Annotated in this window: 98 protein-coding genes (2 of these 98 cut by a window edge); 44 read left to right on the plus strand and 54 right to left on the minus strand. The window is 70.8% G+C overall.

The window, feature by feature from the left end:
• On the minus strand, positions 1–241 hold the 5' end (the start) of the coding sequence (locus BMY19_RS02075; RefSeq protein WP_100250720.1) for a LysR substrate-binding domain-containing protein. Its footprint begins 653 nt before the window's first position; only the first 241 of its 894 coding nucleotides appear in the window; the start codon lies at positions 239–241; its stop codon lies off the left edge, out of view.
• Positions 242–352: 111 nt separating this feature from the next.
• On the opposite strand from BMY19_RS02075, the gene BMY19_RS02080 reads away from it, so the two are divergent.
• Positions 353–1105, plus strand: a complete 753-nt coding sequence (locus tag BMY19_RS02080; RefSeq protein WP_100250721.1) for an SDR family NAD(P)-dependent oxidoreductase — start codon at positions 353–355, stop codon at positions 1103–1105.
• Positions 1106–1239: 134 nt separating this feature from the next.
• The gene (locus BMY19_RS02085; RefSeq protein WP_100250722.1) at positions 1240–3201 is read left to right on the plus strand and encodes a cytochrome C oxidase Cbb3; all 1962 of its coding nucleotides are present in this window, start codon (positions 1240–1242) and stop codon (positions 3199–3201) included.
• Positions 3202–3390: 189 nt separating this feature from the next.
• Here the strand turns inward: BMY19_RS02085 and BMY19_RS02090 are convergent, their stop codons facing one another.
• The 9 genes from BMY19_RS02090 to urtA form a co-directional block, all read right to left on the minus strand.
• Complete coding sequence (locus tag BMY19_RS02090; protein ID WP_020090553.1) at positions 3391–3960, minus strand: ClpP family protease; 570 nt, start codon at positions 3958–3960, stop codon at positions 3391–3393.
• Between the two features lie 31 nt (positions 3961–3991).
• Positions 3992–5047, minus strand: coding sequence for an aliphatic amidase (locus BMY19_RS02095; RefSeq protein ID WP_020090552.1), 1056 nt, complete (start codon positions 5045–5047; stop codon positions 3992–3994).
• A gap of 47 nt (positions 5048–5094) precedes the next feature.
• Positions 5095–5412 (minus strand): FmdB family zinc ribbon protein, encoded by a 318-nt coding sequence (locus BMY19_RS02100; protein ID WP_091678996.1) that lies wholly within the window; start codon positions 5410–5412, stop codon positions 5095–5097.
• A 118-nt stretch (positions 5413–5530) separates the two neighbouring features.
• The gene (gene fmdA / locus BMY19_RS02105) at positions 5531–6760 is read right to left on the minus strand and encodes a formamidase (protein WP_100250723.1); all 1230 of its coding nucleotides are present in this window, start codon (positions 6758–6760) and stop codon (positions 5531–5533) included.
• Positions 6761–6915: 155 nt separating this feature from the next.
• A complete protein-coding gene (urtE, locus tag BMY19_RS02110) occupies positions 6916–7680 on the minus strand; it encodes an urea ABC transporter ATP-binding subunit UrtE (protein WP_244492187.1) in 765 nt (254 codons plus the stop codon).
• A gap of 2 nt (positions 7681–7682) precedes the next feature.
• Positions 7683–8468 (minus strand): urea ABC transporter ATP-binding protein UrtD, encoded by a 786-nt coding sequence (gene urtD, locus BMY19_RS02115; RefSeq protein WP_020090547.1) that lies wholly within the window; start codon positions 8466–8468, stop codon positions 7683–7685.
• A gap of 7 nt (positions 8469–8475) precedes the next feature.
• On the minus strand, positions 8476–9648 hold the full coding sequence (gene urtC / locus BMY19_RS02120) for an urea ABC transporter permease subunit UrtC (RefSeq protein WP_020090546.1): 1173 nt from the start codon (positions 9646–9648) through the stop codon (positions 8476–8478).
• A gap of 13 nt (positions 9649–9661) precedes the next feature.
• A complete protein-coding gene (gene urtB / locus BMY19_RS02125; protein ID WP_012322399.1) occupies positions 9662–10588 on the minus strand; it encodes an urea ABC transporter permease subunit UrtB in 927 nt (308 codons plus the stop codon).
• A 196-nt stretch (positions 10589–10784) separates the two neighbouring features.
• Positions 10785–12053 carry an urea ABC transporter substrate-binding protein gene (urtA, locus tag BMY19_RS02130; RefSeq protein ID WP_042669481.1) on the minus strand — a complete coding sequence of 423 codons (1269 nt, stop codon included), beginning with the start codon at positions 12051–12053 and terminating at the stop codon, positions 10785–10787.
• 283 nt (positions 12054–12336) lie between these two features.
• Here urtA and BMY19_RS02135 point away from each other — a divergent pair, with 283 nt between their 5' ends.
• From BMY19_RS02135 to BMY19_RS02150, 4 genes are all read left to right on the plus strand, one after another.
• The gene (locus BMY19_RS02135) at positions 12337–15711 is read left to right on the plus strand and encodes a hybrid sensor histidine kinase/response regulator (protein ID WP_100250724.1); all 3375 of its coding nucleotides are present in this window, start codon (positions 12337–12339) and stop codon (positions 15709–15711) included.
• A complete protein-coding gene (locus tag BMY19_RS02140) occupies positions 15704–16621 on the plus strand; it encodes a response regulator transcription factor (RefSeq protein ID WP_091925233.1) in 918 nt (305 codons plus the stop codon). The genes BMY19_RS02135 and BMY19_RS02140 overlap by 8 nt, the downstream gene beginning before the upstream one ends.
• 143 nt (positions 16622–16764) lie before the next feature.
• Positions 16765–17001, plus strand: a complete 237-nt coding sequence (locus BMY19_RS02145) for a hypothetical protein (protein ID WP_100250725.1) — start codon at positions 16765–16767, stop codon at positions 16999–17001.
• A 47-nt stretch (positions 17002–17048) separates the two neighbouring features.
• Entirely contained in the window at positions 17049–17435 is a 387-nt protein-coding gene (locus BMY19_RS02150; protein WP_100250726.1) for a DUF6894 family protein, read from the plus strand.
• Positions 17436–17441: 6 nt separating this feature from the next.
• Here BMY19_RS02150 and BMY19_RS02155 read toward each other — a convergent pair whose 3' ends face one another.
• Complete coding sequence (locus BMY19_RS02155) at positions 17442–17885, minus strand: DUF488 domain-containing protein (protein ID WP_020092959.1); 444 nt, start codon at positions 17883–17885, stop codon at positions 17442–17444.
• A 202-nt stretch (positions 17886–18087) separates the two neighbouring features.
• On the opposite strand from BMY19_RS02155, the gene BMY19_RS02160 reads away from it, so the two are divergent.
• Both BMY19_RS02160 and BMY19_RS02165 read left to right on the plus strand, forming a co-directional pair.
• Positions 18088–18972 carry a glycoside hydrolase family 25 protein gene (locus tag BMY19_RS02160; protein ID WP_020092958.1) on the plus strand — a complete coding sequence of 295 codons (885 nt, stop codon included), beginning with the start codon at positions 18088–18090 and terminating at the stop codon, positions 18970–18972.
• Between the two features lie 134 nt (positions 18973–19106).
• Positions 19107–19880 carry a Crp/Fnr family transcriptional regulator gene (locus tag BMY19_RS02165; protein WP_100250727.1) on the plus strand — a complete coding sequence of 258 codons (774 nt, stop codon included), beginning with the start codon at positions 19107–19109 and terminating at the stop codon, positions 19878–19880.
• A 28-nt stretch (positions 19881–19908) separates the two neighbouring features.
• Here BMY19_RS02165 and BMY19_RS02170 read toward each other — a convergent pair whose 3' ends face one another.
• From BMY19_RS02170 to BMY19_RS02185, 4 genes are read right to left on the minus strand one after another with little or no spacing between them, the layout of a single operon-like run.
• Positions 19909–20682 (minus strand): ABC transporter ATP-binding protein, encoded by a 774-nt coding sequence (locus BMY19_RS02170; RefSeq protein ID WP_091678981.1) that lies wholly within the window; start codon positions 20680–20682, stop codon positions 19909–19911.
• Positions 20682–21734, minus strand: a complete 1053-nt coding sequence (locus BMY19_RS02175) for a FecCD family ABC transporter permease (protein ID WP_100250728.1) — start codon at positions 21732–21734, stop codon at positions 20682–20684. Before BMY19_RS02175 ends, BMY19_RS02170 begins: the two co-directional genes overlap by 1 nt.
• Positions 21731–22795, minus strand: coding sequence for an iron ABC transporter substrate-binding protein (locus BMY19_RS02180; RefSeq protein WP_100250729.1), 1065 nt, complete (start codon positions 22793–22795; stop codon positions 21731–21733). The genes BMY19_RS02175 and BMY19_RS02180 overlap by 4 nt, the downstream gene beginning before the upstream one ends.
• Positions 22795–23178, minus strand: coding sequence for a VOC family protein (locus BMY19_RS02185; protein ID WP_020092953.1), 384 nt, complete (start codon positions 23176–23178; stop codon positions 22795–22797). Before BMY19_RS02185 ends, BMY19_RS02180 begins: the two co-directional genes overlap by 1 nt.
• Positions 23179–23409: 231 nt before the next feature.
• Here BMY19_RS02185 and BMY19_RS02190 point away from each other — a divergent pair, with 231 nt between their 5' ends.
• Together BMY19_RS02190 and fabI are read left to right on the plus strand one after the other, a co-directional pair.
• Positions 23410–24330 (plus strand): DnaJ C-terminal domain-containing protein, encoded by a 921-nt coding sequence (locus BMY19_RS02190; RefSeq protein WP_056531888.1) that lies wholly within the window; start codon positions 23410–23412, stop codon positions 24328–24330.
• Positions 24331–24457: 127 nt separating this feature from the next.
• Positions 24458–25282, plus strand: coding sequence for an enoyl-ACP reductase FabI (gene fabI / locus BMY19_RS02195; protein WP_020092951.1), 825 nt, complete (start codon positions 24458–24460; stop codon positions 25280–25282).
• 55 nt (positions 25283–25337) lie between these two features.
• Here the strand turns inward: fabI and BMY19_RS02200 are convergent, their stop codons facing one another.
• A complete protein-coding gene (locus BMY19_RS02200) occupies positions 25338–26492 on the minus strand; it encodes an AAA family ATPase (protein WP_100250730.1) in 1155 nt (384 codons plus the stop codon).
• Between the two features lie 16 nt (positions 26493–26508).
• A complete protein-coding gene (locus BMY19_RS02205) occupies positions 26509–27501 on the minus strand; it encodes a polyphosphate kinase 2 family protein (protein ID WP_100250731.1) in 993 nt (330 codons plus the stop codon).
• Positions 27502–27597: 96 nt separating this feature from the next.
• Here BMY19_RS02205 and BMY19_RS02210 point away from each other — a divergent pair, with 96 nt between their 5' ends.
• The 3 genes from BMY19_RS02210 to BMY19_RS02220 all read left to right on the plus strand — a co-directional run bounded on the left by BMY19_RS02210 (position 27598) and on the right by BMY19_RS02220 (position 33818).
• On the plus strand, positions 27598–28185 hold the full coding sequence (locus BMY19_RS02210) for a histidine phosphatase family protein (protein ID WP_100250732.1): 588 nt from the start codon (positions 27598–27600) through the stop codon (positions 28183–28185).
• 111 nt (positions 28186–28296) lie between these two features.
• Entirely contained in the window at positions 28297–32367 is a 4071-nt protein-coding gene (locus BMY19_RS02215) for a Pls/PosA family non-ribosomal peptide synthetase (protein WP_100250733.1), read from the plus strand.
• A 296-nt stretch (positions 32368–32663) separates the two neighbouring features.
• Positions 32664–33818, plus strand: a complete 1155-nt coding sequence (locus BMY19_RS02220) for a GGDEF domain-containing protein (protein ID WP_020092946.1) — start codon at positions 32664–32666, stop codon at positions 33816–33818.
• A 17-nt stretch (positions 33819–33835) separates the two neighbouring features.
• Here the strand turns inward: BMY19_RS02220 and BMY19_RS02225 are convergent, their stop codons facing one another.
• Positions 33836–35311 (minus strand): methyl-accepting chemotaxis protein, encoded by a 1476-nt coding sequence (locus BMY19_RS02225; protein WP_100250734.1) that lies wholly within the window; start codon positions 35309–35311, stop codon positions 33836–33838.
• A 372-nt stretch (positions 35312–35683) separates the two neighbouring features.
• Between BMY19_RS02225 and BMY19_RS02230 the strand changes: the two genes are divergently transcribed.
• Entirely contained in the window at positions 35684–35890 is a 207-nt protein-coding gene (locus tag BMY19_RS02230) for a SlyX family protein (RefSeq protein WP_020092944.1), read from the plus strand.
• Between the two features lie 39 nt (positions 35891–35929).
• Here the strand turns inward: BMY19_RS02230 and BMY19_RS02235 are convergent, their stop codons facing one another.
• Together BMY19_RS02235 and BMY19_RS02240 are read right to left on the minus strand one after the other, a co-directional pair.
• Complete coding sequence (locus tag BMY19_RS02235) at positions 35930–37363, minus strand: NAD-dependent succinate-semialdehyde dehydrogenase (protein ID WP_100250735.1); 1434 nt, start codon at positions 37361–37363, stop codon at positions 35930–35932.
• A 101-nt stretch (positions 37364–37464) separates the two neighbouring features.
• Entirely contained in the window at positions 37465–38250 is a 786-nt protein-coding gene (locus BMY19_RS02240) for a class II glutamine amidotransferase (RefSeq protein WP_056531902.1), read from the minus strand.
• Between the two features lie 320 nt (positions 38251–38570).
• Between BMY19_RS02240 and BMY19_RS02245 the strand changes: the two genes are divergently transcribed.
• A complete protein-coding gene (locus BMY19_RS02245) occupies positions 38571–38963 on the plus strand; it encodes a response regulator (protein WP_026604893.1) in 393 nt (130 codons plus the stop codon).
• A gap of 414 nt (positions 38964–39377) precedes the next feature.
• Here BMY19_RS02245 and rpsU read toward each other — a convergent pair whose 3' ends face one another.
• Positions 39378–39713, minus strand: a complete 336-nt coding sequence (rpsU, locus tag BMY19_RS02250) for a 30S ribosomal protein S21 (RefSeq protein ID WP_100250736.1) — start codon at positions 39711–39713, stop codon at positions 39378–39380.
• A 222-nt stretch (positions 39714–39935) separates the two neighbouring features.
• Between rpsU and BMY19_RS02255 the strand changes: the two genes are divergently transcribed.
• Positions 39936–40982: a threonine aldolase family protein gene (locus tag BMY19_RS02255; RefSeq protein WP_100250737.1), complete on the plus strand. Its 1047-nt coding sequence runs from the start codon at positions 39936–39938 to the stop codon at positions 40980–40982.
• A gap of 259 nt (positions 40983–41241) precedes the next feature.
• On the opposite strand, the gene BMY19_RS02260 is transcribed toward BMY19_RS02255, so the two are convergent.
• On the minus strand, positions 41242–42429 hold the full coding sequence (locus BMY19_RS02260; protein ID WP_100250738.1) for a DUF1501 domain-containing protein: 1188 nt from the start codon (positions 42427–42429) through the stop codon (positions 41242–41244).
• Positions 42426–43955: a DUF1800 domain-containing protein gene (locus BMY19_RS02265; RefSeq protein WP_100250739.1), complete on the minus strand. Its 1530-nt coding sequence runs from the start codon at positions 43953–43955 to the stop codon at positions 42426–42428. The genes BMY19_RS02260 and BMY19_RS02265 overlap by 4 nt, the downstream gene beginning before the upstream one ends.
• Positions 43956–44140: 185 nt before the next feature.
• Between BMY19_RS02265 and BMY19_RS02270 the strand changes: the two genes are divergently transcribed.
• Positions 44141–45754 (plus strand): peptide chain release factor 3, encoded by a 1614-nt coding sequence (locus BMY19_RS02270; protein WP_056531911.1) that lies wholly within the window; start codon positions 44141–44143, stop codon positions 45752–45754.
• A gap of 51 nt (positions 45755–45805) precedes the next feature.
• On the opposite strand, the gene BMY19_RS02275 is transcribed toward BMY19_RS02270, so the two are convergent.
• On the minus strand, positions 45806–46264 hold the full coding sequence (locus tag BMY19_RS02275) for a response regulator (protein WP_020092936.1): 459 nt from the start codon (positions 46262–46264) through the stop codon (positions 45806–45808).
• Positions 46265–46271: 7 nt separating this feature from the next.
• Entirely contained in the window at positions 46272–46739 is a 468-nt protein-coding gene (locus BMY19_RS02280) for a BLUF domain-containing protein (RefSeq protein WP_100250740.1), read from the minus strand.
• 310 nt (positions 46740–47049) lie between these two features.
• Here BMY19_RS02280 and BMY19_RS02285 point away from each other — a divergent pair, with 310 nt between their 5' ends.
• From BMY19_RS02285 to BMY19_RS02305, 5 genes are all read left to right on the plus strand, one after another.
• Positions 47050–48435, plus strand: coding sequence for a flagellar hook protein FlgE (locus BMY19_RS02285; RefSeq protein ID WP_020092934.1), 1386 nt, complete (start codon positions 47050–47052; stop codon positions 48433–48435).
• A gap of 34 nt (positions 48436–48469) precedes the next feature.
• Positions 48470–50353, plus strand: coding sequence for a flagellar hook-associated protein FlgK (gene flgK / locus BMY19_RS02290; RefSeq protein WP_100250741.1), 1884 nt, complete (start codon positions 48470–48472; stop codon positions 50351–50353).
• Positions 50354–50355: 2 nt separating this feature from the next.
• On the plus strand, positions 50356–51963 hold the full coding sequence (locus BMY19_RS02295; protein ID WP_100250742.1) for a flagellin: 1608 nt from the start codon (positions 50356–50358) through the stop codon (positions 51961–51963).
• Positions 51964–52110: 147 nt separating this feature from the next.
• A complete protein-coding gene (locus tag BMY19_RS02300) occupies positions 52111–52371 on the plus strand; it encodes a hypothetical protein (RefSeq protein ID WP_056531919.1) in 261 nt (86 codons plus the stop codon).
• Position 52372: 1 nt separating this feature from the next.
• Positions 52373–52708 carry a porin family protein gene (locus tag BMY19_RS02305; RefSeq protein ID WP_020092930.1) on the plus strand — a complete coding sequence of 112 codons (336 nt, stop codon included), beginning with the start codon at positions 52373–52375 and terminating at the stop codon, positions 52706–52708.
• On the opposite strand, the gene BMY19_RS02310 is transcribed toward BMY19_RS02305, so the two are convergent.
• From BMY19_RS02310 to BMY19_RS02320, 3 genes are read right to left on the minus strand one after another with little or no spacing between them, the layout of a single operon-like run.
• On the minus strand, positions 52705–53178 hold the full coding sequence (locus tag BMY19_RS02310; protein WP_020092929.1) for a hypothetical protein: 474 nt from the start codon (positions 53176–53178) through the stop codon (positions 52705–52707). The genes BMY19_RS02305 and BMY19_RS02310 overlap by 4 nt on opposite strands.
• Complete coding sequence (locus tag BMY19_RS02315; protein WP_020092928.1) at positions 53165–53524, minus strand: rod-binding protein; 360 nt, start codon at positions 53522–53524, stop codon at positions 53165–53167. Before BMY19_RS02315 ends, BMY19_RS02310 begins: the two co-directional genes overlap by 14 nt.
• A gap of 25 nt (positions 53525–53549) precedes the next feature.
• Positions 53550–54686 (minus strand): flagellar basal body P-ring protein FlgI, encoded by a 1137-nt coding sequence (locus BMY19_RS02320; RefSeq protein WP_042672916.1) that lies wholly within the window; start codon positions 54684–54686, stop codon positions 53550–53552.
• A 240-nt stretch (positions 54687–54926) separates the two neighbouring features.
• Here BMY19_RS02320 and BMY19_RS02325 point away from each other — a divergent pair, with 240 nt between their 5' ends.
• A complete protein-coding gene (locus BMY19_RS02325; RefSeq protein WP_020092926.1) occupies positions 54927–55355 on the plus strand; it encodes a flagellar assembly protein FliX in 429 nt (142 codons plus the stop codon).
• Between the two features lie 75 nt (positions 55356–55430).
• Here BMY19_RS02325 and BMY19_RS02330 read toward each other — a convergent pair whose 3' ends face one another.
• Positions 55431–56927 carry a helicase HerA domain-containing protein gene (locus tag BMY19_RS02330; protein WP_091925170.1) on the minus strand — a complete coding sequence of 499 codons (1497 nt, stop codon included), beginning with the start codon at positions 56925–56927 and terminating at the stop codon, positions 55431–55433.
• A 244-nt stretch (positions 56928–57171) separates the two neighbouring features.
• Between BMY19_RS02330 and BMY19_RS02335 the strand changes: the two genes are divergently transcribed.
• The 4 genes from BMY19_RS02335 to dksA all read left to right on the plus strand — a co-directional run bounded on the left by BMY19_RS02335 (position 57172) and on the right by dksA (position 61532).
• Positions 57172–58419, plus strand: a complete 1248-nt coding sequence (locus BMY19_RS02335; RefSeq protein WP_100250743.1) for an Hsp70 family protein — start codon at positions 57172–57174, stop codon at positions 58417–58419.
• A 127-nt stretch (positions 58420–58546) separates the two neighbouring features.
• Positions 58547–59920, plus strand: a complete 1374-nt coding sequence (locus BMY19_RS02340) for an MBOAT family O-acyltransferase (RefSeq protein WP_100250744.1) — start codon at positions 58547–58549, stop codon at positions 59918–59920.
• A gap of 2 nt (positions 59921–59922) precedes the next feature.
• Positions 59923–60930 carry a hypothetical protein gene (locus tag BMY19_RS02345; RefSeq protein WP_100250745.1) on the plus strand — a complete coding sequence of 336 codons (1008 nt, stop codon included), beginning with the start codon at positions 59923–59925 and terminating at the stop codon, positions 60928–60930.
• A gap of 182 nt (positions 60931–61112) precedes the next feature.
• The gene (dksA, locus tag BMY19_RS02350; RefSeq protein ID WP_012322444.1) at positions 61113–61532 is read left to right on the plus strand and encodes an RNA polymerase-binding protein DksA; all 420 of its coding nucleotides are present in this window, start codon (positions 61113–61115) and stop codon (positions 61530–61532) included.
• Between the two features lie 47 nt (positions 61533–61579).
• On the opposite strand, the gene BMY19_RS02355 is transcribed toward dksA, so the two are convergent.
• Genes BMY19_RS02355 through BMY19_RS02365 form a run of 3 tightly spaced genes read right to left on the minus strand, consistent with a single transcriptional unit; the run spans position 61580 to position 64531 of the window.
• Positions 61580–63304 carry a pilus assembly protein TadG-related protein gene (locus BMY19_RS02355; RefSeq protein WP_100250746.1) on the minus strand — a complete coding sequence of 575 codons (1725 nt, stop codon included), beginning with the start codon at positions 63302–63304 and terminating at the stop codon, positions 61580–61582.
• Positions 63276–63941: a TadE/TadG family type IV pilus assembly protein gene (locus BMY19_RS02360; protein ID WP_100250747.1), complete on the minus strand. Its 666-nt coding sequence runs from the start codon at positions 63939–63941 to the stop codon at positions 63276–63278. The genes BMY19_RS02355 and BMY19_RS02360 overlap by 29 nt, the downstream gene beginning before the upstream one ends.
• A complete protein-coding gene (locus BMY19_RS02365; RefSeq protein ID WP_244534809.1) occupies positions 63920–64531 on the minus strand; it encodes a TadE/TadG family type IV pilus assembly protein in 612 nt (203 codons plus the stop codon). Before BMY19_RS02365 ends, BMY19_RS02360 begins: the two co-directional genes overlap by 22 nt.
• A 234-nt stretch (positions 64532–64765) precedes the next feature.
• Between BMY19_RS02365 and BMY19_RS02370 the strand changes: the two genes are divergently transcribed.
• Both BMY19_RS02370 and BMY19_RS02375 read left to right on the plus strand, forming a co-directional pair.
• Positions 64766–65176, plus strand: a complete 411-nt coding sequence (locus BMY19_RS02370; protein WP_020092918.1) for a hypothetical protein — start codon at positions 64766–64768, stop codon at positions 65174–65176.
• A complete protein-coding gene (locus BMY19_RS02375) occupies positions 65173–65643 on the plus strand; it encodes a hypothetical protein (protein WP_026604891.1) in 471 nt (156 codons plus the stop codon). The genes BMY19_RS02370 and BMY19_RS02375 overlap by 4 nt, the downstream gene beginning before the upstream one ends.
• 12 nt (positions 65644–65655) lie before the next feature.
• Here BMY19_RS02375 and BMY19_RS02380 read toward each other — a convergent pair whose 3' ends face one another.
• Positions 65656–66933, minus strand: coding sequence for an NAD(P)/FAD-dependent oxidoreductase (locus BMY19_RS02380; protein WP_100250749.1), 1278 nt, complete (start codon positions 66931–66933; stop codon positions 65656–65658).
• Positions 66934–67079: 146 nt separating this feature from the next.
• Between BMY19_RS02380 and BMY19_RS02385 the strand changes: the two genes are divergently transcribed.
• Positions 67080–68420, plus strand: coding sequence for a glutamate--tRNA ligase (locus tag BMY19_RS02385; RefSeq protein ID WP_100250750.1), 1341 nt, complete (start codon positions 67080–67082; stop codon positions 68418–68420).
• A gap of 4 nt (positions 68421–68424) precedes the next feature.
• Here BMY19_RS02385 and BMY19_RS02390 read toward each other — a convergent pair whose 3' ends face one another.
• The 4 genes from BMY19_RS02390 to BMY19_RS02405 form a co-directional block, all read right to left on the minus strand.
• Positions 68425–69201, minus strand: a complete 777-nt coding sequence (locus BMY19_RS02390; protein ID WP_100250751.1) for a class I SAM-dependent methyltransferase — start codon at positions 69199–69201, stop codon at positions 68425–68427.
• Positions 69202–69217: 16 nt separating this feature from the next.
• Positions 69218–70426 carry an MFS transporter gene (locus BMY19_RS02395; RefSeq protein ID WP_100250752.1) on the minus strand — a complete coding sequence of 403 codons (1209 nt, stop codon included), beginning with the start codon at positions 70424–70426 and terminating at the stop codon, positions 69218–69220.
• A 91-nt stretch (positions 70427–70517) separates the two neighbouring features.
• Positions 70518–72665 (minus strand): OmpA family protein, encoded by a 2148-nt coding sequence (locus tag BMY19_RS02400; protein ID WP_100250753.1) that lies wholly within the window; start codon positions 72663–72665, stop codon positions 70518–70520.
• A gap of 79 nt (positions 72666–72744) precedes the next feature.
• Positions 72745–73827, minus strand: coding sequence for a DUF2865 domain-containing protein (locus BMY19_RS02405; protein ID WP_100250754.1), 1083 nt, complete (start codon positions 73825–73827; stop codon positions 72745–72747).
• A 160-nt stretch (positions 73828–73987) separates the two neighbouring features.
• Between BMY19_RS02405 and BMY19_RS02410 the strand changes: the two genes are divergently transcribed.
• A complete protein-coding gene (locus tag BMY19_RS02410; protein WP_100250755.1) occupies positions 73988–74500 on the plus strand; it encodes a CreA family protein in 513 nt (170 codons plus the stop codon).
• Positions 74501–74562: 62 nt separating this feature from the next.
• On the opposite strand, the gene BMY19_RS02415 is transcribed toward BMY19_RS02410, so the two are convergent.
• Positions 74563–74910: a hypothetical protein gene (locus BMY19_RS02415; RefSeq protein WP_042672904.1), complete on the minus strand. Its 348-nt coding sequence runs from the start codon at positions 74908–74910 to the stop codon at positions 74563–74565.
• A gap of 310 nt (positions 74911–75220) precedes the next feature.
• On the opposite strand from BMY19_RS02415, the gene cysS reads away from it, so the two are divergent.
• Positions 75221–76618, plus strand: coding sequence for a cysteine--tRNA ligase (cysS, locus tag BMY19_RS02420; protein WP_100250846.1), 1398 nt, complete (start codon positions 75221–75223; stop codon positions 76616–76618).
• A 119-nt stretch (positions 76619–76737) separates the two neighbouring features.
• Complete coding sequence (locus BMY19_RS02425; RefSeq protein ID WP_244534810.1) at positions 76738–77517, plus strand: trypsin-like serine protease; 780 nt, start codon at positions 76738–76740, stop codon at positions 77515–77517.
• 82 nt (positions 77518–77599) lie between these two features.
• Here BMY19_RS02425 and BMY19_RS02430 read toward each other — a convergent pair whose 3' ends face one another.
• Positions 77600–78301: a response regulator transcription factor CtrA gene (locus BMY19_RS02430; protein ID WP_010683835.1), complete on the minus strand. Its 702-nt coding sequence runs from the start codon at positions 78299–78301 to the stop codon at positions 77600–77602.
• A gap of 419 nt (positions 78302–78720) precedes the next feature.
• Here BMY19_RS02430 and fliI point away from each other — a divergent pair, with 419 nt between their 5' ends.
• From fliI to BMY19_RS02445, 3 genes are all read left to right on the plus strand, one after another.
• Positions 78721–80073, plus strand: coding sequence for a flagellar protein export ATPase FliI (fliI, locus tag BMY19_RS02435; RefSeq protein ID WP_020092905.1), 1353 nt, complete (start codon positions 78721–78723; stop codon positions 80071–80073).
• Positions 80074–80222: 149 nt separating this feature from the next.
• Positions 80223–80630, plus strand: a complete 408-nt coding sequence (gene fliJ, locus BMY19_RS02440; RefSeq protein WP_012322462.1) for a flagellar export protein FliJ — start codon at positions 80223–80225, stop codon at positions 80628–80630.
• A 143-nt stretch (positions 80631–80773) separates the two neighbouring features.
• Positions 80774–81841, plus strand: a complete 1068-nt coding sequence (locus BMY19_RS02445; protein WP_100250756.1) for a lysylphosphatidylglycerol synthase domain-containing protein — start codon at positions 80774–80776, stop codon at positions 81839–81841.
• Positions 81842–82025: 184 nt separating this feature from the next.
• Here the strand turns inward: BMY19_RS02445 and flhA are convergent, their stop codons facing one another.
• Positions 82026–84173 carry a flagellar biosynthesis protein FlhA gene (gene flhA / locus BMY19_RS02450; RefSeq protein ID WP_091682035.1) on the minus strand — a complete coding sequence of 716 codons (2148 nt, stop codon included), beginning with the start codon at positions 84171–84173 and terminating at the stop codon, positions 82026–82028.
• Between the two features lie 237 nt (positions 84174–84410).
• Here flhA and BMY19_RS02455 point away from each other — a divergent pair, with 237 nt between their 5' ends.
• Positions 84411–85007 (plus strand): hypothetical protein, encoded by a 597-nt coding sequence (locus tag BMY19_RS02455; RefSeq protein ID WP_020092901.1) that lies wholly within the window; start codon positions 84411–84413, stop codon positions 85005–85007.
• A gap of 40 nt (positions 85008–85047) precedes the next feature.
• Here BMY19_RS02455 and BMY19_RS02460 read toward each other — a convergent pair whose 3' ends face one another.
• Entirely contained in the window at positions 85048–86289 is a 1242-nt protein-coding gene (locus BMY19_RS02460) for a KpsE/RkpR family capsule polysaccharide export protein (protein ID WP_042675235.1), read from the minus strand.
• Positions 86290–86429: 140 nt separating this feature from the next.
• Entirely contained in the window at positions 86430–87083 is a 654-nt protein-coding gene (locus BMY19_RS02465) for an ABC transporter ATP-binding protein (protein ID WP_012322467.1), read from the minus strand.
• A 395-nt stretch (positions 87084–87478) separates the two neighbouring features.
• Between BMY19_RS02465 and BMY19_RS02470 the strand changes: the two genes are divergently transcribed.
• From BMY19_RS02470 to BMY19_RS02480, 3 genes are all read left to right on the plus strand, one after another.
• Positions 87479–87952: a PAS domain-containing protein gene (locus tag BMY19_RS02470; RefSeq protein WP_244534811.1), complete on the plus strand. Its 474-nt coding sequence runs from the start codon at positions 87479–87481 to the stop codon at positions 87950–87952.
• Between the two features lie 55 nt (positions 87953–88007).
• Positions 88008–89258 (plus strand): formyl-CoA transferase, encoded by a 1251-nt coding sequence (frc, locus tag BMY19_RS02475; protein WP_020092898.1) that lies wholly within the window; start codon positions 88008–88010, stop codon positions 89256–89258.
• An 84-nt stretch (positions 89259–89342) separates the two neighbouring features.
• Positions 89343–90521: an HPP family protein gene (locus BMY19_RS02480; protein ID WP_100250757.1), complete on the plus strand. Its 1179-nt coding sequence runs from the start codon at positions 89343–89345 to the stop codon at positions 90519–90521.
• A gap of 3 nt (positions 90522–90524) precedes the next feature.
• Here BMY19_RS02480 and BMY19_RS02485 read toward each other — a convergent pair whose 3' ends face one another.
• The 7 genes from BMY19_RS02485 to BMY19_RS02515 form a co-directional block, all read right to left on the minus strand.
• On the minus strand, positions 90525–91220 hold the full coding sequence (locus BMY19_RS02485; RefSeq protein ID WP_100250758.1) for an alpha/beta hydrolase: 696 nt from the start codon (positions 91218–91220) through the stop codon (positions 90525–90527).
• 279 nt (positions 91221–91499) lie between these two features.
• Positions 91500–93245, minus strand: a complete 1746-nt coding sequence (gene oxc / locus BMY19_RS02490) for an oxalyl-CoA decarboxylase (RefSeq protein ID WP_100250759.1) — start codon at positions 93243–93245, stop codon at positions 91500–91502.
• Between the two features lie 145 nt (positions 93246–93390).
• Positions 93391–94677, minus strand: a complete 1287-nt coding sequence (gene oxlT, locus BMY19_RS02495) for an oxalate/formate MFS antiporter (RefSeq protein WP_020092894.1) — start codon at positions 94675–94677, stop codon at positions 93391–93393.
• Between the two features lie 134 nt (positions 94678–94811).
• A complete protein-coding gene (locus tag BMY19_RS02500; RefSeq protein ID WP_100250760.1) occupies positions 94812–96617 on the minus strand; it encodes a DEAD/DEAH box helicase family protein in 1806 nt (601 codons plus the stop codon).
• A 174-nt stretch (positions 96618–96791) separates the two neighbouring features.
• A complete protein-coding gene (locus tag BMY19_RS02505; protein ID WP_020092892.1) occupies positions 96792–97880 on the minus strand; it encodes a branched-chain amino acid aminotransferase in 1089 nt (362 codons plus the stop codon).
• Positions 97881–98019: 139 nt separating this feature from the next.
• The gene (locus BMY19_RS02510; RefSeq protein WP_100250761.1) at positions 98020–99780 is read right to left on the minus strand and encodes an ABC transporter ATP-binding protein; all 1761 of its coding nucleotides are present in this window, start codon (positions 99778–99780) and stop codon (positions 98020–98022) included.
• Positions 99781–99872: 92 nt separating this feature from the next.
• A complete protein-coding gene (locus BMY19_RS02515; protein ID WP_091682022.1) occupies positions 99873–100418 on the minus strand; it encodes a Spy/CpxP family protein refolding chaperone in 546 nt (181 codons plus the stop codon).
• Between the two features lie 155 nt (positions 100419–100573).
• Here BMY19_RS02515 and BMY19_RS02520 point away from each other — a divergent pair, with 155 nt between their 5' ends.
• The 4 genes from BMY19_RS02520 to BMY19_RS02535 all read left to right on the plus strand — a co-directional run bounded on the left by BMY19_RS02520 (position 100574) and on the right by BMY19_RS02535 (position 105760).
• Entirely contained in the window at positions 100574–101518 is a 945-nt protein-coding gene (locus BMY19_RS02520; protein WP_100250762.1) for a metal ABC transporter solute-binding protein, Zn/Mn family, read from the plus strand.
• A gap of 173 nt (positions 101519–101691) precedes the next feature.
• Complete coding sequence (locus BMY19_RS02525; RefSeq protein ID WP_020092888.1) at positions 101692–103440, plus strand: heparinase II/III family protein; 1749 nt, start codon at positions 101692–101694, stop codon at positions 103438–103440.
• A gap of 84 nt (positions 103441–103524) precedes the next feature.
• Positions 103525–105123 carry a bifunctional phosphoribosylaminoimidazolecarboxamide formyltransferase/IMP cyclohydrolase gene (purH, locus tag BMY19_RS02530; RefSeq protein ID WP_091925093.1) on the plus strand — a complete coding sequence of 533 codons (1599 nt, stop codon included), beginning with the start codon at positions 103525–103527 and terminating at the stop codon, positions 105121–105123.
• A 397-nt stretch (positions 105124–105520) separates the two neighbouring features.
• Positions 105521–105760: a hypothetical protein gene (locus BMY19_RS02535; protein WP_020092886.1), complete on the plus strand. Its 240-nt coding sequence runs from the start codon at positions 105521–105523 to the stop codon at positions 105758–105760.
• A 600-nt stretch (positions 105761–106360) separates the two neighbouring features.
• Here BMY19_RS02535 and BMY19_RS02540 read toward each other — a convergent pair.
• The 5 genes from BMY19_RS02540 to BMY19_RS02560 form a co-directional block, all read right to left on the minus strand.
• The gene (locus tag BMY19_RS02540) at positions 106361–107995 is read right to left on the minus strand and encodes an MFS transporter (RefSeq protein ID WP_020092885.1); all 1635 of its coding nucleotides are present in this window, start codon (positions 107993–107995) and stop codon (positions 106361–106363) included.
• A gap of 294 nt (positions 107996–108289) precedes the next feature.
• Positions 108290–109972, minus strand: coding sequence for a cation acetate symporter (locus tag BMY19_RS02545; protein ID WP_100250763.1), 1683 nt, complete (start codon positions 109970–109972; stop codon positions 108290–108292).
• Positions 109969–110340 (minus strand): DUF485 domain-containing protein, encoded by a 372-nt coding sequence (locus tag BMY19_RS02550; RefSeq protein ID WP_020092883.1) that lies wholly within the window; start codon positions 110338–110340, stop codon positions 109969–109971. Before BMY19_RS02550 ends, BMY19_RS02545 begins: the two co-directional genes overlap by 4 nt.
• A gap of 135 nt (positions 110341–110475) precedes the next feature.
• Complete coding sequence (gene acs, locus BMY19_RS02555) at positions 110476–112422, minus strand: acetate--CoA ligase (RefSeq protein WP_020092882.1); 1947 nt, start codon at positions 112420–112422, stop codon at positions 110476–110478.
• Between the two features lie 266 nt (positions 112423–112688).
• A protein-coding gene (locus BMY19_RS02560; protein ID WP_244534812.1) for a sensor histidine kinase crosses the window boundary here: on the minus strand, positions 112689–113940 show its end. 1331 nt of this gene lie beyond the right edge of the window; 1252 of the gene's 2583 nt are visible here — the last part of the coding sequence; the start codon falls outside the window, past its right edge; its stop codon occupies positions 112689–112691.

Below are 113940 nucleotides of genomic sequence, written 5' to 3' on the forward strand. Positions count from 1 at the left end.
CCCGCTCCGCCTCCAGCATCATCGCCCGGCAGCGCTCGTAGAACCCCTGGCCGACCTCGGTCACGCGGAAGCGCCGGCTCGACCGCTCGATCAGGCGGGCGCCCAGGCGCGCCTCCAGGGCCGCGATGCGGCGGCTCAGCTTCGATTTCGGCTGGTGCAGCGCCCGGCTGGCCGCGGCGAAGCCGCCATGCGCGACGACCTCGGCGAAGTAGACGTAGTCGTTGAGATCGGCGCGGACCATCGTTCCTCCTGTGGAACGCTGGGTGCCACATTCGCCGACTACCCGCACTATCGTTCCGGCGGCATCTCTCCGACCAGCGGCGCCCACGGCGCCGAACAGCGGAGAACGACGATGACCGGCAGGTTTCAGGACAAGGTGGTGGTGGTGACCGGCGGCACCAGCGGCATCGGCCTCGCGACCGCGCAGGCCTTCGTGGCCGAGGGGGCCTCGGTGTTCATCACCGGTCGCCGCCAGGAGGCGCTCGACGCGGCGGTCAGGCAGATCGGCGGCCGGATCACGGGCGTGCGCGGCGACATGGCGAACCTCGCCGACATCGACCGCCTGTACGACGCGGTCCAGCAGAAGCACGCGCAGATCGACGTGGTCTTCGCCAATGCCGGCGGCGGCAGTTTCGCGCCGCTCGGCGCGATCACCGAGGCGCATTATCAGAGCATCTTCGACACGAACGTGAAGGGCGTGCTCTTCACCGTGCAGAAGGCGCTGCCGCTCCTGCGGGACGGGGCCGCGATCGTCCTCACCGGATCGACCACCGGCAGTTCGGGCACGCCGGCCTTCAGCGTCTACTCGGCCACCAAGGCGGCCGTGCGCAACTTCGCCCGGAACTGGATCCTCGACCTGAAGGACCGGCGCATCCGCGTGAACACGATCAGCCCGGGCGTGACCGAGACCGCCGGCCTCGACGAGCTCTTCGGCGGCGGCGATCAGGCGGCGGCCACCAAGGACGTCCTCGCCGGCCAGATCCCGGCCGGCCGCGTCGGCCGGCCCGAGGAGATCGCCCAGGCGGTGCTGTTCCTCGCCTCGGACGCGGCGAGCTTCGTCAACGGCGTCGAGCTGTTCGCCGACGGCGGGCAGGTCCAGATCTGAGGATTCGAGGTGGCCGGGACGCGACACCCGGTCCCGGCCGCCCCCGTGAACCCTGGCAATGGCCGGCGGTTAAAGGCCCGGCCCTCCGGTCCCGCTTCCTCGCGGGCGGGCGCCGGGAAGGACAAACGGTTTCCATGGGTTGGCCGCGCCGCATCCTGATCACCGCCGGTCTGGCGACCGTCACGGCCGGCGTCGCCCTGGGCGCCGGCCGCTTCAGCTACGCGCCGATGCCCGACCGGGCGGACCTGCTCAACCCGGACCGCTACCCGATCGAGACCGCCTTCGACATCCTCGGACGCCGCGTCTCGCGCGCGGAGGCCGACCGGCTCAGCGGCACCGAGGCCGGACGGAAGGCGCTCTCGCCGAAGAGCGGTGCGGTCGCGATCGATCCCGCCATGGTCGAGCGCGGCCGGCAGGCCTTCTATCAGGAGACGTTCGGCAACGAGGTCTTCCTCACCGACGTCATGGGCATGCTCGACGGCGGCCTGACTCCCACGCAGGTCGCCCTGGCGGTGGCCAAGCTCGGTGGCCAGGGCACCACCGATCTCAAAGTTGCCATGGCCAGGGACGTGCGCGTCGGCGACCGCGTCTACCGGGCGGGCGAGCTGGTCCCGACCGGGCTCGACGTGCCGAAGGGCGGCGCCTTCATCATCGGGATCAAGACCTTCTACGACCGCGGCCACCTGCGCATGGGGATCACCTGCGCCCTGTGCCACGCGGCGGTCGATCCCGGCACCGGCAGGGTCGTGGAGGGCGCGCCCAACACCGACCTCAATGCCGGGCTGCTGATGGCGCTCGCGAAGAACTCCTCGGCCTACTTCATGCACGCCAGCGTGCCGGAGGCCGATGCCAAGCCCCCCGCCGATCCGAAGCATACCGGCTCGACCGGCACGGGGCCGGCGCTCCCGAACGCCGCTTCCGTCGAGGCGGCCACGAAGGTGCAGGTGGCGAGCTGGCCGCCGGGCAGCTTCGACTCGTCCGCCGACCGGGTCACCAACCCGACCTCGATCCCGTCGAGCTTCTCGGCCCACGGCGAGCCCTACAGCTGGAGCGGGCGCGAGGCGATCGGGCCCTTCGCGGGCCTGTCCTCGCTCAACAACAACGTCCACGCGGCCAATTCCGACACGACCCAGCTCGCCGCCGCCGCGCCCTGGCTGTTCGGCATGGATCCCGAGACGTATCTCGGGATCGTGCTGCGCGGGTCGGCCACGGAGGCGTTCCGCTACAGGCCGGACGGCGGCCGGAGCCCGTCGGAGGTGCTGCGCAGCGTCGATCCGACCCCGGCCTCGCCGGGGCTGAACAGCTACGCGGTCCTGCCGACCTATCCGGCGACCAACTACGTCACCGACAACGGCCTGTTCACGTCCGTGCCCGGGGAGCCGGTCAACCACGCCAACAACGCCATGTCGGCCTTCCAGAACCTGCTGCACCCGCCGGCCGCCGGGCAGGATCCCGACCGGGTCCGCGCGGGCCGCGCGGTGTTCGAGAAGGCCGGCTGCGGCAGCTGCCATTCCGGCCCGGCGCTCACCAACCACCGGGTCGTCCCGGAGGCCGAGATCGGTACCGAGCCGACCCGGGCGCGGGCGGGCGCCAAGATGGAGGCGCGCCTGTCGGCGCCGGCGATGTTCGCCGCCGACACGCCGTTCCCGACCCCGGCCGACTCGGTCATCGTCCCGGTGCCGCTCGCGGGCGACGCCCTCGCCCAGGTGCAGCTCGCCTGGGGGCAGGGGGGCACGGAGGGCGGCTACAAGGTGCCGAATCTCGTGGGCCTCGCCTGGACGGCGCCGTACCTGCACGATTCCGGCGTCGCGGTCGGTCCCGATGCCGAGGGCCAGCTCGGCGTCCCGGGCACGCTGTACCGGGGCGTCACCCCCGATCCCGCCAACAGCCTGCGCGCCCTAGTCGACCGGGATCTCCGGGCGAAGGTGATCGCCGCCAACGCGGCCTCGGACACGGCGCGGATCGCCCGCGTGACCGGCAAGGGGCACGCCTACTGGGCGGATGCCGGCTCGGGCGTCTCGCGCGAAGAGCAGACGGCGCTGATCGCGTACCTGCTCTCGGTCGATCGCCTGACGGAGCCGGCCGCGACGCCCTGACCGCGCCGCCCGCGAGCCGGATCTCCCATGTCGCGGACCCTCACCCCGGTCTGGTTCAGCCTCGGGGCCTGTTACCCGGAGTTGTGAAACCTCGCCGTCCGCGCGAACGAGGCGAAGCGATCCAGCAGCGCCGCGCGCGCCGGTGTCGCGCTGCCCTGGGTTGCTTCACTGCGTTCGCAAAGACGCGGCTCAGATCACCGCCTCGATCAGGCCGCGCCGCTTGGCCTCCTCGGCCTCGAGGTACCAGTTCGACGGTGCCTTCTCGAGCACCTCGTCGAGGGTGACGTCAGAGCCCTGGATCAGGTTGGCGAAGCCCTCGTTCTGGATCTCGATCGAGCACAGGATCTCGTTGAGCGTCGCCTTCACGGAGGCGATGCAGGTGGTGAGCGGTCCCTCGACCTGGAGCTGCTTGTTCATCTTGCGCTCGTGGATCATCAGCCGCGTCCCGCACGTGAGATAGCGGTTGGGCCGGGCGAAGAAGCTCATGAAGGTCGTGCCGGCCGAGTAGATCGCGGCCTTGCCGAGGAAGACGAACCGCCGGTTCGGATCCATCGCGCTGTTGAAGCGGATGTCCTCGCCCATCATCCGGGCGACCTCCGGGTCGCCGCCGAGCGTCGTCAGCTCGACGACGACGAGGTCGCGGTCCCCCGCCGCGTCGAGCTGGCGGCGGAAGTCCTTGTACATGTCGTAGTCGACCGGTCCGGAGAGCAGGACGGCCGGGGCCCGGAAGGCGGTGGGGCCGAGGGGAGTCGTGTCCATGGTCCTCCTGGTCGCACGACCGGCCGGCTGGTCAGCGCGCCGGGTCGGGCGCGCCCGCGCCCTTGCCCACGAACGGGATGCCCTCGATCGGGCATTCCTCCGTGCCGACGCTCTGACGGGTAATGGCCCGGACGGCGTCGCGGGTCCCGTCGGGATCCTCGATCCAGCGCCGGTAGAAATCGTAGGGGCATTCCGACATCCCGTGCCGGTTCTCCTTCGAGTTGATCATGCCCGTGTAGCCGCGATGCAGCAGCTTGAAGAGGTGGTTCTCCGACTGGCCGTGGGCGCGGAAGTCCCGGATCAGGAATTTCGACAGGGCGGCGTACTGGATGCCCATCTCCTCCTCGCCGCACTCGCCGAGCGTGCGGCCGTCGAAGCCGATGATCGCGGAGTGGCCGAAATAGGTGTAGACGCCGTCGAAGCCGGCCGCGTTGGCCACCGCCACGTAGGTGTTGTTGGCGAAGGCCATCGCCTTCGAGATGACGACCTGCTGCTCCTTGGCCGGATACATGTAGCCCTGGCAGCGGATGATCAGCTCGGCGCCCCGCATGGCGCAGTCGCGCCAGATCTCGGGATAGTTGCCGTCGTCGCAGATGATCAGGCTGATCTTCAGCCCCTTCGGCCCGTCCGACACGTAGGTGCGGTCGCCCGGATACCAGCCCTCGATCGGGGTCCAGGGCATGATCTTGCGGTACTTCTGCACGATCTCGCCCTGGTCGTTCATCAGGATCAGGGTGTTGTAGGGCGCCTTGTGCGGGTGCTCCTCGTGGCGCTCGCCGGTGAGCGAGAACACGCCCCAGACCTTGGCCTCCCGGCAGGCGGCGGCGAACACCTCGGTCTCCGCGCCCGGGACCGTCGAGGCGGTCTCGTACATCTCGGCGGCGTCGTACATGATGCCGTGGGTCGAGTATTCGGGGAAGATCACGAGGTCGAGGCCTGGCAGGCCGGTCTTCATGCCGACGATCATCTTGCCGATCGCCTTGGCGTTCTCCAGCACCTCGGCGCGGGTGTGCAGGCGCGGCATCTTGTAGTTCACGACGGCGACGCCGACGCTGTCCTGGCTGGACGAGATGTCTCCGTGCATCATGGCGTGATGTCCTCCTGATCTTGATCGTCCCCCCGGTTGAGGGCGGCTCAGTGGCTGATCATCCAGGGCCGCGCCTTCGGGAAGCTCTTGGCGGCGGCCGGAGCGGCGCTCGCTTTCTTGGGTGAGCAGCAGCCGCACCCGGCCCCGTGACTGCCCGAGCGCCGGGGCGCGTGGCGGCTGCGCTCGTTGGTGGCGTGGGCGGTCCTGAGGCCCGCATCCATGCCGGCGATGCGCGGCGCGGTGAGGAAGGCGCGCTGGCTCGCGCCGCCGCAATCCGGGCAGGCATGTGGCTCGCGGAACTCCGCCATCGGCCGCATCACCGTGAAGGGCCCGCAGGCCTCGCAGGCGTAGTCGTAGACGGGCATGGGAGGCTCCCGGAATGAACTTGAGAGGTACGAACGGTGCCGAAGGATCGCGGGCCCCCTCTCCCGCACGGGAGAGGAGGCCTGTCGCGTCAGCCGCGACCGGCAGGGAAACGAACCATCACAGATCCGGCGAGAGCGGCATCTGGATCGAGCCGTCGAGGAACTTGGTCGGTCCGTCGGCGCCCGGATTGATGTCGAACTCGAAGATCTTGGTCGGTATCCAGAGCGTCGCGCAGGCGTTCGGGATGTCGACGACGCCCGAGATGTGGCCCTGGACCGGCGCCGTGCCGAGGATCGAGTAGGCCTGCGCGCCCGAGTAGCCGAACTTCTTGAGATACTCGATCGCGTTCAGGCAGGCCTGCCGGTAGGCGATGTGCACGTCGAGGTAGTGCTGGCCGCCGCTCTCGTCGACCGAGATGCCCTCGAAGATCAGGTGATCGTCGTATTTCGGCGTGATCGGCGACGGCTTGAAGATCGGGTTCTTAATCCCGTACTTGGCCATGCCGTCCTTGATCAGCTCGACCTTGAGATGCACCCAGCCGGCCATCTCGATGGCGCCGCAGAAAGTGATCTCGCCGTCGCCCTGGCTGAAGTGCAGGTCGCCCATCGAGAGGCCGGCGCCGGGGACGTAGACCGGGAAGTAGATCTTCGAGCCGCGCGACAGGTCCTTGATGTCGCAATTGCCGCCGTGCTCGCGCGGCGGGACCGTGCGGGCGCCGGTGGCGGCGGCCGCGTCCTTCGCGTCGCCCTTCAGGCGGCCCATATGGGCGGTCGGGCCGAAGGGCAGGGTGGCGAGCGCCGGCACCCGCTCCGGATCGGTATCGTAGAGCGCCTTCTCGCGGGTGTTCCAGGTCTCCAGCATCTTGGGATCGGGCAGGCAGCCGATCAGGCCGGGATGGATCAGGCCGGGAAAGCGCACGCCCGGGACGTGGCGGGATTTCGTGAACATGCCCTCGAAGTCCCAGATCGACTTCTGGGCCTGCGGGAAATGCTCGGTGAGGAAGCCGCCGCCGTTCTTCTTCGAGAAGAAGCCGTTGAAGCCCCACTGGCTCTCGGGCTTGGCGCCGATGTCGAGGAGGTCGACCACCAGCAGGTCGCCGGGCTCGGCACCCTCGACGCCGATCGGTCCCGAGAGGAAGTGCACGATCGACAGGTCGATGTCGCGCACGTCGTCGGCGGATTCGTTGTTCTTGATGAAGCCGCCGGTCCAATCGTAGGTCTCGACGATGAAGTCCGCGCCCGGCTTCACGTAGGCGACCATCGGGATGTCGGGGTGCCAGCGATTGTGCACCATGTCGTTGTCATAGGCCGATTGCGTGAGATCGACCTTGATCAGCGTCTCGGGCATTCTTTTCGACTCCCTGCTGCGATTACGATGGTCAAATCTTTGGCGTCTTCGCGAGCGCAGCGAAGCGATCCAGCGGCGCACCGTCCTGAGGCCTCGCGTTGCCCTGGGTCGCTTCGCTGCGCTCGCGATGACGGACCGCGCGGGACGGTCGGCGGCTAGACCGACAGGAACCGGGCCACCGCCGCCTCGTCGATGCCGTCGCGCGGGGCCTCGTGGACGATGGCGCCGTTCTCCAGCACGATCACCCGGTCGGCGACGTCGAGGGCGAAGCTCAGGACCTGCTCGGACACGACGATGGAGAGGCCGCGCGCGTCGCGGATCGCCTTCAGGGTCCGGCCCATCTCGCGGATGATCGAGGGCTGGATGCCCTCGGTCGGCTCGTCGAGGAGCAGGACCTTCGGGCGGCTCGCCAGGGCCCGGGCGATGGCGAGCTGCTGCTGCTGCCCGCCCGAGAGGTTGCCGCCGCGCCGTCCCTTCATCTCCAGGAGCACCGGGAACATGTCGTACAGGTCCTGCGGCACCTTGCGGGTGCCGGTGACCGTGAGACCGGTCTCGATGTTCTCCTGCACCGTCATGGTCGAGAAGATCATCCGGCCCTGCGGCACGTAGGCGAGGCCCTTGGCGACCCGGGCGTGGCTCTTGAGCCCGGCGACGTCCGCGCCCTCGACCTGGATCGAGCCGGCCCTGACCGGCACGAGGCCCATCAGGGTCTTCATGAGCGTGGTCTTGCCCATGCCGTTGCGGCCCATCACGGCGACGATCTCGCCGGGCGCCACCGAGAAGGTCAGCCCGTGCAGGACCTCGCTCTGGCCGTAGGCGGCGTGCAGGTCCTCGACGGCGAGGGCCGGCGTCGCGGCCGGGGCCGCGGCCAGCGGGGGCGCCTGGACGCCGGGGATGTGCGCAGTCTGGAGCGACGCCATCGTCAATGTCCCAGATACACTTCGATGACCTTCGGGTCGTTCTTGACCCGCTCCATCGAACCCTCAGACAGCACCTTGCCCTGGTGCAGGACGGTCACCCGGTGAGCGATGTCCTCGACGAACTTCATGTCGTGCTCGATCACCAGCACCGAGCGGCCCTTGATGATCTGGTTGAGAAGCTCGGCGGTCTTGATCCGCTCGCCGACGCTCATCCCGGCCACCGGCTCGTCGAGCATCAGCAGCTCCGGGTCCTGGATCAGCAGCATGCCGATCTCCAGCCACTGCTTCTGGCCGTGGCTCAGGAATTCGGCCCGCTCCTTCAGCTGGTCCTTCAGGAAGATCGTCTCGGCGATGGCGTGGATGCGGTCGCGGACCTCCGCGTCCCGCTTGAACGTCAGCGCGCCGAACACCGAGCGGCCGCGGGGGAACGAGATCTCCAGGTTCTCGAACACCGTCAGGTCGTCGTAGATCGACGGCGTCTGGAACTTGCGGCCGACGCCGGCCTGCACGATCGCGCTCTCGGAGAGCTTGGTCAGTTCCTGGCCCTTGTACTTGATCGAGCCGGCGCTGGCCCGGGTGCGGCCGCAGATCAGGTCGAGGACGGTGGTCTTGCCGGCGCCGTTCGGCCCGATGATCACCCGGATCTCGTCGGGATCGACATAGAACGACACGTCGTTCACCGCCTTGAACCCGTCGAACGAGACCGTGAGCGCCTCGACGGCGAGGAGGTAGTCGGGTGGGGCGGCCTCGGCGCCGACCACGGGGGAGGAGAGGATCGCGGCGTTCATGGCTTGCTCACTCGGCCGGAGTGCCGTGGGGCGGGACGATGGCGGGCGGCGGGGCGCGCAGCCCCTTCACCCGGCGGGTGAGGCGAGGCTCGATATGCTCGCGCCAGATGCCGGCGAGGCCGTTCGGGAAAGCCAGCACCACCGCGATGAACAGGGCGCCGAGGCCGAACAGCCAGAGATCCGGAAAACTCTCGGAGAAGCTGGTCTTGGCCCAGTTGACGAGCAGCGTGCCCCAGACCGCGCCGAACAGCGACAGGCGCCCGCCGACCGCGGCGTAGATCACCATCTCGATCGAGGGAACGATGCCCACGAAGGAGGGCGACATGAACCCGACCTGGAGGGTGAACATCGCGCCGCCGATCGCCGCCAGTCCGGCGGCGAAGCAGAAGGCGAAGACCTTGAACCCCGCCACCGAGTAGCCGGAGAACCGGACCCGGTCCTCCTTGTCGCGCATGGCGACGAGGATGCGGCCGAGCTTCGACTTTTTCACGTACTGCGCCGCCAGGATGCAGGCGATCAGCAGGCCGCCGTTGACGAAGTACAGGATGAACTTCGCCGAGTCGGTGCGGATGTCCCAGCCGTGGAGGGTGCGCAGGTCGGTGATGCCGTTGATGCCGCCGGTATAGCCCTGCTGGCCGACGATCAGGATGGTCAGGATCGCGGCAATCGCCTGGGTGATGATGGCGAAGTAGGTGCCGCCGACCCGGCGCTTGAACATCGCGAAGGAGATCAGCATCGCGAACAGGACCGGGACGGCGACCGCCAGGATCAGCGTCAGCGGCAGGCTCTTGAACGGCTGCCAGAACCAGGGGAGGGCGGTGATCTGGTTCCAGTCCATGAAGTCCGGGATGCCGGGAGTCGACTGGATTTTCGTATTCTCGATGCTCGAAGCTTCCAGCTTCAAGTACATCGCCATGCAGTAGCCGCCCAATCCGAAAAAGACGCCCTGGCCGAGGGAGAGGATACCCGCGTAGCCCCAGCAGATCACCAGCCCGAGGGCGACGAAGGCGTAGGTGAGGTACTTGCCGACGAGGTTGAGGCGGAAGCTGTCGAGCACCAGCGGCAGGACGACCAGGATCACCCCGGCCAGGAGGAGCAGGCTCAGCCACTCCACCGGCTTCATGAACGGGTTGTCGTTGACGGTGACGGATTTGGTGAGAGTCTGGACCGGGTTCGTCATCGGGAAAACATCCTCAGCGCCGGACCTTGAGGGTGAAGAGGCCCTGCGGCCTCAGCATCAGGATGCCGACCACCGCGAGCAGGGTGATGACCTTGGCCATCGAGCCGGAGAGGAAGAACTCCAGGGTCGACTGCGTCTGGGAGATCGAGAAGGCCGACGCGATAGTGCCGAGCAGGCTCGCGGCCCCGCCGAACACGACGATCAGGAAGGTGTCGACGATGTAGAGCTGGCCCGAGGTCGGCCCGGTCGAGCCGATCATCGTGAAGGCCGAGCCGGCGATGCCCGCGATGCCGCAGCCGAGGCCGAACGTGTAGCGATCGACCTTCTCGGTATCGATGCCGACCGCCCCCGCCATGGCGCGGTTCGACATCACGGCGCGGACCTGCTGGCCGAAGCGCGACCGGAAGATCAGCAGCGCGACGCTGACGGTGATCAGGATGGTGACGGCCATGACGAACAGGCCGTTGATCGGGATCTCGATCGTGTCGGTGACCTGCACCGAGCCGATCAGCCAGGACGGCAATTCGACGCCGACCTCGCGGGCGCCGAAGATCGACCGGTAGGCCTGCTGGAGGATCAGCGACAGGCCCCAGGTGGCGAGCAGCGTGTCGAGCGGGCGCTTGTAGAGGAACCGGATCAGGCCCCATTCTACCAGCATGCCCAGAGCCCCGGAGGCGAGGAACGCCAAGCCCATCGCGATGAAGAAGTAGATCGGGAACAGCGCCGGCAGGTAGGTCTGGAAGAAGGTCGAGCAGAGATAGGTGACGTAGGCGCCGAGGATCATGAACTCCCCGTGGGCCATGTTGATCACGCCCATCTGGCCGAAGATGATCGCGAGCCCCAGCGCCATCAGCAGGTAGACGGAGAACAGGATCAGGCCTGCGAAGCCCTGCATGGCGAAGATCGCGCCGAGGTCGCCGAGGGAGTAGTCGCCGAGCATGGTTTCGGTCTTCCGCAAAAGGAGTGCGTCTTCTGCCGACTCGTCACGGCCTCCGGGCGAACCGGGCCGTCTTTGCGAGCGGAGCGAAGCAATCCAGGGACGCGCTTCGTGCCGGAAAGTCTCGCTGCCCTGGGTCGCTTCGCTGCGCTCGCGATGACGCTGGGGAGGGGCTAATTTGCCCCTCCGAACGAGGTGACTACTGGTAGCCCTTCGGGAAGGGATCGGGCTTGATCAGCTCGGGGCTGGTGTAGACGATCTCGAACTGGCCGTCGGGCTTCGCCCGGCCGACCCGGGTCTTCGACCAGAGATGGTGGTTCTCGTCGATCTTCACGTAGCCTTCCGGCGCGCCCTTGAATTCGATCCCGGGCGAGGCCGCCACCACCTTGTCGACGTCGAACGAGCCGGCCTTCTCGCAGGCCATCTTCCACAGGAACGGGCCGAGATAGGCCGCCTGCGTCACGTCGCCGATGACCGTCTTCTCGCCCCACATCTTCTTGAACGCGGCCACGAATGCCTTGTTGTTCTCGTTCTGGATCGACTCGAAGTACTTCATGCAGGCGTAGGCCCCGGCGATGTTCTCGCCGCCGATGCCGTCGATCTCGTCCTCGGTGACCGAGATCGTCATCAGCACCTGCTTCGACAGGTCGATGCCCGCCGCCTTGAGCTGCTTGTAGAACGCCACGTTCGAGCCGCCGACCACGTCGGCGAAGATCACCTTGGGCTTGGTGAGCTTGATCTTGTTGATGACCGAGTTGAACTGCGTGTGTCCGAGGGGGAAGTACTCTTCGCCGACGACCTTGCCCTTGAGCACGTTCTCCACGTGCTTGCGGGCGATCTTGTTGGAGGTGCGCGGCCAGATGTAGTCGGAGCCGATGAAGTAGAAGCTGTCGCCGCCCTTCTCCTTGTGGACCCAGTCGAGGCCGGCGAGGATCTGCTGCGTGGCCTCCTGGCCGGTGTAGAAGACGTTCTTCGACTGCTCCAGGCCCTCGTAGAAGGTCGGATAGTACAGCAGGCCGTTGTACTGCTCGAAGACCGGCAGCACCGCCTTGCGCGAGGCCGAGGTCCAGCAGCCCATCACGGCGGCGCAGTGGTCGTTGACGAGGAGCTTCTTGGCTTTCTCGGCGAAGGTCGGCCAGTCGGAGGCGCCGTCCTCCTGGATGATCTTGATCTTGCGGCCGAGCACGCCGCCGGCGTCGTTGATCTGCTGGATCGCCAGCTTCTCCGCTTCCTGCGCGCCCGTCTCCGAGATCGCCATGGTGCCGGTGACCGAGTGCAGGATGCCGACCGTCACCTCGCTGTCGGTCACCGCGAGGCCCGTGGTGTTGACCGCCGCGGTCGGCGGCGCCGCCCAGGCGGTGCGCGGCAACAGCGCCAGCGCCGGGGCGCCGGCCAATCCCATGAGCAGCCTGCGCCGCAGCGGGGAGCGCAAGCCGTGATCGGCGCCGGTCTCGGTGTCGTCTGCCATGTGCCTGACCCTGTTCGCGTCCGGGCCTTGAGAGGCGGCCCGGATCGACGAGCGCAGGCTAGGTCCTGGGTTGCAGTGCGGCCTATACGCGATTTTGCGTATGGCCGTGGTCTTGCATGCGCCGCACCATCGCGGCGGAATACTTTGAGGTCGGGGTGGCTGAGAGCGCGAATAGTGGGAGCACCGCTCCGGTGCCCGGTCTTTCGCGCGCGCGCGCGTCGCGCGGCCGCCCGTGCGCGACGCTGCCCGGGCACGACGGGCTGATCGTCCCGGCCGGGGCCCGATGAGCGGTCCGCAGCGCATCATCCCCATCCGCCGGGACTACAACCGCTTCGTCGCCGACGAGACACTGGAGGATTACGCCCTCCGCTTCACCGCCAAGAAGGCGCGGCGCTGGTCGAGCCTCGAGGTGGCGCAGACGGCCCTCGGCTCGATCTCGTTCCTCGCGCTGGAGGCGATCGGCGGGACGCTGGCGCTCACAGCGGGATTTCCCAACACGGTGGCGGCCGTGCTGGTCGTCGGCCTGATCATCTTCGCCACGGCGGCGCCGATCACGGTCTACGCCGCCCGCTACGGCGTCGACATGGACCTGCTCACCCGAGGCGCCGGCTTCGGCTATCTCGGCTCGACCGTCACCTCGCTGATCTACGCGAGCTTCACCTTCCTGTTCTTCGCCATCGAGGCGGCGATCATGGCGCTGGCGCTGCAGCTCTGCTTCGGGCTGCCGCTGGGCATCGGCTACCTGCTCTGCGCCGGGGCGGTGATTCCCCTCGTCGTCTACGGGATCCGGCTGATCAGCCGGTTCCAGATCTGGACGCAGCCGATCTGGATCGGGTTGAGCCTGCTGCCGCTGATCTTCGTGGCGGCGCAGGGCGCCGGGCCGCTGCGGGCGCTCGCCGGCTACCCGGGGCTCGACGGCGGCGGGGGCGGCTTCGACCTCGCGCGCTTCGGTCTCGCCACCGGCGTCCTGCTGGCGCTGCTCGCCCAGGTCGGCGAGCAGGTCGACTTCCTGCGCTTCGTGCCGGAGCCGCGGGGCCCGCGCGACCGCCGCTGGTGGCTCGCCGTCCTCTCGGGCGGCGCCGGCTGGATCCTGCCCGGGATGCTGAAGATCCTGCTCGGCGCCGCGCTGGCGGTCCTGGCGCTGGGGCACGGCGTCCCCGCCGAGCACGCCGCCGAGCCGACCCGCATGTACGCGGTGGCCTTCGGCTACCTGACGGGGGAGGGGAGCCGGGCGGCGCTGCTGCTCACCGGGCTGTTCGTCCTCGTGTCGCAGCTCAAGATCAACCTGACCAACGCCTATGCCGGCTCGATCGCGTGGTCGAACTTCTTCTCGCGCCTGACCCACAGCCATCCGGGACGGGTGGTCTGGCTCGTGTTCAACGTCGCCATCGCGGTGCTCCTGATGGAGCTCGGCATCGACAAGACCATCGAGAGCACCCTGCCACTCTACGCCTCCGTGGTCTCGGCCTGGGTCGGCGCGCTCGCCGCCGACCTCGCGGTCAACAAGCCGCTCGGACTCTCGCCCCCGGGCATCGAGTTCAAGCGCGCCCATCTCTACGCGGTGAACCCCGTCGGCACCGGCGCCATGGCGCTATCCCTCGCGGCCGGGGGCGCGGCCTATGTCGGCTGGCTCGGCGCGACCCTGCAGCCCTTTGCGCCGTTGCTGACCCTGGCGATCGCGTTCTGCGCCGCGCCGGCGATCGCCTGGGCGACGGCGGGGCGCTGGTACCTGGCGCGGGTCCCGAAGCGGGATTGGGGCGCGGCCGAGGTGGTCTGCCGGGTCTGCGAATTGCCCTTCGAGGGCGAGGACATGGCCCATTGCCCGGCCTACGACGCCCCGATCTGCTCCCTCTGCTGCTCGCTCGACGCCCGCTGCGGTGACCTCTGCAAACCCCACGGGCGCCTGGAGGTGCAGGCGCAGGCCGCCGTCGCGCGAATCCTGCCGGGCCGCACCGCTGCCTGGATCGGCGCGCCACTGGGCCGCTACCTCGCGGTGATGCTGACGCTCTGCGCGGTGATCGGCCTGATCCTCGGCATCGTGCACGCGGGCGCGACGATCGCCCACCCGGAGAATCGCGAGTTCCTGCGCACGGCGCTGACCAGCGTGTTCTTCACCCTGGTGGTGATCCTCGGCGTCGTGGCGTGGCTGTTCGTGCTCGCCCAGGAGAGCCGGCGCGTCGCCCAGGCCGAGACGATGCGCCAGACCGCGCTCTACCAGGCCGAGATCGCCGCCCATAAGGTCACTGACGCCAAGTTGCAGGAGGCCAAGGAGCGGGCCGAGGCCGCCAACCAGGCCAAGAGCCGCTACGTGGTCGGGATCAGCCACGAGCTGCGCACGCCGCTCTCCACCGTGCTCGGCTACGCCCAGCTCCTCGAATCCGACCCCGCGATCCCGGCGCATCGCGTCAACGGCCTGCGGGTGATCCGGCGCAGTGCCCAGCACCTGTCGGGCCTGATCGACGGCCTCCTCGACATCTCGCGCATGGAGGCCGGGCGCCTCCAGATCCACCGCGACGAGGTCCGGCTGACCGACTTCCTCGACCAGCTGGTCGACATGGTCCGCCTCCAGGCGCGGGAGGCCGGACTGGAATTCCGGTTCTCACGGCCCGAGATCCTGCCCGCGGTGGTCGCCACCGACGAGAAGCGCCTGCGGCAGGTGCTGCTCAACCTGCTGTCGAACGCCATCAAGTTCACGGAAGCCGGCACCGTCTCGCTGGACCTCAGCTACCGGAGCCAGATCGCGGTGTTCACGATCCGCGATACCGGGCCGGGCATCCCGGAGGCGGACCTCGCGCGGATCTTCGAGCCGTTCGAGCGCGGCTCGACCCCGGCCGCCCGCAGCACGCCGGGGACCGGGCTCGGGCTCACCATCGCCAACCTGCTGGCGCAGCTCCTGGGCGGCGAGATCACCGTGACTGCCGCCCCCGGCGGCGGCACGCAGGCGCGGCTGCGCCTGATGCTGGCCTCCGTGGCCCAGCCCGCGCCGATCGCCCCGGCCGCGCCGGCCGCACCCCCGGAGCGGGCCTACGCAGGCGCGCGCCGCACCGTCCTGGTCGCCGACGACGACAGCGCTCACCGCGCGCTGATGCGGGCGATCCTGGAGCCGCAGGGCATCTCCGTGCGGGAGGCCGGCTCCGGATCCGAGTGCCTCGCGACGGTCGCGCAAGGCGGCGTCGACCTCGTCCTCCTCGACATCGCGATGCCCGGGATGAGCGGCTGGGCGGCGGCGGCGGCCCTGCGGCAGGCCGGGCATACCGGCCCGATCGCCATGATGTCCGCCAACGTCCACGAGATCAGCCCGACCCGGGGCGACGACGCCCCGCACGACGCGATCTTCGCCAAGCCCTTCGACCTGCGCGACGTGATGGAGCGGATCGGCAAGCTCCTGCACCTCGAATGGACCGAGGGCGCCGCGCCGGGGCGGTCCGGGGCGGCCGCGGCCGCGGCGGACGTCCCGGGGCCGGGGCCCGAGCATGTCGGCGAGCTCCTGCGCCTCGGCCGGATCGGGCATATCCGCGCCATCGAGGCCAAGCTGACCCAGATGGAGCAGGACCCGACCGTGCCGCCCGCTTTCGTCGCCCGGATGCGCGGGCTCGTCGAGGGATACGACCTTCGCCGCTACCTCGCGGTCCTGCAGGAACTCGCCCGCCATGACTGAGGCGCCGAAGGTCCAGCCGCACCGGGACATCGTCCTGGTGATCGACGATTCGCCCGACACGCTGAGCTTCCTCACCGAGGCGATCGAGCGGTCCGGCGCCACCGTGCTGGTCGCGGTCGGCGGCGACCTCGCCCTGACCCTGGTGGACGAGATCACCCCCGACGTGATCCTCCTCGACGCGGTGATGCCGGGCCTCGACGGGTTCGAGACCTGCCGGCGGCTCAAGGCCAAGCCGCAGCTCGCCGGCGTTCCGGTGATCTTCATGACCGGGCTGAGCGAGACCGAGCACATCGTGAAGGGGCTCTCCGCCGGCGGGATCGACTACGTCACGAAGCCCATCGCCCCCGACGAGATCCTGGCCCGGATCCGCGTGCATCTCGCGAGCGCCCGCGCCGCGCAGAGCGCCCGGACCGCCCTCGACACGGCCGGGCGGACCCTGTTCGCGGTCGCCGAGGACGGCACGATCCTGTGGTCGACCCCGCAGGCCGGACGCCTGCTCGCCGGGCTCGGCGCGGTACCCTCCGGCGCCCCCGCGCTGCCCGCCGGCGCCCGCGAGTGGCTGCGCGGTTGCCTCGCCGGCGCCGCCCAGCCCCTCGCGCTGACCGATCGCGACGGCGTCGCCTACGCCCTGACCTTCATCGGCCGCACCCCGGACGAGATCCTGCTCCGCCTGTCGCGCGACGCGCTGTCGGCGGGGGTCGAGCGGCTGCGGGTGCGCCTGCCGGTCACCGGGCGCGAGGCGGAGGTCCTCCTCTGGCTGTCCCGGGGCAAGTCGAGCCGCGACATCGGCGAGATCCTCGGGCTCAGCCACCGGACCGTGACGAAGCACCTCGAGAGCATCTACGCGAAGCTCGGCGTGGAGAACCGCACGGCCGCCTCGATCATCGCGGCGCGGCACCTGCAGGATTGAGCCCGCGCGGAAGCCGGTCTGCAGGGTTGCGCCGGCCGCGGATCCCCAAGCTTGTCCACAGGCGTCGATCCCCGGCGAAACGCCTTGGTAAGCCCCGCCGCCCCACGGTCCCGGCTCAGCCCGACAAGCCGAGTCCGGATGCGATGATGACCAGCCAGCAGCTCGCCGACGAACTGAAGCGGATCGCCACCACCCAGGTCAGCGACATCACGCGGGCGGTGAAGGAAGGCCAGAAGTCGATCGCCCTCAACGAGGTGCGGGACATGGCGCGGCGCCTCGGCCTGCTCGCGGACGCCTTCGATCCGAAATCCGCGGCCGAGAGATCCGAGGCCGACGACGCGAGCGTCGCCGAAGCGGTCGACGACGCCCAGGCCGCCTGACACCCGTTGCCGGCGGCGTCCCGCCGGTCCCCTCCCAGGAGCGCTCCATGGTCCGCGCGCACTTCACCATCCGCCTCGGCAACGCCTCGCTCCCGGCCTCGGCGGCCCAGTGGGTCGAGGATGTCGAGGCCGCCCGGTCGACCGCGCGCACGATCGTGCAGGGGCTGATGCGTCAGCACGGCGGCGACCCGCGCCTCATGGAGGCCGCGATGGTGATCACCGACGACGACGGCGCCGTGCTGCTCGAGATGTCCTTCTTCGACACGCTGTACCTGCCGGTCGAGCCGGTGCCCGACGCCGACCGGCGCCGGCCGCGCGCGCCCCGCGGGGCCGCGCCGCGGGGACTGACGGCCGCCCTCGGCCCGGTCCGGCGCCTCGCCGGCGCGCTGGGCAAGCGCGCGCAGCCGCAGCCGCGACCGCTGCCCGGGCGCTGAGACGCTTCAGCCGTAGAGATCGCTGACCACGAAGCCCCGCGGCGCGAGGCGCTCGGCCAGCACGCGCCGGTGGCAGCCGGCCGGATCGCGCTCGAAGCAGAGCAGGCAGATCGGCGACGCCTCGGCGAGCGCGGCGAGTTCGTCGAGCGCCGCGATCCCGGCAGCGGTGTCCAGTACTTCCTCGCAGTAGATCCGGCGCATCAGCGCCGCGTCCCCGGCCCGCGCCGCCTGCCGGCCGGATTTCGGGGTGCCGAGGCTGCGCAGATGCGCGTAGCCGAGCCCGGCCTCGCGCAGGGAGGTGCCGAGCGCGCCCTTCGAGAAGCCGCGCTTGCGCGAGTTCGCCACCGCCCGGACATCCGCCAGGACCGCGACCCCGGCCGAGCGCAAAACGCCGACGAGGCGCTCCGAGTCGAGGCCTTCGTAGCCTATGGTAAAGAGTTGCTTACTCACGGTGCCCCGTCCGGACTCGCGTTGCGGGACCGCGACTTAGCCGTATGCGGCCCTGTGAACCAGCCGGGGATCGACGCCGTATGTCGCGGGGATGCAACGCGTCCCGGAATTCCGCCGCAATGATCGCAAAGCTCCGTTAACCGCGCCAGGGCCATCGAATACGCCTGTCTGTGGCGCATCTTCGGTGGCGGGCTAAACACTGATGTCGCGGATCTACACGCCTTCGCGGTCACCGATCGAAGATCTCGCTCGGGGCCTGATCAGTCGCCTCAAGCCGGCCCGGCGTCTCGCCGGGCGCTTCGCCGCCGCCGCGATCCTGGCCGGCCTCGCTGCCTGCGCGTCGAACAACGACTTCTATCCGACGAAGGGCGACGCCAAGCCCCATCCGGGCGTGGCCAAGGCCAAGCTTCACCCGATCCAGGGCATCGATATCTCGAAGTGGCAGGGCAACGTCGACTGGGCCTCGGTCCGCGCCGCCGGCACCCAGTTCGCCTTCATCAAGGCCACCGAGGGCGGCGACCACGTCGACGAGCGCTTCCGGACCAACTGGGACGGCGCGGCCCGGGCCGGCGTGCCGCGCGGGGCCTACCACTTCGTGTTCTGGTGCCGCTCCGCCCGGGAGCAGATGGACTGGTTCAAGAAGAACGTCCCCAACGACCCCACCGCCCTGCCGCCGGTCCTCGACGTCGAGTGGAACGGCCACTCGCAGACCTGCCCGAAGAAGCTGCCCAAGGCCCAGGCCCTGGCGATGGTCACCGAGATGCTGGAGGAGATGGAGCGCTACACCGGCAAGCGCCCGATCATCTACACCGACATCACGTTCCACAAGGACGTCCTGGAGGGCGAGCTCCCCGATTACCCGCACTGGCTGCGCTCCACCGCGGCCGAGCCGGAGCAGCGCTTCGTCAACCGCAAGTGGATGCTGTGGCAGTTCACGTCCACGGGCCGGGTTCCGGGCGTGCGCGGCGACGTCGACCGCAACGCCTTCTACGGCACCCCGTCCGAATGGGCCTCGTTCCTGACGACCGACTGCGACCCGCGCGAGCACAAGCGGCTCTCCGAGCAGGGGCTCTGCACGGACAAGTAGATGAAAGGCGTCGGCGAAACCTAGGTTAGTTCAAGGACGTAGAGTGCGGGGTATGGCTGACGGGCCCGCGCACCGGCGGGCGAGCCCGAGAGGATCCTGACGGGAGACTCTCCTCCCGCACCTCTCCGTCCCCCATGCCGATCGACTCTGCCGCCTCCACCGGCAACCTGCTCCTCGACGCGCTGCCGGGTTCGGATCGCGCCCTGATCGCCCCCCACCTGGAGCCGGTGACCTTCGCCAAGGGGGATACGGCGCTGGCGGCGGGCGCCGCGGCGAGCCACGTCATCTTCCCCCGCGACCAGACCGTCGTGGCGCTGATCGTCGCCACGCGGGACAGCCGGACGGCCGAGGTCGCGAGCGTCGGGCACGAGGGCGCGATCGGCGGGATCATCGGCGAGGGGCGGCTGCCGCCCGCGGTCAGCGGGCTGGCGCAGATCGGCGGCGCGGCTTTACGCCTCGACGCGGCGCGGCTCCGGCAGGCCGAGCTCGAGTCATCGACGCTCCGCGACCTGTTCGCGCGCTACGCCGACTGCTTCCTGGCTCAGCTGTTCCAGATCGCGGCCTGCAACGCCCTGCACCCGATCGAGCAGCGCTGCCTGCGCTGGCTGCTGTCGCTGCAGGACCGGACGGGCGGCGACACCCTCCCGATCACGCACGAGGTCCTGGCCTCCATGCTGGGGGTCCAGCGGACCTACCTCACGCGGATCCTGCGGGTGCTGCAGGAGCAGGGCCTCATCCGGGTCGGCCGCGGGCGCATCACGATCCTCGACCGCCGGGCGGTCTCGAACGCCGCCTGCGAGTGCCACGCCCGCGTGCGGATGCAGTGCGAGGCGGTGCTCGGCGCGGTTTTCCGGGCCGAGGAGCCCCGCCGGACCGAGCCGGTCGAGACGCTGTCGCGCGCCGGGTGAGGGACCGGCCCGCGATCCGTCGACCACGTCAGGCAACGACCGGCACGCAGACCGGCGCCGCGAGGCCCGGCACCGGCGCCACCACCACGTCGATCCCGTAGATTAGGCGCAGCAGCTCCGGCGTGACCGTCGCGGCGGCGGGCCCGTCGGCGACGAGGCGGCCCGCGTGCAGGGCGATGAGGCGGTCGGCGCAGAGCAGGGCGTGCCCGGGATCGTGCGTCGAGAACAGCACGGCGATGCCCGCCTGGGCGAGGCGGCGGACCTGCCCGAGGACGCGGGCCTGGTTGCCGAAATCGAGGCTCGCGGTCGGCTCGTCCATGACGAGGAGCCGCGGCTCGCCGCTGAGCGCCCGCGCGATCAGCGCGAGCTGGCGCTCGCCGCCGCTGATCTCGGTGTAGACCTGATCGGCGAGATGCCCGATCCCGAGCGCGGCCAGCGCCCGCTCGGCGGCCGCGACGTCCGACGGCCCGGGGGCGGCGAACGGGCCGAGCCGGCTCGCCCGGCCCATCACGACGACCTCGCGCACCGTGAACGGGAAGTACGCCGCGTGCGCCTGCGGCACGGCGGCGATGGTGCGGGCGACGGCTTTCCGCGACAGGCGCGACAGGTCGGTGCCGTCGAGGATCACCCGCCCGGCGCGGGCGGGCAGCAGGCCGAGCAGCGTCTGGAACAGCGTGGTCTTGCCGCCGCCGTTCGGACCGACGAGGCACAGCACCTCGCCGGCGGCGAGGTCGAACGACACGTCGTGGCCGACGATCCGGCTGCCGTAGCCGAAGGCGAGGTCCCGGACCCGGAGCAGCATCAGCTGAAGCCCCGGCGCCCGGACGCCAGCAGCCAGAGGAAGAACGGCGCCCCGACCAGGGCCGTCAGGATGCCGAGGGGCACCTCGACGGTGCCGAGATTGCGGGCGATCAGGTCGACCAGCACGAGGTAGCCCGCCCCGAGGACGAGCGAGGCGGGCAGCAGGCGGCGGTAATCCGGCCCGACCAGCAGCCGGGTGACGTGCGGCACGATCAGCCCGATCCAGCCGATGACCCCGGTCATCGCCACGGCCGCCGCCGTGATCAGGGTCGCGCCGGCGATCAGGACGGGGCGCAGCACCCGCGTCTCCACGCCGAGGGCCCGCGCCTCCGCGTCGCCGAGGCTCATCAGGTTCATGCGCCAGCGCAGCAGCACCAGCGGCACGAGGCCGAGAAGCAGCATCGGCAGGGTGGCGGCGACGTCGCCGAGGGTGACCGAGGACAGGCTGCCGAGGAGCCAGAAGGTGATCGCCGGCAGCTGGTTGTAGGGATCGGCCAGCACCTTGAGGAGCGAGATGCCCGCCCCGAGCACCGCGCCCACCGCGACCCCGGCGAGGACCAGCGTCAGGACCGGGTCGTGCCGCCGCACGGCGAGGCCGACGCCGTACACCGCCGCGACGGCGCCGAGCCCGCCCAGGAAGGCCAGGGCCTGGATCGGTGCCACCGGCAGGCCGAGATAGATCCCCAGCACGGCGCCGAGCCCGGCGCCGGCTGAGACGCCGAGGATGTCGGGCGAGACCAGCGGGTTGCGGAACAGGCCCTGGTACGTCGCCCCCGCGGCCGACAGGGCCGCGCCGACGACCAGCGCGGCGATCACCCGGGGCAGGCGCACCTGCATCACGACCGTCTCCGCCGTTGCCGGAACCCGGAGGGGCAGCCCGAGCAAGCGGTGGCCGAGGATCGCGGCGAGGTCGGCGGGCGCGACCGGGTACTTGCCGACCGCCAGCGCCACGGCGGTCAGCGCCAGCAGGGCGAGACCGGCCAGCAGCGCCGCGGGCAGGCGGAGGCGGCTGCGCGCCCGGATCGTCTCGGCGGCGGCCGGGACGCGACTCACCGCGCCGGGCCCGGGGACGCGCCCGGTGGCGTCGGGGCGAGGAGGGCGTCGGCCTGACCGGCATCGAGGTCGACATGGTAGAAGCGGCCGTAGAAGGCGCGCACCACCTCGGGCATCGGCTGCGGGAACAGGTCCGGATGAAGCCGGGCCGCCAGCCAGCGCAGGCCGATCAGCCGGTTGACCCCCGGCGGGGCGTCGAACCACGGGAAAGGCTGGAGCGGCGCCACGTAGACCCGCCCGGTCTGCACGGCCCGGACGTCCCGCCACAGCGGGTCGGCGCGCAGCCCGGCCGCGAAGGCCGGGTCGAGGGTGACGATCACGTCGGGGTTCCAGGCGAGCACCTGCTCGGGCGAGACGTTGCCGAGGCGGCCGCCCCCGTCCTGCGCGACGTTGCGGCCGCCGGCGGCCTCGACCAGCTCGGTGTTGATCGAGCCGGCGAACCCCGTCTCCAGCCCGCGCGGCCCGCGCGCGTAGTAGACCCGCGGCCGCTTGACCTCCGGGACCGTCGCGACGGCGCGGTCCACCGTGTCGGCGAGGCTCTGGGCCTCCGCCGCCAGGGCGTCCGCGTCGGACTGACGGCCCAGGGCCGCGCCGAGCTGCCGATACGCCTCCGGGGTCTTCGCGAAGCTGCCGTCGAGCAGGATGTAGGGGATCCCGGTCTGGGCCTGGACCCGGTCGGCGAGCGACGCGTAGGTCGGCCCGAGGCTGCCCGAATCCACGATCAGGTCCGGCTTGGCGGCCAGCACCGCCTCGACGTTCGCCGTGCCGCCGCGCCCGGTCAGGCGGCCGTAGGCGGGGAGGGCCCGGGTCCGGGGCGCGAGGAACGGCAGCGCCTCGGGATGCGGGGCGCTCACCCAGCCGGCCATGAGGTCGGGCGCCAGCGTGTAGAGCAGCACCGCGGCCGGCGGTCCCGCGGCGAGCACCCGCCCGACCCGTTCGGGAAGTTCGACCGTGCGGCCGGCCGCGTCCGTGAACGGGCGCGCCGCCGCCCCGCCGGACGCCGCCAGCAGCAGGATCAGCGCCGCGGTGAGGGCGCGGCGGCGCGCGGGTCGCGGCGCCATCAGGCGGATTTCCGCTCCAGGATCTCGATCAGCGCCCCGTCGGGGCCCTCTACGAAGGCGATCCGCAGGCCGGGGCCGCGCTCCGTGATGCCGGTCCGCACGGGCACGCCCCGGGCGGTGAGATCGGCCATCGCGGCCTCGATGTCGGCGACGCGCAGCCCGAAATGCTCGATTCCGAGGCAGGGCGTGGCGGTCGCCGGCGCGATCTCGTCCGGGGCCTGCTCGATGAAGACGGCGAGGCCGCCGAGGTCGAGCACGACGCGCTGCACCGGGTCCGCGCCGACGCGCTTCACCTCCCGGGCCCCGAAGGTCTCGACGTAGAAGGAGGCGGCCGCGACGGCGTCGCGGCTGCGCAGGTGGAGGTGGTCGCAGGCGTAGTGCATCGGCTCTCCGGTTTCAGGTGATCCAGACGGGCGCGGCCCCCGGCCCGGAGGCGCCGTTCCGCGCCGTGTCCGACGATAGGGCCGGCGCGGAGCCGCGGCGAGATCGGCCGCTTGACGTTCGGCCCGAACCCGCAGACTTTCGCCGCCAGAACCGTTGCAGGGATGCAACATCCATCCCACATCCCGGTTGCGAACCCACATCGCACAGCCAACCGCACAGCCAAGAGATCCATGCGCAATCCCTACGACGTGCTGGGCGTGGCCAAGGGGGCGAGCGAGGCCGAGATCAAGAAGGCCTATCGCAAGCTCGCCAAGGACTTCCACCCCGATCGCAACAAGAACGACGCCAAGGCCAAGGACCGGTTCGCCGAGGCGAATTCGGCCTACGAGATCCTGGGCGATTCCGAGAAGCGCAAGCAGTTCGACCGCGGCGAGATCGACGCCGAGGGCAAGCCGCGCGCGACCGGCTTCGAGGGGTTCGGCGGCTTCGGCGGCGGGCGCGGGGGCAATTTCGATTTCGAGAACATGGCGCGCGCGCAGCGCGGCGGCGGCGGCGGGATGGGCGAGGACATCTTCTCGCACATCTTCGGGGAGGCTTTCCGCGCCGGCGGGGCCGGTCCGGGCGGCCAGCGTCAAGCGGCCAGGGGCGAGGACGTCGCCGCGGAACTGCTGGTGACGCTGGAGCAGGTCGCCAGCGAGGAGAAGCTGCGCCTCGCCCTGCCCACGGGCCGCGAGGTCGACGTCGTGATTCCCCGCGGCGTGGTCGACGGCCAGACCATCCGGCTTCGCGGCCTCGGCCAGAGCGGCGGCCTCCGGGCCGAGCCGGGCGACGCCCTCCTCACCATCCGGATCCGGCCGCACCCGCGCTTCACCGTCGAGGGGGCCGACCTGCGCACCAGCGTCGACGTCCCGCTGGAGGATGCCGTGCTCGGCGGCACGATCCGCGTGCCGACGCTCACCGGCGCCGTCGAGATGAAGATCCCGGCGATGACGAGTTCCGGCCGCACCTTCCGCCTGCGCGGCAAGGGGCTTCCGAAGAAAGACGGCACCCGCGGCGACCTGTTCGCCACGACGGCGATCGTCCTGCCGGAGGGCGAGGACGCGGCACTGACCGAATTCGCCCGCGGCCGCCGGGCGGCCAACGCGGCCTGACGCGCCGGCGTAGCCACCGGGGCGCGCATGAAGGTGCTCGGCGGCGTCCCGGACTTCCGTCGCCGGGCCGCCTCCGCTAAGGAGGCCCCCCGGCCCCGAGAGGGGTCGCGCGGCTTCGGGATCGATCATGGCGGAACACGGGCAGGGCCTTCTGGCGGGCAAGCGGGGCATCGTCCTCGGGGTCGCCAACAACCGCTCGATCGCCTGGGGCATCGCCCGCAGCGCCCGCGCCCACGGGGCCGAACTGGCCTTCACCTACCAGGGCGACGCCCTGCGCAAGCGCGTCGAGCCCCTGGCCAAGGAACTCGACGCCCACGTGATCGGGCACTGCGACGTCACCGAGGCGGCCACGATCGACGCGGTCTTCGCGGAGGCCGCCAGGGTCTTCCCCGACGGCATCGACTTCGTCGTCCACTGCGTCGCCTTCTCCGACAAGGACGAGCTGACCGGCCGCTACATCGAGACCTCCGAGGACAATTTCACCAAGTCGCTCCTGGTCTCCTGCTACTCGTTCACCGCCGTGGCCCAGCGCGCCGAGAAGATCATGCGCCCGGGCGGCTCGCTGGTGACGCTGACCTATTACGGCGCCGAGAAGTGGATGCCCCACTACAACGTGATGGGCGTCGCCAAGGCGGCCCTGGAGGCGTCGGTGCGCTACCTCGCGGCCGATCTCGGCCCGAAGAACATCCGGGTCAACGCCATCTCGGCCGGCCCGATCAAGACCCTCGCGGCCTCCGGGATCGGCGATTTCCGCTACATCCTGAAGTGGAACGAGTACAACGCGCCCCTGCGTCGGACCGTGACGATCGGGGAGGTCGGGGAGACCGCGTCCTACCTCGTCTCCGACATGGCGGCCGGCATGACCGGCGAGATCCTCCACGTGGATGCCGGCTACCACGTCGTCGGCATGAAGAATCCCGAGGCGCCGGATCTCACCCTCGACAAGGACTGAGACGGGTCGGTCGTCGCGGCGGCCCGGACCTGAGGCGTGAGCGGCCCGGCGTGGCTCACGCGTCCTCCGCCTCGTCGAACTCTCCCGAGAACGTGAGCCCGTCGATCCAGGTCTCGCCGTCGCGCTTGATGACGGTGCGCGGCCGGACCTTCCCGTGCTCCGCGATGCCGGCCGCCAGCCGCTCCGAGTGCGTGACGAGCCAGACCTGCGTGCGCTCCGCGGCCCGCGCGATCAGCCGCGCCAGCGGATCCATGAGATCGGGATGCAGGCTGGTTTCGGGCTCGTTCAGCGCGATGAACGGCGGCAGCCGGTAGCCGAGCAGCGCGCCGGCCAGGGCGAGGTAGCGCAGGGTGCCGTCCGACAGTTCCGGCGGATCGAAGGTCCGGCCCGGGAAGTCGGGGAAGCGCAGGCCGAAGCGCGCGTGACGGCCCGGCTCCGGCAGCACGAGCGCCGCGCCCGGGAAGGCGCCGTCGACGGCCTCGTCGATCTCGGTCGTGTCCTCCCGGATATGCGCCAGGGTGGCGAAGACGGCGGCGAGGTCCGCGCCGTCGGACGCGAGGGTCGGCGTCGTCACCGCGAGGCAGGGCCGGCGCAGGGGCGACTCGGCATCCGTCCGGAAATCGTGGTGGAAGCGCCACCCCGCCAGGGCGAGGCGGACCACGGCGATCTCGGGATGGCCGGTGGCGTCGAGGAGGCTGCCGAGGGCGGTCTCGGTCGGCAGCAGGTCACCGCCGAGGGTGCGCTTGCGGCCCTCCGCGTCCCGGACGAAGCCGCTCCGCCCGTCGCGATCGAGGATCACGGCCGCGCGGCCGCGGGTGCGAACCGTCAGGCGCTCGGCCTTGACCTGCGGCTCCTTCCGGAAGGCGGCACCGAAAGTCGTCCCGCCGACCTGCTGCACCAGCCCGATCTCGACGGCGTAGACGAATTCCTGCCCGATCGTGTCGTGGCGCAGGGTGGCCGACAGGCGGATCCGTGCGGCCTCGCCCTGCCGCCGGCGGCCGGCCCAGAGGGCGGAGTCCATGCCGCCCTCGGCGGCGAGGTCGCGGGTGAGGGTGCCCCGGGCGGCGGCCTGCAGCAGCTCCAGGGCCCGGTAGAGGTTGGTCTTGCCGGTGCCGTTGCCGCCGACGAAGACCGACAGCGCGTCGACCGGGAAGCCGATCCGCCGCAGCGAGCGGTAGCCCGAGACCGCGACCTCTCGAACCACCAGCATCCCGGATTCTCCCGCGTCAGTCGGGGACCGTCAGATCCGCGATACCTTTGGCGGCCTCGGGGAATCGCGGGTCCATGGCCTCCAGCGTATCCGCCACGGTCCGGGCAATCACGTAGTTGCGGAACCACTTGTGGTTGGCCGGCACCACCAGCCAGGGCGCCTCGGGCGTCGAGCAGCGGCCGAGGGCGTCCGCGAAGGCCTGCTGGTAGGCGTCCCAGGATTTCCGCTCGACCAGGTCGGCCGGGTCGAACTTCCAGTGCTTCTCGGGGTCGGCGATCCGGGCCTCCAGGCGCCGCTTCTGCTCCGCCTTGGAGATGTGCAGGAAGAACTTCACGACCGTCGTGCCCGATTCGGTGAGCAGGCGCTCGAAATCGTTGATCCGGCCGTAGCGGCTCTGCCAGACCGCGTCCGGCACGAGGCCTTTCACCCGCACGACGAGCACGTCCTCGTAGTGGCTGCGGTTGAACACACCGATCGTGCCGCGCCCCGGCACCCGGGCGTGGTAGCGCCACAGGAAGTCGTGATCGAGCTCCTCGCTCGAGGGCACCTTGAACGAGGCCACCGCGCAGCCCTGGGGGTTCACCCCCTTGAGCACCGACCGGATCGTGCCGTCCTTGCCGCCCGTGTCGATCGCCTGGAACACCAGCAGGAGGCTCCGGGCGCGCTCCGCGTAGAGGCGCTCCTGGAGGGCGACGATGCGCGCCCGCTCCTGGGCGAGGGCGTCCTTGGCCCAGTCCTTCTCGAGGCCGCCGACGTCGTCGGGATCGACCGAGCCGAGATCGAAGGGCACTCCCGGTTCGACCGCCACGATGCCGGGCGCCGGGCGGATCGGTACCGGCCCGTGCCGGCCGAGCGCCGCCGGGACGGATTCGGCCACGCTGTCGACGCTGCCGGCCCAGCGGGCCGTCGACGGGCGGTGATCCACGGTGGCGCCATGCAGATCCGCCTCACCTGTCATGCCGTCACCGCGTTTGTGGCCGCGATGATGCTTGCCGTGCTTCTTGGACATGGGGCAGGACCTAGTTCCGGATATTGCCGACCGCCGGCGAGAACGGCCGGTAGTCCAGGCTGTTCCGGACGCCTGTGCAGGACGGGGTTGAGACGGTTGGGTACGATCTACTTCATCCGGCACGGCCAGACCGCCTGGAACGCCGAGGGGCGCCTCCAGGGCGGGCGCGACACCGACCTCAATGCCCAGGGGGAGGCACAGGCCGCGGCCGTGGCGGAGCGCCTCGCCGCCGCGGCGGGGCCGGCCCTGGCAGCGGCCGATTTCGTCGCGAGCCCGCTCAAGCGCACCCGGCGCACCATGGAGATCCTGCGGGGCGCCCTCGGCCTGCCGCCCGAGGCGTACCGCGTCGACCCGCGCCTGCGGGAGATCGGTTTCGGCAGCTGGGAAGGCTCCACCTGGGCGGAGATCCGCCGCCGCGACCCGGCCGGGGCCGCCGGCCGCGACCGGGACCGCTGGCACTACCGCCCGCCCGGCCTCGGCGCGGAGAGCTATGCCGGCCTCGTCGAGCGCGTCGGGCCGATGATCGCGGGGCTGGAGCGGGACACGGTCATCGTCGCCCATGGCGGCGTCGCGCGGGCCGCGCTGGTCGCCCTCGGCCACCTCGACGTCTACGCGGCGCCCCGCCTGGGCATCCGCCAGGGCGAGGTCCTGATCCTCGAGCCCGGTGGCTGGCGCTGGGCTTGATCCCGTGCGCCGGCGCAGTGCAAAGCCGCCTCGATAACGGCATGATCGGCAGGCTATAGGGCGGCGGCCAGGACAGGCGCCGGCCCGAGCGGGCGGCCAGCGGAGCAGCGGATGAGCGACGTCGCCGAGAAGACCCGGCCCGGACCGACGGCCGGGGAGCCCGCGCCTCTCGGAGCCGCGGCGGCGATCCTGCGCGGCGACCACCGGCCCGACCTCATCCGCGACGAGGTCCTGGCCGAGATCTTCCTGCACGCGGCCGAGACCCGGCCCGATCATCCCTGCCTGGTCGACGGCGCCGGCGTCGGCGCCGGGGGCGTCCACCCGCACCTGACCTACGCGGAGGTCGCCGCCCGGGCCGGCCGGATCGCCGCCGGCCTCGCCCATCGCGGCATCGGGCCGGGTGACGTCGTCGGCCTCTGGATGGCCCGTGGCCCGGACCTCCTCGTGGCGCAGATCGGCATCACGATGGCGGGCGCGGCCTGGCTGCCCTTCGACGCCGAGGCGCCGGCGGACCGGGTGGGCGTGTGCCTCGCCGACGCGGGCGCGAAGGCGCTGCTGGTCTCCCCGGCGCTCGCCGCGACGGCGCCCGACGTCGCCCCGGCCCTGACGCCCGCCGATCTCGACTCCGGGACGCCCGCCGGCGCGCCGCTGCCCGATCCGCGCGCGGCCGGGCTGACGCCCGAGCACCCCGCCTACCTGATCTACACCTCGGGCTCGACCGGCGTGCCCAAGGGCATCGTCATCAGCCACGCCAACATCTGCCACTTCCTGCGGTCCGGGAACGCCCTCTACGGGATGCGCGCCGACGACGTGGTCTTCCAGGGCGCCTCGGTGGCCTTCGATCTCTCGATGGAGGAGATCTGGGTGCCGTATCTCGTGGGCGCGACCCTGTTCGTGGCGAGCCCCGCCATGATGGGCGACTTAGAATCGCTTCCCGGCATCCTGGAGGCCGAGGGGATCACGGTGCTCGACACCGTCCCGACGCTCCTGGCGATGATCTCCGGCGACCTGCCGCGGGTGCGCCTCGTCCTGCTCGGCGGCGAGGCGCTGCCCGAGCCGCTGATCGCCCGCTGGGCGACCGGCGGCCGCCAACTGTTCAACACCTACGGCCCGACGGAGGCCACCGTGGTGGCTACCGCGGCCGAGATGCGGCCCGGCGAGCCGGTGACCATCGGCGGCCCGATCCCGAACTACTCCGTCTACGTCGCCGGCGAGGATCTGACCCTGCTCGGCCGAGACCAGCAGGGCGAGCTGCTGATCGGCGGTCCCGGCGTGGCGCGGGGCTACCTCGCCCGTCCCGAGCTGACGGCGGAGAAGTTCATCGCTAACCCGTTCGCGTCGGACGGGACCGACCCGGTGCTCTACCGCTCGGGCGACGCGGTCTCCCTCGACGCCGCCGGCCGGATCGTGTTCCACGGCCGGATCGACGACCAGGTGAAGATCCGCGGCTTCCGCGTGGAACTCGGCGAGATCGAGTCCCGGATCCGAGCGGTGCCCGACGTCAACCAGGCCGCCGTCGTGCTGCGGAACGACGACGGCGTCGACCGCCTCGTCGCCTTCCTGATCCCGGAGCGCGGCCGGTCCATCGACGCCGCCGCCCTCCGCCGGACCCTCGCCGGGCAGATGCCGCCCTACATGGTGCCCGGCCATTTCGAGGTGGCCGAGACTTTGCCCCGGCTCACGTCCGGCAAGGTCGACCGCAAGGCGCTCAAGGTCGCCCCGCTCACGGTGGTCGCCGCCGACGGCGAGCAGGAGACGCCCGCCAACGAGACCGAGGCGGCCCTGGTCGCCGCGGCCAAGCAGATCTTCGGCAACCAGCCGATCGCCCTCGAGGGCGACTTCTTCGCCGATCTCGGCGGCCATTCGCTGCTCGCCGCGCGCTTCGTCTCGGCGGTGCGCGAGAACCCGCCGTTGGCCGGGATCACGCTGCCGGACGTCTACGCCCTGCGCACCGTGCGGGCGATGGCCGACGCGCTCATCGCCCGGACGGGCGGCATGGGCGCCGGGGCCGCGACCCGCGACCTGAGCTTCGCGCCGCCGCCGCTGCTGCGCCGTGCGCTGTGCGGCCTCGGGCAGCTCGTCGCGCTGCCCTTCGTGATCGCGCTGGCCACCGCGCAGTGGCTCGGCATGTTCGTGACCTACCTGCTGCTCACCGGCGGAGGCCTGAGCTTCTTCGCCGAACTCGGCGTGCTGCTCCTCGTCTACGTGGCGATCAACGGCGTGACCGCGGTCGCGGCGGTCGCCGGCAAGTGGCTGATCCTCGGCCGGACCAAGCCGGGCCGGTACCCGCTCTGGGGCACCTACTATTATCGCTGGTGGCTCGCGCAGCGGCTGGCGCCCCTCGTCCACGTGAAGTGGCTCCAGGGCTCGCCCGCGATCGCCGTCTACCTCCGGCTGATGGGTGCGAAGGTCGGACGCGACACGCTCATCTCCGACATCGAGATCGGCGCGGCCGACCTCCTGACCATCGGGGACGGCGCGTCCCTGGGCGGCCGCCTCGTCATCGCCAACGCGGAGATCGTCGGCAACGAGCTGGTCATCGGCAGGGTCGAGATCGGCGCGGACGCGGCGGTGGGCACCTCCTGCGTGATCAGCCACGACGCGGTGATCGGGCCGCAGGCGGAGATCGCCGACCTCACCACGATCCCCACGGGCTCGCGGGTGGGCGCGGCCGAGCGGTGGGACGGCTCGCCCGGCCGCAAGGTCGGGATGGCCGACCCCGCGGAGCTGCCCGCGCCCGCCGAGGCCTCCTTCGCGCGCCGCGCGGCGTTCATGGCGGCCTACGTGGTGCTGCTCGGCGCGATCCCCGCGGTGGGTCTGCTGCCGATCTTCCCGGCCTTCTTCATCTTCGACCAGATCTCGGACTCGCTCTCCGACATCACCGACATCGACTACCACTGGTACCTGCCGATCCTCACCTGGCCGACCGCCATGCTGATGACCGCCGGCACGGTGCTGCTGATCGCCGGCATCCGCTGGGTGGTGCTGCCGCGGACCCGCTCCGGCACCTACTCGATCCACTCGCTGTTCTACCTGCGGAAATGGTCGCTGGCGCTCGCCGTCGAGGTCACCCTGGAGACGCTCTCGTCGCTGTTCGCGACCGTCTACATGCGGGCCTGGTACCGGCTGATGGGCGCCAATATGGGCCACGGCGCCGAGATCTCGACCAACCTCGCGGGCCGCTACGACCTCGCCGAGGTCGGCGCGAAGAACTTCATCGCCGACGAGGTGGTGTACGGCGAGGAGGAGATCCGGCGCGGCTGGATGCACCTGGAGCCGGTGCGCACCGGCGCCCGGGTCTTCGTCGGCAACGACGCCGTTGTGCCGCCCGGCGCCGTCATCCCCGACGACGTTCTCATCGGCATCAAGTCGAAGCCGCCCGAGAACGCCGCGATGAGCCCCGGCGAGACGTGGTTCGGCTCGCCGCCGATCCGGCTGCCGGCCCGCCAGAAGGTCGATCTCGGCTCGACCGCCCAGACCTACGAGCCCGGCGCGTGGCCGAAGATCCGGCGCGGCGTCTTCGAGGCCTTCGCGACCTCGTTCTCGCCGATGCTCTACATCACCCTCGCGATCACGGCGATCGACTGGTACTTCTACCCGGCCATCCTGGAGCAGGACTGGTGGGGTCTCGCCTACAGCTTCGTCGGTGCGAGCGTCGCCATCGCGCTGATCCAGTCCTCGGCGGTCATCGCGATGAAGTGGCTGCTGATGGGCGTCTACAAGCCCGGCATGCAGCCGATGTGGTCGTGGTGGGCGATGCGCACCGAGGCGATCGCGGTGGCCTACTGGGGGCTCGCCGGCAAGGTGCTGCTCGAGCACCTCCAGGGCACGCCCTTCCTGCCCTGGGTGCTCCGGCTGTTCGGCGTGAAGGTCGGCAAGGGCGTCTGCATGCTCACCACCGACATCACCGAATTCGACTGCGTCACCATCGGCGACTACGCCACGATCAACCGCGTCTCGGCACTGCAGACGCACCTCTACGAGGACCGGATCATGAAGATCGGCCGCGTCGTCGTCGGGCGCGGCGTCTCGGTGGGTGCGTTCTCGACCGTGCTCTACGACACCAAGGTGGGCGATTTCGCCCGGCTGCGCCCGCTCACCATCGTCATGAAGGGCGAGTCGATCCCCGCCAACACCGAGTGGGAGGGCGCGCCCGCGGTCCCGGTGATCCACCGCGCCTGACGGGCGGGCCGCACCGCGCGTTCCGGCCCCGGCGTTCCGGGGCCGTGCGGGGGCGGGCCCGCGCCGCGGTCAGAGTCGGCGACCCTGCGGCACTCAGCGCGAGAGACCCGGCAGGCTCCGGGACGAATATGCCGGTGTACTAGCACCTTCGTCCCGGTTGGTCGTTCTAATCTAGCTTACTGTGGCTTCCGGCAAGATAGAGCGATATACTCTGCCGGCTCGTATCGCTGCTCGGCGGTAGCGCGACGCGGGGGCGGGGGCGGCTCAACGTCCGGGTCAAGGATAGACAGGCGTCCGTGCAACTCGATCCCGCCACCCTGCTGGTCGTCAGCGCGGCGACGACCTTCCTGGTCGGCACGCTCTTCATGGCCTCGTGGCGGCAGGCGCCCGAATCCCGGGTGCTCGCCTACTGGGGCGCGGCGCATCTCGTGGGCGCGGCCGGATCGGCCGGCCTCGCGCTGCGCAACCAGATCCCCGACCTGATCTCGGTGGGCTTGGCCAATGCCGTGGTGCTCGCCGCCTACGGCCTCATCTGGAGCGGCGTCCGCTCCTTCGAGCATCGGGAGCCGCGGGTGGGCATCGCCATGGCCGGCGCCCTCGGCTGGTGCGTCCTGTGCCTGATCCCGACCTTCTACGCGTCGATCGAGGCCCGCATCATCTACGCCTCGGGGACCGCGGCGCTCTATTGCTGCGCCGCGGCCGCGGAGATCTGGCGCGGTCGCGCCGAGCGGCTCGCCTCCCGGATCGCCGCCGCCACCATCCTGGGACTGCACGGCAGCTTCTACATCGTGCGGATCCCCGCGACGCTGGTGGCGCCCCCGCAGCCGGGTCTCAGCCCGCTCGCGTCGCACTGGGTGGCGATCCTGTGCTTCGTCACCCTGATGTTCTCGATCGCCTCGGCCTTCACCTTCATGGCGCTGGTCAAGGAGCGGGCGGAGCGGGAGCAGCGCATCGCCGCCTCCACCGACGCGCTGACGGGCGTGCGCAACCGCCGGGCCTTCGCCAGGGCCGCCGCGGACGCGATGGCGCGGCACGGCGACGCCGCCCTGCTGCTGTTCGACCTCGACCGGTTCAAGGCCGTCAACGACCGCTTCGGCCACGGGGTCGGCGACGCGGTCCTCATCGGCTTCTGCACCATGGCGTCGACCCTGCTGCCGCGGGAGGCCCTGCTGGGCCGCCTCGGCGGTGAGGAGTTCGCGTGCCTCCTGCCGGACGTCTCGCCCGCCGAGGCTCTGGCCCGGGCCGAGGAGCTGCGCCAGACCTTCGCGCAACTCGCGGTTCCCGAGCTTCCGGCCCTGCGCGTCAGCGTCAGTATCGGGATCGCGCAGGCGCGCCCCGGCATCGCGTTCGACCTGCTGATGCAGCGGGCCGACGCCGCGCTCTACGCCGCCAAGAATGGCGGACGGGACCGGATCTCCGTGGCCGATCCGGTCGCCACCCGCGCGGCCTGAGGCCCTGCCGGGCCGGCTCACGCGAGGGCGCGTGCCGCCTCCGAGACCTTGCGCACCGAGGCGTCGACGACGCTCGCCGAGGAGGCGATCTCCGCCATGGCGGTGTGGATCGCCGCGACGCCCTGCGCCGCCGACTGCATGTTCTCGGTCATGTCGCGGGTCACCGCGGCCTGCTCGGTCACGGCCGATGAGACGCTGAGCGAGATCGCGCTGAGTTGCTCGATCGTGGCGCCGATCCCGTCGATCGCCGAGACGGCCCGGGAGGTCTCGGCCTGCACGGCGGCGATCTGGGTTCCGATCTCGCCGGTGGCCTTGGCGGTCTGCTCGGCGAGCGCCTTCACCTCGGCGGCGACGACCGCGAAGCCCTTGCCGGCCGCTCCGGCCCGGGCCGCCTCGATCGTGGCGTTCAGCGCCAGTAGGTTCGTCTGGTCGGCGATGGACCGGATCAGGCTCACCGCCGCCCCGATCCGGTCCGCGGCGCCGGTCAGCCCCACGACGATCGCCCCCGCCTCCTCGGCGCGGGAAACGACCAGATCGACGGAGGATTTCGCCTGCATCGCGTGACGGCTGAGTTCCTCGATCGAGGCGGCGAACTCCTCCGAACCCGCAGCGACCGCATCGACGTTGCGGCTTGTCCGGCTCGAGGCCTCCGCGGTCTCGTCCGCCTGCCGGACCACCCGGCTCATCGAATCGCGGATCGCCGCGATGTCGGCGTCGATCGCGCGCTGCCCCTCGGCCCGGCGCTGGCGGTCTTCGACCTGCCGGGTCACGTCGGTAGCGAACTTCACCACCGCGCAGGGTTTGCCGTCGGCGTCGAGGATCGGGTTGTAGGCGCCGAAGATCCAGACGGTGCGGCCGTCCTTCCCGATCCGCCGGAACTCGCCCGCCTGGTACTGGCCGTTGCCGAGCGCGGCCCAGAACGCCGTGTAGTCCGGGCTGGCCGCCTCCGCCGGCGCCATGAATATGCGGTGATGCCGCCCGCGGATCTCCTCCAGCGTGTAGCCCATCGTGGACAGGAAGTTGCTGTTCGCGTCCGTGATCGTCCCGTCGAGGGCGAAGCAGATCACCGCCTGCGAACGGTTGAGCGCTTCGACCTGACCGGCGTGGAGCGCGTTGCGGGCGCGTTCCGCGGTGATGTCGGTGGCGAGCTTGACGACCTTGGTGGGCTTGCCGCGGCGGTCGAGGATCGGGTTGTAGGAGCCCTGGATCCACACGGTCTGGCCGGCTTTCGTCACCCGCGGAAAGGCACGCGCCTCGTGCTGACCGGCGCGCAGCCGGTCCCAGAAGGCGCTGTAGTTCGGACCGGACCTGTCGGCCTCAGGCACGAACATTCTGTGATGCTGGCCCCGGACTTCGTCGAGCGTGTAACCGACGAGGTCGAGGAATACGGCGTTCGCGTCGGTGACGGTGCCGTCGAGGTCGAATTCCACCCGCGCCATCGTCCGGTCGATCGCCGCGAGGAGGGCGTCGTCGCGTGAACCAAACATCGCCATCGGAGCCCGTGCCCGCCTGATCTGTAAAGTTCGGACGATCATGAGGAGACGCGCTTAAAAAACCGTCAATGGCGTGCTCTCGTCATGAAACAGGCTCGATGAGAGCGCGAGAAAGTTGTAGGAGCGCAGTCTATCAACGCAAAATGCATTTATTCAGACGGCAAAGACACGCGAGATATAAATAAATTTTGCGCAATTAACGGTCTTCGAGGCTATACATCGACTGATGGACGTTCTCGACTGGTCATGGCTGGAGGCGGTCCGTCAGGTTGTTCGGCGCGCGGCCTGCGTTAGGAGGAGCGTCGAGCGCCGGCGGTCCGAGACGATCGGGGCGGGGACAGCTCGCGACACGGCACTGCCTGGAGACCCGACATGGACGAGGCGACACGGATCGATCGCCTGGAGATGCGCCTGACCGAGCAGGATGCGACGATCGAGGATCTGAACCGGACCGTGACCGAGCAGTGGCGGGTGATCGACCGGCTCGTCCGGCAGCTCGACGCGCTGCGGGAGCAGGTGGAGGAGGCGGCCGCCCGCGCGGCGCCGCGCGGGCCGGAACCGCCGCCGCCGCATTACTGAGGGGAGGGGCCGGCGCGCCGCGGCGCGCCGGCCGGTGCGTCAGAAATTCGCCTGCGTGACGAACTTGGTGACCAGGTAGGCGTCGAGGGCCTCCGGGCCGCCCTCGCTGCCGTAGCCCGAATCCTTGACGCCGCCGAACGGCGTCTCGGGCAGGGCGAGGCCGTGGTGGTTGATCGAGATCATGCCGCTCTCGACCGCGTTCGACACCCGCGCCGCGCGCTCGGCGGAGCGGGTGTAGGCGTAGGCCGCGAGCCCGTAGGGCAGGCGGTTGGCCTCGGTGAGCGCCTCCTCGTCGTCGGAGAACCGGTTGATCATCGCCAGGGGGCCGAAGGGCTCCTCGTTCATGATCCGGGCGGTCAGCGGCACCTCGGTGAAGACCGTCGGCTCGAAGAAGTTGCCCTGGTTGCCGATGCGCTTGCCGCCCGCCCGCAGCGTCGCGCCGCTCGACTCGGCGTCCGCCGCCAGCGCCGTGACGGCGTCGAGGCGCCGCCCGTGGACCAGCGGTCCCATCTTGGTCTCGGGATCGAGCCCGTCGCCGACCTTCACCGACTTGGCGAAGGTCGTGAAGCCCTCGACGAAGCGATCGAAAACCGAATCGTGCACGAGGAAGCGGGTCGGCGAGACACAGACCTGGCCGGCATTGCGGAACTTTGAGGGGGCCAGGACGGCCACCGCCTTCTCCACGTCGGCGTCGCCGAACACGATCGCGGGGGCGTGGCCGCCGAGTTCCATCGTGGCGCGCTTCATGTGCTCGCCCGCGAGCGCCGCGAGCTTCTTGCCGACCACGGTCGAGCCGGTGAACGAGATCTTCCGGATGACCGGGTGCGGGATCAGGTAGGCCGAGATGGCTTCGGGATCGCCGTAGACCAGCGAGAGCGCGTCGCCCGGGATGCCCGCATCCAGGAAGGCGCGGATCAGGGCGGCGCAACTCGCCGGCGTGTCCTCCGGGCCCTTCAGGATCACCGTGCAGCCGGTGCAGAGCGCCGCCGAGATCTTGCGGACCGCCTGATTGATCGGGAAGTTCCAGGGCGTGAAGCAGGCCACCGGCCCGACCGCCTCGCGGACCACCGCCTGCAGCACGCCGTCGGCGCGGCCCGGGATGACGCGGCCGTAGGCGCGCTTACCCTCCTCGGCGAACCAGTCGATGATGTCGGCCGCCGCCAGGGTCTCGACACGCGACTCGGCGAGCGGCTTGCCCTGCTCCAGCGTCATGATCCGGGCGATCTCGTCGACCCGGGCGCGCAGCAGGTCGGCCGCCTTGCGCATCACCTTGGCGCGCTCGAAGGGCGCGACTTTGCGCCAAGCCGGGAAGGCGCGGGCGGCGGCCGCCAGGGCCTCGTCGAGATCCGCCGTGGTGGCGACCGCGCACTGGCCGATCGTCTCGCCCGTGGCGGGGTTCAGGACCCCCAGGGTGTCCCGGTCGGCACCCGCGCGCCAGCGCCCGGCGATGTGAAGCTCGGTATCCGGATACATCGGTCGATTCCCGCTCGGCCGCACCATCGGCCGCAGGCGGAATGTGGCGATGTGGCGCGCCCCGGCAATCCCCGCGGCGGCATGCCTGGGGCCGTCTGTATTCAGGCGGCGGCGCGCGCGGGCTCCGGCGCCTCGACGAGCGTCGCGCTCCCGTGGCGGGCGCGCAGGGTCGCGCCCTTCGGAACCACCCGCCAGCCCTCGCGGCAGCCGTCGATGGGCTCCGAGACGACAACGATGCCGCCCGGACCCTCGCGATAGTACAGGCTCGGCGGCCGGCCGTCGCAGGCCCAGCGATAGGCGGTCAGCGTCTCGCCGTCCGTGAGCAGCGCGGTGAAGCGCAGCGGCTCGCAGACATTCGCCGACTCCATCAACTCGCGGACGGTCTTCAGCGTCCGCGCCATCGCGCCGACGGGGTCCGCCTCGAGGCCGTTGGCGAGCGCCAGGAGGAAGATCGCCTCCGAGTCGGTGCTGCCGCGGCGATGGTCGTAGTAGGAATCCGGGATCAGCGCCTCGAGGCGCCGCTTGATCCGGTGGTAGCCGCCGATCTGGCCGTTGTGCATGAACAGGTGGCGGCCGAACACGAAGGGGTGGCAGTTGGCCCGGGCGGTGGCCGTCCCGGTCGAGGCGCGCACGTGCGCGAAGAACGTCCGCGCCCGCACCTGCCCGCACAGGTTCACGAGGTTCTCGTCCGACCACGCCGGGGAGATGTCGCGGTAGACACCCGGCTCGGGCCGCTCGGCGTACCAGCCGATGCCGAAACCGTCGCCGTTGGTCTCGGTCTTCCCCTCGTCGGCGTGCAGCGACTGGTGCACCAGCGAGTGGGTCGGCGCGCAGACGAGGTCGGAGAGGAAGACCGGCTCACCGCTGTAGGCGAGGAAACGGCACATGTCGGACGATGATCCTTCAGCTCTGAGCCGCGTTCGATCCCGCGAAACGCCCCGCGCGGGTTGAGACGTTCCGCTGCAGGACGTTAACAGTCGGTCCACTCCAGTGAACAGTTTCTTAACCGCCCGGAAACTGCGCCATTTTCGTGCGTTCCGCATGAAAATGGTGCCGCCTGTCCGCAGGGCAGGCATTCGCCTCCAGAGCGACGCGACTCTTGTGAGCCGCCTCATGAAGGATCAGCATGGCCGAATCGGGGAATCAGAAGCTCGCCGTACAGGCGGCCACCCGACGCGGGGCAAGGCACCGGCAGCAGGAGACTTTGATGGATCGCGCAACGCCCGATAGTTCCGCCCCCGTGGCGCTCGTCGTGGAGGACGATGCGGCTGTGCGCGATCTCGCGACGGCGGTGCTCGAGGAGACCGATCTCGGCGTGATCGCCTGCGAGAGCGCCGAGGCGGCCCTCTCGGTGCTGGAGCGGTCCGACGTGACCGTGGCGCTGCTCTTCGCGGACGTGCGCCTGCCGGGCGCCATGGACGGCGTGTCGCTGGCGCAGGCGGTCAAGAGGCGGTGGCCGGACGTGCGCGTGGTCGTCACCTCGGGCGCGAGCCGGGATGCGCGGCTCCCCGATCAGGCAGTCTACATGCAGAAGCCCTGGCGGGCCCTCGACGTGCTGGTCCAGGCCGAGCACGCCACCATGGCCGCCAAGGCGGCCTGAGCTGGCGGCCTGAGCTGGCGGCCTGAGCTGGCGGCCTGAGCTGGCGGCCTGAGCTGGCGGCCTGAGCTGGCGGCCTGAGCTGGCGGCCTGAGCTGGCGGCCTGAGCTGGCGGCCTGAGCTGGCGGCCTGAGCTGGCGGCCTGAGCGCCCGGCGCTCAAAGCTCTTCACGTCATCGCGAGCGCAGAGCCCCGGCTCGGCGTTACAGGCGCGACCTTCCCCCTCTCCAGACGGATCTCGGGCCTGCCCGAGATCCGTCTGGAGAAGCCCGACTCGGGACAAGCTCGACCCGGATGGAGAGGGGACCCGCGCCACGTGCGGCTCGCGTGCCCGGGCGCCTTCATCCGGACGCGACGCAAAGAAAAAGCCCGGCCTGCGCGCGCAGGCCGGGCTCTCTCATGACTGACGTGGTGTCGCTCAGGCGGCGGGAGCCGGGCTGACCGGGGTCTGGCCGGCGGCGTTGCCGCCCTGGCCCTGCGTGGCGGACGGCGACGGGAAGCCGGGACGACGGCCGCCGGCGGGGAAGCGGGGCTTCGGCTTCGGCGCGGCGATCAGGCCCTCGCGGATCGCGGTCTTGCGGGCCTGCTTGCGGGCGCGGCGGACGGCCTCGGCCTTCTCGCGAGCCTTGCGCACGGACGGCTTCTCATAAGCCTTGCGCTGCTTCATCTCGCGGAAGATGCCCTCGCGCTGCATCTTCTTCTTGAGGACGCGGAGCGCTTGATCGACGTTGTTGTCGCGAACGAGTACCTGCAACGGACTTGATCCTCTGGACCTGAAGTTCTGGGTTCACGCGGCCCGCCGCCGATCTGGAAACCGGCAACGTCCCTCGCCCGGTTTGAACCCGGGAGGGACGGGAACGTCGGTTTCCGAATCGGCGTGGAGCTCACGCCTTGACGGGGCTATTACACCAAGCGCGCACCAGTTCCAACCTGTCCGCGCGATCCATCCGCGCCTGCGCCGTGCTAGGTTGCGCGGATGAGACACGACGACTCGCAGCAATTCGCCAGCGACAACTATTCCGGCATCTGCCCGGAGGCCTGGGCTGCGATGGAGGCGGCCAATCGCGGCCACGCCCCGGCCTACGGCGAGGACACCTGGACCGCCCGGGCGGCCGACGCCTTCCGGGACCTGTTCGAGACCCCGTGCGAGGTGTTCTTCGCCTTCAACGGCACGGCCGCCAACGCGCTGGCGCTGGCCGCGCTGTGCCAGTCCTACCACAGCGTGATCTGCGCCGACTCGGCCCATGTCGAGACCGACGAGTGCGGCGCGCCGGAATTCTTCTCGAACGGCTCGAAGCTGCTGACCGTCTGGACCGAGGGCGGCAAGCTCACGCCGGAGGCGATCCGCGGGCTGGCGCAGAACCGCAGCGACATCCACTTCCCGCGGCCGCGCGTGGTGACGATCACGCAGCCCACCGAGACCGGGCAGGTCTACAGCCTCGCCGAGCTGCGGGCCCTGTCGGCGACCTGCCGCGAGCTGGGCCTCGCCCTGCACATGGACGGGTCGCGCTTCGCCAATGCCTGCGCGAGCCTCGGGTGCAGCCCCGCCGACATGACGTGGCGCTCGGGCATCGACGTCCTGTGCTTCGGCGGCACCAAGAACGGTATGCATGCCGGCGAGGCGGTGGTGTTCTTCGACGCCAAGCTCGCGGAGGATTTCGGCTACCGCTGCAAGCAGGCCGGCCAGCTCGCCTCGAAGATGCGCTTCCTCGCGGCCCCCTGGGTCGGCATGCTGGAGAGCGGCGCGTGGCTGCGGAACGCGGCCCACGGCAACGCCTGCGCCCGCCGCTTCGCCGAGGCGGTCGGCGGGCTGCCGGGGGTGCGAGCGCTGTTTCCCGTCGAGGCGAACGCGGTCTTCCTGACGATGCCGGCGGCCACGATGGAGGGCCTGCGCGCCCGGGGCTGGCGGTTCTACACCTTCATCGGCGGCGGGGCGCGCTTCATGTTCGCCTGGGATGCCCGGACGGAGCGGGTCGACGAGCTGGTCGGCGAACTGCGCGCCCTGGCGGCCGCCGCGGCCTGATCGCGCGGACAGAGAGGCGCGGAGCCAACCCGTCGAAGGTGTTTCGCGCGCTGATGTCGGGATCCGCTGAGGAGCATCGATACGTCGGCACGACATGCGCTTGGTCGTCCTTGCGAGCGCAGCGAAGCAACCCAGCGTCGCGCGACGCCTGCCGATGTCGTGCGGCCCTGGGTCGCTTCGCTGCGCTCGCGATGACGGAGGGGCTGAGAGCCCGGGCTCGCGAGTGCTGGGACGGCGCGACGCTGCGACGGCCCGCTCCCTACAGCAGCGCGAGATCCGCCGGGTCCGCGCTGGGGAAGATCTGCCGCAGGCTCGCTTGGTCGAGCCCGTAGAGCCGCCGGAACAGGCCGCCCAGCAGGCCGCGATAGTCGGTGAGCACCGGATAGTCCCGGTTCTGGAACAGGTGCGCCTCGTCGGCCCGCACCTGCGGTCCCGCGATCCGGCCGCCCCGGACGCCGCCGCCGAGGATCCAGTAGACGCTGCCGTGGCCGTGATCGGTGCCGCGGCTCCCGTTCTCCCGGAAGGTGCGCCCGAACTCCGACAGCACCACCACCACCGTGTCGGACCAGCCCGGCCCGATCTCCTCGACGAAGCCCGAGAGTCCGCGCCCCAGCTCGCCGAGCCGGTCGGCGAGGTAGCCGGTGCCCGCGCCCTGGTTCACGTGCGTGTCCCAGCCGCCGACATCGACGAAGCCGAGGTTGAAGTTCTCGCGCATCAGGCGGCCGATCCGCCGGGCCGACAGCTCGAAGCCCTTGGGCGAGACCGCCCCGCGGTCGGCCTGCCCGGCATGATCGGAGATCGTGTGGTAGACCGCGTCGCGCACCCGGAACCCCTCGGTCACGGCGGCGGCCAGCTTGGTGTCGCTGTACATCGCCGCGATGAGGCGGGCCTGCCGGTCGTCGATGCCGGGCTTGCCGACCCCGTTGATGGCGATGTTGGGCACCGTCTCGCCGCCCCGGAAGATGAGCGGCATCTGGTCGGTGAAGGCGATCGGCCGGACCCGGGTCAGCTCCGCGGCGAGCCGGGCCATGAAGCCGGAATTGTAGTCGCGGGCCGCGCCGACCGTCTGACCCATCTCGATCGTGTCCTGGGTCTCGAAATGACTCCGGGTCAGGTCGTCGGTGCCGGCGAACGGCACGAAGGCGGCCTGACCCTTGGCGTAAAGCGGCAGGAGCGTGTCGCGCAAAGCCGGGTGCAGGCTCCAGTCGGCGTCGAGCGCGAGCGCCGCCTTCGGGTCCCACGCGTCGGGCTTCGGGATCGCGAGGTTCGGCCGCGACCGATAATAGAAGTCGCTGCCGGTCGGGATCACCACGTTGGCGGCGTCGTAGGCGCCGCGCAGGAACACCACGAGGAGGCGCGCGTCGGCCTTCGGGGCGGCCCAGACGCGGCCGGCCACCGTGGATAGGCCGAGCGCCGCCGAGGCGCGGATCAGGTCGCGACGGTTCATCGCATGAACTCCGGCGAGGCGAGGTAGAGGGTGTTCCAGTCCTGCGGCGAGACCGCCTGGGCGAGGGCCGCGCGCGTCGCCGCCGACAGGGTGCCGGACAGCGCCGAGAAATAGAGCCCGTTGGCGAGCACCGGGAAGGCCGGCTCCTCGGCCTGATCGGGCAGCGCCGGCTTGAACAGGCCGGCCGAGCCGGACCCGATCTGCCGGGCGATCTCGAACCGCGTCGCGAGCTGCCCGGGTCCGGTCCAGGACGCGGCGTCGAGGGGGTAGCCGTCCGGCGTCGAGCGGTTGAACAGGCCCTCGCCGAGGCGGTTCAGCCAGCCGAGCACCGGGCCGGCGTTGCGGATGACTCGCGCGTCGTAGGCCATGCGCAGAGCCGAGAAGACGTAGCGGACCGGGTCCTTGAAGGCGCCGCCGCGCTCGGCCGCGAAGGCCGGCTCACGCACCAGCGCCTCCATCACCGCGGCGATGTCGCCGTCGGTCCGCGTGAAGACGGCGGCGAGTCGGGCGACGAGGGCGTCGTCGGGTGCCTGCCCGAGGAAGTAGGTCGCCAGCGCCCGGGAGACGCTGGTGGCGGTGGCGGGGTTGCGGGCGATCAGGTCGACCGCCTCCTCGACCTCGGGCCAGCCGCGGCCCCGGATGCGCGCGCCGAGGAAGACCTTGTCGCCGTAATCGTGCCGAGTCGGGTTGAACTCGAACAGGCCGTCCCGGCGGAAGTCGGCGGCGCGCTCGGGGCGGAGCTTCGGGTTCTCGGGCCTCAGGTCGATGCCGACGCCGGTCAGGATCCGGGCCAGCGCCTCGACGTCGCCCTGCGTGTAGCCGGAGCTGACACCCATCGTGTGCAGCTCCATGATCTCCCGGGCGTAGTTCTCGTTGGGGCGGCCGGCGGCGTTGGCGTCGTTGTCGAGGTAGCGCAGCATCGCCGGGTGGCGCAGGCTCGCCATCAGCAGGTCGCGGAAGCGCCCGAGCACGTGCGGGCGGATCGCCGTCTCGACGTAGTCGCCCACGGCGGCGCGCAGCGTCGACTTTCCCTGGTGGACGTTGAGCCGGTTGAACCAGAACCACGTCAGGCGCTCGCGCAGCTGGTCGGGGCTGTAGAGCGCCCGCAGCACCCAGACGGAGGCGGCGTTCCGCGCGGCCGTGTTGAGCGCCGCCTGGAAAGCCTGCTGCGCAACCTTCCTGGCCTCGGGATCGGCGATGTCCTTCGCCGCCTTGGCCTGCGCGTCCAGGGCCTGGGCCCGCTCGAACAGGCTGCCCGGCGGGGTCAGCGCGTCGACCTGCGCCTGGGCGTCGGGGGGCAGGCGCATTTCGGCGGGCGGGTGAAGCTGATCGTGTAGCCAGCGTGCCCGCCCCTCCGCGGTGAGCTGCGCGAAGGCCGAGGGCGTGGCGCCCCAGGTCAGGGCATCGAGGAAGGCGGCGTCGGCCGCTGCGGCGCGCTGCGGCGCCTCGGCCGCGCGGGGCCCGGGGCCCGCGGAGGCGAACAGCAGAGCGGTGACCAGACAGCAGCGTGCTGCGGCGCGCGACATCGGGGCCTCGCGAAGCGTGGATCGACCGGGGAAGCGTGGTGTCGCGCCCCTGTACGGTGCCTGAAAGGAGGCCCCATTCTGCCGCCGTCTTTGCCAATATCGGGGCTTGCCGCTACACGATCTCGAGACCGCGCGAGTGCCGCGCCGCGCACCACCACGTTCCGCCGACCCAGAGCGTTCGCTCCATGCTGATGCAGACCAAGACCGAGGCGAGGCCGGCCGATCCGGTGTCGCGGCGGCGCACCTTCGCGATCATCTCCCACCCCGACGCGGGCAAGACCACGCTCACCGAGAAGCTTCTGCTGTTCGGAGGCGCGATCCAGCTCGCCGGCGAGGTGAAGGCCAAGCGCAACCGGGTCTCGACCCGCTCCGACTGGATGGGCATCGAGAAGGAGCGCGGCATCTCGGTGGTCACCTCGGTGATGACCTTCGAGTACGGCGACTGCGTCTTCAACCTCCTCGACACGCCCGGCCACGAGGACTTCTCCGAGGACACCTACCGGACGCTGACGGCGGTCGATTCGGCCGTCATGGTGATCGATGCCGCGAAGGGCATCGAGGCGCGCACGCGCAAGCTGTTCGAGGTCTGCCGCCTGCGCGACATCCCGATCGTCACATTCGTCAACAAGCTCGACCGCGAGGCGCGAGACCCGTTCGAGCTTCTGGACGAGATCGAGAAGACGCTGGCCCTCGACGTCGCCCCGGTCACGTGGCCGATCGGCACCGGCCGCAACTTCTCCGGTACTTACGAGCTCGGCGGCAACCGTGTCCGCCGCCTCGACGCCGCCGAGGATGCGGGGATGGTCCCGGTCTCGGGTCCCGGCGACAAGCTGTTCGACGAATTGCTCACCGAGGACGGCGCGGCCGACGCGTGGCGCGAGGAGGTCGAACTCGCCGAGGGCGGGCTGAAGCCGTTCGACCTCGACGCGTTCCGCGAGGGCCACTTGACGCCGGTCTTCTTCGGCTCGGCGCTGCGCAATTTCGGCGTGCGCGACCTGATCGACGGTCTCGCCAAGGTGGCGCCGCCACCCCGCGGCCAGGACGCCGACAAGCGCCTCGTCGAGCCGACCGAGCCGCGCATGACCGGCTTCGTGTTCAAGATCCAAGCGAACATGGACCCGAATCACCGGGACCGGATCGCGTTCATGCGGGTCTGCTCGGGCAAGCTCAACCGGGGCATGAAGGCCCGGCTGGTGCGCACCGGCAAGCCGATCTCGCTCTCGGCGCCGCAATTCTTCTTCGCCCAGGACCGTGCCATCGCCGACGAGGCCTATGCCGGCGACGTGGTCGGCATTCCGAACCACGGCACGCTCCGGATCGGCGACACGCTCACCGAGGGCGAGGACATCGTGTTCCGGGGTGTCCCGAGCTTCGCGCCGGAGATCCTGCGCCGGATCAAGCTCACCGACGCCATGAAGGCCAAGAAGCTGCGCGAGGCGCTCCAGCAGATGGGCGAGGAGGGCGTCGTCCAGGTGTTCGTGCCGCAGGACGGCAGCCAGGCGATCGTCGGCGTGGTCGGCGCGCTGCAGCTCGACGTGCTGAAGGAGCGGCTCCAGGCCGAGTACGGCCTGCCGGTGGATTACGAGACGTCGCGATTCTCGGTCTGCCGCTGGGTGTCGTCTGATTCGGAGGCCGAGCTCGACAAGTTCATCGACTCGCACGGCTCGGCCATGGCCAAGGACCTCGACGGCGCCCCGGTCTTCATGGCGACCACGGCCTTCTCGCTCCGCTACGAGGAGGAGCGCTACCCGGCCGTGCGCTTCACCGACGTGAAGGATTACCAGAAGCGGGCGGCGTGACGCGCTTCGGCGGCGCCTCCGCGTCGCCGGGCCCGCGAGGGGTGCGCGGCGTCAGAACTTGCCGAGCATCGGGAATTCGACGCTCAGGGTCGATTCGGACGCGATCGGCGCCTCGCGCTTGCGCGGCTTGCGGTTGAGGACCTGCTTCAGCTTGGTCTTTAGCACCGCCATGTCGAACGGCTTGAGGATGAAGGCGTCCGCGCCCGCCTGGTGGGCGAGGTTGATGTCCTCGAAGTCGAAGGACGACTCGGTGAGCATGAAGGGCGTGTTCATCAGCGCGTCGTCGGCGCGGATCTCGCGCAGCAGGGTGAGCCCGTCCATGGGCTCCATGTCGAGATCGGAGATCACCAGGGCGTAGCGGCGCTGCCGCATACGCTCCAGCGCCTCGGGCGCGTTGGTGACGCCCTCGACGTCCGGGAAGCCGATGCGGGTCATCAGCATCACGATCAGCCGCAGGAGCTTCTCCTGATCGTCGACGATGAGAATCGGGGGCGTATCGCTCTCGGACATCGGCGGCTCAGATGAAGAGGTGGTCGATGCCCTGACGGGACATCGCGTCGGACTGCAGCGACAGGCACAGCCCGTGTATCGCGGACGCCTTCGGCGTTCCGCGCTGGAGCATCGGGAGCAGGTTGGCCTTGGCGAACAGCGTGTCGTTCCCGGCCGTGCGCTGCGCGCTCTTGAACGAGTGGACGAACTCGCGCTTGGTGATCTCCCGCCACTCGCTGATCTGGACCTCGCGGTGCCGGCTGTCGGCACTCACCCGGTCGAAGGTCTCGTGCACGGATGTGCGCTCGCCCTCGATGACCTGGCAGGCGAAGTTGCCCTCGATGACCAGAAAGCTCGTGATCACCGCGAACTCGTTCTTCTTCTGAGCGATGCGACCGATATCGCTGATCTGCTCGGACCTCTTCGCCGCGTCCGACGACAGCTTGAGACGCGAGAAGTAGATGATGTGGACGAGGCTTGTCCGTTTCGCCCGCATGATCCCGAGATCCGCAATCCGTACCCGTTCAGCGCTTCCGGACAGGACGCACCGCGCGTGGCCCCGGCCCGGCGGCATCTTCGCGCGTGTCGAATAACACCGCGTAAACGCGGCGGACGGGACTTCCGGTCCGGATCTCCGCGCCCGCGGGTCCGACCCGGCAGGATCTGCCGGGCGCGCGGCCATGACCGGTCAACCCTGCCGGGTCGTCGACAATCCGGTCCAGGATTCCCAAGGACTTAGCCCTGGCATGCCGGTTGCGGCCGGACCAGCCTGCGGGCCAGTGCGGCGCGCATCGGGATCGTTCGCCATGGATCTTTTCACCGCCCTGCAGACCTCGGTCTCCGGACTCCAGGCGCAGTCCTACGCCATCAGCAACATCTCCGGGAACATCGCGAACTCGCAGACGACCGGCTACAAGCGCATCGACACCAGCTTCGTCGACCTGATGTCCGAGAAGACGCCGGGCCGAGAGGTCGCGGGTTCGGTGCTGCCCCAGTCGCAGCTCACCAACACCCTGGCCGGCAACGTGGTCTCGTCGAGCGTGCCCACCAACATGGCCATCAACGGCCAGGGCTTCTTCACCGTCGTGCAGAAGACCGGCGACGCGAACGGCGCCACATCCTTCGGCGGCACGAGCCTGTACACGCGCCGGGGCGATTTCGCCCAGGACAAGGACGGCTATCTCGTCAACGGCGCCGGCGGATACCTGACCGGATCCAACCTCGATCCGATCACCGGTCAGACGACCAGCATCGGTCCGATCAAGATCGGCAACTCGGCGCTGCCGGCGCAGGCCACCACGACGATCACCTACGCCGCAAACCTGCCCTCGACGCCGAGCACGTCGGCCTCGGCGACGTCGGGATCCGATCTCTACAATCAGAATACCGCAGCGGTCGTGACCTCCGGATCGGGGCAGACCGGCGTCAAGGTCGATTCGACCCAGACCGGTGCCGTCTCGACCTTCATGAGCAACAGCATCGCCGGCCCGTCGCTGCCGGTCTACACGTCGACCGGCGCGCCGCTCACGCTGACGACCCGCTGGGCCAAGGTCCAGGACGCGACGACCACGCCGGCTCAGCCGGCCGTGTGGAACCTGTACTACTCCACCAACCCGAGCGCGCTCACCACGTCCGACTGGAACAACGTGGGCACGGCCTTCACCTTCGATTCCACTGGGAAGCTCACCTCGCCCTCGACGAACCCGATTCCGCTGGGGCCGATCACCATGGGTGACTACACGTTCCCCAGCCTCAACATGAATCTCAGCGCCTCAGGCCTGACGCAGTATGCCGACACGACCGGTGCGGCGACGACCAACGCGCTGACGCAGAACGGCAACAGCTCCGGGACGCTCACGAGCGTGGCCGTCGGTCCGGACGGAAAGGTCAACGGCACCTTCTCCAACGGTTCGGTCGTGGCTCTCGCCTCGGTCGGCGTCGTCCAGTTCGCCAATGCCGACGGCCTGAAGGCCGATACGAACGGGAACTATCTCCAGACGGTCGATTCGGGGCCTCCGCTCGCGGGCCTCAACGGCAGCACGATCTCGGGCGCGAGCAACGAGCAATCGAACACCGACATTGCGACCGAATTCTCTAAGATGATCGTAACCCAGCAGGCTTACTCTGCGAACACGCGCGTCATGTCGACGGCCCAGACGATGATGTCTGATCTGCTCAACGTGATCCGCTGAGTGAGGGTGCGATTCGAGCCGCGGAGGCCGTGACATGTCGCTGAATGCGATCTCCACCTCGAGCGCAGGCCTCGCCGCCACCCAGGCGGCGATCAACATCGTCTCGCAGAACGTCGCCAATGCCGGGACGGCGGGCTACGTCAAGCGCACGCTCTCGACGGTCGCCACCGGGACGAACAATTCCGGCGTGGCCGCCGGCACGATCACCCGCAGCTTCGACGCCGCGGCGCTGAACCAGCTCCGGCTGGAGACCTCGGGCGCCGCCTACACGGGCACCAAGTCCGGCATCGCCGCCCAGCTCGACGCCCTCTACGGCGTGCCCGGCAGCGCCACCTCCCTCGACGGGACGCTGAACACCTTCACCCAATCGCTCCAGGAACTCGCCGCGAACCCGACCTCGGCGGCCGCCCGCACGACGGTGCTGGGCAATGCCGCGGCCGTCGCCAGCCTCATCAACAGCGCCGCCGGAACGGTGCAGAACCTGCGCACCGGCCTCGAGTCGCAGCTCGGCACCGACACGAGCGCGGCGAGCACCATCCTGTCCAACATCGCGACGCTCAACGGCAAGATCCAGAACACCACTGACAGCACCTCGCTGACCGATCTTCAGGACCAGCGCGACCAGGCGATCAACAGCCTGTCGAGCTACATGGACGTGCAGACGGTCCAGCAGCGCGACGGCACGGTCTCGGTCATGACCCAGTCGGGGGTGACGCTGGTCGACCGCGGGAACGCCGCGACCCTGACCTTCGATGGACGCGGCGTGCTCAGCCCCACCGCGAGCTACTCGACCGACCCCGCCCAGCGGACGGTCGGAACCATCACGGCGACGCTGCCGGGCGGCGGCAAGATCGACCTCGGCGCCCCCGGCGTGCTGCGGTCCGGCAGCCTGGCCGCCGAGATCGAGATGCGCGACCAGACCCTGCCGCAGGCGCAGCGGCAGCTCGACGATCTCGCGGCCGGCCTCTCGAAGGCGCTCACGAATACCGCGACCACCGGGACGTACAGCGGGACCGACACGCAGATCAGCGTCTCGACGATGCAGCCCGGGAACACGATCACCTTCCCGGTCACCGACAACACCGGGGCCGTGCGCAACGTGACGCTGGTGGCGTCCGCGACATCCAGCGGCGCGGTCGTGCCCGCCGCGCAGACCACGGATGCCAGCGGCCTCACGCTGACCTTCAACGCCAGCGGCGGGCCCGGCACATACGCGGCGGCCATCCAGTCCGCCTTCGCCACGTTCAACGCCTCCGGCAGCGCCTACAAGCTGCCGGCGCTGTCGGCGAATCCGGTCTCCTCGACCGCCACCAGCGCGACGCTGACGCTGGGGGCGGCCGGCAAGGTCGCCGGCGCGGCGAGCGCCAGCGTTACGGCCGTCTCGGCGTCGGACCTGAACACCGGCAACCCGTCGATCGCGATGTTCGTCGACGGTACGGGCAACAAGCTCTACACCGGCACGTTCGACGGCGGCTCGCAGCTCACCGGTTTCGCCCAGCGCATCACGGTCAACGGCGCGCTGGCGGGCAACACCGCCGCGCTGACGGCGACGAGCGCCACGGACACGAGCACGTCGGGCGCCCGCGCCCAGAAGCTGTTCACGGCGCTCACCGCGAACCAGCAGACCTTCTCGTCGTCGAGCGGTATCGGCGGCGTCTCGGCCCCCTACAGCGCCACCGTGATCGGTTTCGCGCAGGACATCGTGTCCACGCAGGGGGCCAACGCGTCGAACGCCGCGGCCCTCGACGCCACCCAGCAGACGGCGCTCTCCACGGCGCAGAGCCGGTTCTCCGCCGGGGCGGGCGTCAACATCGACCAGGAGATGTCGAACCTGATCGCCCTGCAGACCGCGTACGGTGCCAACGCCCGCGTGCTCACCGCGGCCCGCGACATGCTCAACCAGCTGCTGCAGATCTGATCATGACGACGATCACGCCCTTCGCGGCCGGCTCCTACATCACCAACCGCAACGCCTCGCAGCTCCAGGCGCTGAAGAGCCAGCTCAACGACCTGACCAACCAGCTCTCGAGCGGTCAGGTCTCGCAGACCTATGGCGGCCTCGGCTCCGGGCGGTCGACGGCTCTGTCCGCGCAGGCCACCCTGAGCGCGCTCTCCGGCTACGCCGCCGGCATCACCGCCGCGCAGACCCGGACCGACCTCGCGGTCACGAGCCTGACGCAGGTGGCGACCCTCGGCACCTCCACCGGGACGATGCTCCAGAACGGCCTGCAGAGCGTGGCGGCGAACTCGGTCTCCGGCCGGTCGACGGCGCTGGCCAACCTGCAGACGGCGCTCGACACGCTCAACGAATCGGCGGCGGGCAACTACCTGTTCGGCGGCACCGACACCACGACCCAGCCGGTGGTCGATTCGAGCAAGATCCTCAACGGCACGACCGACGCGAGCGGCAACACCCTCGACGGCCTCTCGACCCTGATCTCGCAGCGGGTCACCGCCGAGCTCGGCGCGGGGGGCAACGGCCGCCTGACGCAGACTCTGGCCAGCCCGGCCACGAGCGTGCAGGTCACCGAAGAGTCGAACAACCTGACCCGAGGACAGTTCGGATTCACCCTGGCGGGCGCGCCGACCACGACCGGCTCGGCGATCGGCGCGACCTACACGGCGGGCACGGCCACGAGCCCGGGCAGCTTCAGCCTCAGCATGACGACGCAGCCGAGCGCCGGCGACACCGTGTCGTTCGCGCTGAAGATGGCCGACGGCACCTCCACGACGATCACGCTCACGGCCGCGACGAGCGCGGACCCGAAATCGATCACCAACTTCGCCATCGGCTCGACGCCCGCCCAGACGATGGCCAACCTGTCGGCGACACTGAGCAACGCGCTGACCGGTGCGGCCAACAGCACGCTGGCGGTGAACGCCACCGCGGCGACCGCGTCGAACTTCTTCTCCGGCGCGGCGGAAGGCGGCCCGTCGGGGTCGGGCGTGATGCCGCAGCGCATCCTGTACGATGGCACCACCCCGGTCGGCTACAGGGCGGCCACGCCCCAGGACACGGTGCTGTGGTACCAGGGCGAGAACACCTACACGCAGCCCGCGCCGCCGGCAGTGCCGCAGCCGACCTCGGCGATCGACACACAGTCGGTCCAGGTGAGCGCGACCGGGAGCGTCGGGACGGGCGCCCGCGCCAACGATCCCGCCGTCCAGAACGTGCTCGCCGGCTTGGCGACCATGGCCTTCGGCCTGCCCACCACGAACGACGCCAACACCTACAACACCTACCAGACGGTGGCGACGAAGGCCGGCAGCCTGCTCTCGTCCGCCAACCAGACCCCGAGCGTCCAGGACACGGTCACGCAGCTCACCGTCGCGTCGACGCGGCTCTCGAATGCCGGCACGACCAACAAGGCGCTCCAGAACACCGTCCAGAACACCCTGGACGGGATCGAGCAGATCTCCCCCGAGGAGGTCATCACCAAGCTGCTCGACGTGCAGAACCGGCTCCAAGCCAGCTATCAGGTGACCGCGACGCTCTCGAAGCTCTCCCTCGTGAACTACATCAGCTGAGCTGATCGCCGAGACCGGTCAACGCGCGCCTGACGCTCGAAAAATCTCGCGACGTGTCGGGTTCACCATAGTCTTGCCGCTTTCCGAGAATGAAGCGCAGCGTGCGGTCGCGCCCACGCGCCGTCATTCGATTGAGGAGAGGTCGGCATGGCGCTGTCCGGACCCATCGAACTCGTCCTCCGCCTGGGAGCCGTCCCGCGTAGCGGCGCGATCGTCCTGGTCGAGCAGGCCGTCGACACCTACCTCGCGGGCTACGCGCATCCCGAAGAGCGCGCCATCGCCCTCGACATCCTCCTGCGCGACCTCGCCCGCCTGCGCATCCACGAGCCCGACCTCGACGGGTTCGTCGGCGAGGTCGAGCACTACATCGACCTGCTTCACCGGGATCTCGCCCGCCAGGCCGCCTGAGATGCGCGGCCGGATCCCGGTCTGCGCTGCCCTCGCGGCGATCGTGGCCGGCGCTGGCCCGGCCGAGGCCCTCGACCTGCGGGATCTGCCCGTGATCCCGGGGCCGGTGCCGTGCCCGTCCAAGGGCCAGGGCTTCGTGCGGCTGCCGGGGAGCGGCAGCTGCCTCCGCGTCTCGGGCCGCGTCGTCGCGGGGGCGGATCTGGCCGCGGGGAGCGGCGTCGCGGCAGCGCCAGTTGTCGCCGGCCGCATCGCGGTCGACAACCGCGTCGACACCGATCTCGGCGAGGTGCGGACCTACGTCCGGATCGGCGCCGGCCGCCGTCCGGGCGGGCCCTAGAGGTTGCGCGAGAGGACCAACGGCCCGCTGCGCACGCCGCGGCCGTACGGGGACGGCGCTGGCGTCTGCCGCCCGTAGCCGGAGGGGAGCTGTGCCCGACCGATCTCCTCCGCCAGGGTCTTGATCAGCCCTTCCGAGACGGTCTTGGCGCTGGCGAGCACCGTCTGGTTCGCCTCCACGGCCGCGGTGAACCGCCGGTGGGCGGTGCGCAGGGCCTCGACCCCGTCGGGATGGAAGCGCTTCAGTGCGACGGCGTTCGCCTTCGCGACCTCGAGACCCTGCATGTAGGCGGCGGCCAGCGCGGCCTTCGGCTCGGCCGCGGCGACGCCCTCCTGCAGTCGCCCTTCCCGGACGTAGGCCGCCTCTTCGGCGAGCACGGCTTCCAGCGCGGCCATGTTGCCGAGCACGCCCGCCACCAGGGCCTCGGCGGTGATCCGGTCCCCGACGCGCAGCGGTTCAGCCCTTTGCATGGATCGCTCCCTCGCTCGCCGCGCCCTGCATCTTCATGATCTCACGGAAAACCGAATCGGCGATGCCGACTCCGCCGCTCTTCACGATCTGCTTCGCGTATTCCTTGGTCAGCATCGAGCGGTAGACACCGCCGCCGGTCCCGTTCTCGCCGAGCGGCCCGTCGGTGCCCTCCGACTGGGTCAGCCGGTCGAGGCTGTTCTCCAGGAACATCGATTCGAACTCGGTCGCCGTCTTCAAGGCCTTGGCCTTGTTGGCGGTCTTGATGATCCCGTCGACGGCGCTCCCGGCCACCGAGGTTCCGACGCTGGCGGCGGCGCTGGCCGCGAGACTGGCGAGTTGCAGCATGGATCGTCCCTTCGCGTCCGTTCGGTCACATCAGCTCGATATCGGCCTGGAGCGCGCCCGCGGCCTTGATCGCCTGGAGGATCGAGATGAGATCCCGCGGGCCGACGCCCAGGGCATTGAGACCGTCGACCAACTCGCGCAGGCTGACACCCTCCTTCACCAGGGCGAGCTTGTTTCCGTCCCCGGTATCGACCTTCACCCCCGTGCGCGGCACCACGACGGTGCGTCCGTCGGAGAACGGCGCCGGCTGGCTGACCTGCGGCTGCTCGGTGATGGTGACGGTGAGGTTGCCCTGGGCGATGGCCACCGTCGACACGCGCACGTCTCGGCCCATGACGATGATGCCGGAGCGCTCGTCGACCACGACCCGGGCGGTCTGGTCAGGCTCCACCTTCAGCTGCTCCACCTCGGTGATGAGGCGGATCATGTTGCCGTTGTAGCGGGACGGGATCTGGATCGTGACGGTGGCCGGATCGGTGGGCTCGGCGGTGTCGGCGCCCATGAAGTCGTTGATCGCCGCGGCGATCCGCTTCGAGGTGGTGAAATCCGGGTTGCGCAGCGACAGACGCAGCGAGCGGGCGTCGTTCAGCTTGAAGGCGATCTCGCGCTCGATATTGGCGCCGTTGGAAATCCGGCCGTTGGTCGGCACGCCCCGGGTGATCTTCGCGGCATCGCCCTCGGCGGCGAAGCCGGCGATCGCCACCGAGCCCTGCGCCAGGGCGTAGACCTCGCCGTCGGCGCCGAGCAGCGGCGTCACCAGCAGGGTGCCGCCCTGGAGGGACTTGGCGTCGCCCAGCGACGAGACCGTCACGTCGATCCGGGTGCCCTGGGCGGCGAAGGGCGGCAGGCTCGCGGTCACCATCACGGCGGCGAGGTTCTGCGTGCGCATCGTGGCGCCGCGGGTGTTGACGCCGAGGCGCTCCAGCATGGCCTGGAGCGACTGCTTGGTGAACGGGATGTTGTTCAGCGTGTCGCCGGTTCCGTTGAGGCCGACCACGATGCCGTAGCCGACGAGCTGGTTCTGGCGAACGCCCTCGATGGAGGCGAGATCCTTGACGCGCGACAGGGCGAGCGCCGGCACGGACAGCGCGGCGAGAAGCAGGGCGCCCGCGAGGGCGACCGAGAGAGACCGGAGAGGACTGAACGCGTGACGCGGGCGCATGCCGTGTTTCGACCGTGACGGACCTGCCCCCATCCTGCCAGGGTCGTGCCAGCCGCCCGATCTGTGCAAGCCGTTGAAGAAAACAAAGTTTTTCCGGGCCAGGTCTGGCCCCGCGCCTCGCGGTGCCGGCACCGAACCTGCCGACCCGGCAGCTTCTGCCGGCTTGTTTACCCGCGCTTAACCCTGGCGGCCGAATTTCCGGTTCTGCGCGGGGGCGCTTGGAGCAACGCGAACCGGATCATGCGTGTCGAGACTCGCCAGCCGATCCAGAGCGCCGGCGGTGTCGCGTCCGCCCGGAAGCCCGAGGGCGGCGCAGCCTTCAGCCTCGGCGCGGCCCCGTCGTCGACGACGTCTGCCGGCGCGCCGGCCGCCGCCGCGACGCTCGCCGGGCTCGACGCGGTCCTGCTTCTCCAGGCCGAGGCCGACACGCCCCAGGAGCGGCGCCGGCGCTCCGCCCAGCGCGGCCAGGACCTCCTCGACGGCCTCGACCGGCTGAAGGCGGCACTGCTCGGCGGCCGCGTCGCGCCGCAGGATCTGCGCGCCATCGCCGGCCGCCTGAACGAGCGTGCCGGCCTCTCGGGGGATCCCCGGCTCGACGGCCTGATGGCCGAGATCGAACTGCGCGCCGCGGTGGAACTCGCCAAGCTGGAGATGGCCCGGCGCGTCTGACCGGGCTTCCGCACCTGACCCCGGGCGCATCCCGGTACCGCGCCCGGCGAGCGCCCGATCCCGCTACCCCGCCCGCTACACCGCCCGCCGCTTCGGACCCGTCGGCAACATCTGCGGCTCGCCCGGTCCGGTCTCGACGCCGAGATCCGGCACCGCGATGATCGGTGCGCCGCGCAGGTCCTTGCGGGTGACGATGGCGCCGCGCTCCTCGAGATAGGCCAGCATCCGCCGCGCCCGGCCGCCCGAGCTGGTGCCGTAGGCCTCGGCCAGCACGGTGTCGGTGGGGCAGGGGGCGCCCTCGATGGCGGCCCGAGCGACCACGAGGAACAGGCCGGCGAGGTCGTCCGGCAGGCCGGCCGCGATCGCCTGGGCCTGCTCCCAGCCGGAATTGTCCGCGACCGCGCCGCCGGCCTCGGCCCGCGCGACGGCGAGGCGCCGCTTGAACTCGGGCAGACCCATCGTGTCGCCGCGCAGGCGCCGGATCCGGCAGCGGACCGTGAAGTCCTGGTAGAGCGTGGCGGGAGTGCAGGCGGCGGCGTCGGCATCCGCCAGCACGGAGGCCAGCACCTCGGCGAGCGCCGCCTCGCGGGCCTCCGGGTCCATGGGTTCCTCCTCCGGCTCCTCCGCCGGAGCCGGCGGACGGTAATTGGCGAGCTGGACGAGCACGTCGGGCGCCGGCGCGGGGCGCGGCTTCGGCCGCGGCGCCAGCGGCGCGACGGTCTCGGCGGGGCTCGCTGTGAGGATCAGCGCGCGGGCATCCTCCAGGGCGTCGGGCAGGGGCACGAGGACCGGCGAGGAACTCCGGCTCACGGTCTGGGTCGGCCCGACCGCGATGGTGAGCGGGCGCCGGGACAGGGCCGGTCCCAGGGCCACGAAATGCCCGCGCGGCAGGTCACGAAACGTCTCGGCCTGCCGGCGCTCCAGCCCGAGGAGGTCGGCGGCGCGTGCCATGTCGATGTCGAGGAAGGTTCGGCCCATCAGGAAGTTCGAGGCCTCGGCCGCGACGTTCTTGGCGAGCTTGGCGAGGCGCTGCGTGGCGATGATGCCGGCGAGCCCGCGCTTGCGACCGCGGCACATGAGGTTGGTCATCGCGCCGAGCGACAGGCGCCTGGCCTCGTCTGAGACCTCGCCGGCGGCCGCGGGCGCGAAGAGCTGCGCCTCGTCCACGGCCACCAGCATCGGGTACCAATGGTCGCGGTCGGCGTCGAACAGGCCGCCCAGGAAGGCGGCGGCGGCCCGCATCTGGCCGTCGGCGTCGAGATTCTCCAGCGACAGCACCACAGAGACCCGGTGGGTCCGCACCCGGGCGGCGATCCGCTGCAGGGCGACGTCGTCGCCGTCGGCCTCCACCACGACGTGGCCGTAGCGGTCGGCGAGGCTGGCGAAGTCGCCCTCCGGATCGATGATCGCCTGCTGCACGAGGCCGGCGCTCTGCTCGAGCAGCCGCCGCAACAGGTGCGATTTGCCGGACCCGGAATTGCCCTGAACCAGGAGCCGCGTGGCGAGCAGTTCGGTGAGGTCGAGGAGCGCGGGGCGCTCGCCGGTCAGGCCGAGATCGATGTCGGAACGCATGGGGCCTCATAGCACGGCCCGGCGGGTCCGGGTGTGCCGCCGCGGCACTGTCCACGCTTCCCGCATATGGGCCGCGTGTGGGCCGCATGCGGGCGTCGATCCGAGGCGTGGCTCCGCCGCCGGTGCGCGATCGGGCCGTCAACCCCCGTCCGGGAGCCCCGGGCCCCGCTCTTACGCCCTGGACCCCGGCATGGCGGCCCTGTAGGCCCACGGCCCTTCTCTCCACTCCCGGATCCACGACACGATGGCGGCCTGCGGCCTCGATTTCGGCACGTCGAACACCACGCTCGGGCATATCGGCCCGGACGGCCCGACGCTGCTGCCCCTGGAGGGCGCGCACCGGACAATCCCGAGCGCGATCTTCTTCGAGCTCGGACGGGAGCCGATCATCGGCCGAGCCGCCACGGCGGCCTATGTCGAGGGCCGGTCCGGCCGGCTGATGCGCGGGCTGAAATCCGTGCTCGGCACGCCGCTCATGGATGAGGCGACCCCGGTCGGCCGCCAGCGGCTGCGCCTGCGCGACGTCATCGCCCGCTACCTCACCGCCGTGAAGGCGCGGGCGGAGGCCGCCAGCGGCCAGAGCCTCGACACGGTGGTCCACGGCCGCCCGGTCCACTTCGTCGACGGCGACCCGGAAGCGGATCGCCGCGCGGAGGACACGCTGCGCGACATCGCCCGCGACGTCGGCTTCCGGGAGGTCTCGTTCCAGTACGAGCCGATCGCCGCAGCACTCGACTACGAGCGCCAGGTCCGCGCGGAGGAGATCGCCCTCGTCGCCGACATCGGCGGCGGCACCTCGGACTTCTCCATCGTGCGCCTCGCGCCGGAGCGGCGGGGGCGGCCGGACCGGGCCGGCGACATCCTGGCCAACGACGGCGTGCGGATCGGCGGCACCGATTTCGACCGACAGCTCAGCCTCGGCACGGTGATGCCGCTCCTGGGCCTCGGAAGCCCGATGCGCCGCGGCGACCTCGCGGTGCCGAACGCCTACTACCACGACCTCGCCACGTGGTCGGCGATCAACCGCCTCTACAATCAGAAGACCCTGCGCGAGATCGACGAGGTCATCCGCGACGGCGCCCGGCCCGACCTGCTCACGCGGCTGCGCGAGGCGGTGGAGGGCGAGCGCGGTCACGCCCTGGCCGGGGCGGTGGAGAGCGCCAAGATCGCGGCGTCCGAACAGGACGCGACCCTGCTCGACCTCGGGCTCCTGGAGCCCGGGCTCGCGGTCCCGGTGGATCGCGCGACCCTGTCCGCCCAGACGGGGGACCTCGCCCGCGCCGTCGCGGCCCGGATCGCGCGCTGCCTCGCGCAGGCGGAGCTGACGGCCGACCGGGTCGACGCCCTGTTCCTCACCGGCGGCTCCACCGGCCTGCCGCACCTGCGCGCCGCGCTGACGGCCGCGCTGCCGGCCGCCCGGGTGGTGGAGGGCGACACGTTCGGCTCGGTGGGGCTGGGCCTGACCATCGAGGCGGCCAGCCGCGGAGCGTGAGGCCGCGCCCGGCCGGGCGCGCCGCCTCTGCGGCGATTGACGGGCCGGCCTTGATCCTCGACAAGGCGGTCCCTCCCGCTCGGAGACAACGGCGGCCCATCCGGGCTCCTCCGCGCCGCCTCGCCCGATGCTGTTCAACTCCTTCGTCTTCCTCCTCGCCTTCCTGCCGGCCGCGCTGATCCTGCACGGGCTGGTGGCGCGCGCCGCCCCCGCGTGGCGGCTGCCGCTCCTCGTCGCCCTGTCCTTCGTGTTCTATGGCTGGTGGGACGTCCGGTTCGTGCCGCTGCTGGCCGGCTCGATCCTGGCGAACTGGTGCGTGGCGCGCGCCTATCGCCGGTGGCCCGGCCGCTGGCTGATCCCGGCGGCGATCGCCGCCAACCTCGCGCTACTCGGCGTGTTCAAGTACCTCGACTTCGCGGCCGACCTCGCCAATCTGATCCCCGGCCTGGAGGCGCAGCGGCTCGGTCTCGCCCTGCCGCTCGGCATCTCGTTCTTCACCTTCCACCACATCATGTATCTCGCCGACCTGCGGGCCGGCCGGGCGCCGGGCTTCGGGCTCGTGAAATACGCCCTCTACATCGCGTTCTTCCCGCAGGTTCTCGCCGGCCCGCTCGTGCGCTGGAGCGAGATCATGCACCAGTTCGACGAGGCGCCCTACGCGCGGCCCGACGCCGCCGAGCGCTTCGCCCGCGGGCTGATGCTGCTGACCGTCGGCCTCGCCAAGAAGGTGTTCCTCGGCGATCCGCTCGCGGAATACGTGAACCCGGTGTTCCAGGCCGCCGCTGCCGGCAAGGCCGTCACGGTGGTCGAGGCGTGGCAGGCGACGCTCGGCTTCACGTTCCAGATCTACTTCGACTTCTCCGGCTACACCGACATGGCGCTGGGCATCGCACTGCTGTTCGGCCTCGTCCTGCCGCAGAACTTCGACGCGCCCTACCGCGCCACGTCGCTCCGCGACTTCTGGCGGCGCTGGCACATGACCCTGTCGCGCTTCCTGCGCGACTACCTCTACATCCCGATGGGCGGGAACCGCCGCGGGCTGCCGCGGCAGGTCGGGGCGCTCGTCGCCACGATGACGCTCGGCGGCCTCTGGCACGGGGCCGGCCTGACCTTCCTCGCCTGGGGGGCGCTGCACGGCATCGGCCTCGGGGCCGGTGTCCTGGCGCGCCGGGCCCGGATCGCGATTCCCGCGCCGCTGGGCTGGGTGCTCACCAGCCTGTTCGTCGTGCTGACCTGGGTTCTGTTCCGCGCGACGAGCTTCGAAGCGGCCCTCGCGATCTTCAAAGGACTCTTCGGGCTCGCGCCGAGGGGCTCCGGCTTCAAGTGGCGCACCATCGCCATCGCCGCCCTGGTCGCGACGGTCGGGCCCACCGCCTGGAACGCGGTGTACCGGCTGCCGCCGCGCCGGCTCCTCGCCTTCGGCTTCGCGCTGCTGTTCGTGCTCGTCCTGCTGAAGATCGGCGACGATGCGAACTACGAGTTCATCTACTTCCAGTTCTGAGGATGGCGCCCGCACCCCCCACGACCGACAGGGACTGGCGCGGCTTCGCCCGCGCCCTGGCCCTGTCGATGGTCGGACTCTTCGCGGGCCACCTCGCCCTCGCGGTGCTGGTCGACCCCTACGATACCGGCCGCTCGACGCTGCTGTCCCGGGGGGCCGTGCGGCCGCAGGGGCCCCGCACGGCCTCGGCCGTCCGCGGCCGCGATCCGGCCTATGCGGGCGTGGTGATCGGCAACTCGCACATCCAACTCATCGAGCCGGCGGCACTGACCCGGCTCACCGGCATCCCGTTCCTCCAGCTCTCGGTGCCGGCCACCGGCCCGTCCGAGCAGTTCGCCTTGCTGGGATGGTACCTGCAGCACCACGCCCGCCCCGCCGCGATCGTGCTCTCGGCCGACGCGTTCTGGTGCGCGGACGACCCGTCCTTCCCGAGCGAGCACGGCTTTCCCTACTGGCTCGTGGGCGACTGGCCCGCCTACCTGCGCGGGCTGATCCGCTTCTCGGCCGCGCAGGAGACGGTCAACCGCATCGGCTGGCTCCTGAACCCGCGCCGCAAGACCGCCGCGGCCGACGGCTGGTGGGATTACGAGCGCAACTACCTGAGCCAGGGCTTCGGCGTCGATCCCGCCAAGAAGGCGGCGCTGGAGAAGCCGGTCGGGCCCGAGCCGGAGCCGCGGCACGGCGGCCCGTTTCCGATCGCGGCGCGCCTGCGCGCCGAACTGACCCGGATCCCGGCGGAGACGCCGGTCGTGGTGGTGTTCCCGCCGGTCTACGCCCGCGGCGAGCCGCCGCCCGGCAGCCCTCGGGCGCGGGCCGAGGCGGCCTGCCGGGCCGAGGTGCGCACGGTGCTGGCGACCCACGCGCTCAGCACGGTGGTCGACTGGCGCGACGGCCGCCCCGCGGCGGCCGATCCCGACCAGTTCTTCGACCAGACCCATTACAGGCTGCCGATCGCCCGGAGCCTGACGACCGAGATCGCCGAGGCGATCGTACGGTTGCGGACCAGATGACAGCGTAAAACATCTGTACCGTGGCCTGTTTGCCGCACGCGGCGATGCAGTGACAGCCAGTTACAGCCCCTGCATCCGTGTGCGTTGTGGCGATGAGGCACCTCGACTATACGGCACCTCACGTTATCGCCGCACACCGGCCATCCCCTGGTGGGCGGTTTACCATCCAGCGAGGGTGACGCATGGCGAAGGTGCAGCTGGAGGACGGCTACGTCCCGTCCGACGACGAGCCCTTCATGAACGACCGGCAGCGCGAATATTTTCGGCGCAAGCTGCTGAGCTGGAAGAACGACATCCTGCGCGAGGCGCAGGATACGCTGGTGGCTCTGCAGAGCGAGAACGAGAACCACCCCGACCTCGCCGACCGCGCGTCCTCCGAGACGGACCGGGCGATCGAGCTGCGGGCCCGGGACCGCCAGCGCAAGCTCACCGGCAAGATCGACGCGGCGCTGGCCCGGATCGAGGACGGGTCCTACGGTTTCTGCGAGGAGACCGGCGAGCCGATCTCCCTGCGCCGCCTCGACGCGCGCCCGATCGCCACCCTGTCCCTCGAGGCGCAGGAGCGGCACGAGCGCCGCGAGCGCGTCTACCGCGACGACTGACCGGGTCCGGCCCGCGCGCCGGATCCCGCGCAGCGCCGGCGCGGCGCCTACTGAGTCAGCCGCAGCGCGCCGATGCTGGCCTGGATCGACTTGAAGGCCTTGATCAGGTCGTCGGACGAGTTGGCGAGGTAGAACTGGTCCGGTGACGAGGCGCAGTTCCGCAGCAGCGTCTGGCCGGCCGAGTCGATCGGATCCGCCGGGACGCTGAAGCCGATCGTGTAGATCGATATATTATTTGTCTTCGCGTTGCTGCACGCGAGGGCTGTCAGTTTGTCGAGCGCATCCCGCGCTGTGCGGGCATTCGAAATATTTTGATTGCTGGGCGGAAGCCGCGAATTCGGGTTCGATCCATCGGCGTTCGTAAAATAGCCGAAGGGAAAATACATGGATTTATTGTAGGACGGGTTCGAATTTACGGGCCAGGTATTTTCCCCGTCTGTCATGAGGATCATGATCTTGTTGATCGTGCTGAGGTCGGAATTGGCGCTGTTCGAGGAGTAGCGCGCGCCGTCTGCGAACACGCTGTTCGGGGAAAGCGTGCGCCATCCCCACATGAAACCTTCATGAATATTGGTCGAGCCTGAGGCTACCATCAGGTTGATCAAGTTCTTGAGCGTCGTGGTATCACTGGTCAGTCGCTGAAGCGGCTGGGTCGTGCAGCCGAAATTCGGCCCGTTGGGAATACCCGTGTAGCGGTTTCGCGAGGTGGGCGACGGATCGCGGGGGCTGAGATACTTGCATGCACGCGCCTCGGCCGTCGAGAATGACGTGTCCCGGGTCGGCTTGGGGCAATCGGGGCTGTTCGTATAATCGTCGATATAGCTGTTAAAGCTGATACTCGATGAGTTTTTGGTCGAGTATTCGCTATATTCCGACGAGCCGTCACCCGGCTCGTCGGGGGCGAAGAGCGGGAGATAATAAGAATCCTTGTTGCTCGCGGTCGGTGCGCCGTCTTGAACATTCAGGGGATAGGGCAGAGTTTCGAGGCATCCCGCCCAGGCCCAGCCGGAGTTGGCCGCCTGCAACTTCGAGAAGATGTCGAAGCGATTGGTGATGCCCGTGCCCTGAAGGCCGTTGACGTTGAGCCAGTGATAGCTGGATTGCGCAGCTTGATCGATCCAGGTCGCGTAACGATAGGTGGCTGGATTGACAGCCACAGACGCGGCGAACGGCACGATGGAGATCTTGCTCGCGCTGGAGAAGGCCGGGCTGGTGTAGACGTAGTTGACGAAGTCGGTCGCGGCCGTCTGGACGGCCTGAAGCTTCGACTGTCCCCCGCTCGAGGCGGCCATCGAGCCCGTGTTGTCGAGCACGAGCGCGATCTCGAAAGTCTTCGGCAGCGGCGTGGCGCATTGCGAGACGGCGCCCGGGTTGATGCGCTGGGTCCCGGTCAGGCCGCCGAAGAAGGTCGTCGACTGCTTGTGAGCGGTCAGCGTGATCTTGCGCGGGCTGCTGGTGATGGCCAGCCGGTCGACCACGAGGCTCGCGGCCCCCATGGCACCGGTCATCGTCGTCTGCGCCAGGGCGTTGAGTTCGGTTTCGGACGTCGTCAGCGGCGTCTGGCAGAGCAGCAGCGCCGTAGCGTCGGCCGCGGCCTGGAGCTTCGTCTCCAGCCGCGTGGCGAAGCCGTAATCGATCGCCGCGCCGCCGACCATCACCATCGGCACGCTCAGGAACGCGAACAGCAGGGCGACGTTGCCGCCGCGGTCGCGCAGGAAATCGCGGCGCCGCTCGGGGCGGCCGTCAGGTTTTGCGAACGATCTTCGTGCCATCGCAGTTCGATTGTTTGTCGTCCGGCAGGACGACTTCCGTGTAGGTGCTGGTGCCGTAGGCCTGGCCGCCGCGGGTCGGCCACGGCGCGCTGCTGGTGAACGTGATCGTGTTGCTCACGCCTTTGGCGAGCTTGACCAGCGCGCTCCCGATCATCGGCGTGTAGCTGATGCTGACCTCAGCCAGGACGTAGCGCATGCCCGGCATCCGGTAGCCGTCCGGCACGGTCAGGCTGGGCGCGGGGCCGGGGCTCCGCGCGGTCCCGTTGGTGTTGGCGACGCTCGAGCAGACCACCGGAGGACCGCTCGGGTCCTTCGCGTCGGTGCCCATCGCGCTGACCACGATCTTGACCTTCGACGTGTCGAACGGGCGCATCACCGCCGTGGCGGAGGCGAGGATGTCGTTCATCACGGTGGTGCTGATCGGGTTCTGTGTGTCGCCCTGCGCCGTCAGGTCCGCCACGGTGCGGCCGAGCTGCGTCAGCTTGCGCCACTCGTCGATGGCGTGCGTCACCTCGGTCATGCCCGCCCAGATCGCGAGCAGGATCGGCAGGATGACGGCGAACTCGACGGCCGCGCCGCCGCGCCTGTCGTGCCGGAGCCGCGCCGCCCGCCGGGTCAGGACGGCGAGGACGGGCACGGGCTCGCTCCGACGATCTGATAGGGCTCGGTGCGGAACACCGCCGTGGAGGTCAGCAGGCTCGATCCCTCCGCGGAGCCGCTGGTGAACTGCTTCGTATTGAGGCCCATCAGATTGAAGAAGGTCGGGAACGGCACGGCCGCTGTGACGATCACGATCGTCCCGGGCGAAGCGCATTTGTAGTTGGAGCCGAAACTCGTGCTCCACGTGCCCGTGGCGGTGTCGATCGGCTTGGTCGCAGTCGCGCTCGCGAAGCTGCTCGAGGTCGCGACGTCGATCTTGACGTTCTGGCAGTTGAAGACGGTGGGCACGGGGCTGACGGCCGATCCGCACATCCTAGCCTTCAGGGTCGCGAGCACGGTCGCCGGATTGGTCTGGCCGGCGGTGTCGAGCTGGAACTGGCCGGTGAAGATCGTCCGGACCGCGTTCTGGAGCGCGCGATCGAAATTCTGCGTCGCCCACATCTGGAACACGATCTGGATGATCGCGCCGCACAGCGCCAGGAAGGGCAGGGCCACCAGGGCGAACTCCACCGCGGCCGCGCCCCCGGTTTCGCGCCCCAGGCGCGCGAGGAGGCAACCTGGCGTCACTCTGACCTGCGTTCCTACAAGTCCTCGGCTGTTCATATGCGAGCAGATCACTCGGAAGTAGACATCTCATCCGATGTGACGCCAAGCTTTTGCGAAACTCTTAATCCAATCGACTAGACCAGGGTTATCAAAGGGCCGCTACTTTTGGTTGTAATAGCGCCGGCGTGTCGGCGACGCGGTGTTGACGCACCGCCTGCGCGCGCCAGTTCCTCGCGCAGCGTGCCGGAGAACCCCATGAGATCCCCCCTGATCGCGCTCGTGGTCGGCGCGGTGGCGCTCGCGCTCGCCGCCTGCGATGCCCCGAAGCCGGGACCGGCCGGACCTCCCGGTGCGAAGGGTGATCGGGGACCGGCGGGGCCGGCCGGGCCGGCGGGGGTGAACGGCGCCACCGGCGCCCGCGGCCCCGCGGGCGACCCGGGCCCGGCCGGACCAGCCGGTCCGCCGGGACCGTCCCTGAACAGCCAGGTGCGCCTCGACGTGGCGTGCCGCCGTGACGAGGAATTGATTGGCGCTTACTGCCGAGGCATGGCGGTGGTGCCGTCGGTGACCGTCACGGACGGCGTGTCCACGGTCGGCTGCCTCGACATGACCGCCAAGGCCGCCAAGGATGCCCAGCCCGTCGCAGTCTGCATGAAGAAGCCATGAGACTCGCCGTCCCCGCTCTTCTGGTCGCGCTGGTGTCCGGCCCCGCCTGCGCGCAATCCTTCGTGCCCACGGAACGGGCGGCGATCGACCTCGTGCGCGACCGGCGCACCGCCGGCTTCACCACGGTGGCGCGGACGCTGGCCTATGCCGAGCGCGCGACCGGCGGCGCCTTCCGTCTCGGCGGCTACCGGGTCGATTACCGCCCGGACGTCCCCTTCGCCCGGGTGCGGATCTGCTATCGCCTGGGGATCGACCCGCCGACCTGCGGCCTCGCTTACCGCGTCGCGGTCAATCCCGCCCATGTCGAGCCGGCCGACCGCTACAGCGGCCTGACGCGCGACCTGGAGCACGGCCCGCAGGCCTTCCTCCGGGCACTCGCCCGGGAGGCCGACCTCCAGCGCCAGCCGGATATCCTGCGGAAGGTCGAGGCCGCGCTCGAGCCCTACAACCCCTACGACTGGCGCTGAGGGACGCGGCTCTCAGAGCAGCCGCGGCCAGCGCAGGAGCCGCTCTGGCGCGAAGGCAGCGACCGGCACGGCCGGTTCCCGGCCGGTGGCGAGGTCGGCGACGATCTCGCCGGTGATCGGGCCGGTGGACAGGCCGATATGGCCGTGGCCGAAGGCGAAGAGCAGGCCGTCGTGCCGGGGGGCGCGGCCGATCACCGGCATCCCGTCGGGGGTCGACGGCCGGGAGCCGAGCCACGGCGCGTTGTCCAGCGGGCCGCCGAGCCGAAGGGTGGAGGCCGCCTCCCGGGACGCCGCATCGATCTGGGTGTGGTCGGGCGCGGCGGCGCGCGCGTTGAGCTCGACACCGGACAGGACCCGGACCCGGTGCTCGCCCATCGGCGACAGGATCGAGCCCGCGCCCGTGTCGAGGATCGGCCGGGTCAGCGGCGCGCTGTCCGGATGCAGGGCGTAGTGGCGGTGGTAGCCGCGTTCGGCCGCAACGGCGAAACGGTAGCCCAGGGTCCGGGCGATCGCTCCGGACGCGGCGCCGGCCGCGAGGACAACCTGTCGGCCCCGCACCGCGCCGCCGTCGTGATCGACGCGCCAGCCGTCCGCCTGGGGCTCCAGCCGGGCGACGCTGCCCCGCAGGCGGCGGCCGCCGAGACCGGTGAACAGGGCCTCGCACGCCTCGATGAGCCGGCCGGGCTCGCGGACCGACCCCGTCTCGGTGAGCAGCATGGCCCGCGCGTAGGGCCGCACCAGCGCCGGCTCGAGCGCGCGCAGCGCCGCGGTGTCGAGGATGTCGAAGGCGACCCCGTGCCCGGCCAGGATCTCGCGCTCGAGGGCGGCGGACGCGAAGGCAGCTTCGGTGCGGTAGGCCTTGATCCAACCCGTCCGCTGCAGCCGGTCGCTGGTCCCGGCCCGGGCCGCCAGCCGCTCGTGGGCCGGATAGGCGGCGCTGGTCAGCGGCAGCAGCGCCTCCGCGGCGCGGCGCCAGCGCGAGGCGCGCGCGGCGGCGAGGAAGTGCGCCGTGTAGGGCACGATCCGCGGGAGATGCCCGTAGTGCAGCCGCAGGCCGCGATCGGCGTTGCGCAGGTAGGCCGGGAGCTTGCCCCACAGGGCCGGGCTCGACATCGGCAGGATCGAGCCGCGGCTGACCACGCCGGCATTGCCGTAGGAGGTCCGGGCCCGCGCCTCGCCGGGATCCAGCAGCACCACGTCGAGCCCGCGGTCCCTCAGCGCGATGGCGCTGGCGAGGCCGACCATCCCGCCGCCGACCACCACGATGTCGGCCGTCTCGTCCGTCGCCATGCCGCTCACATCCTGCACCGCACCACGCGCGCCCTTCTGCCGGGTTTCCCGCGTCCTGGGTAGCGGGCGCTGCGGGGGACGCATCCGGCCGGTGTGATCGCGAAGTCCCGCGCACATTCCCGCGCAGATCGGCTAGAGAGCGGGCCATGACTCTCGTCCGCTTCGCACCCTCGCCGACCGGGTATCTCCATATCGGCAACGCCCGGCCGGCCCTGCTCAACGCCCTGTTCGCCCGCCGGACCGGCGGCCGCTTCCTGCTGCGCCTCGACGACACCGACGCGGAGCGCTCCACGGAGGCCTTCGCCCAGGCGATCGGCGAGGATCTCGCGTGGCTCGGCATCGTGCCCGACCTGTTCGCGCGGCAGAGCGACCGCACGGCGCAGCACGACGCCGCCGCCGACCGCCTGCGCGCAGCGGGAAGGCTCTACCCCTGCTACGAGACGCCGGAGGAGCTGGAGCGCCGCCGCAGGCGTCAGCTCGGCCGCGGCCAGCCGCCGATCTACGACCGGGCGGCTCTGCAGCTGACCGCCGAGGAGCGGGCGGCGCTGGAGGCCGAGGGCCGCCGGCCGCACTGGCGGTTCCTGCTCGAGGCGCGGACCGTCGGCTGGGACGACCTCGTCCGCGGGCCGGCCCATGTCGACTGCGCGTCCCTGTCGGACCCGGTGCTGATCCGCGCCGACGGCAGCTACCTCTACACGCTGCCGTCGGTGGTGGACGACGCCGGTCTCGGGATCACCCACGTCATCCGCGGCGAGGACCACGTCACCAACACCGGCGTGCAGGTGCAGATCTTCGAGGCCCTGGGCGCGCCCGTCCCGGTCTTCGGCCACCACAACCTGCTGACGACGGCCGACGGGGAGGGGCTGTCGAAGCGCCTCGGCCACCTGTCGCTGCGCGGCCTGCGCGAGGCCGGTTACGAGCCCGCGGCGGTGCGCTCGCTGGCGGTGCTCACCGGCTCGGCCGAATCGGTGCGGGCGGTGCCCGACCTCGACACCCTCGCGGGCCTCGTCGATCTCGGCGAGATCTCGCGGGCGCCGGCCCGGTTCGACCCGGCGGAGCTCGACGGCCTCAACGCCCGCTTGGTCCACGTCATGCCGTACCCGGAGGCGGCCGCGCGCCTCGCGGCTCTGGGGATCCCGGAGGACCGGGCAGAGGCGTTCTGGGTCGCGGTGCGGGCCAATCTCGGGCGCGTCGCGGAGGCGGCCGACTGGTTGCGGGTCGTGGCCGGTCCCGTCGAGCCGGTGCTCACCGAGCCCGCCGTGATCGCGGCCGCCCGCGAGACCCTGCCGCCCGAGCCGTTCGGCCCGGAGACCTGGAAGGCGTGGACGACCGAGATCCGGACCCGCACCGGGGCCAAGGGCCGCGGCCTGTTCATGCCGCTCCGGCTCGCCCTCACCGGCCTGGAGCACGGGCCGGACCTCGCCGGCCTGCTGCCGCTGATCGGGCGGGAGCGGGCGGCGTGCCGGCTCTCCGGCGCGGCCGCCTGAGCGATCAGCGGCCGGGCTTCGGGCGCGCCTCGATCAGCGCGGCGTCGAGCAGGAAGCTGCCGTCGGCCTCGATGGCGAAATGCGCCGCGACCTCCGCGGGCGCGGTGACCTGCAGCGCCCGGATCGCCGCGACGTGGGTCTCCGGCGTCCGCATCCGGGCGATCCAGCTGGCGAACTCCATGCGCGGCCGGCTCGGCGTCGCGTCGCCGGGCGCGAATCCGGCCGCCTCCAGCAGGGCCCGCCATTCCGAGACCCGGTAGTCGCGCACGTGCGAGGGGTCGCGCAGCAGCTCCAGCGCCTGCAGGTGCGTGTCGAGCAGCGGATCCTCGGGCGCGACGATGTCGCTGACGATGAGGAACCCGTCCGCCCGCAGCACTCGTCGCGCCTCCGCCAGGGCCGCCGGCACGTCGCGCCAGTGGTGGGCGCTGTAGCGGGTCAGGACGGCGTCGAAGCTCGCGTCGGAAAAGGGCAGGGCCTCGGCGCCGCCCTGCCGGGTCTCGATCCGGTCGAGCCCCCGCCGGGCCGCCTCGGCCGCGACCGCCGCCAGCATCTCGGCCGACAGGTCGTAGGCCGTGACGGCGGCGCCAGTGGCGGCCGCCGCGAAGGCGACGTGGCCGCCGCCGCAGCCGAGGTCGAGCACCCGCAGACCCGGTCGCGCGCGGACCCGCTCGCCGATCCGGTCGAGATCGGCGCCGGCGGCGTGCACGGCGCTGGTCACGTAGGCGGAGGCCTGCGCGCCGAACTGGTCGACGACGTGTCGGGCGTGGCTGCGGGCGTTCATCGGCGGATCTCCCGGATCAGGTCGCGAGCGGCTTCAGGCGGGACAGCCGCAGGGCGATCATCAGCGCCAGACCGTACAGCCCGCCCACGAACAGCACCACGCCGTTCCACCCGGAATGGGCGAAGAACCAGCCGCCCGCGGTCCCGAGGACCGACGAGCCCAGATAGTAGAGGCCGAGATAGATCGCCGAGGCCTGGGCCCTGTCGCGCAGCGCCCGCCGCCCGACCCAGCTGCTCGCGACCGCGTGGGCGCCGAAGAAGCCTACCGTCGTCACTACGATGCCGGCCAGGATCACCAGCAGGCGGTCCGAGAGCGTCATCACGATGCCGGCCAGGCCGACGGCGGTGGCGACCCAGAGGACACGGCGGCGGCCGAAGCGGCTCGCCAACTCGCCGGTGACAGGGCTGCTGACCATACCGGCGAGGTAGACCGAGAAGATCATCCCGATCACCGCCTGGCTCAGCGCGTAGGGCGGGTCGAGCAGGCGGAAGCCGATGTAATTGTAGATGCAGACGAAGCCGCCCATCAGCAGGAACGCCTCGGCGAAGAGCCAGGGCAGGCCGGCGTCGCGGAAATGGTGGGCGAAGCTGCCCGGGACTTCCGCCCAGGCCAGCCGGCGCGGCACGAAGCGGCGCGAGGGCGGCAGCCAGCGCCAGAACGCCAGCGCGGCGGCGAGCGCGAGGCCGCCGATCACCGCGAGCCCGGCGCGCCAGCTGACGAAGTCCGCCATCACGCCGCTGATCAGGCGGCCCGACATGCCGCCCAGCGCGTTGCCGCCGACGAGCAGGCCCATCGACAGGCCGATGGCCTTGGCGTCCATCTCCTCGGCGAGATAGGCCATGGCGACGGCCGGGAGTCCGCTGGCCGTCAGCCCGGTGAGCGCGCGCAGCGCCAGGAAGCCGTACCAGCCGGGGACCAGGGCGGCTACGACCGTGAGCACCGCCGAGGCGACCAGCGAGGCCAGCATCACCGGCTTGCGCCCCCAGATCTCCGAGAGCGGGCTGACGACGAGCAGCGCCACCGCCAGCAGCCCGCAGGGCAGCGACAGGGCGAGGCTGCTCGCAGCCGGCGAGACGCCGAAATCCTCCGCGTAGATCGGCAGGAGCGGCTGGACCGCGTAGAGCACCGCGAAGGTCGAGAAGCCGGCCGCCGCCAGGGCCAGAGCCGTGCGGCGGAAGACCGGTGTGCCCGACCGGATGAGCCCGTCCTCCGCCTCGCTGTTCATGACCGTCCCGCGCCGCTGTCCTCAACCGGTGGTGAGGCGCTGTGGCCGCACGGTCAACTGCCGCGCAGGACAGGCCCGCGCGGCGGCCGCCCTAGCGCGGCGGCGGAGGCGGCGGAGGCGCTGCCTGGCCCTGCCCCTGACCTTGCCCCTGCTGCAGCAGCGGCGTGATCCGCTGGACGACGACGCGGCGGTTCTCCCGCGACGGGCCCTGCGTGTTCACTTTCAGGTACTGCTCGCCGTAGCCCTGGGTGGTCAGGTTCTCCGGCGGCACGCGGAACTGCTCGGTCAGCACGGTCGCCACCGACTGGGCGCGCCGGTCCGACAGCGACAGGTTGTCGAGCGCGGAGCCGACGGCGTCGGTGAAGCCCTCGATCAGGAACACCTCCCGCGGGTTGGCCTGGATGGCGCGGTTCATCGCGCCGGCGATCACCGACAGCTTGGCCGCTTGATCGGGCGTGACGGTGAACGAGCCGGTGTCGAAGGTGATCGTGTTGATGTCGACCGAGCGCAGGCGGGCGCGGAGGTCCGGGCTGTAGCGGATCTGGTCCAGCGTGTACCGGCGGTCGACCTGCACCACGGGCGGCGCCGTCAGCGCCTCGTAGACCTCCGCCTCGTCGGCCTGGGCGTAATCCACGATGTAGCGGTCCCGCGGGATGCGGATCTCCGGCGGCGGCAGCACCACCACGTCCTCGTAGATCGGGCGGAGCGGGCCGGCGTAGCTGTTGTCGATCAGGACGAGCTCGCGACCGTCGCGGTAGCGGAGGTAGCGGCGCAGCATCCGACCGTCATCGTTCGTGACGGTGACGATCTGCTCGCCGCCGGGCCGGTCGACGTAGCTGTAGAAGTCCGCGCCCTGCCGCTCGAACCGGTAGCCGCGCGGGTCGAGGGTGCGGAAGCGCTCGTTCTCGTCGTGGCGGATCAGGTAGCCGTCGCGGTCCTGCACGATGATGCGGCCCGGCTCCCGGTAATAGGTCCGGCCATCCTCCCGGAACTCGCGCCGGTCTGTGCGGACCTGATCGAAGTCGCGCACGCCGTCGTTCTGGCGGAAACCGCCGGGGACGTAGCCGGGCTGTCTTGGCCGGTTGAAGGCGTTCGGGTCGGCCGGACGGTCCGGGCCGCCCGCCGGCGGCTGTCCCGGCTGTGCCGGCGCCGTCCCGGGCTGCGGGCCGCCGGGCGGCGGGGCCTGTCCGGGGGCGGGAGCCTGGCCCGGCGGCACGAACGGCCGTCCCGGAATCCCGGGGGCCATGTTGGGCGGCACCGGCCGTCCGGGCTCGGCGCCGGGAGCACCGTTGGGCTGGGCCGGCGCCCGTCCCTCGGGCTGGGCTCCCTGCGGCTGGAACGGCCGTCCCGGAACGCCCGGAGCGGCGTTGGGCGCCTGCGGCCGGCCGGGCTCGGCGCCGGGACCGCCATTCGGCTGGGCGCGGTTCTCGAGTTGGCGGTTCTCGGGCTGGCGATTGTCGGGCTGCGCGTCTGGGCGCTGGGCCGGCCGACCGGGTGCGCCGGGGGGCGCGTTCGGCGGCTGAGACCGATCGCCGGGCGCACCCGGACCGCCCGGACGCTGACCCGGCGGTCCGCGATCCGGCGCGGACCGGTCGGGGGCCGCGTCGCGCTGCGCGGGACGGTTCGGCTGGTCGTCGGGACCGGGGCGATCCCGGTCGGGCGCCTGGCGCTGATGCGGCGGGGCCGGCGGACGCTCCGGCGCGGGCCGCCCCTGGGGCGGCGGAGCCTGATCTCGATCCGGCGCCTGCTGACGCTCGGACCGTCCCGGGCCGGGCCGATCCTGCGGCCCGCGGTCCGGACGGTCCGGCTGCTGATCCCGCCGGTCTTGCTGCCGGTCCTGCTGCCGCTCCGGTTGGCGGTCCTGCCGGTCCGGCGCCGGGGGACGGGCCGCCGGCGGCTCCGGCCGGCGCTCGGGCGCGCGCTCCCGCGGAGGCGGTTCGGCCTGCGGCTGGCGCTGGGCGGGCGGTTCGGGCCGCTCGCGCGGGGGCGGCGGCGCCCGCTCCGGCCGGGGTTCGGGCCGCTCGCGCGCGGCCGGTGGGCCCGCCGGCGGGCCGGGACGCTCCTGCGGCGGCCGCTCGGGGCGCGGGCCGCCGTGCGGGGGCTCGCCGCCGCGGGGGCCGCGCTCCTCCGGTCCGCCCTGCGCCACCTGGATCCGGCCCGGCGCGGCGTCGGCGAGCTGCACGAGCGTCAGGCCCGGCAGCACCGTGCCGGTGAGGAGGATCAGGCGGAGCAGGCGCATCGCGGTCTCGTTTCGGTTCAGGCCGAGCCGAACACCGGACGTCGCGTATGGTTCCGCGCCCGTCGGCGCGAAACCGGTCTCAGGGGGTGAGGCGCTGGGGCACCGCGATGACGTCGGGCGCGATGATGCGCACGGCAACGTGATCCGGCTTGGCCTCCGCGGCCTTCGTGCCGTCGGCCGCGGCAGGCTGGACCTTCGCCGCATCGTCGCGGCCGGGTCCCGCGCCGCCCTTTGTGTCGACGCCCGCGCGGCCGGCGGCGTCGGCGGCGAGCTCCGCCGCGGTCCGGTCGGCCCGGCCGACGAGGGTCAGGCGCACCTTCGGCCGGGACAGGGCCTCGGCCTGCATCGGCGTGACGAAGATGTCGCCCTTGTGCCGGACCAGCATGCTCTCGGCCTTCACCAGAGACTGCGCCCAGGACTTGCCCTCCGGCTTGCAGGAGCAGTTCGGCACGAATTCCTTGCGGAATTTGAAGGCGTTGGCGAGGTTCGTGTAGGCCCGGCTGCCCTTCACCGTGGCGGCGTGCTTCAGGGCGTCGTCGCCGTATGGCATGGAATAGGCCTGCGCCTCGGTCCCCGGGCAGAGCGCCTGACACATCTCGTCGGCGCCGCCGCGGCCCTCTGGCAGGTTCTTCATCGGGAAGTAGCCGCCGTCGCAGGTCCGCACGCAGACCATCTGCGGGCCGCCCCGGCCGTAGGCCTCACCGGAGCCGGCATAGGCCTCGCGCGGCGGGCAGGTGGAGGCGACCAGCCCCTGGAGCTCCCGCTTCCGGGCGCCGCTGTCGTCGATCACGGCGCCGCCGTACGTGGCCTTGAGCGCGCGGATGCGCTGCTCCACCGCGCCGCACTGGGGCGGCCGGGTGTCGAAGAACAGGAACTTGCCGCCCTCGCAGTTCAGGCCGCGGAAATAAGCTTCGAGCCGACCGATCTCGTCGTTGAGCGCGCGCGTCGTGCTGGCGCCGCTCTGGAGCGAGGCCAGTTCAGCCCGGTAGCGCCGGCACTGCGGCGACGGCAGTTGCGGCGCCGGCCGCGCCTCGGCGGGCGCCGGGGCGGGCGCGGCCTCCTGCGCGCTGGCGGAGGTCGCGAGCGGAGAGGACAGTCCGAGGGCTATGGCCGCGCTCAGGATGAGGCGGCCGAGCGTACGGACGATCGGGCGGTGAGGCATAGGCTGCATCGCGTTGATCGGGTGCGCGGCGATCCGGAGTATCCGGAGCCCGCGCGCATCCGCGCTTCGGGACGGAAGCGGGGCCATTCTACGCCCCCTCGCAAGACCGCGACACCCCTCCTACATCCGGCCCGCAAGCGTGAGGGGGAATTGACCGGCGATGTTGTTTCGGAGTCTCACCTATGTTGGGCTTCTCGCACTGGGCCTGGCAGCGGCCGGTCCGGCCGCGGCGCAGGAGCCGGACCGGATCTTCGACAAGTCGACGGTCTGGCGCCCGCTGACGCCCAACGACAAGCTCGTGGTCTACGGCGTCGACGATCCGTCGGTCTCGGGCGTGTCGTGCTGGTATACCCAGCCTGAGAAGGGCGGGATCAAGGGCACACTGGGCCTGGCCGAGGATGTCTCGGACATCTCGCTGGCCTGCCGGCAGACCGGGCCGATCGCCTTCAAGGGCAAGCTCAGCCAGGGCGAGGTGGTGTTCAGCGAGCGCCGGTCGCTGATCTTCAAGTCGATGCAGATCGTCCGCGGCTGCGACGCGAAGCGCAACACGCTGATCTACATGGTCTACTCGGACAAGGTCATTCAGGGCTCGCCGAAGAACTCGACCTCGGCGGTGCCGCTGGCGCCCTGGGGCACCGAACCGGCGCAGAAATGCGCCGACTTCATGAAGTGAGCGGCGCCCGGTGACGCGAGCTTTCCGCGCGGCGGCCCGGCGACGGGCCGTCCGCGGCCGGCTCAGTCCTGGCAGGTGATCCGGATCGGGCGCTCGGACGGCGCCGGGACCGGCTGGCTGATCGCGCCGGTATACTCGTCGGCGGCGGCGACGCCGTAGGAGTTCGCCGCGGCGTAGCCCTGGGCCTCGCACCACGCGTTGGCGACCACCTGGCCGCAGGCGCTGCCCGGCGTCGTCAGGCACTCGCCGACGCCGTAGCCGTCGCTCGACGGGATCAGGAAGGTCTTCTCGACACGGGCCGGCGCCTTCGCGGGCGTCTCGCCGTCGGTGCCGGCCAGCGCTGCGTGGGTCAGGCCCGCGCAGGCGAGAACGGTGGCGAGAGCGAGGGAACCAACGGCCGAGCGTCGCATGGATTGTCCTTGGGCACAGGATCTGTGGCGTGAGGATCGTGGCCCGGACGGTCCGACGGCGCGGTTAAGGAAGCCTTACCCGCATGGCGCGCAAGCCATCTCGAATTCCTCACGCTTTTGGGTTAGCCCCATCGCGCGGGCCGCGCCGTCGCCGCGATGCAACAGGGTGCCGTGCCGGGGCTGGCCGATCCGCCACGTTTCGGCCGCTCTTCGCCGCGCGGGGCCCTCAGGTCGTTGAAGGCAGGGCCGGATTTCCGGCCACGGCTCCGGGCCGGACGTCATCCCCGGCGCCGGAGAAGGGATGGGTTTCATGGCGCCGATGTTGCGGCTCTACAACACGCTCACCGGCGCCAAGGAGGCGTTCGCGCCGATCGACCCGCAGCATGTCCGCGTCTACGCCTGCGGCCCGACGGTCTACGACGCCGCCCATATCGGCAACGCCCGGCCGATCATCGTCTTCGACCTGCTGTTCCGCCTGCTGCGCCACCTCTACGGGCCGGAGCACGTCACCTACGCGCGCAACGTCACGGACGTGGACGACAAGATCAACGCCCGGGCGGCAGAGCGCGGCATCACCATCCGCGAACTCACCGACGGGACGCTGGCGCAGTTCCACCGCGACGTGCGTGACCTCGGCGTGCTCATGCCGGAGGACGTGAACGTGCCGGACGCGCGAGCCCGCTTCGTCGAGCCCCGCGCCACCGACCACATCGCCGAGATGGTGACGATGATCGAGGCCCTGGTCCGGGCCGGCCACGCGTACGTGGCGGAGGACCACGTGCTGTTCGACGTGCCCTCGATGCCGGATTACGGCGGCCTGTCGAAGCGGCCCCTCGACGAGATGGAGGCGGGCGCCCGGGTCGAGGTCGCCCCCTACAAGCGCTCGCCCCTCGACTTCGTCCTGTGGAAGCCGGCGAAGCCCGGCGAGCCGTCCTGGCCGTCGCCCGCCGGCATCGCCGCCGCCGGCCGCCCGGGCTGGCACATCGAGTGCTCGGCCATGTCGGCCAAGCATCTCGGCCGGACCTTCGACATCCACGCGGGCGGCATCGACCTGATCTTCCCGCATCACGAGAACGAGGTGGCGCAGTCCCGCTGCTGCTTCGGCACGCCGGTGATGGCCAACGTCTGGCTGCACAACGGCTTCCTCCAGGTGGAGGGAGAGAAGATGTCGAAGTCGCTCGGCAACTTCATCACCATCCGCGACGTGCTGAAGGACTGGCCCGGCGAGGTCGTGCGCCTCACCATGCTCAAGACCCAGTACCGGCAGCCGATCGACTGGACCCTGCGCGGCCTCGAGGAATCGGCCCGCGTGCTCGACCGCTGGTACAACGCCGCCGGGGACGCGCCCGCCGCGCCCGACATCCCCGCCGGGGTCGTCGAGGCGCTCTGCGACGACCTCAACACGCCGGCCGCGATCAACGAGCTGCACCGGCTCGGGAGCGGTGCGGAGGCGCAGCCCGGGGCGCTCCGCGCCGGCGCGAACCTGCTGGGCTTCCTCGCGCGTACCCGCAGCGACCGCGAGCAGGATCAGGTCGCGGCGTCCGGGGTCGACGTCGCGGCGGTCGAGGCGCTGATCGCCGAGCGCCGGGCGGCGCGGGCCGCCAAGGACTGGCCCGCCTCGGACCGGGCGCGCGACGCCCTCGCGGCGATGGGCGTCGCCGTGAAGGACAACAAGGACGGCACCACGACCTGGACGGTGGCGCGCTGATCGCCGAGCCGGCCGTCGATGACACGGACGTGACGGCGGCCGCGTCCTCGCGCCCGCTTGCGCGGCGCGGCGCGGGCGGCATCTGTGGTCCGGGGGCTCGCGGCGGAGATGAGCAGCACGTGACCAGCTTCGGGACGACCTTCCGGACCATCGGGGCGCGACGCGCCGCCGCCGCGACGGCGCTCACCCTCGGTCTGGGCCTGTCGGGCCCGGCCGCCGCGATCGACGGCGGCTCGGCCGCCGGCCGGGATGCCCTGGCGCAGGCCACCGTGGCGATCGGCACGATCACCCAGCCCGAGGAGGCGCTGAAGCTGACCCGCTGCACCGGCGTGCTCATCGCGCCGGATCTCGTGCTCACCGCGGCCCACTGCGTGAACGGCGATCCGCTCGGCGCGCTGGTCGTGTTCTTCCGGGGCAGCGAGCCGGCGCGGCCGGTCTACGGGGCGCGTGTCGCCGCCCGCTACAGTCCCGATCCGGGGGAGATGCTGCCGAACGAGGCGTCGGGCGTCAGCCTCTCCGACCTCTCCCTCGACCTCGCGGTCCTGCGCCTGACCGAGCCGGTGCGCGACCGGCGGCCGGTTCCGCTGGCGGCGGATCCCGGCCGGGTCCCCAAGAGCCTGCGCATCGCCGGCGCCGGCCTCTCCGGTCGGACCGTCGGGCGCCTGCGCACCGCCACGCTGACGCCGGTGGCGGCGAGCAGCACAGGGCTGACCATCGCGCGGGCCAACGGTGCCCGGGTCTGCTTCGGCGATTCCGGCGGCCCGGTCGTCGCGCAGGATCGCCGCGGCACCTACATCTGGGGCGTGGCCAGCGCGGTGATCAGCCGGGCCGCGCCCTGCGGCGGCTACGTGGTGATCGCGCCCGCCGCGCAGGTCTTCTCGGCCACCGGGACGCGGTGAGGGCTGCGGATATCGCCGGAACGCGAAAACCCCGCGCGGCCGGACCGCGCGGGGCTTTTCAGGAGACGGTGCGACCGGCGGATCAGACCGCCATGCGCTCCTCGCCGTCCATCGGCTCCCGCAGCACGTAGCCGCGGCCCCAGACGGTCTCGATGTAGTTCTTGCCCTGGCTGGCGTTGGCGAGCTTCTTGCGCAGCTTGCAGATGAAGACGTCGATGATCTTCAACTCCGGCTCGTCCATGCCGCCGTAGAGATGGTTCAGGAACATCTCCTTGGTGAGGGTCGTGCCCTTCCGGAGCGAGAGGAGTTCCAGCATCTGGTACTCCTTGCCGGTGAGGTGCACCCGGGCGCCGCCGACCTCGACGGTCTTCTGATCGAGGTTCACGATCAGGTCGCCGGTGGTGATGACCGACTGGGCGTGGCCCTTCGAGCGGCGCACGATGGCGTGGATGCGCGCCACCAGCTCGTCCTTGTGGAACGGCTTGGTGAGGTAGTCGTCGGCGCCGAAGCCGAGGCCCTTCACCTTGTCCTCGATGCCGGCCATGCCGGAGAGGATCAGGATCGGGGTCTTCACCTTCGCCACGCGCAGCGAGCGGAGCACCTCGTAGCCCGACATGTCGGGCAGGTTCAGATCGAGGAGGATGATGTCGTAATCGTACAGCTTACCGAGATCGACACCCTCTTCCCCGAGGTCGGTGGTGTAGGTGTTGAAGTTCTCGGACTTGAGCATCAGCTCGATGCTCTGCGCGGTCGCGCTGTCGTCCTCGATCAAAAGTACCCGCATCGTCGGTCCCCAGCCCCGCCGGCCGCATCAGCGCGCAGACACGTCCCAGCCTTCGCCCGCCACCGGCCTGTGGACGGGCGCTCCGTCGCTCTTGACGTGGAACGCTATGGATTAATCGTTAACAAAACCTGATTCCTGCCCGCAAGCGTCTCGTTCGAAGTTCCGCGAGCTTGACAGGAGAAACACCGTTCCTCCGGCCTCGCCCTCGGCCCCGATTCCGATCCGCCCCCGTCCAGGTCGCTCGCCCCCTTCGGCGTAAGTACTTCCTGCGCAACGGTTCGATCCCCGGTGTTGTCCGTCGGACACACCGGTACGACTTCGTCGGGCGCGATTGTGGTCGCGACCCGGATCGAGCCGCTACGAGCCCGTGACCCGCAGTGTTAAGGAGGCCGGTAAACGAAGCGTTGAGAGCCAGGCCGATGACACAGGATCCGGCAAGATCCGTTGCTTCGCTCGCGTCGGCGCAGGCCGCCCTCGAGCGGATCGAGGTGCTGGAGACGTTCGGGCGGGTCGTGGCGATCCGCGGCCTGCTGGTGGAGGTCGCCGGACCTGTGGCCGCGATGCGACTCGGCGGCCGGGTCGATGTCGAGGGTGCCAACGGCCACGGGCTGGTGCCCTGCGAGGTCATCGGGTTCCAGGGCGATCGGGCGCTCGCGATGCCGTTCGGCTCGCTCGAGGGCGTGCGGCGCGGCTGCCCCGCCTATGTCCGCGACGAATCGGCCGGCGCGATCCGGCCCTCCGGCGCTTGGCTCGGCCGGGTGATCGACGCCCTCGGGCGTCCGGTCGACGGGCTGGGCCCCCTTGTGCAGGGGCCAGACGTCTACCCCCTGCGCGCGGACCCGCCCCCCGCCCATGCCCGCACACGCGTCGGCGGACCGCTCGATCTGGGCGTCCGGTGCATCAACACCTTCCTGACCATGTGCGCGGGCCAGCGGATGGGCATCTTCGCCGGGTCCGGCGTCGGCAAGTCCGTGTTGCTGTCGATGCTGGCCCGCTACACGGCCGCCGATGTGGCGGTGATCGGCCTCGTGGGCGAGCGCGGCCGCGAGGTGCAGGAATTCCTCCAGGACGATCTGGGCGCCGCGGGGCTCGCGCGCTCGGTGGTCGTGGTGGCGACCTCCGACGAGCCGGCCCTGATGCGCCGGAACGCGGCCTACGTGACCCTGTCGGTCGCCGAGCACTTCCGCGATCAGGGCGCCAAGGTCCTGTGCATGATCGACTCGATCACACGCTTCGCCATGGCCCAGCGCGATATCGGCCTCGCCGCCGGCGAGCCGCCCACCGCCAAGGGCTACACGCCGACCGTCTTCTCGGAGCTGCCGCGCCTGCTCGAGCGCGCCGGTCCAGGGGTGGGGCAGGGCACGATCTCGGCCCTGTTCACCGTCCTGGTCGAGGGCGACGACCACAACGAGCCCGTGGCCGACGCGGTCCGGGGCATCCTCGACGGCCACATCGTCATGGAGCGCGCCATCGCGGAGCGCGGGCGCTACCCGGCGATCAACGTTCTGCGCTCGGTCTCGCGCACCATGCCGCGCTCCTGCGACCCGGCCTACCTCCCGGTCGTGCGGCGGGCGCGGCGGCTGCTGTCGACCTACGCCGACATGGAGGAGCTGATCCGGCTCGGCGCCTACCGGGCGGGCTCCTCCCAGGAGGTCGACGAGGCGGTCGCGCTCATGCCCGATCTTGAGGCTTTTCTGGGGCAGGGTAAGGAAGAAGCAACGTCCATCGGCGATGGTTACGCACGGCTCACCGAGATCGTCGGCAGGGCCTAGGCACCATGGGCCGGGGCGTTAACGCTTCGGCGCGATCATGGTGCACATGGGGGATCCGGGCGGGTTTGCCGTGGGCAGGCTCGCACACAGGCTCGGTCCGGGCACGATCCCGGGCGCGGCCTCAAGCGTTGCGTGGAGTGAGCGTCCTGATGAAATCGCGTGACACGCTGATCCGCCTGCGCCGCTTCCAGGTCGACGAGAAGCGCCGGCGCGTGACCCAGATCGAGATGATGATGGCCGACTTCCAGCGCATGGCGGTGGAGCTCGATCGCGAGGTCGCCGTCGAGGAGGCCCGGGCCGGAATCACCGACGTCGGTCACTTCGCCTACCCGACCTACGCCCGGGCCGCGGCGACGCGCCGGGACAACATGATCCAGTCCGCCCAGGCGCTCGAGGGTCAGCTCGCCGAGGCGAAGGCCGAGCTGGGCGAGGCGTTCGAGGAGCTCAAGAAGGTCGAGATCCTGAACGACCGCGAGCGGACCGCCGAGCGCGCTGCCGAATCGGCCCGCGATCAGGCCGCCATGGACGGGATCGGCCTCAACCGCGCCCGGGGCTGACGCGGCCCGTCCGACCGCTCGGCCGGCTTCCGCGGCACGAAACCGTCACGATCACCTGACAAGGGGGATCGCGGCGGCGCCATGCCGCTTGCAGCGCGTCGCGTGCCGGCGCATCAGGGGCTCTCCCCAGGGCGTCGGTGTTCATGAAGAAGATCAGCGAGTTCATCTGGCCCTTGATCGGCCTCGCGGCCGTCGTGATATCGGGCTACTTCCTCTACCAGGAATTGAAGACGACCTCGCTCGCGGCGATCTGGGCCGCGATCCTCGCGATCCCGCCCCACCGGATCCTGCTGGCGGCCCTGTCGACCCTGGTCGCCTACGCGGCGCTCGCCTGGTACGACCGGATCGCCCTGCTGCATCTGGGCGTGCGCCACATTTCGTGGCTCTTCGTCTCGCTCTGCTCGTTCACGACCTACGCGCTCTCGCACAATATCGGCGCCTCGGTCTTCTCGGGCGCCCTGGTCCGCTACCGGGCCTACACGGCCAAGGGCCTGACGGCGGCGCAGGTCGCCGTGCTGGTGGCGCTCTGCTCGTTCACGTTCTTCCTCGGGACCGTCCTCCTCGGCGGCTTCACGCTGGTGGTCGATCCGAACCTGCTGACGCGCCTCGAGGGCAAGCTCCCGGGCTTCCTCACCGATTCCAAGACTGCGCTGATCGTCGGCATCGGCATGCTGGGCTTCGTCGGCCTGTACGTGATCGGCTCGATCCTGCACCTGCGGCCGCTGCACATCCGGTCGTTCAAGCTCGAATATCCCCGGCCCGGCATCATGGGGCGCCAGCTGCTCGCGGCGCCGCTGGAGCTCCTGGGCGCGGCGGGCATCATCTACTTCGCCCTGCCGGAGGCGATGAACCCGGGCTTCATCCCGGTCCTGGCGATCTTCCTGGCCTCCTTCTCGGTGGCGCTGGCCTCGCACGCGCCGGGCGGCCTCGGCGTGTTCGAGATCGTGTTCATCACCGCGATGCACATCACCGACGAGGCGCAGAAGGACGCGATCATCGCGGCGGTGATCATCTTCCGGATCTTCTACTTCTGGCTCCCGGCCCTGGTCTCGGTGATCGTGGTGATCGCCTTCGAGCGCTCGCGGTTGGCCGCGGCGATCGGCTCGGCCGCGCACGGGCACAAGGCGGCCGCCGTGCCGGAACCGCCCGTCGTCGTTCCCGGTCTCGACGCGCACGAGTTGGAGCGGGAGCTCAAGCAGAAGGCGATCTGAGGGGCTGACCGCCGTCTCGACGCGGGGGTGACGCCGCCTCGGCCCCCGCGCGCCACACCGCGAAACCCGGGATCGCTTCGCCGCGCGCTTCGTCTGCGCGCGGCGCGCGCCGATCCCGTGATTGCTCCCTCGGCCCGTGCGCCGGCACGAGTCTGCCCACGCCGGTGTCGCGGCCCCTGGATCCTCAGATCGAGTTCACCGTCCGCAGCCGCGCCCGCGGGTGGATCTCCGCCTGGCTCATCACCGGCGTCTCGCGGCGGAAGCGCTCGATGATCGAGCGCACGAAGGGCCGCGTCTGGGCGGAGGTGACGAGCACCGGCATCTCGCCCTGGCGCGCCGCCGTCTCGAAGCGGTCGCGCACGGTGTTGACGAACTCGCTGAGCTTCGAGGGCTGCATCGCGAGGTAGCGCTCCTCGCGCTCGCCGACGATCGACTCCATGAACGCCTGCTCCCAGGCCGGCGACAGGGTGATGATCGGCAGCATGCCGTTCGGGTCTTGGTACTGCGCGCAGATCTGCCGGCCGAGGCGCGCCCGGACGTGCTCGACCACGTCGCGGGGATTCTTGACGGCGCCCGCCACCTCGGCGATCGCCTCCACGATCGCCCCGAGATCGCGGATCGAGACCCGCTCGGCGAGCAGGAACTGCAGCACGCGCTGGATGCCGGTGGTGGAGATCTGCGACGGCACGATCTCCTTGAGCAGCTCGGCGTGCTCCTTGGGCAGCTCGCGGAGCAGCTTCGACACCTCGACGTGGTTGAGGAGTTCGGAGACGTGGGCCTTGATGATCTCGGTCAGGTGCGTCGACACGACGGTGGCGGCATCGACCACCGTGTAGCCCTTGAGCTGCGCTTGGTCGCGCAGGGCCGCGTCGATCCAGGTTGCCGGCAGGCCGAAGGTCGGCTCCAGCATGTGCTGTCCGGGTAGCTGGACCTGACCGCCCATCGGATCCATCGCCATGAACTGGCCCGGGAAGATCCGGCCGGTGCCCGCCTCGATCTCCTTGACCCGCACCACGTAGGCGTTGGCGTCGAGCTGGACGTTGTCGAGGATGCGCACCGACGGCATCACGAAGCCGAGTTCCGCGGCGAGCTGGCGGCGCAGGGCCTTGATCTGGTCGGTGAGCCGGTCCTGGCCCTCGCCGTTGACCAGGGCGAGGAGCGCGTAGCCCATCTCGAGCTTGAGGTCGTCGAGCTTCAGCAGGTCGGTGACCGTCTCCTCCTTGGCGGCGCTCGCCGCGGCGACCGCGGCCGCATCCATCGGGGCGCCCAGGGCGTCGAGCGGCGGCGCGAGCTTGGCGGTCTTGTTGATGCGCCACGCCGCGTAGCCGGCGCCGCCGCCCAGCAGGACGAAGGGCAGCATCGGCATGCCGGGCAGGAGGGCGATCAGCAGCATCACCGCGGCCGACATGCCCAGCGCCTTGGGATAGTGCGCGAGCTGCTTGCCGAGCGCCTTGTCGGCGGCGCCGCGCACGCCGGCCTTCGAGACCAGCAGGCCCGCCGCCGTCGACACGATCAGCGCCGGGACCTGGCTCGCGAGGCCGTCGCCGATGGTCAGCAGGGTGTAGCTCTTGGCGGCCTCGCCGAAGCTCAGGCCCTGCTGCGCCACCCCGATGATGATGCCGCCGACCACGTTGATGAAGGTGATCAGCAGGGCCGCCACCGCGTCGCCGCGCACGAACTTCGAGGCACCGTCCATGGCGCCGAAGAAGGAGGATTCTTCCTCGAGCGCCGCGCGCCGCGCCTTCGCGGTCTTCTCGTCGATCAGGCCGGCCGACAGGTCGGCGTCGATGGCCATCTGCTTGCCGGGCATCGCGTCGAGGGTGAAGCGGGCCGCGACCTCGGCGATGCGGCCCGAGCCCTTCGTGATCACCACGAAGTTCACGATGATCAGGATCGCGAACACGATGATCCCGATGACGAAGTTGCCGCCCATCACGAAGTGGCCGAAGGCCTCGATGACGTGCCCGGCCGCCGCCGTGCCCTCGTGCCCGTGCCCGAGGATCAGGCGCGTCGAGGCGAGGTTGAGGGCGAGCCGCAACATCGTGGCGATGAGCAGCAGCGTCGGGAAGACGGTGAATTCCAGCGGGTTGTCGATCGACAGGCCGGTCATCATGATCAGGACCGACAGGATGATCGACACTGCCAGCAGCAGGTCGAGCAGGATCGCCGGCAACGGGAAGATGAGGACCGCCAGGATCCCCAGCACGCCGGTCGCGAACAGCAGGTCCGACCGCTTCGACAGCGCCTGGAGATCGCCGCGCGTCGGCAGCGCGAGCTGGCCGAGGACGGCCGCCGCTCCTGTCTGTGCCGGCGCGCTCGCCGTCTCTGCCATCGCTGCCATCCGCTGCCGTTCGCCCGGGACAGGCCCGGGACGTACCCGGCAAGATCTGCCGAGCGGATGGTTAGCGCGGCGTTAAGATGGGGCCGGCGCTCGCGGGAACCCGGGCCGCCGCGATCGCTTGATCGGTCGGCGAGAGCGTCGATCCGGCATCCGACCGCGCCCGCGTCCGGGCCGCCCGCGCCGCCGCCACGTCTCCGGGCCCGGGCCCGGACATACCGGGAGAGCTCGATGGCCCTGCGCGCCCTGACCGCCCTGTTCGACGATTACGACGCCGCCGCGGGGGCGGTGGACCGGCTGGAGGCCGCCGGCATCCCCCACGCGGACATCAGCATCATCGCGAATCGCAACGAGCCCGCGGTCCCGCCGCGGGCGCCCGGGACCGCCGTTCCCCGACCGGTGGACGCGGCGGATTCCGCCGGCACCGGAGCCACGGTCGGCACGGTCCTGGGCGGCGGCGCCGGCCTGCTCGCTGGGCTGGGCCTCTTGGCGATCCCGGGGCTCGGGCCGGTGGCGGCGGCGGGCTGGCTCGTCGCCACCGTGACGGGCGCCGGCGTGGGCGCCGCGGCCGGCGGCCTGATCGGCGGTCTGACCGCGGCGGGCCTCAGCGCCGACGAGGCCGAGACCTACGCCGAGGGCGTGCGTCGCGGCGGTACCCTGGTGACGGTGCGCGCCGACGAGTCTCGGGCCGAGCGCGTCCTGTCCATTCTCGACCAGGCGGGGTCGATCGATCTCGACCAGCGCGCCGAGGGCTGGCGCGCCCAGGGCTGGACCGGCGGCACCATCGGCCCGGCGGCGGACGACCGGGGCACCGGGGCCGGCCGCTGAAGATACCGGACCGTCCCGGGCGAACCCGGCGGGACGCGCGTCAGGTCATCATCTTCCGGGCGAACATCGCGGCGCCGAACAGGACGCCGGCGCCCGCGGTGATCAACGCGATCATCAGGAGCCGCCGCGGTTCGGTGGAGGATTCGGCCTTCACCGGCTCGACGATCGGGCTGAAGAACTCGATCTGCCGGGCCGCGATGATGCGCGCGCGCTCGTGGGCGGTCAGCACCTGCTGATAGTACTTCTCGGCGTTCTTGCGGTCGTTCTCCAAGACCTCGAACTTGGTCAACGCGTCGGAGAGCAGGCGCTTCTGCTCCGGATCCTGGCTGGCGGATTGCCGCTCGATCCGGGCGATGTTGTCGTCGAGGTCCTTCATCTGCTGCTTGATGTCGATGATCCGGCGGGCGTCGGGACCGAGGTCCCGCTGCCCGATCGCGAGCTGGAGCGCGAGGTTGATCCGCGAGGCCCGCATCTCGGCGATCATCTTGACGTTGATGTCGTTCGTCTTCTGCGCGTCGAGCACGCCCTCGCGGTTGCGCAGGTCGCGCGTCGCGAGGCGGATCTTGGTCATGCGCTCCTCGGCGAGCCGCAGCTCCCGCGTGCTCTCGGCGACGGCATCCTCGCGCGACTTGACGCTGAGGTCGTTCACCTTGCGCTCGGCCTCCTTCATGATGGCCTTGGCGATGGCGAGGGATTCCTGGGGATCGAAGGCCTCGACCTCCACCGACAAGATGCCGGATCCGGCCTCGACCTCGACGCCGACGCGCCGCTTCCAGTAGCGGACGAACTTCTCGATCGGCTTCTCCGGATCGAACCGCGAGAAGTAGTCGATGGACTCGTTGCTGAACCACTGGCGCAGCGGAAGCTGCGCCTCGAGGAGCTCCAGCATCGGACGGCTGAGGATGAACTCGCGCGTGATCAGCGTGTCCTGCGCCACCATCTGGTTCGCCATGCCGGAATTCGTCCCACCGGTCTCCGAGGACGTCTTCTCGGCGGAGCCGATGGCCGGCCGGATCGCGAATCGCGCCTCGCTGACGTAGCGGTCCGAGGCGATCAGGCCGTAATAGGCCGCCCCGGCGAGCGTCGGCAGCAGGAAGCAGACGACGAACAGGATCGGGATCCAGGGATCGTTCTTGGCGTCGGCCTGAAAGGACCGGATGCCCTTCTTACGGTCGGCGAAGCGCGACATGCGCGCGATCTGCCGCAGCGACTCGCTCACCGCCTGCTGGCGGTCCGCGGGCGTGACCGGCTGCCCCTCGGCCTTCCGGATCTCCATGTTCATGGCCTGATTCCCGGCCTCCCCGGCCTCGAAGGTCGACCCGTTACCGGGATCCCGCGCGCGCCGCACCCGGCGCCGCGACCGTCTCTCGCACGGCGAGGCGGCAAAAGCATGTCGTCGCGGTCCGGCCGCCGCCGGCGCGGTCAGGCGTTGAGGCGCCGGTACACCTCGATGGCGTCGTTCACGTCCTCGTAGATGATCGCGCGACCGTTCAGCAGGACCAATCCCTGCGTGCACCACTGCCGGATGGTCTCCATGGAGTGCGACACCATGATGATGTCGGCGTTCTTCCGGCGCTGCGAGAAGACCTCGTCGCAGCGCTTCGAGAACCGCGCGTCGCCGACCGAGGTGATCTCGTCGATCAGGTAGCAGTCGAACGGGATCGCCATGCTCATGCCGAAGGCGAGCCGCGCGCCCATGCCCGACGAGTACGTGTAGATCGGCACGTCGAGGTAGCTTCCGAGTTCCGAGAAGTCCTCGACGAAATCGAGCACCTTGCGCGGGTCCTCGCCGTAGATGCGCGCCACGAAGGTGACGTTGTCGCGCCCGGTCATCTTGGGATGGAAGCCGCCCGCGAAGCCGAGGGGCCACGAGACCCTGAGGCCGCGGTGGATCCGGCCGCGCGTCGCGTCCTCGGTGCCGGCGATCAGCCGCATCGTGGTGGATTTTCCGGCGCCGTTGATGCCGAGGATGCCGTAGGACACGCCCGGCTTCAGGGTGAACGACACCTGTTCCAGGATGGTCCGCCGGTGGCCTTCCGTCCGGTAGACCTTGCTGACTTTCTCGAAACGGATCACCGAAATGGTCTCCCGGGCGGTGTGCCGAACCGCCGGTCCGAGCTGCCTGACGGGCGGAGTCCTGCTCGCCGAAAGCGGCAAATCTGAGAAGGACATGAGCGCCTTGCCGCGTCGCGCGGCGGCGGTCGAACGGCGCGCGTCGGCAGACGGCCTCGCCCGGAAAGCTCCACCGGTCGCTTGAAGAAAAGTGCCACCTGTCACCCCGTCGGTTGACGCCATTCTCCATTTGGCATACCAAATACCAACCGAAGAGGGCGGGTGACAGCCCTTCAAGGATGCGGGACCGGAATTTTACCGCCGTTTCCGCGCGTGACGTTCAGGAAGGGCCGCCCCATGACAAGGCGCCGGACTGCCGCGATCCACCTCTCATCCGCGCCGCCGACCGGGTGGCGCCCATGACGGCGACCGGGCCGACCCTGGCCGCGCCCGGTTCCCACGAAATCCACGGTCTGGCCGAGGCGATCGGCGACGCGGTGGTGGTGTCCGATCCGGACGGCGCCATCACGGTCTGGAACCCGGCCGCGGAGCGCATCTTCGGCTTCACCGCCGCCGAGGCCCTGGGCCAGACCCTCGATCTGATCACACCCGAGCGGCACCGACGCCGCCACTGGGACGGCTACGCCAAGACCATGCGCACCGGCGTCACCCGCTACGGGGCAGAGACCCTGAGGGTGCCGGCGCTCCACAAGGACGGCCGCCAGCTCTCCATCGCCTTCACGGTGGGGATGGTGCGGGACGCCTCCGACCGGGTGACCGGGATCGTCGCCGTGATCCGCGACGAGACCGAGCGCTGGGCCGAGGAGAAGCGCCTGCGCCAGCGCGTCGCCGAACTCGAAGCTTCCTCGGATCCGGCGCGTCGGGCGCCTTGAGCCCGCCGGACCATCCGAAGGACCCGATCACCGAACCGCACAGGGAGAACGCCCAATGAGCAAGCCGCTGGAAGGCATCAAGATCATCGACTTCACCCACGTCCAGGCCGGCCCGGCCTGCACGCAGCTCCTCGCCTGGTTCGGCGCCGACGTGATCAAGGTCGAGCGCCCCGGCGCCGGCGACGTGACCCGCACGCAGCTGCGCCACGTCGAGGACGCGGACGCGCTCTACTTCACGATGCTCAACTCCAACAAGCGCTCGCTCACCCTCGACACCAAGACCCAGGCCGGCAAGGAAGTCCTCGAGAAGCTTATCCAGGACTCCGACGTCATGGTCGAGAATTTCGGACCCGGCGCCCTCGACCGGATGGGCTTCTCCTGGGCGCGTATCCAGGAGCTGAATCCGGGCATGATCCTCGCCTCGGTGAAGGGCTTCTCGGACGGCCACCACTACGAGGACCTGAAGGTCTACGAGAACGTCGCCCAGTGCGCGGGCGGTGCCGCCTCGACCACGGGCTTCTGGGACGGGCCGCCCACCGTCAGCGCCGCCGCGCTCGGTGACTCCAACACCGGCATGCACCTCGCCATCGGCATCCTCACGGCGCTCCACCAGAAGAACAAGACCGGCAAGGGCCAGAAGGTCGCCGTGTCGATGCAGGACTCGGTGATCAACCTCTGCCGCGTGAAGCTGCGCGACCAGCAGCGCCTCGACGCGCTCGGCTACCTCGAGGAGTACCCGCAGTACCCCCACGGCGAGTTCTCCGACGTGGTGCCGCGCGGCGGCAACGCGGGCGGCGGCGGCCAGCCGGGCTGGGTGCTGAAGTGCAAGGGCTGGGAGACCGACCCGAACGCCTACATCTACTTCACGATCCAGGGCCACGCCTGGGCGCCGATCTGCAAGGCGCTCGGCAAGGAGGAGTGGATCACCGATCCGGGCTACAACACGCCGCGGGCCCGCCAGGACAAGATCTTCGACATCTTCAAGACGATCGAGGAGTGGCTCGCCGACAAGACCAAGTTCGAGGCGGTCGACATCCTGCGCACCTACGACATCCCCTGCGCGCCGGTGCTGTCGATGAAGGAGATCGCCGAGGACAAGTCCCTGCGGGAGAGCGGCACCGTCGTCGAGGTGGCGCACCCGAAGCTCGGCAAGTACCTGACCGTCGGAAGCCCGATCAAGTTCTCCGACATGCAGGTCGAGGTGAAGGCGTCGCCGCTGCTCGGCGAGCACACCGATGAGGTGCTCGCAGACCTGGGTTACACCCAGGAGCAGATCCGGGCGATGCACGAGGCCCGCGCGGTCTGATAAGGACCGCCCGACTTCAGCGACCCTGAGACAGGACGGCGCTCCCCGGGGCGCCGTCCTTTTCACGTGCGAGCCCCGGATCCGATGCGCGCATTCCTGAGCCGTTTCCTGCCGGAGCTGACCCCGGTCAGCAAGCGCGAGCGCCTGCGCTCGGCGGCCGGTGCCCTCGTGGGCATCCTGGCGACCGGCTTCGTCTGCCGGGTCTCCGTCCCGGCCGAGGCCCTGCCGGTGCTGATCGCCCCGATGGGCGCCTCGGCGGTGCTGCTCTTCGCGGTGCCGGCAAGCCCTCTGGCGCAGCCCTGGTCGATCCTCGGCGGCAACATCGTGGCGGCGCTCGTCGGTGTCACGGCGGCGGCCTGGATCGGCGACCCGTTCGTGGCGGCGTCCTGCGCCATCGGGGTGGCGATCGCGCTGATGATGGCCCTGCGCTGCCTGCACCCGCCGAGCGGGGCCGTGGCGCTGACGGCGGTGCTCGGCGGCCCGGCGATCCGGGAGCTGGGCTACGGCTTCGTGCTGTGGCCGGTGGCGGTCAACTCGCTGCTGCTGCTGACCACCGCCCTGTTGTTCAACAACCTCACCGGGCGCGCCTACCCGCACCTGCGCCCGGCCGGGCCCCGGACGGCGGATCCGCCCTCGGACGCCCGGGTCGGCTTCCGGGCCTCGGACCTCGACGCCGCGCTGGAGGATTTCGACCAGCTCCTGGACGTCGATCGGGGCGACCTGGAGCAGATCCTGCGGCGCGTGCAGATGCGGGTCTACGGCCGCCGCTCGGGCCCGATCACCTGCGCGGCGATCATGTCGCGCGACGTGATCGCAGTGGCGCCGGACGCGCCGCTCTCCGAGGCCATGCGGCTGCTGCGCCGTCACCGCATCAAGGCGCTTCCGGTCACCGACGAGGGCGCGCGCGTCCTCGGCATCGTCACGCAGACCGACCTGCTCGACAAGGCCGCCTGGGACCGGAGCGGGCCGCGCCTCGGTCTCGGCCGCCGCCTACGCCTCACCGCCGAGCGCGGCCGCGCGCCCCACGGCTGCGCGGCCGACATCATGAGCGCGGTCGAGCCGGTCGGTCCCGACACGCCCGTGGCCGCCCTGGTGCCGCGGATGTCGGAGGCGGGGCTTCACCACCTGCCGGTGGTCGACGACGACGGACGCCTGGTCGGGATCGTCTCGCAGACCGACCTGATCCCGGCGCTCCTGTCCGAGACCGACGCGCGCGAGGCACCGGTCCGCGCCCGCGCGCCGGCGCGGGCCGCCCTGGCCTGAGCCTCAGGGGCGTTCGGCCGGGTCCGCCAGGAAGAACGCGACGGCCTGCGCCACGACGGCCGGCTGGTGGGCGTGCGGGCCGTCATACTCGACGAACGTCACCGGATAGCCGGCCTCGCGCAGGGCCGGCACGTGGACCCGGGCGCTCCGGTCGATCGGGATCTGCTCGTCCTGCGTCCCGTGAGACAGGAAGATGCGCGGCGCGCCGACCTGCAGGTGCACCGACAGGAACCCCGCCGACGAGACGATCAGGTGGCTCGCCACGTCGCCGTTCGCGAGCCCCGACGAGAGCGTGTAGCTGCCGCCGTCGGAATGGCCGGCGAAGCAGAGCCGCTGCGGATCGAGCAGGAACCGGTCGGCGACGTGACCCAGCGCCGCCGCGACGCGCTCCCGGTCGGGCCCGTGGCCGGCGATGACGATGTCCCAGGTCGGGAACAGGGATTGCGGCGCGAGGAGCAGGAAGCGCTCGGTCCGGGCGTGCGCCTCCAGCATCGGCAGGATGCGCTCGGCGCTGCCGCCGCCGCCGTGGAACAGCACCACGAGCGGGCAGGGCCGGCGCGGATCGAGGCCCTCGGGGACCACCAGCACCGCGTCGCGCTCGGCGAAGAGGCCGAGGTCGTGCCGGCCCGGGGGGAGGGGCTCCTCGGTGGGGAGCCGGTGGCGGAAGTGCAGGCGGCCGGCGAGGTCGGGGTCGATCATGGATGCACCGTCACCGAACGGATGACGGATCCGGCGCCGTCACAGCGGGCGCGGCGAAGCCATCCCCGCGCTCCGCGCGGAACTGGACCGCGCCCCCCGGGCCGCTTCGCTTCGCTCGCGATGACGGTGCGGGGAAGGTCTCCCGGAGGCCGGGAGCTTCAGCGGAACACCGTCCCGCGCGGATCCGCGACGCCGTTCTCGTCAAGGCAAAGAGCCGGGCTCGACACGCGAGCCCGGCTTCGATGGTGTGGGATCAGAGATCTCGCGAGAGTCTCGCCCTCACTTCTTCTTCTTGATCCCGCTCTGCGGGTTGAGGCTGCCGATGTTGCCGCTCTCGCTGCCGGCCGCCGGGTCGATGACGGCGTTGACGAGGGCCGGGCGGCCCGAGTTCATCGCCTCGTTGACCGCGCGGGTCAGCTCGTCCGGCGTGGTGACGTGGTAGCCGACGCCGCCGAAGGCCTCCATCATCTTGTCGTAGCGGGAATCCGGCACGAACACGGTGGTGGCCGGGTCGCGGCCGGTCGGATCGGTGTCGGTACCGCGGTAGATGCCGTTGTTGTTGAACACTACGATGCAGACCGGCAGGCCGTACCGGCAGATCGTCTCGACCTCCATGCCGGAGAAGCCGAAGGCGCTGTCACCCTCGACGCAGAGCACCGGCTTGCCGGTCTCGACGGCCGCCGCGACGGCGAAGCCCATGCCGATGCCCATGATGCCCCAGGTGCCGACGTCCAGGCGCTTGCGCGGCTGGTACATGTCGATGATGCCGCGGGCGAGGTCGAGGGTGTTCGCGCCCTCGTTGACGAGGATCGCGTCCGGCCGCTCCTTGACGATGGTGCGCAGCGCGCCGAGCGCGGCGTGGAAGTTCATGGGCGAGGCGTTGCTCATGAGCTTCGGCGCCATCTTGGCGACGTTCGCCTCGCGCTTGGTCTTGAGCGTCTCGATCCAGTCGGACGGGGGCTGCTGCCAGCCCTGGCCCATGCCGTCGAGCAGCGCCTGCACGCAGGAGGCGATGTCGCCGACGACGGGCGCCACGATCTCGACGTTCGAGTCCATCTCGCGGGGCTCGATGTCGATCTGGATGAACTTGGTCGAGCCCGGCTCGCCCCAGCTCTTGCCCTTGCCGTGCGACAGCAGCCAGTTCAGCCGGGCGCCGACCAGCAGCACCACGTCCGAGTCCTTCAGCGCCGTCGAGCGCGCCGCGCCGGCCGAGAGCGGGTGGGTGTCGGGCAGGAGGCCCTTGGCCATGCTCATCGGCACGTAGGGGATGCCGCTGGTCTCCACGAGGGCGCGGATGGCGTCATCGGCCTGGGCGTAGGCGGCGCCCTTGCCGAGCACGATCAGCGGCCGCTTGGCGGATTTCAGGACCTCGAGCGCCCGGGCGATCGCCTCGGGGGCGGGGTGCTGGGCAGGCGCCGGGTCGATCACCTTGACCAGAGACTTCTGGCCGGCCTCGGCGTCCATCACCTGGGAGAACAGCTTGGCGGGCAGGTCGAGGTAGACGCCGCCCGGCCGGCCCGAGCAGGCCGCGCGGATGGCGCGGGCGACGCCGATGCCGATATCGGCGGCGTGCAGCACCCGGAAGGCCGCCTTGCACAGGGGCTTGGCGATGGCGAGCTGGTCCATCTCCTCGTAGTCGCCCTGCTGCAGGTCGACGATCTCGCGCTCGGAGGAGCCCGAGATCAGGATCATCGGGAAGCAGTTGGTGGTGGCGTTGGCGAGCGCCGTCAGGCCGTTGAGGAAGCCCGGGGCCGAGACGGTGAGGCAGATGCCCGGCTTCTGGGTGAGGAAGCCCGCGATCGCCGCGGCGTTGCCGGCGTGCTGCTCGTGGCGGAACGAGATGACCCGCATCCCCTCGGCCTGGGCCATGCGCCCGAGATCGGTGATCGGGATGCCCGGGACACCGTAGATGGTGTCGATGCCGTTGAGCTTGAGCGCGTCGATGACGAGGTGGAAGCCGTCGGTCAGATCGGGCTCGACCTCGACCTCGGGGGCGGTGTGGACGATCTTGGCGACTGCGGTCATCACGGTTTCTCCCGGAAGATCGGTTTGGACGGGCGGCGCTCGGCGCCGGCTGGCTGGAGGATCCCCCGCACTCCCGAGGAGGGGGAGGGTGGGAGATCCGCGAAGGTCTGGCGTCGCTTGCGCGACGTCGTGGGGCGGGGGCCTATCAGGCCGCCCGGATCGGCTGGGCGCCGAGCGCCGCGGGCTGGTCCTCCGAGGCGAGGTAGCGGGCCCGCATCGGGCGCAGGACGAACATCGCCAGCGCCGCCGCCGTCACGTTGAGGACGATGATCAGCGTGAACACCGCCGACCAGCCGTAGGCCGCCGACAGGATGCTGGCGAAGGGGACGAGGAAGGCCGCGGTGCCCTTGGCGGTGTAGAGCAGACCGGCGTTGCTGGCGGCGTACTTGGAGCCGAACGTGTCGCCGCAGGTCGCCGGGAACAGCGAGTAGATCTCGCCGAACACACCGAAATACACCGCGGTGGCCAGGACGAAGACCATCGGGACGTGACCGTAGGTCAGCAGCACGATCACCGCCAGCGCCGCCGTCGAGAAGGCGATGAACATCGTGTTCTCGCGGCCGATGTTGTCGGAGACGTAGCCGAAGAACGGCCGGCCGAACCCGTCGAAGACCCGGTCGAGCGAGATCGCCAGCGTCAGCGCCGCCATCTGCAGGCCGAACAGGCTCACCGGCACGCCGGCCACCTGGAAGTCGTGGGCGATCGGGGCGATCTGCGCCGCCGCCATCAGGCCGCCGGAAGCGACCATCACGAACATCACGTACATTACCCAGAAGACCGGGGTGCGCACCGCCTCGCGGGGGCTGCGGTCGACCTTGGTCTGCGGCAGGCGGGTCTTCTTGCGCTGGACCGGCGTGTTGGTCGACGGCTTGCGCAGCAGGAAGGCGAGGGCCAGCACCACGGCGCCCTGGCCGATGCCGAAGTACAGGAACGCGTCCTGGTAGCCGCTCGACGCGATCATGCGGGCGATCGGCACCACCGTGATGGCGGCACCCGCGCCGAAGCCGGCCGCGGTGGCGCCGGCGGCGAGGCCGCGGCGATCCGGGAACCACTTGAGCGCGTTGCCCACGCAGGTGCCGTAGACGGAGCCCGCACCGATGCCGGCGACGACGGCGCCGAGATAGAGCATCGCCAGGCTGTCGGCGTAGGCGTTGATGGTCCAGGCGAGGGCGATCATCACGCCGCCGAAGGCGACGACGATCTTCGGACCGTAGCGGTCGACGAACCACGCCTCGACCGGCACCAGCCAGGTCTCCGTGGCGACGAACAGCGTGAACGCGAGCTGGATCGCCGCGCGACCCCAGTGGTAGCGCTGGTCGATCGGGTCCACGAACAGTGTCCAACCGTATTGTAGGTTGGCGATCATGGCCATGCAGATCACGCCGAAGGCGAGCTGCCACCATTTCGCCGACGGCGAATCCTGGCGTTCCATCCCTGAGCCTCTCTCTTGGGCGGCGCGGCCTTGCTCTGGCGGCGTCTCTCGTGCCCCGACGATCATGCACATCCGTTCTAGGTATGCAATATACCAGGGTGAGACGGACCGGGTGAAGTGTCAGGACGGCGATATTATTCCGTTTGCCCGGCCGGAGGAATCGGTCCCCAGGCACCGAGCGTCGGTGCCTCCGCGGGGCTCAGAATCTCGTCGAGGGCGGGGATCGAGGCCGGGTCGGCCGGGAAGCCGATGAGGGCGCAGGCGGCCTCCCAGTCGGGCCCCGACTTCACCGCCGCCAAGGTTCCCGGATCCAGCGCCGTGATCCGACCGCGGTCGAGACGCATGAAGGCCCGGCCGGTCTCGGCCTGAACGAAGCGGACGACCGCCATCCGGCGCAGGCATTCGCGCAGGAAGCTGGTGTTGGCGGAGGCCGAGAGGTCGGCGCCGTCGAACACCGCGTCGGGCCCGTGGGCGAAGATGTCGACCTTGCGGAAGCGGTCGATGTCGATCAGCCCCTTCACGTCGAGGATGTTGAGCGTTCCGTCCGCCCAGAACGCGATGGTGCGCGGGCGCTCGCCCAGCGGCACGCTGTTGTCGAGGAACTCGCAGACCACCTGCTTGTCCCGTGAGAGCGCCCAGTTGAAGAACAGGCGCGGCATGCCGGTATAGGCCTCGACGTTGTGGGCCAGGAGGTCCTCGACAGCCTTGTAGCGGCCGAACAGCTCGCCGCGCTTCCAGGCGCGCTCCACGGTGTCGGCCGGAGGCGTGACCATGAACTGCATGTAGACGCGGTCGCCGAACCGGGTGAGCAACTGGCCGCCGCCGTCCGAGCCCGCGTCGGCCTGGAAGCTGTCGAACCGGAACCGGTCGATCAGCAGGTTCGAGATCCGCCGCTCCGCCGCCTTGCGGGTGACGTAGCGGTCGAGCTTCATGTCGATGATCTCGACCTCGTAGCCGGTCAGCGTCCCGGCGTACCGCGAAGCTTCGCCCAGGCTGTCGTAGTCGAGGAGGTACTTGCGCCAGACGTCGGGGGTGATCACCGCGAAGTCCGACCACGCCATGCCCAGCCGCCTGGCGAGGCCGAGCTGGTAGGGGCGGATCGTGCTCTTTCCGGACGCCGAGGCGCCCTTCACGTTCATCACCACCGGATGATCCTGCGGCGCCAGCCGCCGGTAGCGCTGCGCCTCGACGACGGCGTCGATCCAGGGCTCGATCTGCTCGCCGACGCGCCGGCTGCCGTAGCCGTTCGAGACCAGCGTCCCCGCGATGGTCCGCAGCAGCGCGGCGTCGCGGATGACCGCATTCTGCCGCGCGATGAGTCCCGACACCACGGCGCGCAGGGCCTCGCAGGCGGCCATCTCCAGGGCGTCGCCGGCTTCGGCGGCGCGTCGCTGCCAGCTCTCGAGATGGCGCAGGGCCCGGGTCGCCAGATCCTCGCGCGGCGCCTGGACCGTCGGCGGGCGGCGCCCGAGCAGGCGGTCGAGCCAGCGCGGCTCTGGCGGCGGCGGGGGAGGTCTCTCCTCCAGGATGGCGGCGATCTCGCGGGCGAGCACCGCGTCGGCCTCGGCGCGGATCCGGTCGAGGGCGGACTCGACCTCGGCGAGGCGGGGCTCGATGCCCTCGCGCAGGACGGTCGCGACGATGGCGCGGAAGTTCACGCCGAGATCGGCGTAGACTTCGCCCACCGGCACGGAGAGATCCGACATCACCCGGATCAGGACCTCGTGGACGACGAGGCGCCCGGCCCGGAACCGGGTGAGCTGGCGGGCGGGCAGCCCGCAGAGATCGCTCAGGTCCAGGGCGTCGCGGAGCGGCGTCTCGACGTGCTCCGGCCGGTAGACGGTCACGAGGGGCAGGAAGGCGGACGGCAGATCGGACCGGACGCCCGGGTTCCAGGGGCCGATGGGCGGCTCGGGAGGGTGGACCGACGCGTCCGTCACGCGAGCGGCAGCCGTATCCGTCACCGCGCGCTCCGCCGAAGACCGCCCGAGAAGTCCGCAACGCGCGCCGCGACCTCGGGACGAGGGCGAGGATCGGGCAGACGCCTGCCCGGTCCTCGCGGCGAACCCGGCAGTCCCGACCCCGACCACACGGCCGCGGGCGGACGCCGATTCTCAGAAGATCTTCTGGAACCAGCCGTGGGCGTCATTGGAATTGCCCCGCTGGATGTCCACCAGCAGGCTCCGCAGCCGCTGGGCCACGGGGCCGGCCTTGCCGTTCCCGATGGTGAAGCTCTCCTCCCGGCCCTTCACGGTGCCGATCGGCGTGATCACCGCGGCGGTACCGCAGGCGAAGGCCTCGGTCAGGCGGCCCTCCCGCACGTCGGCGCGCCACGCGTCGATCGTGTAGGGCTCCTCCTTCACGGTCAGGCCCGCCTCCCGCGCCAGCGTGATCACCGAGTCGCGGGTGATGCCGGGCAAGATGCTGTCCGAGAGCGGCGGCGTCACCAGCGTGCCGTCCTCGAAGACGAAGAACACGTTCATGCCGCCGAGCTCCTCGACGTAGCGGCGCTCGGCCGCGTCGAGGAACACCACCTGCTCGCAGCCCTGGGACGCCGCCTCCGACTGCGCCGCGAGGCTCGCCGCGTAGTTGCCGCCGCACTTGGCCGCGCCGGTGCCGCCCGGGGCCGCGCGGGTGAAGTGCTCCGAGACCCACACCGTCACGGTGCCGGTCGGATCCTTGAAGTAGGAGCCGACGGCCGAGGCGATCGTCACGAACAGGTATTCCGAGGCCGGCTTGACCCCAAGGAAGGCCTCGCTGGCGATCATGAACGGGCGCAGGTAGAGGCTGCCGTCCGGCGTGTCGGGGATCCAGGCGCGGTCGATCTCGACGAGCCTGCGCATCGCCTCAACGAAGGCGTCCTCCGGGAAGGGCGCCATCGCCATCCGCTCGGCGGAGCGGCGGAAGCGCAGGGCGTTGGCCTCCGGCCGGAACAGGGCCGCGCCGCCGTCCGCGGTGCGGTAGGCCTTCAGGCCCTCGAAGATCTCCTGCGCGTAGTGCAGCACCGCGGCGGCAGGATCGAGGGGGATGGCCTCGCGCGCCTGGATCCGCGCGTCGTGCCAGCCGCGGCCGGCGGTGTAGCGCGCCACCACCATGTGGTCTGTGAACACCTTGCCGAAGCCAGGATTCGCCATCAGCGCGGCCCGCTCCTCGGCGGTCCGCGGGGCCGGATGACTTTGGATCTCGAACGTCAGGTCGCTCACGGTGTGGTCCTCATCGACTGAGGCCCTTATGGCGCGCTCCGGCGCGCGAATCTACGGAGCCGGCGCATGACGGCGTCGCCGCATATGCGAGTCACTCGGCGAGTCACTCGGCGAGTCACTCGGCGCGTCACTCGGCGCGTCACTCGGCGGTCGCGGGCTCCGACAGCTGCAGACGGTGCAGGCGCGCGTAGGCGCCGCCGGCGGCGAGCAGGTCGTCGTGGCGCCCGGTCTCGATCACCCGGCCCGCCTCCATCACGGCGATCTGATCGGCGTCGCGCACGGTCGAGAGCCGGTGGGCGATCACCAGGGTGGTGCGGCCGCGCATCAGCCGGGTCAGCGCCTCCTGGACGAGCCGCTCCGATTCGGAATCGAGGGCCGAGGTCGCCTCGTCGAGGAGCAGGATCGGCGCGTCCTTGAGGAAGGCGCGGGCCAGCGCCACCCGCTGCCGCTCGCCGCCCGAGAGCCGGCCGCCGCCCGGGCCGACCCGGAATCCGTAGCCTTCCGGGAGGGCCGAGACGAAGGTGTGGGCCGCGGCGGCCTCGGCCGCCGCCTCGATCTCCGCGGGCGTCGCCCCGGGTCGGCCGAAGCCGATATTGGCGGCGATCGTGTCGTCGAACAGCACGACCTCCTGCGAGACGACCGCCACCGCGGCGCGCAGGGAAGCCAGCGTCACGTCCCGGACATCCTGGCCGTCGATGGTCACGGCGCCGCCGGTGACGTCGTAGAGGCGCGGAACGAGGTTGAGCAGCGAGGACTTGCCCGAGCCCGAGCGCCCGACGAGCGCCGTCACCGATCCGGCCGGGACCGCGAGGTCGATGCCCTCCAGCGCCGGCGCGTCCGGCCGGTAGCGGAACCGGACGTCGGCGAAGCGGATCGCGCCGCCGGTCACCGCCAGCGGCCGGGCCTCCGGCGCCTCGCGGATCGTGGCACTCTCGTCCATGACGTCGAAGTAGCGCCGCAGCGCGGCGGCGGCCTCCTGCAGGATGGCGTTGAGGTTGCCCAGCGCCCGGGCCGGCTGGGCGGCGAGGAGCAGGGCCGCCACGTAGCCGGTGAAGTCGCCGACGGTCTTCTCGCCGGCCAGGACCCGCTGGCCGACCAGCACCAGGACGCCCGCCACCGCGATGCCGCCGCCGATCTCCAGCAGCGGGTCGAGGCGGCCGCGGGCATTGGCGGCCTTCATCTTGAGGCGCCGCACCTCGTCGAGGGCCTCCGCGGCGCGGCCCTTGAGGTATGTCTCCATCGCGTAGGCCTTGGCGACCCGGGCCCCCTGCAGGCTCTCGGAGATCAGGCTGGCGGTGGCGCCCATCTGCTCCTGGGTCGAGGTCGAGACCCGCCGGAGCTTCCGGCCGATCCGCCCGATCGGTCCCGCCACGAACGGGACCGTGACGCCGGCCACGAGGGTCAGCACCGGATCCATCCAGATCAGCGCCGCCACGAGCCCGATCAGCATCGCGATGTCGCGGAGCAGGACCGTCGAGATGCGGGTCAGCGCCTCCTTGATGAAGGCGAAGTCGGTGGTGAAGCGCTGGGTGAGCGCCGCCGGGCTCTCGCGGCCGAGCTGGGCGAGATCCGAATCGATGAGATGCCCGTAGAGCGCCGCCTGCATGTCGGCCTCGACCCGGGTCACCACCCGGTTGGTCAGCACCGTCTGGCCGTAGAGGGCGAAGCCGCGCGTGGCCGTGACGACGATCACCACCAGCGGTCCGTACGCGATGGCGGCGGCGTCCTTGCGGTCGAAGGCGTCGAAGGCGGCCTTGATCAGCGCCGGGTAGAGCCCGGTCGAGGCGCCGACCAGGGCGATCAGCACCAGCACCACCGCCAAGGTGGCCCGGTGCGGGTACAGCCACGTGCGCCAGAGCCGGGCGAGAAGGGGAGCCGTGTCGCCGGGAAGGCGCGCCATGAGACCTACCGGGTCGGATCAGTGCCGCCCCGGGGCAGGATGCGCGGCGGCTGCGGTTTGCCGCCGCCGCCGCCGCGGATCAAGGCTTTTACTCAGCGGCCGTCGCCGCGCGGCCCGTGATCGTCGCCGCGATCGTCACCGCGGTCCCGGTGCCAGCCGCCCCGCATGCCGTGGCCGCCCATCGGGCCCATCGGCCGGGCGAGGATCATGGCGCGCCGCTTCTGGTCCTGGTCGAGGCTGGCGTAGAGCGGCTGGGACGCGTCGGCGAGCTTGCGCAGGGCGTCGCCCCGCGCACTCGCCGCGTCCGCCATCGCCCGCAGCGCCGCCGGGGCGTCGTCGCTGAACTTCGGCCGGTCGCGCATCGCCTCGCGGCGCTGCTGGCGCAGCTTGGCCATGTCGCGGATCGCCGTCTCCACCGGCGGCCACAGCTTCTCCTGGTCGGCGTTGAGCTTCAGGCCGGCATGCAGGGCGGCGATGCGGGCATCCGTGAAGGCCGCGCGGTCCTCGGGGGTCAGCGCGCTCCAGCGGCCGTGCCCGCGGAAGCCCTCGGGTCCGTGATCGCGCGCGACCGCCGCGCCGGCGAGCCCGAGGCCGAGCGCCCCGGTCACCAGGATGGCCGCCGTCAAAGGTCGGGACATGGAAATCTCCGTCTCACGCTCGGGACGTCGCCGCGGCCCGCGGCGGCGCCCAACGCCGCGCATAGGGCACCTGCCGTGTATCCCGCTTGTGTATGTAACAATGTTACATTAGTGGCAGGCGCGACGGGGTTGCGGCAGGTGGAGCGGTGCGGCGCGTGGCGAGAACATTCCGGATCGCGGCGCTCGCGATCCTGTCCCTGTGGTTCGGATCGGCGGGGCCGGTCTCGGCCGCACCGCAGGACCGGCCGGTGCGGGCGGTGGCGACCTTCTCGATCCTCGGCGACCTCGTCCGGCAGGTCGGCGGATCGCACGTGACGGTGGCGACGCTGGTCGGTCCGGACTCCGACGCGCACGGCCTGAGCCCGTCCCCGGCCGACGCGCGCAAGCTCGCGGAAGCCGACATCGTCTTCGTCAACGGCCTCGGGCTGGAGGGCTGGTTCGACCGGCTGATCCGGGCCTCCGGCACGCGCGCCCCCGTGGTGGTGGCCTCCGCGGGCGTGAAGCCGATCCCCGCGCAGGACGAGCACGCCCACGAGGACGGCGACCACGGACATGGACACGGCGACCACGCCGTGGACCCGCATGCCTGGCAGGACGTCGCCAACGTGCGGACCTACGTGGCGAACATCCGGGACGGCCTCGCCAAGGTCGATCCGGTCCATGCCGACGCCTACCGGGCGGCGGCGGCCGCCTACCTCGCCGAGCTCGACGCGCTGGAGCGGGACGTCCGGGCGGCGATCGCCCGCATCCCCCCGGAGCGGCGGCGGATCATCACGACCCACGACGCCTTCGGCTACTTCGCGGCGGCCTACGGCCTGCGCTTCATCGCGCCGCAGGGCGTGTCGACGGACAGCGAGGCGAGCCCGCGGGACGTGGCCGCGATCATCCGCCAGATCCGGAAGGAGCGCGTGCCGGCGGTGTTCCTCGAGAACATAAGCGACCCGCGCCAGATGCAGCAGATCGCCCGCGAGAGCGGCGCCCGCGTCGGCGGCAAGGTCTATTCCGACGCGCTCTCGGCGCCGGACGGCCCGGCCGCGACGTATCTCGACCTGATGCGGTCGAACCTGAAGGCGTTCGACGCCGCGCTGATGCCGGGCTAGCCCGCCGGGAGGGCGCGCCGCCGCGATCCTTCGCCTTCACGGCGTCGGACATGACATAGCGTAAACCGCCGGTTAAGAGGCCCCCACTAGCCTTACGAAACGGGTGCCAGCCGATCCTCGTGCGCGAGGGCTCAAGGCCTTGGGGCCTTCAGAACGCGTAGCTCGGAGATCGCGTGGCTTGGGGGCCTGACCGCTGGCGCTTCTATCGGCTCGTCGCGCGCGAGACCGCGCGCGCGGTCCGCGCCGCCGGCGCCAGCGTCACAGCCCCGCCCGACATCCTCGCCCGGATGCGGGTCGCCGGCCTGGTGATCGCGCCGCAGGACCTGCGCACCTCCGACGCGACCTTCGCGGACGACATCTATGCCGGGTTGTTCGTCTTCGCCGGCCGATCGCTCGCGGCGAGCGGCGGCTCGCCCTTCGACTACGCGGCACCGTCGCCGGAATGGGCCGACGAGCTCTACGGCTTCGGCTGGCTGCGCCACCTGCGCGCCGCCGACACCGCGCTGGCCCGCGCCAATGCCCGCGCCTTCGTGGCCGATTTCATTGCCGGCCGCGGCGACGCGGCCCTCGCCCGCCAGACGCCGGTGGCGGCGCGCCGGCTGATCTCGTTCCTGTGCCAGTCGCCCCTCGTGCTGGAGGGTGCCGACCACGGCTTCTACCAGAACTTCCTCAAGGCGATCGGCCGCAACGCCCAGCAGCTCGAGCGCGACCTCCGGCGCGGTGTGCCGCCGCAATGGCGCCTGAACGCCGCGGTGGCGCTCTGCTACGCCGGCCTGTGCTGCGACGGCATCCAGCCGATCCTGCGCCGGGCGACCCGCATCCTGACGCGGGAGCTCGACCGGCAGATCCTGACCGACGGCGGCCACCGGTCCCGCGACCCGCGCTACGCCATGGAGCTGCTCCTCGACCTCCTGCCGCTGCGGCAGAGCTACCTGAGCCGCAGCGTCGAGCCGCCGCTGGCGCTCCTGCGCGCGGTCGACCGGATGCTGCCGCTGCTGCGACTGCTCCGCCACCCGGACGCCTCGCTGAGCCACTTCAACGGCATGGGCGCCACGGACGCGGACCATCTCGCGACCCTGCTGGTCTACGACGGCGCGCTCGCCCGCCCGCTGATGCACGCGCCGAACTCGGGCTACGAGCGCCTGGAGGGCGGCCGGGTGGTGATCGTCGCCGATGTCGGTGCCAGCCCGCCGCTGCCCTACGCGGTGAATGCCGGTGCGGGCTGCCTCGCCTTCGAGATGTCGAGCGGGCCGCAGCGCATCGTGGTCAATTGCGGCCTGCCGGCTAGCGGCGCGGATCTGCGCCTCCTCGCCCGCTCGACGCCGGCCCATTCGACGGCCTCGGTGGCCCACGCCTCATCCTGCCGGTTCCTCACCCGCACCGGGTGGTGGGGCGAGCGGTTGCTGGCGGACTGGCTGATCGGCCGGCGCGGGCCCGTGGTCCTGAGCGGTCCATCGGCGGTGGCGGCCGAGCGGGCCGAGGAGGCCGACAGCGTCGTCCTCGCGGCCCGGCACAACGGCTACGCCCCCGAATTCGGCATCGTGCACGAGCGCCGCTGGCAGCTCTTCCACGCGACGGCGCGCCTGGAGGGCCGCGACGCCTTCCTGCGCCAGGGCAAGGGGCTCAGCCGCGGGCGGCGGCTGCGCCCGCAGGACGTGGCGATCCGTTTCCACCTGCATCCCGGCATCGCGGTGCGCAGCGTCCCGGAGGGGCTGGAACTCGCCTCGGCGCTCGGGGAGGTCTGGGTGTTCAGCGCCGAGAACGCCGAGATCGCCATCGAGGAGAGCGTCTACTTCTCGGGCCTGACCGGACCGCGCCGGACCGACCAGATCGTCCTTCATCTGCGGGTATCCGACGATGTGGAAGTCCGGTGGAACTTCGAGCGTCGGGCCTCCGCGCCCCTGCGCGGCGTGGCGCCCTGACGGGTCTCCGGACAGGGCCGGCTGGCCGGGCTCACCGTTTCCATGCTACCGCGCCGGAAAATCTCGAACTTTCGGCACGAAGCTATGGCGCACGATCAGGTGCGGGTCTCCCGCGCGCTCCTCTCGGTCTCGGACAAGACCGGCCTCGTCGACTTCGCCCGGGCGCTCCACGCCCGCGGCATCGCGCTGGTCTCGACCGGGGGCACCCACCGGACCCTGCAGGAGGCCGGCCTGCCGGTCACCGAGGTCGCCGACCTGACGGGGTTCCCGGAGATGATGGACGGCCGGGTCAAGACGCTGCACCCGGCGGTCCACGGCGGCCTGCTCGCCATCCGCGACAACCCGGAGCACCAGGCCGCGCTCGCCGCTCACGGCATCGGCGCGATCGATCTCCTCGTGGTCAACCTCTACCCGTTCGAGGCGACCATCGCGGCCGACCGGTCCGACGCCGACTGCATCGAGAACATCGATATCGGCGGCCCGGCCATGATCCGCGCGGCGGCCAAGAACCACGCGGACGTCGCCGTCGTCACCGACGTGTCGGACTATGCCGGCGTCCTCGCCGCCCTCGAGGCGCAGGACGGCGCACTCGGCGCGGATCTGCGCCGGAGCCTGGCGCAGAAGGCCTTCGCCCGCACCGCGTCCTACGATGCCGCCATCGCCAACTGGATGGCGGGCCGCTTCGGCGCCGAGGCGCCGGCCCGGTTCCGGGCCTTCGGCGGTTCCCTGGGCCAGGAACTGCGCTACGGCGAGAACCCCCACCAGTCGGCCGCCTTCTACCGCGCCCCCGGTAAGGTCCGGGCGGGCGTGGCCACCGCCCGCCAGCTCCAGGGCAAGGAGCTGTCCTACAACAACTTCAACGACACGGACGCCGCCTACGAGTGCGTGGCCGAGTTCGACCCGGCCCGGACCGCCGCCGTGGCCATCATCAAGCACGCCAACCCCTGCGGCGTCGCCGAGGGGGCGAGCCTGCTCGAGGCCTACGAGCGGGCCCTGAGCTGCGACCCGACCTCCGCATTCGGCGGCATCGTCGCCCTGAACCGGACCCTCGACGCCGAGGCGGCCCGCCGGATCGTCGAGATCTTCACGGAGGTGATCATCGCCCCCGACGCCACGCCCGAGGCGGCGGCCATCGTGGCCGGCAAGAAGAACCTGCGCCTGCTGCTGGCCGGCGGCGTGCCCGACCCGCGGGCCGGCGGGGAGACCGTGCGGACCCTCGCGGGCGGGCTGCTGGTCCAGAGCCGGGACGCGGCGGTCGTCGACGACATGCCGCTCACGGTCGTGACCAAGCGCGCGCCGAGCGAGGCCGAGCTGGCCGATCTCCGGTTCGCCTACCGGGTGGCCAAGCACGTGAAGTCGAACGCCATCGTGTACGCGAAGGCCGGCGCCACGGTCGGCATCGGCGCGGGCCAGATGTCCCGGGTCGATTCCTCGCGCATCGCCGCCTGGAAGGCCGCCGAGGGGGCGAAGCGTCTCGGGCTGGCCGAGAGCCTCGCTGTCGGCTCGGTGGTGGCGTCGGACGCGTTCTTCCCGTTCGCGGACGGCCTCATGGCGGCCGCCGAAGCGGGCGCCACCGCGGTGATCCAGCCCGGCGGCTCGATGCGCGACGCGGACGTGGTCGCGGCGGCCGACGAGGCCGGTCTCGCCATGGTCCTGACGGGGCACCGCCACTTCCGGCACTGAGCCGGCGGGCCGTCTCCCGCCCTCCGGGACGGCGCGCCACCTCGGGGGCGGCCGCACCGGTCCGGACGCCCCGGAACGCCCGCGGTCGCGCCGCCGCGCCGCGTTAACGATACGCCGCGATCGGATCGGCCGGGTCGATTGTTTGCCGAGCGGGCGCTTCTGCCCAGCATTGCCGTGAACAGACGCGGTGCTCGACCAAGCTCGGCAATGAATGGTCGGCGTCCGGGAAAACTATCTTTGGTGCAACATTGCGGGTGTAATATTCCAAACTTGTCGAATATGCGCGGTGTCTGCGCCGCGGGTTGAAATTTTCTCGGCCGCACGCCATCATCGCGGGGAAATGCGCCGGAAGCTCGCGTGGAGAACTTCCTGGAACAGCTCCGGGTCGAGTGACGAGATGGTGGTCGCAGCGCTGTTGTTTCTCGTGGGATGGCTTCTCGGCCGATCCTACTCGGTGATCATCCTCGCCCTGACCTCGTCGGTGATCCTGTTCACCGCCACGACGATCTTCGTGTCGGTCTACGGGATCGACCTGCTGCGCGTCCTGATCGTGTTGGGATATCTCACCGCGCATCAGGCGGGGTATCTCCTCGGCGCCTATCTCACCGGATACCCCGAGAGCGATCGGGGGCGGTGAGGCGCATCACCACCACCAGACCAGCCGTCCGGCGTACCCGTTGATCAGGATCCAGAGCCCAGCAGCGACGAGGGACCAGGTAATCACAAGGAGAAGCGGTGGCTTCGTGCCGGGCTGACTGCGCAGAAGTGTCAGGACGGTGTTCACGTTCGATATCCCAGGGGCCCGGTGCGGAGGGAAAGCCGATACGGGCTCGTACCGCATCGGGTTCCACCGGGCCGATTGTCGGCAGGTTAAATCTTGTCCAGGCTCGGGTGACGGGCGCGCCCTCGATGAGCTCAGGGTCGCCGGTCAGATTACTTGCAGTTGCAATAAGTCGCCTCTCGCAACATCAAAAGTTTGAATCAGGACAATCGACGCTCCGGATCCGGTCGGTGGAGGCCTGTTTCCGCCGGGCCTCGATACTTGACACATCCGTATAGGATCAGACGAAACGCAATCCGTGAGGAACCGCACGGGTCGCTATTTCGCCGCCGCGTTGCAGGCTCGACACAAGGGGGACGGCCGCGTCGTGCCGTGCGAACGAGAACGCCCAGGCAGCGTGAGCTGCCTGGGCGTTTTTGACACGCGCCGGACCTCGGTCCGGCCGGCTCGCGCCGATCAGGTGTCGGCGAAGATGTCGCGATCCTTGGTCTCCGGCACGAAGAACACGCCGATGATCACTGTCGCGACCGCGATGACGATCGGGTACCAGAGGCCGAAATAGATGTCGCCGGTCTGGGCCACCATGGCGAAGGCGGTCGCCGGCAGGAGGCCGCCGAACCAGCCGTTGCCGATATGGTAGGGCAGCGACATCGAGGTGTAGCGGATCCGGGTCGGGAACAGCTCCACCAGCATGGCGGCGATCGGGCCGTAGACCATCGTGACGAAGAGCACGAGGATGAACAGCAGGCCGATCACCTGCGCGACCTGCGGCCGGAAGATGTCGAACGGGTTCGACATCTTGACGATCTCGGGGTCGCCGGCCTTCGGGTAGCCCGCGGCCTGCAGCGCGGCGGTCGTGGCCTTGTTGGCCTCGACGTTGCCGCCCTGCGGGTACGGGATCTCGGTGTCGTTGACCCGGATCGTGGTGGGCTGGCCGGCCGCGCCGGGGGCGGTCGAGTAGCGGACCGACGACTTCGACAGGAAGTCGCGGGCGAGGTCGCAGGGCTGGGTGAACACCCGGGTCCCGACCGGGTTGAACAGGGTTCCGCAGGCGGCCGGATCGGCCGTCACCGTCACCTTCACGTTCTCGATCGCCGCCTCGAGCTTCGGGTTGGCCGTCGAGGTGATCCCCTTGAAGATCGGGAAGAACGTCGCCGCCGCGATCGCGCAGCCCGCCAGGATGATGACCTTGCGGCCGATCTTGTCGGACAGCCAGCCGAAGACCACGAAGAATCCGGTGCCGAAGAGCAGCGACCACGCGATCAGCAGGTTGGCCGTGTAGCCGTCGACCTTCAGGATCGATTGCAGGAAGAACAGCGCGTAGAACTGGCCCGTGTACCAAACCACGCCCTGGCCGGCGACGAGCCCGAACAGGGCGATGATCGCGAATTTCGCGTTCCGCCACTGGCCGAACGCCTCGGTGAGCGGCGCCTTGGAGGTCTTGCCCTCCTCCTTCATCTTCTGGAAGGCCGGCGATTCGGAGAGCTGGAGGCGGATCCAGACCGAGATGCCGAGCAGCAGCACCGAGACCAGGAACGGGATGCGCCAGCCCCACTCGGCGAAGGCGGCCTCGCCGGTGATGGTCCGGGTCGCCAGGATCACCATCAGCGACAGGAACAGGCCCAGGGTCGCGGTCGTCTGGATCCAGCTCGTGTAGAAGCCCCGCCGGCCGTTGGGGGCGTGCTCGGCCACGTAGGTCGCCGCGCCGCCGTACTCGCCGCCGAGCGCGAGCCCCTGGGCGAGGCGCAGGACGATCAGGATGATCGGGGCCGCGATGCCGATGGTCGCCGCGTTGGGCAGGATGCCGACGATGAAGGTCGACAGACCCATGATCAGGATCGTGACGAGGAAGGTGTACTTGCGGCCGACGAGGTCGCCGACGCGGCCGAACACGAGGGCGCCGAACGGGCGGACTATGAAGCCGGCCGCGAAGGCCAGCAGGGCGAAGATGTCGCGCGTGGCCGGCGGGTAAGCCGAGAAGAATTGCGCGCCGATGATCGCCGCCAGCGAGCCGTAGAGATAGAAATCGTACCACTCGAACACGGTGCCGAGCGAGGACGCGAAGATCACCCGCTTCTCGGCCGACGTCATCGGCCTCGCGGCGTCCCCTGTCCGCGCACTCGCGGTTGCCACAGCCATGAAACAGGTCCTCCCAGACGCATTTGGGCGGCCCGCGACACGGATCGCCCGCTCACCGGCCCGATTCCCGGGCGGTTCTGCGCACGGCGCAGATCACCTATGCGTTATCGCACCGATCGGGGCGGTCAACCGGTAAAGCGATTGTGAAGACCTTCATCAACATGGGCGCGTACGCAGTTGTCACCGGAACGACGAAGGGCGCGGCTCGCGCCGCGCCCTCCGCCAGTTCGACGCTTCGGAAGGCCGTCAGTGCGCGTGCGCGCCGGCCGCTCCGATGCCGGTCTCGGAGCGCACGTACTGCGCCTCGAAGGCGGCCCGCTCGCGCTGGGCCCGGCGGGACTTGTCCACGAGAGACACGATCCAGATCGTCGCGAAGGCCAGCGGCATCGAGAACAGCGCCGGGTTGTCGTAGGGGAAGAGCGGGGCGGGATTGCCCAGCGTGGTCACCCATACGGCCTTCGACAGCACCACCATGATGACCGCCGCGAGCAGGCCGACGAGGCCGCCGGCGAGCGCGCCCCAGGTGGTGGTGCCGCGCCACAGGATCGACATGGCCAGCACCGGGAAGTTGCAGCTCGCCGCCACCGCGAAGGCGAGGCCGACCATGAAGGCGACGTTCTGGTTCTCGAACACGTAGCCGAGGTAGATCGCCACGATCCCGATCACCACCGCCGAGATCTTCGACAGGTTGACCTCGTGCTTCTCGGTGGTGCGCCCGCGAGCGATCACCTGGGCGTAGAGGTCGTGGCTGATCGCCGAGGCCCCGGCGAGCGTGAGCCCGGCGACGACCGCGAGGATCGTCGCGAAGGCCACCGCGGAGATGAAGCCGAGGAAGTACGGCCCGCCCACCGCGTTGGCGAGGTTCACCGCCACCATGTTGGTGCCGCCGATCATGTCCTTCAGCTTGTCGAAGGCGCCGGCCGGCCCGAGCTTGAAGTAGACCGGGTCCGACATCAGCAGCGCGATGCCGCCGAAGCCGATGATGAAGGTCAGGATGTAGAAGTAGCCGATCAGGCCGGTGGCGTAGAACACCGACTTGCGGGCGGCCTGGGCGTCCGAGACCGTGAAGAACCGCATGAGGATGTGCGGCAGGCCGGCGGTGCCGAACATCAGGCCGACGCCGAGCGAGATCGCCTCGACCGGGTTCGACACCAGACCGCCCGGCGCCATGATCGCGTCGCCCTTCGGGTGGACCTGAACGGCGCTGGCGAACAGCGATTCCGGGTTGAAGCCGTACTTGTACAGAACCGCGCCGGCCATGAAGGTCGCGCCGCCGAGCAGCAGGCAGGCCTTGATCACCTGCACCCAGGTGGTCGCCTTCATGCCGCCGAAGGCGACGTAGACGATCATCAGGACGCCGACGATGATCACCGCGTAGAGGTAGGGCAGGCCGAACAGAAGCTGGATCAGCTTCCCCGCGCCGACCATCTGGGCGATCAGGTAGAAGGCCACCACCACCAGGGTGCCCACCGCCGAGATGATGCGGATCGCGGTCTGGTCGAGGCGGAAGCTCGCCACGTCGGCGAAGGTGAACTTGCCGAGGTTGCGCAGGCGCTCCGCGATCAGGAACAGCACGATCGGCCAGCCGACCAGGAAGCCCGTCGAGTAGATCAGCCCGTCGAAGCCCGAGGTGTAGACGAGGCCGGAGATGCCGAGGAACGAGGCCGCCGACATGTAGTCGCCGGCGATCGCCAGCGAGTTGGTGCCGGCCGAGATGCCGCCGCCCGCCGCGTAGAAGTCGGCGGCCGACTTGGTGCCCTTGGCCGCCCGGTAGGTGATGCCGAGCGTCAGCAGCACGAAGAACAGGAACATCAGGATGGCCGGCCAGTTCGTGGCCGATTGCGCGACGGCACCGAGATCCGGGCCGGCCGCGTAGGCGGCGCTCGCGACGATCGTGGCGAGCGTCAGGCCGAGGAGGAGGCGGTTCATCGGGCCACGCTCCGCTTCAGGGCTTCGCTCAGCGCGTCGAAGCGCGTGTTGGCCCGGGCGACGTAGACCCCCGTGAGCGCGAAGGCGAACAGGATCACGAACACGCCCGCGAACAGGCCGAGGGAGGCGGTGCCGCCGACCTTCACGGCGAGGAGCGACTTGTCGAAGGCGATCAGGCCGATGAAGCCGAAATAGACGACCAGCATCAAGATCGTCAGGATCCAGGCGAAGCGGGTGCGCTCGTGAACGAGCTGCTGGAACTCGGGGGTTCGGGCGATCCGCTCGACCTGCGGATCGGCGGCGGTCTCGCGTGGGCGTGGTCCCGGGGGCGCCGCGCGCCCTCGGGTGTTCAGTGTCGTGCCGCTCATGGGTGTTCCTCCCGCGAGGGCCTGCTCTGGCCCCCCGGTTCTTCGCGTTGAGACTCGTGGTTCTTGTTGGGAGCGGGCGCCGCCCCGGCACCCGCCCCGGTCCGAACCCGCGCCGCCGGGGCGGCGCGGGTGCGATCAGCCCCGGTTCTGCCGGTTCTCGATCAGGTCGTCGACGACGGCCGGCTCGGCGAGCGTCGAGGTGTCGCCGAGCGAGCTGAAATCGTCCTCGGCGATCTTGCGCAGGATCCGGCGCATGATCTTGCCCGAGCGGGTCTTGGGCAGGCCGGGCGCGAACTGGATCAGGTCCGGCGAGGCGATCGGCCCGATATCCTTGCGGACCCAGGTTACGAGCTCCTTGCGCAGGGCGTCGTCGCCCTCCTCGCCGTCGTTCAGGGTCACGTAGGCGTAGATGCCCTGGCCCTTCACGTTGTGCGGGTAGCCCACCACCGCGGCCTCGGCCACCTTCGGGTGGGCGACCAGGGACGACTCGACCTCGGCGGTGCCCATCCGGTGGCCCGAGACGTTGATGACGTCGTCGACCCGGCCGGTGATCCAGTAGTAGCCGTCCGCATCGCGGCGGGCGCCGTCTCCGGTGAAGTACTTGCCCGGGTAGGTCGAGAAGTAGGTCTGCTCGAAGCGCTCGTGGTCGCCGTAGACCGTGCGCATCTGGCCCGGCCAGGAATCGGCGATGCAGAGATTGCCCTCGCAGGCGCCCTCCAGGACCTTGCCCTCGGCGTCGACCATCTCGGGCTTCACGCCGAAGAACGGCCGGGTCGCCGAGCCCGGTTTCAGGGCGGTGGCACCCGGCAGCGGGGTGATCAGGATGCCGCCGGTCTCGGTCTGCCACCACGTGTCGACGATCGAGCAGCGCTGGTCGCCGACGACGTTGTAGTACCACTCCCAGGCTTCCGGGTTGATCGGCTCGCCCACGGAGCCCAGCACGCGGAGCGATTGCCGCGAGGTCTTCTTCACCGGCCCCTCGCCGCCGCCCATCAGCGAGCGGATCGCGGTCGGCGCCGTGTAGAAGATGTTGACCTTGTGCTTGTCGACCACTTCCCAGAACCGGGAGGTCGACGGGTAGGTCGGGATACCCTCGAACATCAGCGTCGTGGCGCCGTTCGCGAGCGGCCCGTACACGATGTAGCTGTGGCCCGTCACCCAGCCGACATCGGCGGTGCACCAGTACACGTCGCCTTCGCGGTAATCGAAGACGTACTCGTGCGTCATCGACGCGTAGACGAGGTAACCGCCGGTGGTGTGCACCACGCCCTTCGGCTGCCCGGTCGAGCCGGAGGTGTAGAGGATGAAGAGCGGGTGCTCGGCCTCCACCGCCACGGCGGGGCACTCGTCCGTCACCTGCTCGGCGGCCTCGTCGTAGTAGACGTCCCGGCCCGCCTCCATGGCGACGCTGCCGCCGGTGCGGCGCACGACGATCACGTGGTCGACGAGGTCGGTCCCGAGACGCTTGATCGCCTCGTCGACATTGGCCTTCAGCGGCACCTTGCGGCCTCCGCGCAGGCCCTCGTCGGCGGTGATCACCACCTTGGAGCCGCAACCCTGGATGCGCGAGGCGAGGGAATCCGGCGAGAAGCCGCCGAACACGATGGCGTGGATCGCCCCGAGCCGCGCGCAGGCGAGCATCGCGTAGGCGGCCTCCGGGACCATCGGCATGTAGAGCGTGACGCGGTCGCCCTTGCCGACGCCGCGGTTGCGCAGGACGTTGGCCATCCGGCAGACCTGCGCGTGCAGCTCGCGGTAGGTGATGTGCTTGGATTCGTCGGGGTTGTCGCCTTCCCAGATGATCGCGGTCTGGTCGCCGCGGGTCTCGAGATGGCGATCGATACAGTTATGGGCGACGTTGGTCTTGCCGTCCTCGAACCACTTGATCGAGACCTTGCCGGGCTCGAAGCTGGTGTTCTTCACCGTCGAGAACGGCTTCATCCAGTCGATGCGCTTGCCGTGCTCGGCCCAGAACGCGTTGGGATCGGCGACCGAAGCCGCGTACATCTCCCGGTACTTGGCATCGTCCACGTGCGCACCCTCGCGCCACGCGGATTGAACCTCGATCACCTTGCCTACCATGGCGTCCCATCCCTGTTTTGGCGCCCGATCGTATCGCGGTCTCCGCCGCGCAGCCAGGACTTCCAAAGTAACGTAGCCGCCAATCTACGAGGACGATATCATCGCAGTTTGGCGCGCTCCTGCGCAGCTCAATTCCCGTGAATAGATTGGGCGCAATGTAAGGGCTGATTGGGGCTTCGATGCTGCGCTGTCAAGCGCGCGCGCCCGAGCCCGCTGTCACCGGCGGTCCTCTGTTTCCGCCCCGCGGGGGTGGGGGGCGCTCACCCCTAGCCGTTGGCCGCCCGCCGCGCGGGCATGATGATCTCCACGAGCGTGCCGTCTTCCGGTCGGGCGGAGAGCTGCAGGCGCCCGCCATTGGCCTCCACGAGCGCCCGCGGCAGCGCCAGCCCGTCCTCGACATCGCCCTGCGGCGCTGCCGCCCGCGGCGCGTGGCCGGCGCCGGTCTCGCGCACCCGCACGGCGATCCCCGCCCGCTCGGCGGACCCGGTGGACACGATGATCTGGCTGCCGGCCGTGGAGCGTCGGATCGCGTTCTCGATCACCAAGCTGGCGGCGCGGCTGACCGAGCGCTCGTCGGCCTCCAGGTCGCCGATATCGGTCGAGAAGCTCGTCCGCATCACGATGCGCCCCCGCGCCGCCTCCGCCTGGAGCTGGGCGACACAGCTCGCCACGACGTCGTTGAGGTCGAGGGCGCGCGGCTCCAAGTGGAGCGCGCCGGCCTCGACGGCGGCGAGGTCCAAGAGCTTCCCGACGCGCTCCAGCATCGCCTCGCCCGAGGCCTTGATCTCGGCGAGGCAGCCCCGGTAGCGCGCGTCCCCGAGGGGGCCGAACGGTTCCTTCAGCATCGCGCCGGCCAGGTCGACGATCCCGGACACGGGCTCGCGGACGGCGCAGCCGAGCCGGTCGAGGGCATCGGCGCGGCCCGGCGCGGGCTCCGGGCCGCCCTCCGCGCTCCGCGCGAGGGCCTCGTCCTCGGCTCGGGCGATCTGGGCCACGCGCCGGCCCGCCATCGCCGCCACGGTCAACGACATCGGAGCGCCGTCGATGCGCACGATCCGCCGCCCCGGGGCAGTGCCCCTCAGGGCATCGGCGACCGTCAGGACGCTCTCCCGGTCGAAGAGCGTGACGAAGCTGCTGCCGACGATCTCGCGCGGATCGCAGCCGAACAGGCTGGCCGCCGCGCGGTTCAGCGCGACGATGCGCCCGGCCCCGTCGACCGTGACGACGCTTGTTTCCAGCGCGTCCAGAGTCGCCTCGGCGCTGGCCGTCCGTTCGGTCTCAGCGGCGCGGGCGAGGCGCTCGGCCGTGAGGGCGTCGGCCATGTCGGCGTCCTCGACCGGGCGCACGACCAGGCACGTCGCGGTCGCGCCCGACCAGGGGAGGGCGCCGGCCCGGATTTCGACGGGACGGGCGCCGCCGTCGGCCGTCGCGACGGTCGTCCGGCGCGCGGACGGGTCGACCGTCTCCGCCGGGGGGAGGCCGGGCAGCAATCCCGGAAGACCGAGGCGCGCGAGGCTC

The sequence above is a fragment of the Methylobacterium sp. UNC300MFChir4.1 genome, from assembly GCF_900110155.1.
In the GTDB taxonomy this organism is placed as follows: domain Bacteria; phylum Pseudomonadota; class Alphaproteobacteria; order Rhizobiales; family Beijerinckiaceae; genus Methylobacterium.

Bases quoted from the DNA above. Each gene is read 5' to 3' on its own strand.
- BMY19_RS02080 (WP_100250721.1), top strand. From the start codon at position 353: ATGACCGGCAGGTTTCAGGACAAGGTGGTGGTGGTGACCGGCGGCACC.
- BMY19_RS02085 (WP_100250722.1), top strand. From the start codon at position 1,240: ATGGGTTGGCCGCGCCGCATCCTGATCACCGCCGGTCTGGCGACCGTC.
- BMY19_RS02090 (WP_020090553.1), bottom strand. From the start codon at position 3,960: ATGGACACGACTCCCCTCGGCCCCACCGCCTTCCGGGCCCCGGCCGTC.
- BMY19_RS02095 (WP_020090552.1), bottom strand. From the start codon at position 5,047: ATGATGCACGGAGACATCTCGTCCAGCCAGGACAGCGTCGGCGTCGCC.
- BMY19_RS02100 (WP_091678996.1), bottom strand. From the start codon at position 5,412: ATGCCCGTCTACGACTACGCCTGCGAGGCCTGCGGGCCCTTCACGGTG.
- fmdA (WP_100250723.1), bottom strand. From the start codon at position 6,760: ATGCCCGAGACGCTGATCAAGGTCGATCTCACGCAATCGGCCTATGAC.
- urtE (WP_244492187.1), bottom strand. From the start codon at position 7,680: ATGGCGTCGCTCCAGACTGCGCACATCCCCGGCGTCCAGGCGCCCCCG.
- urtD (WP_020090547.1), bottom strand. From the start codon at position 8,468: ATGAACGCCGCGATCCTCTCCTCCCCCGTGGTCGGCGCCGAGGCCGCC.
- urtC (WP_020090546.1), bottom strand. From the start codon at position 9,648: ATGACGAACCCGGTCCAGACTCTCACCAAATCCGTCACCGTCAACGAC.
- urtB (WP_012322399.1), bottom strand. From the start codon at position 10,588: ATGCTCGGCGACTACTCCCTCGGCGACCTCGGCGCGATCTTCGCCATG.
- urtA (WP_042669481.1), bottom strand. From the start codon at position 12,053: ATGGCAGACGACACCGAGACCGGCGCCGATCACGGCTTGCGCTCCCCG.
- BMY19_RS02135 (WP_100250724.1), top strand. From the start codon at position 12,337: ATGAGCGGTCCGCAGCGCATCATCCCCATCCGCCGGGACTACAACCGC.
- BMY19_RS02140 (WP_091925233.1), top strand. From the start codon at position 15,704: ATGACTGAGGCGCCGAAGGTCCAGCCGCACCGGGACATCGTCCTGGTG.
- BMY19_RS02145 (WP_100250725.1), top strand. From the start codon at position 16,765: ATGATGACCAGCCAGCAGCTCGCCGACGAACTGAAGCGGATCGCCACC.
- BMY19_RS02150 (WP_100250726.1), top strand. From the start codon at position 17,049: ATGGTCCGCGCGCACTTCACCATCCGCCTCGGCAACGCCTCGCTCCCG.
- BMY19_RS02160 (WP_020092958.1), top strand. From the start codon at position 18,088: ATGTCGCGGATCTACACGCCTTCGCGGTCACCGATCGAAGATCTCGCT.
- BMY19_RS02165 (WP_100250727.1), top strand. From the start codon at position 19,107: ATGCCGATCGACTCTGCCGCCTCCACCGGCAACCTGCTCCTCGACGCG.
- BMY19_RS02170 (WP_091678981.1), bottom strand. From the start codon at position 20,682: ATGCTGCTCCGGGTCCGGGACCTCGCCTTCGGCTACGGCAGCCGGATC.
- BMY19_RS02180 (WP_100250729.1), bottom strand. From the start codon at position 22,795: ATGGCGCCGCGACCCGCGCGCCGCCGCGCCCTCACCGCGGCGCTGATC.
- BMY19_RS02185 (WP_020092953.1), bottom strand. From the start codon at position 23,178: ATGCACTACGCCTGCGACCACCTCCACCTGCGCAGCCGCGACGCCGTC.
- BMY19_RS02190 (WP_056531888.1), top strand. From the start codon at position 23,410: ATGCGCAATCCCTACGACGTGCTGGGCGTGGCCAAGGGGGCGAGCGAG.
- fabI (WP_020092951.1), top strand. From the start codon at position 24,458: ATGGCGGAACACGGGCAGGGCCTTCTGGCGGGCAAGCGGGGCATCGTC.
- BMY19_RS02200 (WP_100250730.1), bottom strand. From the start codon at position 26,492: ATGCTGGTGGTTCGAGAGGTCGCGGTCTCGGGCTACCGCTCGCTGCGG.
- BMY19_RS02205 (WP_100250731.1), bottom strand. From the start codon at position 27,501: ATGTCCAAGAAGCACGGCAAGCATCATCGCGGCCACAAACGCGGTGAC.
- BMY19_RS02215 (WP_100250733.1), top strand. From the start codon at position 28,297: ATGAGCGACGTCGCCGAGAAGACCCGGCCCGGACCGACGGCCGGGGAG.
- BMY19_RS02225 (WP_100250734.1), bottom strand. From the start codon at position 35,311: ATGGCGATGTTTGGTTCACGCGACGACGCCCTCCTCGCGGCGATCGAC.
- BMY19_RS02230 (WP_020092944.1), top strand. From the start codon at position 35,684: ATGGACGAGGCGACACGGATCGATCGCCTGGAGATGCGCCTGACCGAG.
- BMY19_RS02235 (WP_100250735.1), bottom strand. From the start codon at position 37,363: ATGTATCCGGATACCGAGCTTCACATCGCCGGGCGCTGGCGCGCGGGT.
- BMY19_RS02240 (WP_056531902.1), bottom strand. From the start codon at position 38,250: ATGTGCCGTTTCCTCGCCTACAGCGGTGAGCCGGTCTTCCTCTCCGAC.
- BMY19_RS02245 (WP_026604893.1), top strand. From the start codon at position 38,571: ATGGATCGCGCAACGCCCGATAGTTCCGCCCCCGTGGCGCTCGTCGTG.
- BMY19_RS02255 (WP_100250737.1), top strand. From the start codon at position 39,936: ATGAGACACGACGACTCGCAGCAATTCGCCAGCGACAACTATTCCGGC.
- BMY19_RS02260 (WP_100250738.1), bottom strand. From the start codon at position 42,429: ATGAACCGTCGCGACCTGATCCGCGCCTCGGCGGCGCTCGGCCTATCC.
- BMY19_RS02265 (WP_100250739.1), bottom strand. From the start codon at position 43,955: ATGTCGCGCGCCGCAGCACGCTGCTGTCTGGTCACCGCTCTGCTGTTC.
- BMY19_RS02270 (WP_056531911.1), top strand. From the start codon at position 44,141: ATGCTGATGCAGACCAAGACCGAGGCGAGGCCGGCCGATCCGGTGTCG.
- BMY19_RS02275 (WP_020092936.1), bottom strand. From the start codon at position 46,264: ATGTCCGAGAGCGATACGCCCCCGATTCTCATCGTCGACGATCAGGAG.
- BMY19_RS02280 (WP_100250740.1), bottom strand. From the start codon at position 46,739: ATGCGGGCGAAACGGACAAGCCTCGTCCACATCATCTACTTCTCGCGT.
- BMY19_RS02285 (WP_020092934.1), top strand. From the start codon at position 47,050: ATGGATCTTTTCACCGCCCTGCAGACCTCGGTCTCCGGACTCCAGGCG.
- flgK (WP_100250741.1), top strand. From the start codon at position 48,470: ATGTCGCTGAATGCGATCTCCACCTCGAGCGCAGGCCTCGCCGCCACC.
- BMY19_RS02295 (WP_100250742.1), top strand. From the start codon at position 50,356: ATGACGACGATCACGCCCTTCGCGGCCGGCTCCTACATCACCAACCGC.
- BMY19_RS02300 (WP_056531919.1), top strand. From the start codon at position 52,111: ATGGCGCTGTCCGGACCCATCGAACTCGTCCTCCGCCTGGGAGCCGTC.
- BMY19_RS02305 (WP_020092930.1), top strand. From the start codon at position 52,373: ATGCGCGGCCGGATCCCGGTCTGCGCTGCCCTCGCGGCGATCGTGGCC.
- BMY19_RS02310 (WP_020092929.1), bottom strand. From the start codon at position 53,178: ATGCAAAGGGCTGAACCGCTGCGCGTCGGGGACCGGATCACCGCCGAG.
- BMY19_RS02315 (WP_020092928.1), bottom strand. From the start codon at position 53,524: ATGCTGCAACTCGCCAGTCTCGCGGCCAGCGCCGCCGCCAGCGTCGGA.
- BMY19_RS02320 (WP_042672916.1), bottom strand. From the start codon at position 54,686: ATGCGCCCGCGTCACGCGTTCAGTCCTCTCCGGTCTCTCTCGGTCGCC.
- BMY19_RS02325 (WP_020092926.1), top strand. From the start codon at position 54,927: ATGCGTGTCGAGACTCGCCAGCCGATCCAGAGCGCCGGCGGTGTCGCG.
- BMY19_RS02330 (WP_091925170.1), bottom strand. From the start codon at position 56,927: ATGCGTTCCGACATCGATCTCGGCCTGACCGGCGAGCGCCCCGCGCTC.
- BMY19_RS02335 (WP_100250743.1), top strand. From the start codon at position 57,172: ATGGCGGCCTGCGGCCTCGATTTCGGCACGTCGAACACCACGCTCGGG.
- BMY19_RS02340 (WP_100250744.1), top strand. From the start codon at position 58,547: ATGCTGTTCAACTCCTTCGTCTTCCTCCTCGCCTTCCTGCCGGCCGCG.
- BMY19_RS02345 (WP_100250745.1), top strand. From the start codon at position 59,923: ATGGCGCCCGCACCCCCCACGACCGACAGGGACTGGCGCGGCTTCGCC.
- dksA (WP_012322444.1), top strand. From the start codon at position 61,113: ATGGCGAAGGTGCAGCTGGAGGACGGCTACGTCCCGTCCGACGACGAG.
- BMY19_RS02355 (WP_100250746.1), bottom strand. From the start codon at position 63,304: ATGGCACGAAGATCGTTCGCAAAACCTGACGGCCGCCCCGAGCGGCGC.
- BMY19_RS02370 (WP_020092918.1), top strand. From the start codon at position 64,766: ATGAGATCCCCCCTGATCGCGCTCGTGGTCGGCGCGGTGGCGCTCGCG.
- BMY19_RS02375 (WP_026604891.1), top strand. From the start codon at position 65,173: ATGAGACTCGCCGTCCCCGCTCTTCTGGTCGCGCTGGTGTCCGGCCCC.
- BMY19_RS02380 (WP_100250749.1), bottom strand. From the start codon at position 66,933: ATGGCGACGGACGAGACGGCCGACATCGTGGTGGTCGGCGGCGGGATG.
- BMY19_RS02385 (WP_100250750.1), top strand. From the start codon at position 67,080: ATGACTCTCGTCCGCTTCGCACCCTCGCCGACCGGGTATCTCCATATC.
- BMY19_RS02390 (WP_100250751.1), bottom strand. From the start codon at position 69,201: ATGAACGCCCGCAGCCACGCCCGACACGTCGTCGACCAGTTCGGCGCG.
- BMY19_RS02395 (WP_100250752.1), bottom strand. From the start codon at position 70,426: ATGAACAGCGAGGCGGAGGACGGGCTCATCCGGTCGGGCACACCGGTC.
- BMY19_RS02400 (WP_100250753.1), bottom strand. From the start codon at position 72,665: ATGCGCCTGCTCCGCCTGATCCTCCTCACCGGCACGGTGCTGCCGGGC.
- BMY19_RS02405 (WP_100250754.1), bottom strand. From the start codon at position 73,827: ATGCCTCACCGCCCGATCGTCCGTACGCTCGGCCGCCTCATCCTGAGC.
- BMY19_RS02410 (WP_100250755.1), top strand. From the start codon at position 73,988: ATGTTGTTTCGGAGTCTCACCTATGTTGGGCTTCTCGCACTGGGCCTG.
- BMY19_RS02415 (WP_042672904.1), bottom strand. From the start codon at position 74,910: ATGCGACGCTCGGCCGTTGGTTCCCTCGCTCTCGCCACCGTTCTCGCC.
- cysS (WP_100250846.1), top strand. From the start codon at position 75,221: ATGGCGCCGATGTTGCGGCTCTACAACACGCTCACCGGCGCCAAGGAG.
- BMY19_RS02430 (WP_010683835.1), bottom strand. From the start codon at position 78,301: ATGCGGGTACTTTTGATCGAGGACGACAGCGCGACCGCGCAGAGCATC.
- fliI (WP_020092905.1), top strand. From the start codon at position 78,721: ATGACACAGGATCCGGCAAGATCCGTTGCTTCGCTCGCGTCGGCGCAG.
- fliJ (WP_012322462.1), top strand. From the start codon at position 80,223: ATGAAATCGCGTGACACGCTGATCCGCCTGCGCCGCTTCCAGGTCGAC.
- BMY19_RS02445 (WP_100250756.1), top strand. From the start codon at position 80,774: ATGAAGAAGATCAGCGAGTTCATCTGGCCCTTGATCGGCCTCGCGGCC.
- flhA (WP_091682035.1), bottom strand. From the start codon at position 84,173: ATGGCAGAGACGGCGAGCGCGCCGGCACAGACAGGAGCGGCGGCCGTC.
- BMY19_RS02455 (WP_020092901.1), top strand. From the start codon at position 84,411: ATGGCCCTGCGCGCCCTGACCGCCCTGTTCGACGATTACGACGCCGCC.
- BMY19_RS02460 (WP_042675235.1), bottom strand. From the start codon at position 86,289: ATGAACATGGAGATCCGGAAGGCCGAGGGGCAGCCGGTCACGCCCGCG.
- BMY19_RS02470 (WP_244534811.1), top strand. From the start codon at position 87,479: ATGACGGCGACCGGGCCGACCCTGGCCGCGCCCGGTTCCCACGAAATC.
- frc (WP_020092898.1), top strand. From the start codon at position 88,008: ATGAGCAAGCCGCTGGAAGGCATCAAGATCATCGACTTCACCCACGTC.
- BMY19_RS02480 (WP_100250757.1), top strand. From the start codon at position 89,343: ATGCGCGCATTCCTGAGCCGTTTCCTGCCGGAGCTGACCCCGGTCAGC.
- BMY19_RS02485 (WP_100250758.1), bottom strand. From the start codon at position 91,220: ATGATCGACCCCGACCTCGCCGGCCGCCTGCACTTCCGCCACCGGCTC.
- oxc (WP_100250759.1), bottom strand. From the start codon at position 93,245: ATGACCGCAGTCGCCAAGATCGTCCACACCGCCCCCGAGGTCGAGGTC.
- oxlT (WP_020092894.1), bottom strand. From the start codon at position 94,677: ATGGAACGCCAGGATTCGCCGTCGGCGAAATGGTGGCAGCTCGCCTTC.
- BMY19_RS02510 (WP_100250761.1), bottom strand. From the start codon at position 99,780: ATGGCGCGCCTTCCCGGCGACACGGCTCCCCTTCTCGCCCGGCTCTGG.
- BMY19_RS02515 (WP_091682022.1), bottom strand. From the start codon at position 100,418: ATGTCCCGACCTTTGACGGCGGCCATCCTGGTGACCGGGGCGCTCGGC.
- purH (WP_091925093.1), top strand. From the start codon at position 103,525: ATGGCGCACGATCAGGTGCGGGTCTCCCGCGCGCTCCTCTCGGTCTCG.
- BMY19_RS02535 (WP_020092886.1), top strand. From the start codon at position 105,521: ATGGTGGTCGCAGCGCTGTTGTTTCTCGTGGGATGGCTTCTCGGCCGA.
- BMY19_RS02540 (WP_020092885.1), bottom strand. From the start codon at position 107,995: ATGACGTCGGCCGAGAAGCGGGTGATCTTCGCGTCCTCGCTCGGCACC.
- BMY19_RS02545 (WP_100250763.1), bottom strand. From the start codon at position 109,972: ATGAACCGCCTCCTCCTCGGCCTGACGCTCGCCACGATCGTCGCGAGC.
- BMY19_RS02550 (WP_020092883.1), bottom strand. From the start codon at position 110,340: ATGAGCGGCACGACACTGAACACCCGAGGGCGCGCGGCGCCCCCGGGA.
- acs (WP_020092882.1), bottom strand. From the start codon at position 112,422: ATGGTAGGCAAGGTGATCGAGGTTCAATCCGCGTGGCGCGAGGGTGCG.